The organism is Streptomyces sp. NBC_00647 (assembly GCF_045207245.1).
Classification (GTDB): Bacteria; Actinomycetota; Actinomycetes; order Streptomycetales; family Streptomycetaceae; genus Streptomyces.
This window is the reverse complement of the sequence record NZ_CP109040.1, coordinates 6,929,519-7,044,861: the sequence shown is the minus strand read 5'-3', so window position 1 is coordinate 7,044,861 and position 115,343 is coordinate 6,929,519. Positions and strand designations below refer to the sequence as shown.

Below are 115,343 nucleotides of genomic sequence, written 5' to 3'. Positions count from 1 at the left end.
ACGCCGGAATCCGGTTCGGGCTCAGGGTCGAGGTGGGAATCCGGTTCGGGCTCCGGCTGATGAGCAGGCCGGTGCTCCTGGCCCGGTACCCGTACGACCACCTTGCCCGAGGCGAGGTCTATCGGGCCGCGGCCAGGGTCTCCGTCGTTCACGTCCACGCGGGACAGTTCCAGCCGCTTGCGTTCGTCGTTCGTGTGCTTGCGGCCTGGCGCGAAGAGCTCCTCGAACATGTTGAACACGACGCCTCCCCTCTTCCCGGGATCCTCGCAGCGTAGACCTCAGCCCGCCGCCCGGGCAGCGGGTGTCTCGGGCGGGAAGAGCCGCAGCCTGTGGGCCAGGGCCGCCGCCTCCCCCCGTCCTGAGACGTCCAGCTTGGCCAGAATGTTCGAGACATGGACGCTGGCCGTCTTCGGGGAGATGAAGAGCTCCTCGGCGATCTGGCGGTTGCTGCGGCCGGCCGCGACGAGGCGCAGGACGTCGCGCTCACGGCTGGTGAGGCCGAGTGCGACCGCGGGGTCGGCGGATGCGGCACCGGACCGTTCGGGGGCGTGCTCCAGCGTGAGGCGTGCGCGCTGGGCGAGCAGGGCGACGGCGTCGGCGAGCGGGCGGGCGCCGAGGTGGTCGGCGGCGGCGCGGGCCAGCCGGAGGAGTTCCGTGGCGCGGACGCGCTCGTCGTCGTCCGCCCCGGTGAGGAGCAGGGCCTCGGCGAGGCGGAGGCGGACCCGGGCGAGGTCGTAGGGGCGCTCCAGTGGTTCGAGGTCGCTGACCACCTCGAACCACTGGTCCGGGGTGCTCACGCCCTCGGCCCGCTGGAGTTCGGCGCGGACCCAGTCGGCGTGGGCGACCCAGATGGGCGCTCCCGTGGCCAGGGTCTTCGCGGCCGTGCGGATGCGCTCCAGGGCCCGGGCGCGGCCGGGTCCGGCGACGGGGAGACCGCGGGCGTCGGCCTCCGCGGTGGCGGCGGCCAGGAGCAGCGGCCAGGCGTAGCGCTGGGTGCCGGGCGGGAAGCCCGCGTCCAGGGCCTGCTCCAGGGCGCTGCGGGCGTCGAGGAGGCGGCCCTCGCCGGCGGCGAGGCCGATGGTGGTGCCCAGCAGCGGCAGGGAATGCTGGGGCATCGGATCGTGGGTGCCGAAGTGGCCCCGTGCGGCGGCCAGTTGACGTCCCGTCTCGATGAGGTCGCCGCGGGCGAGGGCGACGGGCGCGAGGCGGGCCGCGCCCACGCCGGAGGACTTGCCGCTGAGTCCGATGCCCAGCGCGTTGCGCGCGGCTTCGACGGCGTCGTCCCACTGGCCGAGCGCGAACAGCGATTCGGAGAGGTTGCCCCAGACCCAGGCCTGGGTGTCCAGAAGGCCGTTCCTGCAGGCGAGTTCGACGCCGTCGCGCAGGATCGCGACGGCCTCGCGGGAGCGGCCGACCGACTCCAGATGGGAGGGCAGGTTGATGTGCAGACGGCCCACGACGTAGGCGGCGCCCTTCCGGTTCGCCTGTTCCCTGACCTGGTACATCTCCGCGAGCCCCGCCTCGACGTCCCCCGCGTCGACCATCAGGCCGCCGAGGGTGAGCCGGGCGTTCAGCTCCGTGTCCCGGGCGCCCACCATGTGCGCGTACTCCACGGCGCGCTCGGCCGCGGAGAGGGCGCCGTGGCCCGGTTCGTGGAGCATGCACCAGGCGGCGACCATGGACAGGACCTCGGCGTGCACCTCGGAGGGCGGCAGACCGCGCACCAGGTCCTGTGCGGTGGCGAGTTCCTTCCAGCCGTCGCCGCGGACCTGGGCCTGGACGAGCCGGGAGCGCTGGATCCAGAACCACGCGGCACGCAGCGGGTCGCCCTCGTCCTCCAGGAGATGCAGCGCCCGCTTGGTCGTCTTCAGGGCGCGCTCACGCTCCCCGCAGAGCCGGCCGGCGACGGCGGCCTCGGCCATCAGGTCGAGGTAGTGCAGGGGCGCGGTCTCGGGGTCGCAGCCGACCGGAGGATAGGCCTCCACGTAGTCGATGGGGCGCAGTTCGGCCCGTACGGCGTCGGGGGCCACCTCCCAGAGCTCCATCGCCCGCTCCAGAAGCCGCAGTTGCTCGGAGTGGGCGTGCCGGCGGCGGGCTTCGACGGAGGCGTCGAGGACCGCGGGCAGGGCCTTGGCGGCGTCGTGGGCGTGGTACCAGTAGCTGGCCAGGCGGGTCACGCGCTCGTCGGCCGCTACGAGTGCCGGGTCGGCTTCCAGGGCCTCGGCGTAGCGGCGGTTGAAGCGGGAGCGCTCACCGGGCAGCAGGTCGTCACTGACCGCCTCGCGGACCAGGGAGTGGCGGAAGCGGTAGCCGTCGCCGCCGGGCGAGGCGAGCAGGATGTTGGCGCCGACGCAGGCCCGCAGTGCCTCGATGAGGTCGTCCTCGGCGAGCCGTGCCACGGCGGCGAGCAGGGGGTACTCGACGGTGCAGCCGCCCTCGGCGACGATCCGGGCGACCCGCTGGGCGCTCTCCGGCAGCCCTTCGACGCGGACGAGGAGCAGGTCGCGCAGGGAGTCCGTGAGCCCCGTACGACTGCCTTCGTGGGCGGCGACGGCGAGTTCCTCGACGAAGAACGCGTTGCCGTCGGAGCGGGCGAAGATCTCGTCGACCTGGGCGGGGTCGGGCTCGCGGGCGAGGATTCCGGCGATCTGACGGCCGACCTCGGCCCGGCTGAAACGGCCCAGGTCGATGCGTCGGACCGTGCGGAGGCGGTCGAGTTCGGCGAGCAGCGGGCGCAGCGGGTGGCGGCGGTGGATGTCGTCGGCGCGATAGGTGGCGATCACCACGAGACGGCCGGTGCGGAGCGTACGGAAGAGGTAGGCGAGCAGATGACGGGTGGAGGCGTCGGCCCAGTGCAGGTCTTCGAGGACGACCACGACCGTGCGGTCCGCCGCGATCCGTTCGAGGAGGCGGGCGGTGAGCTCGAAGAGGCGGGCCATGCCCTCTTCCTCGTACTGCCGTCCCCGGGTCGTCTCCGCGAGCTCCGGCAGCAGGCGGGCGAGTTCCTCCTCCTGTCCGGCGGCCGCGGCGGCGAGCTCGTCGGGGAGGGTGCGGCGCAGGGCGCGCAGGGCGGTGGAGAACGGTGCGAAGGGGAGGCCGTCGGCGCCGATCTCGACGCAGCCGCCGCAGGCGACGACGGCGCCCTCGCGGGCGGCGGCGGTGGCGAACTCCTCCAGGAGACGGGTCTTCCCGACTCCGGCCTCGCCACCGAGCAGCAACGCCTGTGGTTCTCCCTCGGCGGCACGGGAGAGCGCGCCGCTCAGCACTCCGAGTTCGTCGGCGCGTCCGACGAACACCGGGCTGACGGACCTGGTCTCCACGGGCCCGAGCATGGCACAGGGGTCCGACAGTGCGGCACCGGTTATCGGGAGGGCGATCAGTGCCCCGTCGGCCGGCCGGCCGACGGGAAGGAGGCGGCCGCCCCCCGGACGGCCGCCTTCCCGCACAGCCTGTGGACGGCCGACTGCCGTGCGGCCGTCCACAGGTGCCCCGGCGCTCACGCGACGCGGGCGAACCGGTGCCGGCGGGGGCGGTGGCTATGGGCCTGCCCCTCCGTGTCGTCGTGCGCCGACCGGCGGGAGTCCGTGCGCCGGGCCGCTCGGCGGCCGCGCAGGGCCTCCTTGACGAGCCGGTAGTTCTGGGCCTCACGGATGAGTTCCGCGGACCGGATCTGCTGAAGCTCGTACTCGAACATCTCGTACCCCTCGTGAAGAGTCGGTTTCGGCCTCGCTCGGTGCGATGCCTCAACCTTCGTCTCCAAGGGGGGTGCGCCACATCGGGAGAGTTCCGCATCTTGCGCACGCGAAGGGCCTTAGGGCGGCGGCAAGGTACTTACGCCGGCCCTAAGGCCCCTCAGAGTCGTCGGGATTCAGCTGGTGGAGGGCAGTCCGAGGATGAGGTCGGAGTACTTGGCGACGGCGAGGACCAGACCCACGACGCCGAGCGAGACGCCCGCCCAGGCGACCGACTTGATCCAGGCGGCCTGCGGCTTGCCGGGGACACCGAACGCGGGCCGGACGAGGACGACGACGCCGACGATCAGCGCGGCCAGCGCGAAGAGGCCGCCGATCAGCGCGGTGGTCGCCCAGGCATCGCCGTAGACCTCCTTGACCTGCGTGGCGACGCTCGCGTTCGACGAGGTCTGGAGCTGGCCGACCAGGGTCTCGCGCGCGGCGGCGACGGTGGCGACCCAGCTGCCGGTCAGCGACACCACACCGAGTCCGGCGGACACCACGGCGGCGGCACCCTGGCCGACACCGGCGGCCTGACCGGCCTCGGCGGTGTCGTCGCCGTCCGCGGGGGCCTCGTCGTCCTCGTCCTGCTCGTCGTCCGGCTCCGTGGCGTAGGCCTCGGTCTCGGTGCCGTCGTCCGCGGACGTCCCGGTCTTGGTGATGTCCACCGTCTGCTCGTCGCGCTTCGCCTCGGAGCCGGTCTCGGCTCCGGCCTCGTCAACTGTCTTGGTTCCCATGACCCGCACCGTACGGACGCTCTCTGAGAGGTTCCTTAATGGTCCTTGTGAGCGGCACGCTCGCGTGCCGCACGCCACTCGGGCGCGAGTACGGACCACACTTCGAGGTCGTGCCGGACCCCGCGATAGGGGTGCTTCTCCCGGAGCACGCCGTCCTGGCTCATGCCGAGCCGCCGGGCCACGTTCAGGCTCGGGACGTTCCCCGCCGCGGCGACCCACTCCACGCGGTGGATTCCGCGGTGCTCGACGGCCCAGTCGATGAGCACCCGCATCGCGCGCGTGACCAGACCGCGCCCGGAGGCGGCGGGTTCCAGCCAGCAGCCGACCTCGCAGTTGGCGTCCTCCGCGTCGAAGTTCAGGAAGAGCACCCCGCCGACGAGCTTCCCGTCCAGCCACAGTCCGTGCAGGGACCCGGTGTCGGCGGCGCGCATGTCGGCGTACCTCTGGAGGTGTGCCCGCGCGGACGGCACGTCCGTGGACTGGGACCCGAAGGGGATGAACTGTCCGATGAACTCGCGCCCCCGGTCCAGGTGCGCGAGGAACTCCTCGGCGTGCCACGGCTCCAGCGGCCGCAGTTCCGCTCCGTCGTCACCCAGAGATATCGCGTACATCCCTCTACCGCTCCTTCGCCAGTACGTCCGCCACCTCGGCGTTCGCCGCGTCCGCGCCGTCCAGGACGTCCGCCGCCTCGGCGTCCGTCGCCTCGGCCAGCCTCTCATGCGCGGCACGGCACTCGGGCGGTTCGATGCTGATGCGCGGCAGCCGCCGGTCGAGCCAGCCGGGCAGCCACCAGTTGGCGCCGCCGAGCAGGTGCATGAGGGCGGGGACCAGCAGCGTCCGCAGGATGAAGGCGTCGAGGGCGACGGCGGCGGCGAGGGCGATGCCGAACATCGCGATGACCCGGTCGCCGCTGAGCACGAAGGCGAGGAAGACCGAGATCATGATGACCGCGGCAGAGTTGATCACCCGGCTGGTCTCGGCGAGACCGACCCGCACGGCTCGCCGGTTGTCACCGGTCTCCAGCCACTCCTCGTACATCCGGCTGACCAGGAACACCTGGTAGTCCATCGAGAGCCCGAAGAGCACGGACACCATGATCACGGGCAGGAAGGGCTCGATCGGGCCCGCGCGGCCGAGGCCGAGCAGTTCGCTCCCCCAGCCCCACTGGAAGATCGCGACGACGACTCCGAAGGCGGCGGCCACGGCGGCGATGTTCATCACCGCGGCCTTGAGGGGGATGCCGATCGAACGGAACGCGAGCAGCAGCAGGACGCAGCCGAGGCTGATCACGACGCCGACGAAGAGCGGGAGCTTGCCGACGATGACGTCCGCGAAGTCGTCGTAGCTCGCCGTCACCCCGCCGACCTGCACATCGATGGCCGTGCCCGACTCGGCGCGCGGCAGGACGTCGGTGCGCAGCCGGTCGACGAGGTCGCTGGTCTTCTGGGACTGCGGCGCGGAGGCCGGGACGACGGTGAGGAAGGCGGTGTCACCGGCGGAGTTGTACGTCACCGGGGCCGCCGAGGCGACGCCCTCGGTGGCCCGGAGCGTGGCGTCCAGGTTGTCCAGGGCGAGCCGGTCCTCGGCGCCGCCGACCTTGGTGACGAGGGTCAGGGGCCCGTTCACGCCGGGTCCGAAGCCCTCCCCGATGAGGTCGTAGGCCTGCCGTGTGGTCGCCGCCTTCGGGTCGTTGCCCTGGTCGGAGGTGCCGAGGTGGAGCGAGAACGTGGGCAGGGCGAGCAGCGCCATCACGACGACGGCCACGGCACCGAGCAGCTTGGGGTGGCGTTCCACGAAGGCGGACCAGCGGGCGGCGAACCCGGTGGCCACTTCCGGCGCGGGTCCGTGCTCCTCCAGTCGCCGCCGCTCCCGGCGGCTCAGAGCGCGGGGACCGATGAAGGAGAGCAGCGCGGGCAGCAGGGTCACGGAGGCCGCGACGGTGAGGACGACGGTCAGGGAGGCCGCGATCGCGACGCCGTTGAGGAAGCCGAGCCGCAGGATGAGCATGCCGAGCAGGGCGATGCAGACGGTGGCGCCGGCGAAGACCACCGCCCGTCCGGTGGTGGCGACGGCGTTCTGCGCCGCCTCGGCCACCGGCAGCCCGCGTTTGAGGCCGCGACGGTGCCGGGTCACGATGAACAGCGCGTAGTCGATGCCGACGCCGAGCCCGACCAGCATGCCGAGCATGGGGGCGAAGTCGGCGACGGTCATGGCGTGGCCGAGGAGCACGATTCCGGCGTACGCCGTGCCCACGCCGATCAGGGCGGTGGCGATGGGCAGCATGGAGGCGGCGAGGGAGCCGAACGCAAGGAAGAGGACCACGGCGGCGACGGCCACACCGACGATCTCGGCGACGTGGCCGCCGGACGATTTGGTGAGGGAGACGGCGGTGCCGCCCAGCTCCACGTCGAGCCCCTTGGCCTCGGCGGCCTTCGCCGTGTCGACGACGGCCTGGACCTCGCCCTTGTCGAGGTTCTCGGCCCGGTCGGCGAAGGTGACGGTCGCGTACGCCGTCCGGCCGTCCGCGCTGATCCCCTCCGTCCCGTGGCGCTGGTACGGGCTGTCGACGGAGGCCACTCCGGGGAGCTTCTCGATCTTGTCCAGGGCGCGGGTCATCGACTGCTCGACGTCCGCGGAGCGCACCGTGCCGGGGCTGGTGTGCCAGACAACGGTGTCGCTGTCGCCGCCGAGGCCGGGGAAACCGTCCGCCAGGAGCTGGGTGGCGCGGCCCGATTCGGTGCCCGGGGCCTCGTAGTCGTTCGAGTAGGCGGAGCCCGTCACGACGGCGGCGGCGCTCACACCGCCGAAGGCCGCGAGCCAGAGCAGAACGGCGACGAGGCGGTGCTGGACACACCAACGTGCGAGGGCTGCCACGGACGAGCTCCCTGGGGGATTTGTGGATCTTTATCGGGAACTGCCCGCAAAGAACGCATGACTAATGCGTCATCACTCTTACAGCAGGAAGTGATCATTTGTCGCATTCGTGGGCTTACTCACAGGACTGCGACTCACCTCACAGGACATTCCCTTGGACTCTGTCGCCCCGCCCGTCATCGCTCAGTCGAACTGGTCACCCACAGCCATGACCATCACGCCCGCGATCATCAGCCACAGGGCGCGCCGGGTGCGGCCCCGGGCCCCCAGGACCGACGCGACGGCGCACACGGCGGCCCCGAAGGCATAGGAGACGGGTATGAGGGCGGTCCCGGAACCGGTGGAGCGCAGCGCCGACGCCGCGAGCCCCGCGACGGTCAGCAGCGCTCCCGACCCGACCGCCGTCCAGCGGGCCCGCCGGACCTCTTGATCCAGTCCCTCGTCCTCGTCGTGGCCCTCGTCGCCGTCCTCGCTCTGGACCTGACCCTCGCCCGGGTCCTCGTCCTGGTCCCGGTCCACGCCCTGGTCATGGTCCTGGTGCCGGTCCTGGTGATCGCGCGTCTCGGAGTCAGTGGTTCCACTCATGGCGCGGGAGCGTAGCGCGTGCGCCTGAGAGCGCCGACACAGACCCCAGGGGGTGCATCGGTTGCGATGCACCCCCTGGGATGTGGGAAAACCCGGACCTCAGCCTTCGCCGACGCCCAGCTTCTCCAGGATGAGCTCCTTGACGCGAGCCGCGTCGGCCTGGCCGCGGGTGGCCTTCATGACCGCGCCGACGAGCGCGCCGACGGCCTGGACCTTGCCGCCGCGGATCTTGTCGGCGACGCCCGGGTTCCCGGCGATGGCCTCGTCGACGGCGGCGGTCAGCGCACCCTCGTCCGAGACGACCTTCAGGCCGCGCTTGTCGACGACCTCGTCCGGGGTGCCCTCGCCGGCGAGGACGCCTTCGATGACCTGACGGGCGAGCTTGTCGTTCAGATCGCCCGCGGTGACCAGCTCGGCCACCCGGGCGACCTGCGCCGGGGTGATCGGCAGGTCCTCCAGGGCCTTGCCCGACTCGTTGGCGCTGCGCGCCAGCTCGCCCATCCACCACTTGCGGGCGGAGGCGGAGTCGGCACCGGCCTCGATCGTGGCGACGATCGAGTCGATGGCACCGGCGTTGAGGATCGACTGCATGTCGTGGGCGTTCACGCCCCACTCCTCACGCAGCCGGTTGCGGCGGGCCAGCGGCTGCTCGGGCAGTCCGGCGCGCAGCTCCTCTACCCACTCACGGGACGGGGCGACGGGGACGAGGTCGGGCTCCGGGAAGTACCGGTAGTCCTCGGCCTCCTCCTTCACGCGGCCCGAGGTCGTGGACCCGGTGTCCTCGTGGAAGTGGCGGGTCTCCTGGATGATCGTGCCGCCGGAGTTCAGCACCGCGGCGTGGCGCTGGATCTCGAAGCGGGCGGCACGCTCGACGGAACGCAGGGAGTTGACGTTCTTCGTCTCGGAGCGCGTGCCGAACTTCTCACGGCCGTGCGGGCGCAGCGACAGGTTCACGTCGCAGCGCATCTGACCCTGCTCCATACGGGCTTCGGAGACACCGAGCGCCTTGATGAGCTCGCGCAGCTCGGCGACGTACGCCTTGGCGACCTCGGGAGCACGCTCGCCCGCGCCCTCGATCGGCTTGGTGACGATCTCGATGAGGGGGATGCCCGCCCGGTTGTAGTCGAGCAGCGAGTGCGAGGCGCCGTGGATACGGCCGGTGGCACCGCCGACGTGCAGCGACTTACCGGTGTCCTCCTCCATGTGGGCGCGCTCGATCTCCACGCGGAAGACCTCGCCGTCCTCCAGCTGGACGTCCAGATAGCCGTTGAAGGCGATCGGCTCGTCGTACTGGGAGGTCTGGAAGTTCTTCGGCATGTCCGGATAGAAGTAGTTCTTCCGGGCGAAGCGGCACCATTCGGCGATCTCGCAGTGCAGCGCGAGGCCGATCTTGATGGCGGACTCGACACCGGTCGCGTTGACGACCGGGAGGGCGCCGGGCATGCCGAGGCAGGTCGGGCAGGTCTGCGAGTTGGGCTCGGCGCCCAGCTCGGTCGAACAGCCGCAGAACATCTTCGTCTTGGTGCCGAGTTCGACATGGACCTCGAGGCCCATGACGGGGTCGTAGGAAGCGAGTGCGTCCTCGTACGACACCAGGTCGATCGTGGTGGTCACGGTGAAAACTTCCCTCTCAGCCCAGCAGGACGTCGTCGTCGCCCAGGCGCTTGAGCTCCCGGTAGAGGATGGCGAGGCCGGTGACGATGGCGGCGGCGGACACGGCCGCGTCGATGAGGCGCAGCGTGTCGTGTTCGTTGCGGGCCTTCTTGACCTGCTTCGCGACACCGAACGCACCGAATGCCGTGCCCGCGATGGACAGATACGTGCCGGACTTGGACTTCTTGAAACCCTTGGCCTTGGACATTGCCTTGCTCACAGCGACGGAGCCTCCTCAAGCAGCGGGTGCCCCCACTTTTCCACGAAGGCGGCCTCGACGGCGGCGCCGACCTTGTACAGACGGTCGTCCTTCAGGGCCGGGGCGATGATCTGCAGACCGACCGGGAGGTTGTCCTCCGGCGCGAGACCGCAGGGCAGCGACATGGCGGAGTTGCCGGCCAGGTTGGTCGGGATGGTGCACAGGTCCGCGAGGTACATCGCCATCGGGTCGTCGGCGCGCTCGCCGATCGGGAAGGCGGTGGTGGGCGTGGTCGGGGAGACGATCACGTCGACCTGCTCGAACGCCTTCTCGAAGTCACGCGTGATGAGCGTACGGACCTTCTGGGCGCTGCCGTAGTACGCGTCGTAGTAGCCGGAGCTGAGCGCGTACGTGCCGAGCATGATGCGGCGCTTGACCTCGGGGCCGAAGCCGGCCTCACGGGTGAGGGCGGTGACCTCCTCGGCGGAGTGCGTGCCGTCGTCACCCGTACGGAGGCCGTAGCGCAGGCCGTCGAAGCGGGCGAGGTTGCTCGAGCACTCGGACGGGGCGATCAGGTAGTACGCGGAGAGCGCCAGGTCGAAGGACGGGCAGTCCAGCTCGACGATCTCGGCGCCGAGCTCCTTGAGCACGGCGACGGCCTCGTCGAAGCGCTGCACGACACCGGCCTGGTAGCCCTCGCCGCGGAACTGCTTGACGACACCGACCCGCATGCCCGTGACGCTGCCGTTGCGGGCTGCCTCGACGACCGGCGGGACCGGCGCGTCGATGGAGGTCGAGTCGAGCGGGTCGTGCCCGGCGATGACCTCGTGCAGCAGGGCGGCGTCGAGGACCGTACGGGCGCAGGGGCCGCCCTGGTCGAGGGAGCTGGAGAACGCCACCATGCCGAAGCGGGAGACCGCGCCGTACGTCGGCTTGACGCCGACCGTGCCGGTGACGGCCGCCGGCTGGCGGATGGAGCCGCCGGTGTCGGTGCCGATCGCGAGGGGCGCCTGGTAGGAGGCGAGAGCCGCGGAGGAGCCGCCGCCCGAGCCGCCGGGGATGCGGGTGAGGTCCCACGGGTTGCCGGTCGGACCGTACGCGCTGTTCTCGGTGGAGGACCCCATGGCGAACTCGTCCATGTTGGTCTTGCCGAGGATGACGACGTCGGCGGCCTTCAGCCGCTTGGTGAGGGTCGCGTCGTACGGCGGGATCCAGCCTTCGAGGATCTTGGAACCGACCGTGGTCGGGATGCCCTCGGTGGTGAAGATGTCCTTGAGCGCGAGGGGCACACCGGCGAGCGGGCCGAGCTTCTCGCCGGCCTCCCGCTTGGCGTCCACGGCGCGCGCCTGGGCGAGGGCGCCCTCACGGTCGACGTGCAGGAAGGCGTGCACCTTCTCGTCGACGGCCTCGATCCGGGCGAGGTGGGCCTCGGTGACCTCGACGGCGGTCAGCTCGCCCGCCGCGATCTTCTCGGCGATCTCGGCCGCGGTGAGCTTGATGATGTTGACGTTGGTGTCCGTCATGGTGATTAGTCCTCCCCCAGGATCTGCGGCACCTTGAAACGCCGCTGCTCCTGGGCCGGGGCGCCGGAGAGCGCCTGCTCGGGGGTGAGCGACGGACGGACCTCGTCCACGCGCATGACGTTCGTCAGCGGCAGCGGATGAGAGGTCGGCGGTACGTCTTGGTCGGCGACCTCGCTGACGCGGGCGACCGCGCCGATGATGTCGTCGAGCTGGCCGGCGAAGTGATCGAGCTCTTCGCCCTTCAGCTCCAGACGCGCCAGCCGTGCGAGGTGGGCGACCTCCTCGCGCGTGATGCCAGGCATGCAGCGATCCTCTGGGGTGAGTGTGTGTGGTTTGGCCCAATCCTATGGGGCTCGGGCCGATGCCCGCGCCCGGGTTTGCCGGTGGACACCCACAGCCCCGGGCAAACCGGCTCCCCGGCCTCCGGCCGGACGCCTCCCACCCAGGCACCACCCGTTCACCGTCTCCCGGCAAGCCGAGCCCTCCCGTTCGGCCGTCCCACCGTCGGCGGCGATCGGCCGACCGACTCCCCGGCCTCCGGCCGCCTGTCTCCCCCGCGCACCACCCGTGACTGTCTCCGGACAGGTGAGCTCTCCCCCGGGGCCTCTCGCCGTCGGCGTCCGCCGCGCCGGAGGGGCGCGGGAGGCCGCGTCTGCGGCCTGCCCCCTCCGCACCGCACGACGCCTCCCCACCGCACGACGCCTGCGGCGGGAAGGCACCAGAGTGGGCCGGTCCTGTCGGAAGACCGTCACGGGTGGTGCGTGGGTGGGTGGGTGGGTGGGAGGGAGGCATCCGGCCGCGGGCCGGACCAGAGCTACTCGGCGGCGGGAAGGGCGGCTCGCGGGCGCTGCCAGCCGCGGGACCCGCGGGCCAGCAGCCACGCCGTGGCCTCCTCCGGAGGCATCGCCGCGGCGACCAGCCACCCCTGGACCGCGTCGCAGCCCAGGTCACGCAGCCGCTCCCACGTCTCGTCGTCCTCGACGCCCTCCGCCACGACGAGAAGACCCAGCGAATGCGCGAGGTCGACGGTGCAGCGCACGATCTCGGCGTCCTCGGTGTCCACGGCGAGCCGTGCGACGAACGAACGGTCGATCTTCAGCTCGCTGACCGGGAGCCTGCGCAGATGGACCAGGGAGGAGTAGCCGGTGCCGAAGTCGTCCAGCGACATCTTCACGCCGTGCCCGGTGAGAGCTGCCAGGGTGTCGGCGGCGCGCTGGGGGTCCTCCAGGAGCACGTGCTCCGTTATCTCCAGTTGGAGCGCTCCCGCGGGGACTCCGTGACGGGCCAGACGCGCGGCGACGGATCCGGCGAACCCCGGTGTGTGCACGTCGCGCGGCGACACGTTCACCGCGACCGGCACGAAGAGGCCCTGGGCCCGCCAGCGCGCGACCTGCGCGAGGGCCGTCTCCAGGACGTACTCGGTGAGGTGCGGCATCAGCCCGGACGACTCGGCGATGGCGATGAACTCGTCCGGCGGTACCTTGCCGCGCTCGGGGTGCACCCAGCGGACCAGTGCCTCGAGTCCGGCCACCTGTCCGTCGAAGCGGACCTTGGGCTGGTAGTGCAGTTCGACGTCGCCGGCGTCCAGGGCCCGGCGCAGGTCGCCCAGCAGGCCGAGCCGGTCGGGGGTGTTGGAGTCCCGCTTGGACTCGTACACCTCCACGCCCGTGCGGTCCCGCTTCGCCTGGTACATCGCGACGTCCGCCCGACGCAGCAGCCCCTCCGCGTCGAGCGCGTGGTCGGGGAAGACGGCAAGCCCGGCGCTGGCCTCCAGGACGAGGGTGAGTCCGTCGAGGTCGAGCGGCGAGCCGAGGGCGGCGACCAGATTGCGGGCGACCCGCGTGGCCGACGTGGTGGAGTCCGCGACCGGCAGTAAGACGGCGAACTCGTCCCCGCCGAGCCGCGCGGCCTCCGCCCCGCGCGGCAGTGCGAGCCGCAGCCTGTCGGCTATCTGGAGGAGCAGGCGGTCACCGGCGAGATGCCCCAGTGTGTCGTTCACCGAACGGAAGCGGTCCAGGTCGATCAGCATCAGGGCGGAGCGTGCGCCGATGCGCTCGGCGTCGTCCAGGGCCGTCCAGGTGCGCTCCAGCAGCCACTGACGGTTGGGCAGCCCGGTCAGTGGGTCGCGCAGTTGCTCCTCGGCCCGTGCGCGGGCTATCCACAGGGTGGAGTCGAGGGCGATCAGCGGGATCGAGAACAGGGGCAGCAGCATCGGCTGGGCCATCGCGACGACGCAGACCAGCGGCGCGATGCCGAGCAGCGCCACGGCGACGAGCCCTTGTCTGACCAGGGCCGTACGGGCGACGGTGGGCAGGCCGCCGCCGCGCGGCGCGTGCAGGTACCAGAGCAGGGCGCGGGTGACGGCGAGATAGGCGCCCGCGACCAGGACCACTTGAGGGGCGGCGTAGAAGGTCCAGGTCTCGGGGTCCCAGGGCGTCTCGACGCTCGGGAACCGCCCGAACGACGCGAGGACCAGGGCTCCGGCGCCGATGCCGAGGATGTCGACCGCGCCGTGCAGTACGCCCTGCCGCCAGCGGTTGCGGCGGGCCATGCCGACCAGGACGACGACAGTCAGGCTGACCATGCCGGCGGGGACCCAGCCGTAGAGCAGCAGGACCGCGAGGGTGAGTGCCGCGCCGGAGCCTGTGCCGCCCCACCAGCGGGCGCGGCCGAGGGCGACCAGGTGGCCGACGATGATGCCGGTCAGCAGCGCCAGCGACCAGCCGACGGCGCCGCACGGGAAGAGGGCGTGGTGGCCGCTGAACGCCCGGTAGAAACCGGCGCCCAGGACGAACGCGGCGGTGACCACGACCGCCGACGGCAGTGCGGGCCAGGACATGTGGCGTTCGGAGTCCTGGCTGCCGGGCAGTCCGGTGCCTCGCTCGGCCGTGAGCCGGCCGACGCCGGCGAGGGTGGGAGCGGAGAGCGGTGCGGCACCGAGCCCGCTCGGGGCGGGGCGCTCCGAAGGCCGCCCCGTCCGCAGGCCTGCCAGCCACGCGCCGGTCATCCGGCGCAGGCGCGGCCGTGGTTCGGGGGCGGCGCTCTCGGTCGGTTCCATTCCCGTCCCTCTCACTGCCGGCGGTGCCCACGCCACGCGGTCCGTTGCCGGCGACAACTGCAAACGGTGCCGCGTCGAAAAACCGTTCCCCTGGCTCGTGCGGAGCAGGGGATGCGCCGACCGCAGCCGGGCACGGCAGGCGCACACCTCAACAGTAGGCCGCGGAAGGCTTCCACGGGCAGCGGTCGGCGACGGTTGCCCGAATGCGACCTGGCCACCCGTATGAAACTGATATGCGCCGAACGGGTGACCTTCAACCGCTATTCCTCGATCGGAAGCGCGACTTCCGCCGCGGCGTCCGGTCCTTGTCCGAGCAGGACGGCGAAGCCCTCCTCGTTGAGGACCGGAACCTTCAACTGCATCGCCTTGTCGTACTTCGAGCCAGGATTGTCGCCCACGACGACGAAGGATGTCTTCTTCGAAACAGAACCAGTCACTTTTGCTCCACGGCTCTGCAGCTCCTCCTTCGCGCCGTCCCGCGTGTGGTGTTCGAGTGTTCCCGTGACGACGACGGTCAGCCCTTCGAGCGGGCGGGGCCCCTCGTCCTCGCCTGCACCCTCGTCCTCCATCCGGACTCCGGCGGCCCTCCACTTGCGGATGATCTCGCGGTGCCAGTCCTCGGCGAACCACTCCTTGAGCGAGGCGGCGATGATCGGCCCTACGCCGTCGGTGGTGGCGAGCTCCTCCTCGGTGGCCTCCTCGATCCGCTCCACGGAGCGGAACTCGCGGGCCAGCGCCTCGGCCGCGACCGGGCCGACATGCCGGATGGACATTCCGTTGAGGAACCGCGCCAACGGGCGCTGCTTGGCGGCCTCGATGTTCTCCAGCAGGGAGAGGGTGTTCTTCTTGGGCTCGCCCTTCTGGTTGGCGAAGACCGTGACGACCTTCTCCTCGCCGGTCTTCGGGTCACGCTTCGGCAGACCGCTGTCCTGGTCGAGGACGTACGCCTTGATGGGCAGCAGCTTCTCCACCGTCAGGCCGAACAGGTCGCCCTCGTCGGCCAGGGGCGGGTCGGCCGGCTCCAGCGGGCGGGTGAGCGCGGCCGCCGCCACCTCGCCGAAGTGCTCGATGTCCAGGCATTCCCGGCCCGCGAGGTAGGAGACGCGCTCTCTCAACTGGGCCGGGCACGCGCGCGCGTTCGGGCAGCGCAGGTCGACGTCGCCCTCCTTCATGGGCCGCAGCGCCGTCCCGCACTCGGGGCACTCGGCCGGCATCACGAACTCCCGCTCGCTGCCGTCGCGCAGGTCGGCGACCGGGCCGAGGATCTCCGGGATGACGTCACCGGCCTTGCGCAGCACCACCGTGTCCCCGATGAGGACGCCCTTGGCCTTCACCACGTCCTGGTTGTGCAGGGTGGCGAACTCGACCTCGGAGCCCGCGACCGTGACCGGCTCGACCTGCGCGTACGGCGTGACCCGGCCCGTACGGCCCACGCCGACGCGGATGTTGACGAGCTTGGTGTTGACCTCTTCGGGCGCGTACTTCCAGGCGATCGCCCAGCGCGGTGCGCGCGCGGTGGAGCCGAGCCGGCCCTGGAGGGGGATCTCGTCGAGCTTGACGACCACGCCGTCGATCTCGTGCTCCACGGCGTGGCGGTTCTCCCCGTAGTAGGCGATGAACTCCCGTACGCCGTCGAGGTCGTCGACCACCTTGGCGTACCGCGTGGTCGGCAGCCCCCACGTGTGCAGCAGGCCGTAGGCCTCGGAGAGACGGCCGAGGCCCTCGAAGCCCTCCAGGGCACCGATGCCGTGGACGACCATGTGGAGCGGCAGCGTCGCCGTGACCTCGGGATCCTTCTGGCGCAGCGAACCGGCGGCGGAGTTCCGGGGGTTGGCGTACGGCTTCTCCCCCGCCGCCACGCGACGTGCGTTGAGGCCCTCGAACGCCTCCATCGGGAAATAGACCTCGCCGCGGATCTCGACGAGCGCAGGGACGTGATCGCCCTTCAGGCGGTGCGGAATCTCCGCGATCGTCATGACATTGGGGGTGATGTCCTCGCCCGTCCGGCCCGTGCCCCGGGTGGCCGCGCGGGTGAGCCTGCCGTCCTCGTACGTCAGGTTCACGGCGAGGCCGTCGACCTTGAGCTCGCACAGGAAGTGGTAGCCGGACGAGCCCACGTCCTTGGCCACCCGGGCGGCCCAGGCGGCGAGCCCCGCGTCGTCGAAGACGTTGTCGAGGGAGAGCATGCGCTCGCGGTGCTCGACCTCGTCGAGGTCGGTCTCGTACTCGACGGCGACCTTCTGGGTCGGCGAGTCCGGTGTGCGCAGCTCGGGGTACTCGTCCTCCAGGGCCTCCAGGGAGCGCAGGAGCGTGTCGAACTCCGCGTCGCTGATGACGGGAGCGTCCTTCGCGTAGTACCGGACGCGGTGCTCCTCGATCTGCTCGGCGAGCTGCGCGTGCCTCTCCCGTGCCTCGGCGGGTACCGATGTGGGCTCTGCGTGCTTTTCGCCGGCCACCGTTGTGTCCTCCCGTTACTCAGGGTTGTCCGCGAGGGATCTCGCAGCCCGGACGCAGTGGGCCAGCGCCCTGCGCGCGAAGTCGGGAGAAGCCCCCGCGAGCCCGCACGACGGAGTGAGCGTGACCGCCTCCGCGAGAAGACCCGGCCGCAGCCCCAGCCTGCGCCACAGCGTCCTGACACCCATGACGCTACCGGCAGGGTCCGACAATGGGACGTCCACGCCGGGGATGACACCGGCGAACAGACGCGTACCCGCTTCGGCCGCTTCGCCGATGGCATCGTCGTCACGCTCGGTGAGGAGCGAGAAGTCGAAGGAGACCGCCGCCACGCCCGCCCGGCGCAGCAGGGCGAAGGGGACGTCCGGTGCGCAGGAGTGGACCACGACAGGACCGCCTCCGTGCACCCCGACGACGTCCCGGAGCGTCGCCTCGGCGACCTGGCGGTCCACGGCGCGGTGGGTGCGGTAGCCGCTGGCGGTCGGCACCTGGCCGCGGAGCACGGCGACGAGGGAGGGTTCGTCGAGCTGCAGGACGATCTCGGCCCCGGGAATCCGGCGGCGTACGTCTTCGAGGTGGAGGCGCAGTCCTTCGGCGAGTGATCCCGCGAGGTCGCGGCAGGCGCCCCGGTCGGAGAGGGCGGACTCGCCGTTCCTCAGTTCCAGCGCGGCGGCCAGGGTCCAGGGCCCGACGGCCTGCACCTTCAGCGGCCCCTCGTACCCCTGGGTGAACTCCTCCAGGGCGTCGAGGTCCTCGCCCAGCCACGACCTGGCCCGCTTGGTGTCCCGGCCCGGCCGGTCCCCGAACCGCCAGCCGCTGGGCTCCACGCGCGCGTACAGCTCGACGAGCATCCCCGCGGTCCGGCCGATCATGTCCGCCCCGGGCCCCCGCGCGGGCAGTTCGGCGAGGAACGGGAAGTCGTCGAGGGAACCGGTGACGGTCTTCGCGGCCTCCCGCGCGTCACCGCCCGGCATGGACCCGACCCCGGTGGCGGAACCGAACCTGAACTCGCTGTTTTCGCTCACCCCGGAAGCCTACGGAATCCCACGGGGAGGTCAGCCGCCCGGGCGCACCGTCAGATCGTTGACCTCGGCGTCCCCGGGCAGGTCGAGCGCCATCAGGATCGTCGTCGCCACCGACTCGGGGTCGATCCACTTCGCCGCGTCGTACTCCTTGCCCTCCTGCTGGTGGACCTTGGCCTGCATGGGGCTGGCGGTGCGGCCGGGGTAGACGGAGGTCACCCGGACCCCGTTCCCGTGCTCCTCGTGCCGCAGGGAGTCGGCGAGGGCCTTCAGGCCGTGCTTGGAGGCGGCGTAGGCGGACCAGTCGGCGTGGGCGTTCAGGCCGGCGCCGGAGTTCACGAAGACCACGTGTCCCTGGGCCATGCGCAGCTGGGGCAGGAAGTGGCGGGTCAGCTCGGCGGGAGCGATCAGGTTGACGTTGAGCTGATGGCGCCAGGACTTCGGGGTCAGCTCGCCGACCGGGCCGAGGTCGACCACGCCCGCGATGTGCAGCAGGGAGTCGACGCGGCCGGGGAGCGACTGGTGCGAGAACGCCCAGGAGAGCTTGTCGGGGTCCGCCAGATCGCCGACCAGGGTCTTCGCCCCGGGGAACGCGGCGGCCAGTTCCCTGGCGCGACCGGCGTCGCGCGCGTGGAGCACGAGTTCGTCCCCGCGCGCGTGCAGACGGCGGGCGACGGCCGCGCCGATGCCGGAACCGGCCCCGGTGATCACATGTGTAGGCATGGACGCCATGCTCGCATCACCGGATGCCGGCCCCGAACCGGGTGCCGCCGCCTCACCGGGTGCCGAAGCTCTCCTCCAGGTAGGCCAGCGCCCCCACCGGCTCCTCGGCGAAGAACACCAGGTCGGTGAGCGGTCGCGGCAGGAAGCCCTCGGCGTCCATACGGCGGAACTGCTCCTTGAGGCCGTCGTAGAAGCCCGCCGTGTTCAGCAGGACCACGGGCTTCTCGGTCTTCCCGTGCTTCTTCAGCTCCAGGATCTCGGTCGCCTCGTCGAGGGTCCCGGTGCCGCCGACCATGACGACCACCGCGTCGGCCTTCGCCAGGAGCAGCGCCTTGCGCTCGGCCAGGTCACGGGCGACGACCATCTCGTCGGCGTCCGGGCGGGCCTTGGCGGCCAGGAAGTCCACGGAGACACCCACCAGGCGCCCGCCGGCCTCCTGCACACCGTCGGCGACCACCTTCATCAGCCCGACGTCGGAACCTCCCCAGACCAGGGTGTGGCCGCCCTTGCCGAGGAGTTCGGCGAACTCCCGTGCGGGGCGCGTGTAGCGGTCGTCGAGGTCGGCGGCGGAGAGGAAGACACAGATGTTCATGCTTTCACCGTACGCGGGAACGATTCGGGGCCCGCGAGCGCTTTCCCGGTATGGCTGAAGGACACACGATCACCATCGAGCAGGGCACCCAGCATGTCCGCGTCGTGCACGGCGGCCAGGTCCTGGCGGAGAGCGACCGCCCCCTGGTGCTGCGCGAGACCGGCTGTCCGGTGCGTTACTACCTCCCGCCCGAGGACGTCCGGCTGGATCTGCTGGCACCCTCCGACACCCACACGTACTGCCCGTTCAAGGGCACCGCGTCCTACTGGTCGCGCCCCGACGCGGCAGATCTCGTCTGGGCCTACCCCGACCCCAAGCCCGACGTCGCCGGGATCAAGGACCACCTCTGCTTCTACGAAGTGGACCTGTCCTGAGTTCGGGGCGCACGCGGGCGTGGTGACGCGATGAGTTCCCGGTCGCCCGGCAGTCTCTACAGGCATGGACAAGAAGACGATCTCGCGCGACGGCACCCCCATCGCGTACGAACGCTACGGTGACGGCCCGACGGTCGTCCTGGTGGGCGGCGCCATGTGCACGGGTGCCACGCTGGCGCCCCTCGCCCAGGCCCTCTCGGACCGCTTCGGCGCCGTCACCTACGACCGGCGGGGCCGCGGCGACAGCGGCGACACCGCGCCCTTCGCGGTCGACCGCGAGGTCGAGGACATCGCCGCACTGATCGACGCCTTCGGGGGCGACGCGGCGCTCTACGGCATCTCGTCGGGCGGCGCGCTGGCCCTGGAGGCGACGGCGAGCGGGCTGCCCGTCCGCGAAGTCGCGGTCTACGAGACGCCGTTCGCCACCGACGAAGGGGCCGCCAAGGGACGTGCCGAGTACACCGAGCGGCTGACCGAGCTGCTCGGACAGGACCGGCGGGGCGACGCCGTCGAGCTGTTCATGACGCTCGTCGGCACGCCCCCGCAGATGATCTCCGGAGTGCGCATGTCCCACGCCTGGCCCGGCATGGAGGCCATCGCACCGACCCTGGCGTACGACAACGCCGCGATGGGCGACGGCCGGGTGCCCCACGAGCGGCTGGCCGCCGTCACCGTCCCGGTGCTCTCGATCGCGGGCGACGCGAGCCCCGAGTGGATGCGGGCGGCGGCGCGGACCGTCGCGGAGGCGGCACCGGTCGGCTCGTACCGCACGCTGGAGGGCCAGACCCACATGGTGGATCCCCAGGTGCTCGCGCCGGTGCTGGCGGAGTTCTTCGGGAAGAAGGGCTAGGGGATGCCGTTCGGATCACGCCGGTCCGCGGTGATCCGGACGACGCCCTTCGGCCGGCGGACCTGGTCCTCGACGTATCGGCCGCCGGACCTGGTCCTAGACGTCCGCCGTCGCGCGCGTGGTCGCCGCGATCGTCGCCGAACCGACCACGCGTGTGCCCTCGTACAGCACGATCGCCTGGCCCGGGGCCACGCCGCGCACCGGCTCGGTGAATTGGACCTCCAGGGAGCCGTCGACCAGCTCGGCGTGCACCTCGGTCTCGCCGCCGTGGGCGCGGAGCTGGGCGGTGTAGGTGCCGGGACCCGTCGGGGCCGCGCCGCACCAGCGGGGCTTGATCGCGGTCAGGGCGGACACGTCCAGGGAGGCGGCCGGGCCGACCGTCACCGTGTTGTTCACCGGCGAGATGTCGAGGACGTAGCGCGGCTTGCCGTCGGCGGCCGGGGTGCCGATGCGCAGCCCCTTGCGCTGGCCGATCGTGAAGCCGAACGCACCCTCGTGGGAGCCGATGACCGCTCCGGCCTCGTCGACGATGTCGCCCTCCGCCTTGCCCAGGCGGTTCGCCAGGAAGCCCTGGGTGTCGCCGTCGGCGATGAAGCAGATGTCGTGCGAGTCCGGCTTCTTGGCCACGGCCAGGCCGCGGCGCTCGGCCTCGGCGCGGATCTCGTCCTTCGTGGTGACCGTGTCTCCGAGCGGGAACAAGGCGTGGGCGAGCTGGCGGTCGTCCAGGACGCCGAGGACGTACGACTGGTCCTTGGCCATGTCGGAGGCGCGGTGCAGCTCGCGCGTGCCGTCCTCGCGGATCGTCACCTGCGCGTAGTGGCCGGTGCAGACCGCGTCGAAGCCGAGCGCGAGCGCCTTGTCGAGCAGGGCGGCGAACTTGATCTTCTCGTTGCAGCGCAGGCACGGGTTCGGGGTGCGGCCCGCCTCGTACTCGGCGACGAAGTCCTCGACCACGTCCTCGCGGAAGCGCTCGGCGAGGTCCCAGACGTAGAAGGGGATGCCGATGACGTCGGCCGCGCGGCGGGCGTCGCGCGAGTCCTCGATGGTGCAACAGCCACGCGCGCCGGTCCGGAACGATTGCGGGTTCGCCGAGAGGGCGAGGTGCACGCCCGTCACGTCGTGCCCGGCCTCGGCGGCACGGGCGGCGGCTACGGCGGAGTCCACTCCGCCCGACATGGCGGCGAGGACGCGGAGGGGGCGCTGCGAGGTGTCAGTCATAACCCCTCCAGAGTACGGGGCCGCGGGAACCGGAGCCCGCGAGTATCCGTTGAAGATCGCATGGGGGAGAAAAAGGGGAAGCCACAGGGCCGTAGGTCCGGGGCGGGAGCCAAGGACGCGGACCAGCCGGTCGGGCGCCGGGTGCTGCTCATCGGCGGCGCGGTGGCGGCCGTGAGCGTGGCCGGGATCGCCCGGGAGAAGCTGTCGCACCTGTGGTGGCGGCTGCCGGGCGTGGAGAAGTCGCGGGTCGCGGGCGCGGTGGACTTCCGGGGCGCGCAGTGGGTGGCGGCGTCGGCGGCGAACTGGCGGCGGGCCGACCGTCCCGACGACTACTCGATAGACCGGGTGGTCATCCATGTCACCCAGGGCAGCTTCGCGAGCGCGGTGAAGGTCTTCCAGGACCCGGGGCACGGGGCGGCCGCGCACTACATCGTCCGCAAGGACGGTCACGTCACGCAGATGATCCGCGAGCTCGACGTCGCGTTCCACGCGGGGAACCGCGAGTACAACGAGCGCAGTGTCGGCATCGAGCACGAGGGCTTCGTCGATCGGGCCTCGTCGTTCACGGACGCGATGTACGCGGCTTCGGCACGGCTGACGGCCGGGATATGCGGGCGGTACGACATCCCCGTGGACCGCGATCACATCATCGGGCACGTGGAAGTACCGGGCACGGACCACACGGATCCCGGACGGCTCTGGGACTGGGACCGGTATCTGCGGCTCGTACGACGGGCCCGGACGGCGTCCGCCTAGGTGAGGCCCGCCGTGCGCGCCCGTTCCACCGCCGGGCCGATCACGCGCGTCACCGCCGCGACGTCCTCCTCCGTGGAGGTGTGACCGAGCGAGAAGCGCAGGGTGCCCCGGGCGAGGTCCGGGGCGGTGCCGGTGGCGAGCAGGACATGGCTCGGCTGGGCCACGCCCGCCGTGCACGCCGAGCCGGTGGAGCACTCGATGCCCTGCGCGTCGAGCAGCAGGAGCAGCGAGTCGCCCTCACAGCCCGGGAACGTGAAGTGCGCGTTGGCGGGCAGCCGGCCGCCCGGTGCCGGGTCGCCGCCGAGGATCACGTCGGGCACGGCCTTGCGGACGGCGTCGACCAGGGTGTCCCGCAGGGCGCCGATCTCGCGGGCGAACCACTCACGCTGCTCCGCGGCCAGCCGTCCGGCGACCGCGAAGGAGGCGATCGCGGGCACGTCGAGTGTGCCGGAGCGGACATGGCGCTCCTGGCCGCCGCCGTGCAGGACGGGTACGGGGGTGTACTCGCGGCCGAGAAGCAGCGCGCCGATCCCGTAGGGACCGCCGATCTTGTGGCCGGACACGGTCATCGCGGCGAGGCCCGAGGCGGCGAAGTCGACGGGGATCTGACCGAAGGCCTGGACGGCGTCCGCGTGCAGCGGGACGCCGAACTCGGCAGCGACATCGGCCAGTTCGCGGACCGGCATGACGGTGCCGATCTCGTTGTTGGCCCACATGACGGTGGCGAGGGCGACGTCGTCGGGGTTGCGGGCGATGGCCTCGCGCAGGGCGTCGGGGTGGACGCGGCCGTACGCGTCGACGGGCAGGTACTCGACCGTGGCGCCCTCGTGCTCGCCGAGCCAGTGGACCGCGTCGAGGACGGCGTGGTGCTCGACGGGGCTCGCGAGGACGCGGGTACGGGCGGGGTCGGCGTCTCGGCGGGACCAGTACAGGCCCTTCACCGCGAGGTTGTCGGCCTCGGTGCCGCCGGAGGTGAAGACCACCTCGCTGGGACGGGCGCCCAGGGCGTCCGCCAGGGTCTCACGGGCTTCCTCGACCGTCCTCCGGGCAGAGCGGCCGGCGGCGTGGAGGGAGGAGGCGTTGCCCGTGACGCTCAGTCGGGCGGTCAGAGCCTCTGCCGCCTCGGGAAGCATCGGGGTGGTCGCGGCGTGGTCGAGGTAAGCCATGGTGGGCCCGATTCTACGGGCCCGCTCTCCCCCTGCCTCGGCCCCCACCGGCGTGACGCCCCGCCCCGGCTCGCGGGCGGGGTCGCGGCGCGCTTCCCGGCTCCGCGCGGGCCCTCGATCGGCGCACGGGACACCCCGCCTACGCGGCGCCTCCGGCTCCGTCCCGCGGGCGCCCGCGCCGGCGCCCCGGTAGTCGGCCCCGGCCTCAGAAGCTCCAGGACACCGTGCTGTCGAACTGCATGAAGGCGACCAGGACGACCAGGTCGGCGACGCCCAGGCCGAGGCCGAGGAAGGCGCGGCCGCGGCGGGCCGTGCCGCGCCACAGCGCGACGGAGGCGAGGGCGATGGCGATGGGGCCGAGGAAGACGTTCAGCACCAGGAGGCCGAGGAGGCCGAGGATGAAGGCGGCCACGGCCATGCCGTCCGCGTCCCGGACGGCGGTCCGGCGCGTGGCGCGGGCGGCCTCGGCGGGACGGGCGGTTCCCGTGGTGCGAGCGGTGCGAGTCGTGCCGGTGGTGCGCGTGGTGAGTTCCATGAGGTGAGTCAGCTCCCAACGGTCAGTCGGTGAAGGTGTGGGACCAACGGCCGGTCGGCAATGCTGCGGGACCAGAGGTCAGTTGACGGAGGGGTGGCGTCGGCGGGTGTTGCGCTCACGCAGCGCGAAGACGACCAGCCAGACGCCGATGACGGCTGCGGCGACGAGGGTCACGGGCAGCGGCGCGTGCGCCACGGAGCCCATGACGACGCCGAGCAGCAGGAGTGCGGCGACGAGGAACAGCATGAGGTGCCTCTCGAAGAAGTCTCGTAGTCCGGTCCCGGACCGTCCGGTGCCTCGACGGTGAGGCACGGATGTTTCCGGGACTTGACGACTCAGTGAACGGTTGTAGTAACAGTTGTTCACTGACTTCCGAGTCTAGCGCCTCCGACGGCTTTAAAATTCCAGAGAACAGTTGTTAACTGCATGGCATGAGTCACACTCTCGGCATCCGCCAGGCGCAGAAGCAGAAGACCCGACAGGCGCTGCTGGACGCCGCGTTGGGGCTTCTGGAGGACCAGAGCCTGAGCAGCCTGGGTCTGCGCGAGGTCACCCGTGCCGTCGGAGTCGCCCCGACGGCCTTCTACCGGCACTTCCGCTCGACGGCGGATCTCGGGGTGGCCCTGGTCGAGGAGGCGCTCGGCAGCCTGCACCCGATGATCGAGGACACGGTGTCCGCGGCCGGCGACAGCGACGAACGCATCGCCCGTGCCGTGGAGCTGATCGCCCATCACGTGGGGACGCACCCGGCGCACGTCCGCTTCATCGCGCGCGAGCGGCACGGCGGGGTCCAGCCGGTGCGGGACGCGATCCGCGAGCAACTGGCCCGGTTCGCCGAGGAAGTGAAGGACGCGCTCGCCGAGCACCCCGAGTCGCAGGGATGGAACGACGACGATCTGCTGATGCTCGCGGGTCTGTACGTCGACCACATGCTGATGGCGGCCTCGGCGTTCCTGGAGGCGCTGGACGGCTCCGAGGCGGAGCGCGAGCGGGTGGCCCGGATGGCGAGCCGTCAGATGCGGCTGATCAGCATCGGCCGCCGTCACTGGCTCGGCTGACCGCGACGACCGGCCGGGACAGGGAGGGGCGGGGAGGGGCGGGGCGGAGCCCGGCCACGCCACACACGGCCCCGCCCCGCCCTGCCTCACCCCGCCCTGGCGACCGCAGCCCTGGCGACCGCAACCCGCAGGCCGGTCTCCCGATGCGTCAGCCCTGCGCGGGTGACTGCGCCTGCCCCTGCCCCATCTGGCCGCCGCCCGGACCACCGCAGCCGCCCTGGCCGCCGCCCATGCCGCCGCCGGGAGCGCCGCTCGGAATGCCCGAGGGGTTGCCGGAGGGCGCCTTCCCGGTGGGCATGCCCGACGGGGCGCCCGAACGTGAGGGCATGCCCGAGGGCATGCCGCTGGGGCGTCCGGAGGCACCGCTCGGCATCCCGGAGGGACGCGTGCAGTTCTGGCCGTCGGAGGTCTTGCTGTTCGAGGACGACGAGTCACCGGAGCCGCAGGCCGCCAGCAGGGGCGAGAGCGCGAGGAGGGCGACGACGGGGACGAGTCGTGCACGACGGTTCATGGGGCAACTCCCGGTCAGGTCACGTGGACCGGCTGAGGAAAGCCGGACGAGCGGGGGCCAGAGCACCAGATCCACGTAGGGCCGCGCTGTGCGGCGGCTGTGCTTTGCTGTGCGGCGCCCTCGCCGCATCGGGCTCAACCCCCTTCGTACACCGCGCTGATGGCCGCCGCTGTCGCCGCCAGTTCCTGCCGCACCTCGGCGGGCGCGAGGACCTCCACGGCGTCTCCGAAGGCCAGCAGCGTGCGGGCCTCACGGACCGAGCCGAGGGAAAGGCGCGCGGTCACCCACTCGCTCGCGCCGTCGTCCTCGGGCAGCTCCGCGAGGGTGGCCGCGTTGAGGCGCGCGAACATGTCGAGGCGGGAACGCCGTACCCGAACCGTGACGTCGAGAGCCCCCGGCCGCTCCTCGACCTGGCGGCGCAATACCTCCCAGACGTCGGCGAGTTCGACGCCCGGCCGGCGCCGCACCGGCTCCGGCAGGAGGGTGGCCGCGCGGACCCGGTCGGCACGGAACAGCCGCGGGGTGCCGCGCCGGTCGGCGACCAGATACCAGACACCGGCCTTGGAGACGAGCCCGTACGGGTCGACGGTGTAGGTGCGCGGTTCGGTCTCCCCGCCGTGCCGGTAGCGCAGCCGCAGCCGGCGGTCGGTGAAGACCGCGTCCTGCAACACGTCGAGGTCGACGGCCCGTCGGGGCCCGCCCTTCCACCGGGTGGCATCGACGAGGACGCGCCTGCTGGTGACCTCGGCGGCCGGCCGGAAGGGTGCGGGCAGCGCGGCCATCACCTTGCGCAGCGCGGAGCCGAGCGCCTCGTCGAGGCCGAGAGCCGCGTGCGCGCCCTGCGCCGCGAGGATGAACAGCGCACGTGACTCGTCCGCGGTCAGTCCCGTGACGTCCGTACGGAATCCGGCGAGCAGCTCGATGCCGCCGTGCCGCCCGCGCTCGGCGTAGACCGGGACGCCGGAGGCGGACAGCGCCTCGATGTCCCGGTAGATGGTGCGCACCGACACCTCCAGCCGGTCGGCGAGCTCGTGCGCCGGGACGCGGCCGCGGGTCTGGAGCAGCAGGAGGATCGAGAGCAGGCGGTCGGACTTCACGCGCCCAGGATCGCGCCCGCCGAGGGCCGCCGCAAATGTTGACGGAAACTGTCAGGTTATGCGGCGAGGGTGAGGGCACACCGAGACACGGAAGAGGTCAGTCATGAACGCCATGGACCCCCGCCCCCTGTACACCCGCGCCGCCGAGCAGATCGCGTCACTGATCGGGACCGTCCGGCCGGAACAGCTGGCCGGCGCCACCCCGTGCGCCGAGTTCGACGTACGCGTGTTGCTGTCGCACATCGTGGGCGGCACCCGGCGGATCGCCGTGATCGGGGCGGGCGGGGACGGGCTCGCGGTGCGGCCGTTCGTCGACGGCGTGCCGGACGACGGCTGGAGCGCCGCGTACGACGAGGCCGCGGCGGAGGTCGCCCGGGCGTGGGCGGACGACGCCCGGCTGGAGGCGTCGGTGCGGGTGCCCTGGGGCGAGGCCCCCGGACGCATCGCCCTCGCGGGGTACGTGATGGAGGCGGTCACCCACACCTGGGACCTCTCCGAGGCCCTCGGCCGGCCGCTCGAACTCGATCCGGAACTGGCCGAGTTCGCGCTCGCGATCGCCGGCCGCGTACTGCCCGACGAGGGACGCGAGGACCCCGAGCTGCCCTTCGGCGCGGTGGTGCCGGCCCCCGGAGGGGCCGACGTCTACGAGCGGCTGGCGGCCTGGACGGGCCGTCGGCCACTGGTGACCGTCTGACGGGCCCCGGCTCCGCCGCCGGGCGCAACCGGTCACCGGCGGGGACGGACGCCGCCGGGGCCGGACGAAGAAGGCGGTCGGCGGACCGACGGAGCCGCGCCCACGTGAACCCGCGGACCTGGCCCAGCCAGTCGACGGAGCCGCACCCGCGTGAACCCGCGGGCGCGGGTGGCCCACCAGCCGAACCGCGCCCGCGCGAAACCACCGGACCTGGCCCAGCCGGTCGGCGGAGGCGTGCCCGCGTGAACTCACGAGCGCGGGTTCCCCATCAGCGGACCCGCGCCAGCGCGAACCACCGGGCCTGGCCCAGCAGTTCAGCGAAGCCGTGCCTGCACGAACACCGGCCCCCGGGCAGCCGGTCAGCGGAGTCACGCCCGCACGAACCACCGGACCCGGCCCAGCAGTTCAGCCAAGCCGTGCCTGCACGAACACCGGCCCCCGGGCAGCCGGTCAGCGGAGTCACGCCCGCACGAACCACCGGACCCGGCCCAGCAGTTCAGCCAAGCCGTGCCTGCACGAACACCGGACCCCGGGCAGCCGGTCAGCGGAGTCACGCCCGCACGAACCACCGGACCCGGCCCAGCAGTTCAGCCAAGCCGTGCCTGCACGAACACCGGACCCCGGGCAGCCGGTCAGCGGAGTCAAGCCCGCACGAACCACCGGACCCGGCCCAGCCGGTCGGCGGAGGCGTGCCCGCGTGTACCCGCGGGCGCTGGTGGCCGTCAGCGGAGGCGTGCTCGGGCGAGTTGGCGGGACTGCGCGACCAGCCGGTCGGCACTGTCCCACACCTCCGCGTCCTCCTCCAGGAAGCCCCCGGCGAGGTTGCGGGTGGTGATCGAGACCCGCAGCGGGCCGGGTGCGGGGCGGGAACGCACGTGCACGGTCAGCTCGACGGTCGGCACCCAGCCGGACAGCCCGATCTCGAAGGCCGTCGGCGGCAGCGCGTCGACCGCGAGGAGCAGCGACAGCGGGTCCGCGTCGCGGCCGTCGGCGAGTCCGAACCACGAGCGCATCTCGCCCTTCCCGGACGGCGCGCCGAGCGCCCAGCCCAGGGTCGCGGGGTCGAGCTTGAGGAACAGCCGGTCGGTGATCGCCGAGCTGCCGGGGATCGGGGCGGGCGCGTCCTGCGGACCGAAGCACTGGTCCATCGGCGGGATCGCGGGCGGCAGCGCGGTCGTCCGGACGTCGTCGGGCAGCGTGTCGAGATCGCCGTACGAGGCGAGCACGCGGATCCGCTCGATCTCGCGGCCCTCGTCGTCGTACTGGAAGAGGGACGCCTGTCCGGTCGACAGCGTCCGGCCGGTGCGTACGACGTCCGTGCGGATGACGGCGGGGCCCGGCTGGGACGCGGTCAGATAGTGCGCGGAGATCGTGAACGGATCGGAGTGCGGGAGGGCGTCGGCGAGCGCGCGGCCGAGGACGGCCAGCAGATAGCCGCCGTTGACGGCGCTGATGATCGTCCACCCGGCGGAGAGGTCGACGTCGTAGACGCCGGCCTCGCGCAGGGTGACGGCGGTGTCCCGGTCGAACTCGCTGTCGCCGATCGTGGCCCGTACGGCCTGTACCGAAGCTGCTTCTGGCATACGTGAACGGTACAACAGGAAATTACTAAGCGGTAGCTTTCACTTGTTTCCGATGCGTGACCACCCGCCGCCCCATCCAACCGGGTGAGTATTCGGCCATTTCTCGTCAAGTGTCCGCAATCACCCGTGACCAATCGGTCCGACTTCTCCTCTGACAGGACATGAGCCTCACCGGGACTCCGTTCCTCCTGACCGCGGTCGCGCTGTGTGCCGTCGCCCTCGTGCTGCCCCTGGCCCTGTGGTCCCGCGTCCCCGGGCCGGCGCCCGTGCGCGGCGCGGCCAGGCTCCTGATGCTGCTGTTGGTCCAGGGCACGGCCGTCAGCCTGGTCTTCGTCCTCGTGAACAACGCCAACAGCCTGTACGACGACTGGGCCGACCTTCTCGGGACCGGCGACCATGTCGAGCGGGCCGCCGACCTCGGGCCGGACGGCGCCGGAGGGATCGCGCCGGAGAGCCTGCCCAAGGTGCGGCAGACCTTCCGGCCGGCCGACGGACGGCGGATGCGGCAGGCCGGCGGAGTGCGCGTCACCGACCTGAGGGGGCGGGTGTCCGGGGTGAACGCGGAGGTCTACGTCTGGCTGCCGCCGCAGTACGACGAACCCGCCTACCGCCACCGGAAGTTCCCCGTGGTGGAACTGCTGCCGGGCTACCCGGGCTCCGCGAAGGCGTGGTTCGGATCGCTCAAGGTGCACGAGCAGTTGCTGCCGATGATGCGCGACGGGCGGGTCGCGCCATTCATCCTGGTCGCGCCGCGCACCAACCTGCTGGCCCGGGCGGACACCGGGTGCGCGAACATCCCGGGCACGGTGAACGCGGAGAGCTGGCTCAGCATCGACGTGCCGAGGATGGTCACGGACAACTTCCGCGCCGAGGCCGCCCCGGACGGCTGGGCGACGGCCGGGTACTCGGCAGGGGCGCACTGCGCCACCAAGCTGGCCGTCGCCCACCCCGACCGATACCGGGCTGCGGTGAGCATGTCCGGCTACAACGACCCGAAGGGCGAAAGCAGTTCACTCGCCGGGCGGAGCGCCGAGCTGCGCGTGCGGAACAATCCCCTGCTGCTGCTGCGCGCCGACCGCGTCCCGCCCCGGATCGCGCTCTACTTCTCCGGCGAGTCCGGCGACGGCTACGAGGCGGGCGCTCAGGTCCAGGCGATCGCCAAGCCGCCGACGAGCGTGGACGTGGTGCTGCTGCCGCGCACCGCGGGCGGCCACGACATGGGGCTGTGGCGTCCACAGCTGCCGGAGGTGTTCCGCTGGCTGACACAGCGGTTCACCGATGGCACCGGCACCGGCACGGACACCGGCACCACGGTCGACCCGGACGAGACGGAGGGCACGACCGACACCCCGGGAAGGTCCGGCCTGGTGGACACGGCAGACCCGTTCGGCACGGCCGACCGGGTCACGGGGTCCCTTCCTCGCTCACCGTCGAGCGGCGGTTCCACGCGCGCGGAGCTCGCCAGTGGTACCGCATCGCGAACAGCCGCAGCACGAAGGCCGTGACCACGGCGAGGCCGCTGGTGAACGGGGTGAGCACGTCGTAGCGGATGCAGAGCACCACCATCGTGGCTCCGACGATCGCGGGCACCGCGTAGAGGTCGCGGTCCCAGCGCAGCAGCGAGGGCACTTCGTTGGCGAGGACGTCCCGCAGCACACCGCCGCCCACGGCCGTCGCGAGGCCGAGGGCGGCGGAAGCGGTCAGACCGAGCCCGTAGTCGTACGCCTTCACCGTGCCGGTGACACAGAACAGTCCGAGCCCGGCCGCGTCGAAGACGTTCACGCCGACCTGGATGCGCTCCACCTGAGGGTGCAGGAAGAACACGAGCAGGGCGGCGACGATCGGCGTGGTGAAGTACCCCAGGTCCGTGAAGGCCGCCGGGGGTACCGCGCCGATGATGATGTCGCGCAGCAGCCCTCCGCCCAGCGCGGTGATCTCCGCGAGGACGGCGATGCCGAAGACGTCGAAGTTCTTGCGGACGGCCAGCAGAGCGCCGGAGATCGCGAAGACGAAGATGCCGATCAGATCGAGCGTGTGCTGGACGGAGGGGCTGAACAGATGCTGGAACACCCCCACATTCTCACCTGTCGCGGGGTGTGCGCCTTACGAAGGAAGGTCTAGACGGCTGGCTTGCCTGTGGTGAACAGCCAGGTCTGGAAGAGGTCGTCGAGCTGGCGGCCGGAGATCCGCTCGGCGAGGGCGATGAAGTCGGCGGTACTGGCGTCGCCGTACCGGTGCAGCTTCGTCCACGCGGGGAGCAGCTTGAAGAAGGCGGTGTCGCCGATGCGTTCGCGCAGCATCTGGAGGGTCATCGCGCCGCGCTGGTAGACCGCCGAGGCGAACATCGTGTCCCGCTGCGGATCGGCGACCGTGATCTGCCAGAAGGCGGAGTCCGCGGGCCGCGCGTCGTACCCGGCGACGAACGAGTCGTGCGCCGAGCGGATGCCCTTGTGCTCGGACCACAGCCACTGGGCGTAGGTCGCGAAGCCCTCGTTCAGCCAGATGTCCTTCCAGCGGTCCACCGAGACGGAGTCGCCGAACCACTGGTGGGCCAGCTCGTGCACGATGGTCGACTCCGAGCGCACCGCCGAGTACGCGGGCTTCGACTGCACCTCCAGCGAGAAGCCGGCCTGCGGCATGTCGTCGACGATCGCACCGGTCTCCTCGAACGGGTACGGGCCGAAGACCTGCGACCAGTAGTCGGTGGCCTCGGCGGTGACGCCGTACACGTCGACGCTGTTGCTGTTGGCGAGCACCGGGTCGACGGCGACGTAGATCGGTGTCCCGGCGGGGGTCCTGCCGGTCTTCACGTCGAACTTCCCGATGGTCGCCGTGGCGAGGTAGGTGGCCATGGGCCTGCTCTCACGCCAGTGCGCGACCGTGCTGCCGCCCCGGTTCCGGGTCGATATCAGGCGCCCGTTGGAGACCGCGGTCAGACCCTTGGGCGCCGTGATGCGGATGTCGTAGGTCGCCTTGTCGGACGGGTGGTCGCTGGAGGGGAACCAGGTGGAGGCGGCGTTGGGCTCGCAGGCGACGAAGACGCCGTCGGAGGTCTTCATCCACCCGTAGTCGGAGCCGAACACGATCGGGCCGCTCAGCGCTTCGGGTACTCCGCCGTAGGTGACGGTGACCGTGAAGGTCTTGCCCTTGGCCAGCACACCGCGCGGGGTGATGTGGATCTCGTCGCCCTCGCGCGTGAAGTGGGCTCGTCTGCCGTTCACTTCGACCTTCGTGACGTCCAGCTTCTGGAGGTCCAGGTCGAAGGCGGAGAGGTTCTGGCCGGCGCGGGCGGTGAGGGTCGTACGGCCGTCGAGGCGGTCGGTGTCCGGGTTGTACGCCACATCGAGGGCGTAGTGGCGGGCGTCGAAGCCGCCGTTGCCGAGCTGGGGGAAGTAGGCGTCACCGATGCCGTCGGCGCCCGGGGTGGGGGCGGAGGAGGCGGCGATGAGACAGAAGGAGGCCATCGCGGTCGCGAGGGCCCCTAAACGTGCCGAACGGGAGAGTGCCATCAGCGTCCCTTTCGTACGTGTGCCGATCGTTTCCGATCAGACGGACACGCAGGACTCTGCACTCTCCCGTTCGAGCATGCTCATGACTTTGCCAAGTCGTCACGGCCTACTTGCCGGTTGACTCCTGACGATCGGCTTCCGCAACCGCGGAGTCCGACGCGGAGCCGGCCTCGCCGGTCTCCTCACCGGTGGCGGCGACCTCGGCCGGAGCCTCGCCCGACACCTCGGCGGACTTCACGGCGGAGACCAGCTCCACCGCTTCCCGCGCCGCCGACAGCAGGACGACGTCCTGCGGCGCCTGGTCCGCGGCGTTCTCCGGGTGGTGGCAGGCGACCTGCTGACCGGGCTTCAGCTCGATGAGCGGCGGCTCGGTCGTCTTGCAGATCTGCGTGGCCTTCCAGCACCGGGTGTGGAAGCGGCAGCCGCTCGGCGGCGCGATCGGCGAGGGAACGTCACCCTTGAGCAGGATCCGCTCGCTCTTGGCACCCCGGCGCTTGGGGTCCGGCACCGGCACGGCCGACATCAGGGCCTTGGTGTACGGGTGCATCGGCGCCTCGTACAGCGAGCTGCGGTCGGCGAGCTCGACGATCTTGCCGAGGTACATCACCGCGATGCGGTCCGAGACATGGCGGACGACGGAGAGGTCGTGCGCGATGATCACGTACGTCAGACCGAGCTCGGACTGCAGGTCGTCCATCAGGTTCACGACCTGCGCCTGGATCGACACGTCGAGGGCCGAGACCGGCTCGTCCGCCACGACGAGCTTCGGCTTCAGGGCGAGCGCGCGGGCGATGCCGATGCGCTGGCGCTGACCGCCGGAGAACTCGTGCGGGTAGCGGTTGAAGTGCTCGGGGCTCAGACCCACCAGCTCCAGGAGCCGCTGGACCTCCTTCTTCACCCCGCCCTCGGGCTCCACGTTCTGGAGCCGGAACGGCGCCGAGACGATCGAGCCGATGGTGTGACGGGGGTTCAGCGACCCGTACGGGTCCTGGAAGATCATCTGGATGTCCCGGCGCAGCGGGCGCATCTTCGAGGCGCCCAGCCGGGTGATGTCCTGACCCTCGAACTCGATGGAGCCGCCGGTCGGGTCCTGGAGCCGGGTGATGACCCGGCCCATGGTCGACTTGCCGCAGCCGGACTCGCCGACGACGCCGAGCGTCTCGCCCTTGCGGACCTCGAAGTCGATGCCGTCGACGGCCTTGACCGCGCCGACCTGACGCTGGAGAACGCCCTTCCGGATGGGGAAGTGCTTCTGCAGCCCCTGGACCCGGAGCAGAACCTCACGGTTCTCCGAGGACTTCGCGCGGTGCTCGGGGGCCGCTGCCTGCTGCGGGATCACCGGACCCGCGCCGTCCGTCTTGTTCGTCTCACTCACAGCTTCGGCGCAATCTCTTCGGTCCAGATCCGCGTGCGGTCCTCCTGCGAGAGGTGGCAGGCGGTGTAGTGACCGCTGCCGATCAGCTGCAGTTCGGGGCGCACGGTGCGGGTGACATCGCCCTTGGGCAGGTCCGCGTACGGGCAGCGCGGGTGGAAGGCGCAGCCCGAGGGGACGTTGATGAGGCTCGGCGGCTGGCCCTTGACCGGGATGAGCCGGTCGGACGTCTCGCGGTCGATACGGGGCATCGAGCCGAGCAGACCCCAGGTGTAGGGGTGCTGCGGCTGCTCGAAGATCCGGTCGACGGAGCCGCGCTCCACGCACCGGCCGCCGTACATCACCAGCACCTCGTCGGCGATCTCGGCGACCACACCCAGGTCATGGGTGATCAGGACGACCGCGGAGCCGAACTCCTTCTGCAGATCGCGGATGAGGTCGAGGATCTGCGCCTGGACGGTGACGTCGAGGGCGGTCGTCGGCTCGTCCGCGATGAGCAGCTCGGGGTTGTTGACGAGCGCCATGGCGATCATCGCGCGCTGCCGCATACCGCCGGAGAATTCGTGCGGGTAGCTGTCGACGCGCTTGGCCGGCTCCGGAATACCCACCCGGTCGAGCATCTCGATCGCCCGCTTGCGGGCGATCTTCTTGCTGACCTTGTGGTGGACGCGGTACGCCTCCACGATCTGGTTGCCGATCGTGTAGTACGGGTGCATCGCGGACAGCGGGTCCTGGAAGATCATCGCCATCTCGCGGCCGCGGAGCCTGCGCACCGCGTCCGGGTCGGCGTTCACCAGTTCCTGGCCGTCCAGCCAGATCTCGCCGGACATCTGGACGTTCTTGCCGCGAGCGCCGAGCCGGTGCAGGCCCATGACCGCCAGCGAGGTGACGGACTTGCCGGAGCCCGACTCACCCACGATGCAGAGGGTCTTGCCCTTCTCCACCGAGAAGGTCAGCCCGTCGACGGACTTGACCAGACCGTCGTCGGTCGGGAAGTGCACCCTGAGGTCGCGTACGTCGAGGAACGGCCTGGCAGCGTTCGAGGTCGAGGAGACGGGCTCGCCGACCGCGGCGTCAGTCTTGGACAGTTCGGTCACGAGAGCCTCACCCGCGGGTCAGCGGCGGCATACAACAGGTCCACCAGGAGATTTGCTACGACGACGAAGAACGCGGCGAGGAGGGTCACGCCGAGAATGAGCGGCAGGTCGTTGTCGGTGATGCCCTGCACCGCGTACTGGCCGACACCGTGCAGGGAGAACACGGATTCGGTGATCACGGCACCGCCGAGCAGCAGACCGAGGTCCATGCCGAAGACGGTGATGATCGGGGTGAGGGCGGCGCGCAGTCCGTGCCGGACCACGACCCTGCCCTCGGGCAGGCCCTTGGCACGGGCCGTGCGGATGAAGTCCTCGTTCATCGTCTCCATCATGCCCGAGCGGGTGAGCCGCGCGTAGATGGCGGAGTACAGGAGCGCGAGAGAACACCATGCGGGGAAGAGGGTGTTGGCCCACTCCGCGGGGTTCTCGGTGAACGGGACGTAGGTACGGCCGAAGATCGGCCACTGGATGGTGAAGAGCAGCAGCGCGAGGCTACCCGTGAAGAACATGGGCAGCGAGACACCGGCGAGCGCGATGCCCATGAAGGCGCGGTCGAAGAGCGAGCGCGGCTTGAGCGCCGAGATCACACCGATCGTCACACCGGACACCAGCCACAGCACGGCAGCACCCGCGGCGAGCGAGAGAGTCACCGGAATACGGGAGGTGAGCTCCGGCCAGACCGCCTGGTGGGTCTTGAAGGAGTACCCGAAGCACGGCGCGTCACAGTGCGCCGTGGTGGGACCCAGATCATAGGTGGCGCCGACCACGATCCCCTTGATGAAGTGCCAGTACTGGACGTAGACGGGCTGGTCCAGACCGAGGTTGTGCTTGACCGCGAGAATGTCGGCCTTCGTGGGGCTCTTCCCGATGTACTGCTGCGCGAGCTGGTCGGCGGACTGGCCTACCAGTCTTGGCAGCAGGAAGAAGATGGCGAAGGTGACCGCGGAGACGACCAGGAGCAGGATCACTGCCGCTGCCGTCCGACGGAGGATGTACGAGATCACGGGGATCGGCGCTGGTGCCCGCGGGCCGTTAGGCCCGCGGGCACCAATGCCTTCACCTGCCTTCCGGGGCTGCTACTTCTTCGTGGTGCCGATGTTGAGGTAGTCGTACTGACCGCTGAAGGCCGCCGTGGAGACCAGGTTGGTCGCGTACTGCGGGCGGGCCAGCAGAACCTTGAAGTAGGTCAGCGGCACGAGGACGGCGTCGTCCATGGTCTTCTTGTCGATCTCGGTGTACAGGCCGTTGCGCGCGGCGTTGTCCTCCGTACCGATCGCCTTCTCGAGGAGGGCGTTGACGTCCTTGTTGTCGTACTGCGACAGGTTGGTGTTACCCGAGTCGCCGATCGCGGAGCCGTTCAGGATCTGCTGCAGGAAGCCGTAGCCGGAGGGCCAGTCGGCACCCCACTGCATCATGATCAGGCCGATGTTCTGCTTCTCGGTGAACTTCGGGACACCCGCGTAGTCGGTGAAGTACTTGCCCGACGGGTACTGCTTCAGGGTGGCGTTGATGCCGGCCTTCTTCAGCGACGCGATGATCGCCGTGGCAGCGTCGATCTCCTGCGGGCGGTCGCTGCGCGCGGAGATGTTCGTGCTGATGGTCGACTTGCCACAGGCCTTCAGCTGGTCCTTGGCCTTGGCCGCGTCACCCTTGCTGTCGGTGGAGGCGTAGACGTCCGACTTGGCGTAGCCCGGGATGTCCGGCGGGAGAACCGTGGAGGCGATGTCGCCACGGATCGGGCCGCCCTCGGCGGTCTGCACCGAGACCTTGTCGATCGCGAACTGCACGGCCTTGCGGCACGCGACGTTGTTGAACGGCTTCACCTTGGTGTTGATCGCCATGTAGACGAGACGGCCACCGTAGGTGTTGTCCGTGTTGGCCTTCTTGTCGGCCGAGCTGAGCAGCTGGGCCTGGGTCGCGGCCTGGACACCGCCACCACCGAGGTCGATCGCGTCGCCCGCGAGGACGTCCTTGTCGATCGTCTCGGCGGCGACCTTCAGCTTGACGACGATCTTGTCCGGGTACTGCTTGCGCAGCGGGTCGGACTTCGCGTCCCAGTTCTCGTTGCGCACGAGGACGGCCTGCTTGCCGTCGGCGTAGCTGTCGAACTTGTACGAGCCCGAGGACACGATGTTCTTGACGTAGTCGACGCCGTTGTCCTTGGCCTGCGGGACCGGCGCCGTCTGCGGCGAGGCGACCAGGTAGTCGAACTCCTGGAAGGCGGTCTTCAGGTGGAAGACGACCGTGGTGTCGTCCGGGGTCTCGATGGAGGAGAGGCCCTTGCCGCTCTTGTCCTTGTAGGGACCCTTGTACTTGTCGCCGCCCACGAGGAACTGCTGGAAGTAGTTCGGGCCGAGGGAGAGCACGTCACGCGCGAAGTTGGAGCGCTCGACCGCGTACTTGACGTCCTTGGACGTGATCGCGGTGCCGTCCTGGTACTTCAGACCCGTACGCAGCTTGTACGTCCAGGTCTTGCCGCCGTCGCTCGGGACACCCGCGCTGGCCGCGAGGTCCGGGACAAGGGTGTTGCCCTTCTCGCCGGCGCCGGGCTGGAACGTCATCAACGGGCGGGCGTACAGCCGGCTGAGGTTGTACATGTACGCGTAGTACGTGTTGCCCGGGTCGAAGGAGTCCGGCACGTCCGAGTACTCGTACGTGACCGTGCCCCCCTTCTTGGTGGAGGCGTTGACGACGTCCTTGGTCGCTGCGTTGGCCCCAGCTGACTTCGTGTTGTCGGTGTTCTTGTTGTCATCGGCCTTGCTGCAGCCTGCAACAAGCAGACTCGCGGAGCCGATGGCCGCAATAGCGGCCAGCGCTGACCTTCGCATGATGGGCGGGTTCCCCTCCATTGTCGGAAACTTGGTGTTCTCTCGGTACGCGTCAGGCATCAGCGACTGCGCGGGTCGAGAGCGTCGCGGAGACCGTCGCCCAGCAGGTTGAAGGCGAGGACGGTCACGAAGATGGCGAGGCCGGGCACGATCATGAACTGCGGGTCGACCTCGTAGTAGGTGACCGCTTCACGGAGCATGCCGCCCCACGACGCCTGCGGGGGCTGGATGCCGACCCCGAGGAAGCTCAGGGACGCCTCGAAGAGAATGTTGGTCGGGATGAGCAGCGTCGAGTAGACGATGATCGGGCCGACCAGGTTGGGCAGCAGCTCCCGGAACAGGATGTACGGGCCCTTGGCGCCCATGCCCCGGGAGGCGTCCACGAATTCCCGCTCACGCAGGGCGAGCGTCTGGCCTCGGACGATCCGGCCCAGGTAGGGCCAGTTGAAGAAGCCGATCACGAAGATCAGCACGCTCAGGTGGAGCGGGAGCCCTTCGAGACCGAACGCGCCGCCCTGCAGGGTGGCGGAGATGGCGATCGCGAAGAGCAGGAGGGGGAAGGCGAGGAAGGTGTCCATCAGGCGGCTGATGATCGCGTCGACCCGCCCGCCGTAGAAGCCCGCGACGACGCCGAGGATCGCGCCGATCACGTTCGACAGGATGGTCGCGCCGAAGGCGACGACCAGCGACACCCAGGAGCCCTCCAGGAGGCGGGTGGCGAGGTCACGGCCGAACTTCGGGTCCACACCGAGCGGGTGGTCCACGCTCATGCCGCCCATCCCGCCCTTGGGCAGCGAGGTGTTGGCGTCGATCAGGTCCTGGTTGAACGCGTTCGCGTCAAGCCCGAGCATCGACTGGATGGGCCGGGCGAGGATGGCCATCAGGACGAGCAGTATGACGATGACACCGCCGGCGACCGCCACCTTGTCGCGCTTGAAGCGCGTCCAGGCGATCTGTCCCAGGGAACGGCCCTCGATCTGCCCCTTGCCGACTCCGGCAAGCACAGCCTCTGGCTGCGCTTCCGACGCCGTCGCGGTGGTCTCGATCGGTGCGGTCACAGTGACCCGACCCCTCTCGCCGGTGGTGACCGGCCTACGCCTGCCGCTGTCTGCGGCTTGGTTCACTTGCTCGCCGGGAAGTTGACCGCAGATGGTGCGGTCCGATGACCCGGCAGATGATTCGACTTGCACTCGCTCACAGGATCGATGACCCCGTGTCTGATGGGCGAGTCTTCAGTGCCGCCACGATCACGTGCCAGGCCTCGTGGAGAAAGTATGCGCAACCGTGATGCTTGTTGGGGGATTCCGTTATCCGAACAGTGGGTAACGCGAGCCGGACGACGGGCAATTGGGCTACAAAGACTCATCAAGGCCCATTCAGTGCGAAGTAGCACCAAATCGGGACAATCAACCCATGCGCCTGCTCCCCCGCAGGTCAGCAGCATGGTGTGCACGACACAGAAGGGTCATGCACAAGGTCATGATGCCAGCCGCACTCGCACGGCCGTTCCACAGGTCCGGGATACGGGACGCTCTCAGTAGCCGCCGCGGGCCGGGGGATAGCCGTAGCCGCCCGCCATCGGCGCCTGCGCGGGAGCCGCGTGCGCCTCACGGTCGTAGAACGGCCGGGCGTTGGCACGCAGCCACATCGCGACCGGGTCGAACTCGTCCGACATCGCCACGGTGGAGACCGGCAGCCCGTCCGGAACAGCGCCGATGGACTGCTGCATCATCGCCCGCACCGAGTCGACGGCGGGCGGCGAAGTGTCGTACACGTCAAGGCCGATGGCGAGATACGGCGCCCCGAGCGTGGGCTGGACCCAGGCACGCCGCAACGAGCGTACGGCCGGGGTGAGATGGGCGTTCTGGGTGAGCAGGGCGTAGAACTGCGGGATCTCGATGCCGGGCTCGGAGAGCCGGAGCGGGCCGGCGGGCTGCCGCTCCAGGCCCGTGGCGATCCGGCGCAGATCCAGCCAGGGGATGCCGAGGCCGCCGCCTGGGGCGTGCGGGTTGAGCCAGAGACCGAAGTGGTCGGGGTACAGGGTGCGGGCGACGTCCAGCCCGTCCACCACCTCGTACGAGCGGTTCCAGCCGCTGGCCGAGAGTTCCTGGGCGGAGGTGACGCAGGGCGCGTACCCGAAGCCGTCCACCTGCATGTTCCCGTACTGGGCGTCCGGGGAGCCGGACTGGCCGTGCCACAGGAGCATCCATACCTGGCCGGACGACGGCGTCGCGAGCGCGCGAAGGAGCGCCTCGTAGGCGTCGTAACGCCCGGGCGTCACCTGGCGCAGCATGTGCTCGACCTGCCCGGCCGCGGCCGTGCCCGACGCGCTCACCCTCAACCGCCCCTTCGCGAACAATTCACGACGAACTCATCCATTACGCCCGAGGTACCGGTGACGCACGTGCGTCAACACCTCGACCGGGCCATGAAACCAGCTTATGCGGCGATCGCGCTCCGCCGGGGGAAGCAGCCGAGAGCCGAGACGCACCGCGCGGGGGAAGCCGCGGACCGTCGGCGGCCGTGCGCACGGTCCCCCGCGCGCCCTCGCGACGGTGCCGTTCAGTGACCGTGCTGGTAGAAGGGGCGCACCTGGGCCCGCATCCAGTCGCCGACCGGGTCCTGCGTCACGTCGAGGAGAACCAGGTTCACCGGAATGTTCATCGGGACGCGACCGAGGGCACGGCCGAGGGCGTCGAGGGGAAGCGTGCGGGCCTCGCCCTCCCAGAGCGAGAGTTCGACGCCGATGAACATGACCGGATCGTCACCCTCGATGCTGGCCAGACAGCGGCGGGCGCTCAGGACGACGCCGGTCCCGGCGAACTCGGCCGAGGCAGCGGCGAGGAAGTCCATCGGCTCCTCCTGCCAGTCGGGCTCGAAGAGCCGCACCCGGCCACCGCTGGCCGACCCGTCCAGCGGGGTCCGCCCGGCCCGGCACAGCTCGGCGACGGCCATCGGCGGCAGCGGTACGCCGACCACGCCGTCCGGGTTGACCGCGATGCCGACCTGTGGCGGAAGTCCGCGGGCGAACTCCACGGCGGGCGCGATCGTGTACGCCATGTGTCCGCCGGTGACCTGGCGGAACTGCTCCTCGGAGCTGAAGACGGGGACGTACACCTGGCCCCCGAGCTCCATCGTGGGCAGATCGAGCGGGCCGCTCTGCGGGCCGCCGCCGTTGGGCAGCGGCACCCAGACGAAGCTGCGCCCGAGCACCTCGACGATACGGGCGCCCGACGAGGGCCCCGCGGGAACGCCGAGGGAGGCGGACAGCACCTCCTCGAGCTCGTTGCCGGGCCAACCGCCGTGCGGGTGGGGGTGCGCCTGTGCCGGGAAGTCCATCTGTCTACCGCCTGCTTCGAACCACTGTTCCGGCTGGAAAGGTTAATGGGCCGCCGCGACCGGTCAGTGGCCGAAGTCGATCCGTCGCAGCACGTCCGCCGCGTCCCGGTCGATGAGCACCGCCGAACCGCAGCCCTCGGGCAGGCCGCCCTTCTCGACGGAACGCAGCAGCCGGGTGATCGCGCCGCGATGGCGCGCGAAGGCGTAGCGCGAGACGCCCCGGCCGCGCTCGCGCTGGCCGTCCAGGGCGGTGTCCGGCGTGACGTCGAGCAGCAGCAGGTGCAGTGCGCCGCCCCGGCGCCGGGCCTCGCGGGCGAGCCAGCGGCGCACCCAGGCCTGCGTGCCGCAGTCGTGGACCACGACTCCGCCGCCGCCGCGCAGCGCGCGGCGCAGGCCGGCGTAGTGCGAGAGGCGGACGAGGGGGCGGTAGACCGCGTAGGGCAGCAGGCGGGCCATCCCGCCGTCCCAGCGGTCGCGGGTGTCCTGCGAGTCGATGCGCGCGCCCTTCACGGCCCGCCGCATCAGCGTCGACTTGCCGCTGCCGGGCAGTCCTGTGACCACGACGAGGTCTTCCGCCCCGAAGCGGAGACCGTGCGGGCTGTGGCCCGCCCGGTCGCGGAGGTCGCGGACGACGACCGCCGGAAGCGGGCCGCACGCCTCCCTGGCCGTCGCGCCGGGCTGCTCCGGCAGCGCGAGACCCGAGGTCGTCGCGTACGCCCTGGTCCTGTTCACCGTGACCGTCCTCCCCATGGATGTGGAGTCCCATCCCCGTCGAGTGTAAAGAGAAGGCAATGCCCGGCGCTTCCTGTTTCGGTGCGTGGACTGCCACAGGCCGGTTACAGATGGCGGACTGCCGGGATCGGACAGCGCGTGCAATGATGGCCGCGCCAACTGCATACCGGCCGCTTGAATCCGCGCGGGAGAGTCCTGGGTACGTGTACCCGGGCGCCGAAGGAGCAAGTCCCTCCCTTGAATCTCTCAGGCCCCGTTACCGCGCGGGCGAGGCACATCTGAAAAGCGGGCCGCTGACCAGTGGCTCCACCCAAGGTGCAAGTCAGGACCACCATTTCGTGGGGTACTGATGAACCTCTCAGGTTCCGATGACAGATGGGGAGGAACGACCTCGCCGTCATGCCTTGGGAGCCAGACCGATGAGCAGCAACGCACCCCGTCACACCGCGCTCGATGCCCTGCATCGCTCGCTCGGCGCGACGATGACCGACTTCGCAGGCTGGGACATGCCCCTGCGCTACGGTTCCGAGCGCGACGAGCACCTCGCCGTCCGTACGAAGGCCGGCCTCTTCGATCTCTCCCACATGGGCGAGATCACCGTCACCGGCCCTGAGGCGGCGGCTCTCCTGAACCACGCGCTGGTCGGCAACATCGCCACCGTCGGCATCGGCCGCGCCCGCTACACCATGATCTGCCAGGAGGACGGCGGCATCCTGGACGACCTGATCGTCTACCGGCTCGCCGAGCACGAGGCCGGGTCTTCTCACTACATGGTCGTCGCCAACGCCTCCAACGCCCAGGTGGTGCTGGACGCCCTGACCGAGCGCGCCGCCGGTTTCGACGCGGTCGTGCGCGACGACCGTGACGCCTACGCGCTGATCGCGGTGCAGGGGCCCGAGTCCCCCGGCATCCTCAAGGCGGTCACCGACGCGGACCTCGACGGTCTGAAGTACTACGCGGGCCTGCCGGGCACGGTGGCCGGCGTTCCGGCCCTGATCGCCCGCACCGGCTACACCGGCGAGGACGGCTTCGAGCTGTTCGTGGCCCCCGCCGACGCCGAGAAGGTGTGGCAGGCGCTGACCGACGCGGGCACCCCGGCCGGGCTGGTCCCCTGCGGTCTGTCGTGCCGCGACACGCTGCGCCTGGAGGCGGGCATGCCGCTGTACGGGCACGAGCTGACCACCGCGCTGACCCCCTTCGACGCCGGCCTCGGGCGGGTCGTGAAGTTCGAGAAGGAAGGCGACTTCGTGGGGCGCGAGGCCCTGACCGAAGCCGCCGAACGTGCCGCTTCCGAGCCGCCGCGCGTGCTGGTCGGGCTGATCGCCGAGGGCCGTCGCGTGCCGCGCGCCGGGTATCCCGTGGTCGCCGACGGCAAGGTGATCGGCGAGATCACCTCCGGCGCCCCCTCCCCCACGCTGGGCAAGCCGATCGCGATGGCGTACGTCGACGCCGCGCACGCGGCGCCGGGCACCGCCGGTGTCGGCGTGGACATCCGGGGCACCCACGAACCGTACGAGGTCGTGGCGCTGCCGTTCTACAAGCGCCAGAAGTGACACTGGTCCGCACAGGCCGGACATGACACGGACGCCCGCCGGGCGCCGGCCGTGACCGCCGACCCCGTCGCGCGTCCGAAGTGACCCTGGGCACATCTGCCCGGGTCACCCACGCTTCCCTTCATCAGCACTCCCCCGCGTACAGGAGAATTCAGGCCATGAGCAACCCCCAGCAGCTGCGCTACAGCAAGGAGCACGAGTGGCTGTCCGTCGCCGAGGACGGCGTCGCGACGGTCGGCATCACCGAGTTCGCGGCCAACGCGCTCGGCGATGTCGTCTACGCCCAGCTCCCCGAGGTCGGTGACACGGTCACCGCGGGCGAGTCCTGCGGCGAGCTGGAGTCGACCAAGTCGGTCAGCGACCTGTACTCCCCGGTCGACGGCGAGGTCGTCGAGGCCAACCAGGACGTGGTGGACGACCCGTCGCTGGTGAACTCCGCGCCCTTCGAGGGCGGCTGGCTGTTCAAGGTCCGCGTCACGGACCAGCCCGAGGACCTGATGTCCGCCGACGAGTACACCGCCTTCACCGCCGGCTGAGGAGTCACCGCATGTCGCTTCTGAACACCCCGCTTCACGAGCTGGACCCGGACGTCGCCGCCGCCGTCGACGCCGAGCTGCACCGTCAGCAGTCCACCCTGGAGATGATCGCCTCGGAGAACTTCGCTCCGGTCGCGGTCATGGAGGCACAGGGCTCGGTCCTGACCAACAAGTACGCCGAGGGTTACCCGGGCCGCCGCTACTACGGCGGCTGCGAGCACGTCGACGTGGTCGAGCAGATCGCCATCGACCGCGTCAAGGCGCTGTTCGGCGCCGAGCACGCCAATGTGCAGCCGCACTCGGGCGCCCAGGCCAACGCTGCCGCGATGTTCGCGCTGCTCAAGCCGGGCGACACGATCATGGGTCTGAACCTCGCGCACGGCGGGCACCTCACCCACGGCATGAAGATCAACTTCTCCGGCAAGCTCTACAACGTGGTCGCCTACCACGTGAGCGACGAGACCGGTCAGGTCGACATGGCCGAGGTCGAGCGCCTCGCCAAGGAGTCCCGGCCGAAGCTGATCGTGGCCGGCTGGTCCGCCTACCCGCGACAGCTGGACTTCGCCGAGTTCCGCCGCATCGCCGACGAGGTCGGCGCGTACCTCATGGTCGACATGGCGCACTTCGCCGGCCTGGTGGCCGCGGGGCTGCACCCGAACCCGGTGCCGCACGCCCACGTCGTCACGACGACCACCCACAAGACCCTCGGCGGTCCCCGCGGTGGCGTGATCCTCTCGACGGCCGAGCTGGCCAAGAAGATCAACTCCGCGGTCTTCCCCGGTCAGCAGGGCGGTCCGCTGGAGCACGTGATCGCCGCCAAGGCCGTCTCCTTCAAGGTCGCCGCCTCCGACGACTTCAAGGAGCGCCAGCAGCGCACGCTGGACGGCGCGCGCATCCTGGCCGAGCGTCTGGTCCAGGACGACGTGAAGGCCGTGGGCGTGGACGTCCTGTCCGGGGGCACGGACGTGCACCTGGTCCTGGTCGACCTGCGCAACTCCGAGCTGGACGGGCAGCAGGCCGAGGACCGCCTCCACGAGGTCGGCATCACGGTCAACCGCAACGCCATCCCGAACGACCCCCGCCCGCCGATGGTCACCTCCGGCCTGCGCATCGGCACGCCCGCCCTCGCCACCCGCGGCTTCACGGCCGAGGACTTCACCGAGGTCGCGGACATCATCGCCGAGGCGCTGAAGCCGTCGTACGACGAGGAGGCCCTGAAGACGAGGGTGTCCGCTCTGGCCGACAAGCACCCGTTGTACCCCGGCCTGAAGTAGTTTCGTACGCTATTTGTCGTACGTTTTCGTCCGTACGGTACTTTTCGTACGGACGTCCGGGGCACCGCGCACACTGGAAGCAGAGCGCGGTGCCCCGTTCCATGCAGTCCCGCACCACCTCCGTCGGACAACGGCGTCCGGCGAAACCAGCAAGGAGTTCCCGTGGCCATCTCGGTCTTCGACCTGTTCTCGATCGGCATCGGCCCGTCCAGCTCCCACACGGTGGGCCCGATGCGCGCCGCGCGCATGTTCGCCCGGCGGCTGCGCAATGAAGACCTGCTGGCCCCGGTCACGGCGATACGCGCCGAGCTGTACGGCTCCCTGGGCGCGACCGGCCACGGCCACGGCACCCCCAAGGCTGTGCTGCTCGGCCTGGAGGGCGCCTCGCCCCGGACGGTGGACGTGGAGGGCGCCGACGAGCGCGTCGAGCGGATCAAGTCCTCGGGGCGGATCAACCTGCTCGGCGAGCACGAGATCGACTTCTCCTTCGACGACGACCTCGTCCTGCACCGCCGCAAGGCCCTGCCGTACCACGCGAACGGCATGACGATCTTCGCCTACGACGCCTCGGGCGGGCTCGTCCTGGAGAAGACGTACTACTCCGTCGGCGGCGGCTTCGTGGTCGACGAGGACGCGGTCGGCGAGGACCGCATCAAGCTCGACGACACGGTCCTGAAGTACCCGTTCCGCACGGGCGACGAGCTGCTGCGGCTGACGAAGGAGACCGGCCTGTCGATCTCCGCCCTGATGCTGGAGAACGAGCGGGCCTGGCGCACCGAGGAGGAGATCCGCGAAGGGCTCCTCGCCATCTGGCGTGTGATGCAGGCGTGCGTCTCGCGCGGCATGGCCCGCGAGGGCATCCTGCCGGGCGGCCTCAGGGTCCGCCGCCGCGCCGCCCACTCGGCCCGCCAGCTGCGCGCCGAGGGCGACCCGCTGGCCCACGCGATGGAGTGGATCACCCTCTACGCGATGGCGGTCAACGAGGAGAACGCGGCGGGCGGACGCGTGGTCACCGCCCCGACCAACGGCGCGGCGGGCATCATCCCGGCGGTCCTGCACTACTACATCAACTTCGTGCCGGGCGCCGACGAGGAGGGTGTCGTACGGTTCCTGCTCGCGGCCGGAGCCATCGGCATGCTCTTCAAGGAGAACGCCTCCATCTCGGGCGCCGAGGTCGGCTGTCAGGGCGAGGTCGGCTCCGCCTGCTCGATGGCGGCCGGCGCGCTCGCCGAGGTGCTCGGCGGAAGCCCCGAGCAGGTCGAGAACGCCGCCGAGATCGGCATGGAGCACAACCTCGGCCTGACCTGCGACCCGGTCGGCGGCCTGGTCCAGATCCCCTGCATCGAGCGCAACGGCATGGCCGCGGTGAAGGCCGTCACGGCGGCCAGGATGTCCATGCGCGGCGACGGCTCCCACTTGGTCTCCCTCGACAAGGTCATCAAGACCATGAAGGAGACCGGCGCCGACATGAGCGTGAAGTACAAGGAGACGGCCCGGGGCGGCCTCGCGGTCAACATCATCGAGTGCTGACGAGCAAGCCCTGACCCGGTCCACGGGGGTGCCGGCCGCCTGAGGGCGGCCCGGCCCCGGGAGGAGCGGGCCGTGCGCGCCGGACACCCGTGCGAGGGTGGAGCGGGCGAAGTGGGGGCAGTTGAAAGGTGGTTGTTCCCCACGGACACCGGCCATCACCCCACACGGCCGTCCCCCCACGCACGGAGGCTCCATCCATGCTGCGAGGCATCGACGTCAGCGCCTACCAGTCGTCCGCGTACAGCACCGCCGGCCTCTCCTTCGTCTTCGTCAAGGCGACGGAAGGCCGCTCGTACGTCAATCCGAAGCTCACCGCGCAGGTGAAGACGGCCCGCGACGCGGGCTGTGTCGTGGGCTTCTACCACTTCCTGTGGCCGGGCAACATCACCGCCCAGGCCGCGTACTTCCTGAGCAAGGCCCCCGAGAAGGCGGGCGACCTGCTCGCCGTCGACTGGGAGACCACGGGCGACGGAACCCACGCGAGCAACGCGGAGAAGGACCGCTTCATCCGCAAGGTGAAGGAACTCCGCCCGGACCACCGCGTGCTGCTCTACGCCAACCGGAACTTCTGGCTGAACGTCGACACCACCGCGTACGCCGGCGACGGCCTCTGGATCGCCGACTACGTCACCGCGGGAGAACCCCGCATCCAGGCGAAGTGGCGATTCCACCAGTACACCGACGAGCGGGTGGACAAGGACGTCGCGGACTTCGCGAGCAAGGCCGCGCTGCGCGCGTGGGCCGGCAGCGCCTAGAGGGCGTCGACGCCGGAGGCCACGCGAGCGCCCCGCGCCCCGGTCCCGGGGACCGGCGGACCCGTCGGGCTCGGACGTGACGCCGGGCGATCCGCGCCCGGGACCGGAGTACGGTTGGCCGTACCGAGCGCACCTCGCACGCCGTCATCCATTTCGGCGTCGCCCTCGGGGAACGGCAAGGCCGGAGCACATCGCGTCCGGCCAGAGATGAGCCGCCCCACATGAGTCTGATGAGTCTCGGAGTACTCGCCTCCTCCCGCAAGGAGAACGAGTTCCGTCTGCCCCTGCACCCTCGCCACCTCGACCGGATAGCCCCGGACATCCGCGAGAAGATCTTCCTCGAACACGGCTACGGCCAACGGTTCGGCGTCGCCGACGACGCGCTGCGACCGCTGGTGGCCGGCCTGCGCACCCGCGAGCAGCTCCTCGCCGAGTGCGACATCATGCTGCTGCCCAAGCCCATGCACGACGACATCGCCGAGCTGCGCGAGGGTCAGGTGCTCTGGGGATGGCCGCACTGCGTGCAGGACGAGAAGATGACGCAGATCGGCATCGACCGGCGGCTGACCCTGATCGCCTGGGAAGCCATGAACCACTGGACCTCCACGGGCGCCTTCAGCGTCCATGTGTTCCACAAGAACAATGAGCTCGCGGGCTACTGCTCGGTGCTGCACGCCCTGCAGCTCGGCGGGCTGACCGGCAGCTACGGACGCCGCCTGCGCGCGGCGGTCATCAGCTTCGGCGCCACGGCGCGTGGAGCGGTCACGGGTCTGGGCGCCATGGGCGTTTCCGACGTCACGGTGCTCACCCAGCGCGCCGCCGCGGCGGTGGCCTCGCCGATGCCCTCGGTCGTGATGGGGCACTTCCAGGAGCAGGAGGACGATCCGTCGCGCCTGCAGGCCGTCACCGCGGCCGGTTCCGTGCCGCTGGCGGAGTATCTGGCGGGGTTCGACATCATCGTCAACTGCGTCCTCCAGGACACCGACGCGCCGCTCATGTTCGTCACCGACGAGGAACTCGCCCTGTTCCGGCCGGGGACCTTCTTCATCGACGTCGCCTGCGACGAGGGCATGGGCTTCGCGTGGGCCCGCCCGACCACCTTCGGCGACCCCATGCCCATGGTGGGGTCGGGCTGCCACTACTACGCGGTGGATCACAGCCCGTCCCACCTGTGGAACTCCGCCACCTGGGAGATCAGCGAGGCGCTCCTTCCCTACCTGCGCAAGGTCATGAGCGGCCCCGCGGCATGGGACGCCGACATCACGGTCGCCAAGGCCATCGAGATCCGCGACGGGGTCGTCCAGAACCCGAAGATCCTCTCCTTCCAGCACCGGTCGGCCGCCTACCCCCACGCTCCCGAGATCCCGGCGGCCGAGCCGCTCTCCGTGGCCTAGGGGCCAACGGCAGCGCTCCCGTCCCCGCCCCTGAGACAGGCTCCGGGAACAGGCTCTACGATTCCGCTGGTCACCGGCGCGACCAGCCGCCGGGCGAACGGGGAGCGATCACATGGGTGGGACGGTCACGGCGGTCAGCAGCAGCGGGACGTACTCGTTCACCAAGCCGAACCGGGCGAGCGTCACCCTGCTCGCCGGACTCGGCGTGGAGGGGGACGTGCACGCCGGGACGACGGTCAAGCACCGCTTCCGGATGGAGAAGGACCCCTCGCAGGTGAACCTGCGGCAGGTGCACCTCATCCACGAGGAGCTGTTCGCCGAGGTGCGGGAGGCCGGTTTCGAGGTCGCGGCCGGTCAGCTCGGGGAGAACGTCACCACCCGGGGGATAGACCTGCTGGGGCTGCCCACGGGGACGCGGCTGCGCCTCGGGGCGGCGGCCGTCGTCGAGGTGACCGGGCTGCGGAACCCCTGTGCCCAGATCGACACCTTCGAGAAGGGGCTCCTGAAGCAGGTCGTCGGGCGGGGCGAGGACGGGAAGATCCGGTTCAGGTCCGGGATCATGAGCGTCGTCCTCGTCGGCGGAGTGGTGCGGCCCGGCGACGGCGTAGTGGTGGAACTTCCGGACGGGCCGCACCGGCCCCTCGAGATCGTCTGACCTCCCTGCTGCCGCCGGCCCGTGTACGGGGTCGGCAGCCGCAGGGCCGCGGCGGTTATCCGCGGAAGTCGGGCGTGCGCTCCGGGGACGCCTCCGCCAGCGCCTTCGTCACCGCGTCGACGCCTTCCTGGAGACCGTAGACGGGGGTCCCGGGCTGCTGGCGCCAGGAGTCGTCGAGGCCGCCGGCGTCGACGGTGTCGAAGCCGATCTCGTCGATCAGGTCGCGCACGCGCCGCTTCGCCGCCTCGTCGTCGCCGGCCACCGGGAGGGCCATGCGGTCGGGGGCACCGGCCGGACGGGCGCGGTCCAGGATGTCCTGGGCGTAGGTGCCGTTGAAGGCCTTGACGACCGTGTGGCCGATCTGCCGGGCGGTCCAGCGGCTCTCGGTGAGGCCGTCGTCCTCGATCCCGGCGATCCTGCCGTCGCGCTGCTGGGGGTAGTAGTTGCCGGTGTCGATGACGGCGGCGCCCTCGGCGGCCCCGTCCAGGATGCCGTCCGGCAGGTTCGGCACGGCCTTGAGCGGGATCGTGACGATCACGACGTCGGCGCCCCGTGCCGCCTCCTCGACCGTGACGGGGGTCGCCCCGGTCTCTTCGGCGAGCTCGGTGAGCGTGTGGGGGCCGCGGGAGTTGGCGACGGAGACCTCGTGACCGACGGCGGTGAACCGCCGGGTGAGGTTGCCGCCGATGTTGCCCGCGCCGATGATGCCGATCTTCATGAGAGACAGACCCTTCCGGGGTTGATGCTCCTGATGGGCATCACCAACCCCGGAGGCGGACGCCCTATTCCGGGACGTGCCGCGTCCGGGTGACCGTGCACGCCGAAGGGGCGCCCGCCGGATGACCGGTGGACGCCCCTTCGGCAGACGTCACTTGTTCAGGTGGGCCCAGAACTCGTCGAACGAGAGGAGCTTGTCGCCGTTGAGGTCGCGGCTGGCGATGACGGCCTCCGCCACCGACTCGGTGACGTTCCAGTCGCCGCCCTGGGCGAGAGCGGACTTGAACTCGGCTGCGGTGATGAACCCGTCACCGTCCGTATCGATCCGCTCGAACTGCTTGCGTGCTTCCTCGATGTCGGCCACCGATCCGCCCCTTCGTCGTGCATCACTGCGTGCGTTGCTGCCTTGTGTACGGAGGTCACATTAACGGTCCGCGCGAGCGCGCAGTGCGGCGACCACCCAGGCGAACTCCTCGCGGTGCGCCGAGAGCGGCTCCAGGCCGCGGACCAGCGCGCTCAGTTCCCGGAAGCGGGCCATCTCGGCGTGTGCCGCGGACTCCATGCGCGTCAGCACGGCGGCCCGGTCGGCGTCGCCGAGGAGCCCGCTCAGCACCGTGTCCGCCTCCGGCGACGCGGGGTCGACGCCCCGCTCCAGCGCCTCGCCCGCCAGCTGCACCAGCCGGCTCATGAACCACAGGGACGTGCCCGGTGCCACGTCCGGCCCCCGGTCCGCCGCGTTGAACTCGATCATCGCGCGCATCCGGGCGCGGAAGCCCCGGTCCTGGATCAGCTCGGCCAGCTCCACCCAGGCGTCCACCTGCTCGGGGGACGGATCGTCCGGCAGATCACCGATGTTGAACCGCATCCGGGTACGGATGTCGGGGTCCGCGGTGTCCAGGCCTCCGAAGGTCTCCTCCATGAAGTCGTCGATGATCCGCCCGCGTTCGGCGGCCGAGAGCCGCGCCAGCTTGTTCATGAGTGTCATCTCCTCCGCGGTCGAGCCGCGTCGCGCCACGGTCGACAGCACCGCCCGGGTCACCTTCAGCGACCTGATCTGCGCGTCCAGCGCGGCCACGTGCGCGGCCGCCACCTCCGCCACCGTCGTCTCGCCCGCCAGCACCCGGCGCACGGCGTCGAGCCCCAGCCCGAGCTCGCGCAGGGTGCGGATCAGCTCCAGGCGGGCCACGGACCCGGCGTCGTAGAGGCGGTAGCCGCCCGCGGACCGTGCCACCGGGGGCAACGCGCCCTCGTCCGACCAGTAGCGGATGGTGCGGACGGACAGGCCGGTGCTGCGGGCCAGGCGCCCGATGGTGAAAAGGCCGGTGCCGTCTTCGATCATGTCTGCGAGTCTGGGCCTTCCAGTCGGTGGAGACTCAAGCGGTGAGGGACGGTCATGCCCGGCACTCTGCGCGACATTCTGGACGCGGCGGCCCGTGGCGTCTTCCCGCCGCCCGACGGCGCCACCACCGTCGTACCCCAGCACTCCCCCCGCGACGCCGGGGTCCTCGCCTTCACCGCGCACTCCGTCGTCTTCACCGACGAGGACGAGGGGTGGGTGCGCGCGGCGCTGGAGGCCGTCCCCTGCGACGCGCTCGCCGCCACCATGAATCCCCGGTTCCTCGCCGCGTTCATGGAGCGGACGGGGCGGTCGAACGACACGATCGACCTGCTGTCCGTCGGCACGCCGCTCCCCGGCCCGCCGGGCCTCGCGCTCACGGAGCTCGACGACCCCGGTCATCCCCGGGTCGCCGGGTCCCGCAAGCGGCGCGACGGCGTGCGGGCGTGGGCGGCGGACGGCGGGGTCCTCGTCCTCGGGCGCGGGATCGGGGACCGCCTGGAGATCGCGGTCGAGGTGGACGAGGAGGTACGGCACCGGGGGCTGGGCCGGGCGCTCGCGTCGGCGGCGCTCCACCTCGCCGACGAGCCGGTCTGGGCGCAGGTGTCGCCGGGGAACGCCCGCAGTCTGCGGGCGTTCCAGTCGGCCGGTTACCGTCCCGTCGGAGCGGAGGCGCTGCTCAGCGCGTACTGACCTCAGCGCGTACTGACCTCTGGGCGTACTGATCTCAGGGCGTACTGATCTCAGGGCGTACTGACGCCTGCGTGCCCGTGGCGGACCGTCAGTGCCAGGGCTCGTAGTTCGGGTTGCTCACGCAGTCGCTCATGATCTCGGTCCTGGTCCTCGTGTCGACCGGACAGACGCCGATGACGTACTGGCGCGCGATCCCGCCGGGAAACGCGACCTCCACCTGGCCGGCCCGGCGGTGCGTGTCGCCGACGGTCTTGTTGACGTCCACACCGCCGGGAGCGTCGATGTAGTAGTGGAAGCCGGACTTGTCCGAGGTCTTGTAGAGGTCGTGGTCGTACGTCGTCGACACGTACGGCGAGGGCTGGTCGGCCAGGACGTGGCTCTCGATGTCGTACTGCCCGGCGACGACGTCCTTCGGGTAGAAACCCTGCTCGAAGACGGTCGCCGGGCCGCGGGTGTCGGCGCGGTACAGGGTGCCGCAGGTCTTGCGCCAGACCGGTTGCGGCGTGATGCGGTCGACGTCCACGCGACGGTCGGCGGCGGCCTTGAGCGGGTCGGCGAACTGAGGGCAGACGGGCGCGGCCGCCCCGGGCGCGGGAGCGGCGGGCGTCGCGGCGGTCGTCGCGAGAACGGCCGCGAGGGACAGGGCGACGGCAGCGGCCCGCCGCCGCGGGCGAGTTGTGATCATGGGGAGCACGATCGCGGTTCCGCGGCGACGGGCCATGGACCGTCACCCGTACGACGGCGTGTCAGCCGTGGCATTCAACAGGCTCCGTCCTAGCGGAAGATGCCGGTGTGGCCGAGCGAGTAGCGGCCGGGCTGGGGGTACACGGCGAGGCCGTGGGGACCGCTGCCGACGGGGATACGGGCGAGCTGGACGCCGGTGCGGGTGTCGATGGCGTACACCTCCGCGTTGTAGCGGCCGGAGAGCCACAGAACCTTGCCGTCCGCCGAGACGCCGCCCATGTCGGGGCTGCCCCCGGTTGGCAGGCGCCACTTCTTGGTGAGACGGTCCTGAGTGAAGTCGAAAATGGAGATGGTGCCCTCGCCGCGGTTGGAGATGTACATCTCGCGCGAGTCCCGGCTGACGTAGAGGCCGTGCGTGCCCTTGCCGGTGTGCAGGAGCGTGGGCTGGGTGAACTTGTCGCCGTCCAGGACCCACACCCCGTCGGCCATCATGTCGGCGATGTAGAACTTCTTGCCGTCCGGGGAGATCTTCACGTCCTGCGGCATCGCTCCGTGGAACGGCAGCTTCTGCTGGCCGATCACCTTCATCCGCTCGGTGTCGACCTTGAGGAGTTCGCCGCTGAACTCGCAGGACACGATGAAGTAGCGGCCGTCCGGGGAGAAGTCGGCGTGGTTGACGCCGTAGCAGCTCACCGGTTCCGTCTTGACGCGCTTCATGGTGTGCGCGTCGCGGAAGACGAGTTCGCGGTCGAGGGAGGCCATCACGACGGCGTACTTGCCGTTGGGCGTGAAGTAGAGGTTGTACGGGTCGTGCACGTCGACCGGCTTGCCCGCCCTGCCGGTCTTCGGGTCGATGGGCGTGAGGGTGTTGCCCTTGTCGTTGTTGACCCACAGGGTCTTCATGTCCCAGGAGGGGACGACGTGTTGGGGCTGAGCCCCGACCGGGATCGTCTCGATGACCCGGTACGTCTTCGGGTCGATCACCGAAACAGTGTTGGAGTTGGTGTTGGGCACATAGACGCGGGACGGGAAGTCCTTGACCACCGGGGAGAGCCGGTTCGGCCGGTCGGCGGCGTAGACGTCCGTCGGGTCCAGCAACGGGGGCATGCCGGGCAGGCCCTGGACCGTCTTCTTCTTCGCCGGGGCGGGCTGGACGGCGGCCTTGCTGCCGAGGGCTTCGTCGGCGTGGTCCCGGGAGGGGGCGCCGCAGCCCGCGAGGACGGCGAGCGTGGTGAGGGCGGCGCCGGCGGTCAGCACGCGGTGCAGGGGGGAGGATGGCGTCAGCATCAGCTCAGCAGCTCCGTGGTGGTGACCGCGCGCAGGCCGCGGCGGTCGAGTTCGTGCAGGAGGGCGGGGAGGGCGGCGACCGTGTCGGCGTAGCCGAAGTGCAGGCTCACGATGGAGCCGGGGCCGACTCCGGCCAGGACGTTGCGGGTGACGGCGGTGGCTCCCGGCGAGGTGTAGTCGAGGGAGTCGACGTCGTAGGAGAGCGTGTGCGGGTAGCCCGCTTCGCGGGCGAGGCGGGCTACCAGCGGGGAGGCCCGGGGGCTGCGGGACGGCCGGAACCAGGTGCCGATCGAGCCGGTGAGCCGCTTCAGGCGGTCCGCGCAGCCCTGGATCTCCGCCGCCGCGTCCGTCCGCGACATGGCGTTGATGTCGAGGTGACGGAGGGTGTGATTGCCGAGGTCGTGGCCGCCGTCGAGGATGCGGCGGGCGAGGCCCGGGTGCTCGTCCAGCCAGGTGCCGACGGCGAGGACGGTGACCCGGGCGCCGGCCTTCTCGGCCTCGCCGAGCAGCGAGTCGGCGACGGCGGGGTCGCCCTGACCGTGGAAGGTGAGGGCCACTCTGGACGGTCGGGTGCGGGAGCCGTGGGTGATTTCCGCGGGCTGGGCGGGGTAGCGGCGCGGGGCGGGGGCGAGTGCGGGGGCTCCGCCGGTCGCGGCGGCGGAGGGTGCGGCCGGGGGTGTGGTGAGAGGGCGGGGGTGGGTGGCTCGAGGAGTGGAGCAGCCTGCGGTGACTCCGGCGGTGAGCGTTCCTGCGGTGAGCGCGAGTCCCGTGAGCAGGGCCGCGCGCCGGGGCGGGGCGGGGGCTGCGTGGTCTTCGGCGGGCGTGGTCACCGGACCATTTAAGGGTGAATCGACCGAAAAACCGGCGATTGGTCCGGCCGGGTGGTGGTGCGGGTCGCTTCGCACCGCCGGGCGCGGGGGCGCGCGAGTCCGGGCGGGGCCCGTGAGCGGAGCAAGATCCCCCGCTTTTGGATCAGTCGGCCGGGTCTGCGATAGTCGACGTCGCGACCTCCACCCATTGACCCGGGCCCTGGTTGTCGCCGGTGGCGCGGTTCACACCCCAATTCGTTCCGCGACACCCCAGAAGCCCCGGCTGCCACGCGGCCGGGGTTTCCGCGTACGGAGAGAGGGTTCGGCGTACGGAGAGAGGGTTCCGCGTACGGCGAGAGGGTTCCGCGTACGGAGAGAGGGTTCGGCCGTCGGCGAGACGGTTCAGCGTTCGGCGACGCGCATTTCGAACCAGGTGGTCTTGCCGCGGGGCAGCAGGTCGACGCCCCAGCGGTCGGAGAGCTTGTCGACGAGGAAGAGGCCCCGGCCGCTCAGGTCCGTTTCCTGGACCGGCATGAGACAGGGAAGGCCGCGGGAGGGGTCACGGACCTCGATACGGATCCAGCCGCGGCGGCGGCGCATACGGAGTCCGAAGACGCGGGCGCCGGTATGACGTACGGCGTTGCCGACGAGTTCGGAGACGAGTAAGACCGCGTCCTCCGTCATCTTCGGGGACAGGCCCCAGTTCCGCAGGACCACGACCTGGGCGAGCCGCCGCGCGGTGGCCGCGGACTCCGGGCGGGACGGCAACGGAACCTCCGCCTCGGCCGGATTGCCGAACAACTCCAATGCCTTGAGCGCCCGTTCGTCCTCGACCGCAGGCGTCCAGCGCGCCGCGGTCGCACTTCCGTGCCGCCGCGGCTGTTCGATACCCTCCAGCCCCGCCATGCCCCCCATCATGGCCGCCAAGAGCTCCCTTCGGGGCCGTTCCGGAGGAATACGCCCCCCGGAACACGACATTCCGAACGTTCCGATCGGCATATGCCGGAGGCAGTTCGGGGGTGACGGCAGCCCTTCCGACCTGCCGGAACAGGCCGGTCGAGGGCAATCGCCAAAGCCCCCCGACAAGGTGGGCTTAAGGCTGCCTTAAGGCTGACATAAACCGTCGCATCGGGGGACGCCGGGTAAGACATCGCGTCAACTGCGAGTTGATCAGAGGAACTTCGCCTTGCCGGGTCCCTCCTCCACGAAGCTCCGCATGCCCCGCTCCCGGTCCTCCGTCGCGAACAGGCCCGCGAACCAGTTCCGCTCGATGGTCAGTCCGGTCTCGATGTCCGTCTCCAGGCCCGCGTCGATCGATTCCTTCGCGGCGCGCAGTGCGATCGCCGGGCCCTGCGCGAGCCGGGCGGCCCAGGCGTGCGCGGCGGTGTACACCTCGGCGGCGGGGACGACCCGGTCGACCAGGCCGAGCGTGAGGGCCTCGTCGGCCTTGACCATACGGCCGGTGAAGATGAGGTCCTTGGCCTTGGAGGGGCCGACCAGCCGGGACAGCCGCTGGGTGCCGCCCGCACCGGGGATCAGGCCGAGCAGGATCTCCGGCTGGCCCAGCTTGGCGTTGTCCGCGGCGATGCGGAAGTCGGCACAGAGGGCCAGTTCGCAGCCTCCGCCGAGGGCGTATCCGGTGACGGCGGCGACGACCGGCTTCGGGATGCGGGCGACGGCGGTGAAGGACTCCTGCAGCGCCCGGGACCGCACGACCATCGCCGCGTGGTCCATGGCCTGCATCTCCTTGATGTCCGCGCCCGCCGCGAACACCTTCTCCCCGCCGTACAGCACCACGGCGCGGACGTCCGCCCGGGCCGTGGCCTCCTCGGCGAGCTCCTTGAGACGGTCCTGCGTCGCGACGTCCAGGGCGTTCATGGGAGGGCGGTCCAGGCGGATGGTTCCCACGCCTTCGGCCACTTCGAGATGCACAGTCATGGGATCAGGTTAGTGGCCGTTAACGCCAACGGGCCGGGTGTGCTGAGTCACAGCACACCCGGCCCGCCGAGGACCGTTGCGAAGACCGGTTACTTGGTCCAGTCCGACCAGGACATGTTCCAGCCGTTGAGGCCGTTGTCCGGGGCGACCGTCTTGTCGTTGGAGTTCTTCACGACCACCACGTCGCCGATCATCGAGTTGTCGAAGAACCAGGCCGACGGCACCTTGCCGTCGTAGCCGCCGCGCACATCGCGCAGGCCGATGCAGCCGTGGCTGGCGTTGTAGTTGCCGAAGGCGCCGCCACCCCAGTAGTTGCCGTGGATGAACGTTCCCGAGTTGGTCAGGCGCTGGGCGTGCGGCACGTCCTTGATGTCGTACTCGCCGCCGTAGCCGACCGTCTCGCCGTTCATGCGGGTCACCTTGAGGCGCTCGCTGATGACCATCTGGCCGTTCCAGGTGTCGTAGCCCGGCTTGCCCGTGGTGATCGGGATGGTCTTGAGGACCTTGCCGTCACGCTTGACGACCATCTTGTGCTTCTTGGCGTCGACGGTGCTGACCTGGCTGCGGCCGATCGTGAACTTCACCGTCCTGGCCTGCTTGCCGTAGACGCCCGGACGGCCCTCGACGCCGTCGAGGTTGAAGGAGACGGTGACCTTCGTGCCGGCCGCCCAGTACTCCTCGGGGCGGAAGTCGAGGCGGTCGTTGCCGAACCAGTGACCCTGGACGTCGACGGCCGGCTCGGTCTTGAAGGTGATGGCCTTCTCGACGTCCTCGGGGTGCGTGATGCCACGGGTGAAGTGGATCGTGAACGGCATCCCGACACCGACCTTGGAGCCGTCCTCGGGCGTGTAGATGCCGACGAAGGTGTTCTTCGGGGTCAGCGTGGTGAACGCGGACTCCTCGGCCGCCTCACGGCCGCCGGAGTCCTTGGCCACCGCGTGGACCTTGTACTTGGTGGCCGCGGCGAGGTGGGTGGAGGGCGTCCAGGTGGCGCCCTCGTCCGTGATGCTGCCCTCGACCGCGTTGCCCTTGGTGTCCTTGACCTCGACCTCGGTCAGCTTGCCCTTGGCCGCGGTGACCTTGAGGGCACCGCTGGTCTTCACGTCGGCGGCGCCGTCCTTCGGGGCGATGGTCACCACGGCCTGCGAGGACTTGGTGTCCGCCGTGGCGCTGGAGCCCTTGCCCTTGCCGTCACCCGAGCCGGACTCCTGGTCCGAACTCCCTCCCCCGCCGCAGGCGGTCACGGCGAGCAGCAGAACTCCCAGCAGCAGTGCCAGAATTCCCTTGCTCGTGTGTGTCCGCGCGCCAACCGACGCCCCCGATATCGGTCGCCCGTTCAAAGCTGTTCTCCCCTCGCACGGCCTGATCAGGCCCGCACTCCAGCGCGTCCCACGCGCGTATCGCGCTAATTAATCACACGACCTGGAGCGATGGATCCCCGGGAAGGTCACCGTTCAGTCCCAACTTCGGCCGTACGGGGCGCGACTGGAGTCCATAGTGCGCATACCCGTATATCGGGTTAGTTCACCGCCCCACCCGCTTTCCATGCTTTCCAGCCCATGTTCCAGCCGCCGAGCCCGTTGTCGGCGGCGACCTTCTTGTCCTTGCTGTGGACGACCTCGATGACGTCCCCGATGAGGCTGCGGTCGAAGAACCAGCCGGCCGGGGTGGCCGAGCTGCCGCCCTTCACGTCCCGCAGGCCCACGCAGCCGTGGCTCACATTGGTGTTGCCGAAGGCGTCCGGCGCCCAGTAGTTGCCGTGCAGGAAGGTTCCGGAGTCGGTCAGGCGCATCGCGTGCGGCACGTCCGGGATGTTGTACTCGCCGCCGAAACCGACCGTGCGGCTGTTCATCCGGGTCACCTCGAGCATCTCCGTGACGACCATCTTCCCGTTGTACGTCGTCGTCTTGGGCGCCCCGGCCGTGATCGGCACCGTGGCGAGGAGGTTGCCGTCGCGGCGTACCTCCATGGTGTGCGCGCGGGCGTCGACGAGGGAGTGCTGGCTGCGGCCGACCGTGAACGAGAAGGTCTTGGACTGGAGTCCGTACACACCCGGTGCCGCTTCGACGTCGCGCAGCCGCAGAGCGACGGTGACCTTCGTGCCCGGCTTCCAGTACCCCTCGGGGCGGAAGTCGACGCGGCCGTTGCCGAACCAGTGCGCGCGGATCGTGACCGCCGGCCGGGCCCGGACGTGGATGGCGCGCTCGACTGCGGCCTGGTTCTCGATCTCGCGGTTGAACTCGAGGGAGACGATCATGCCGGTGCCGACGGTGGACCGGTTCTCCGGCGTGACGTATCCGATGAACCGCTCGTCGGGGACGGCCGTGGTGAACGTGGTGTGCCGTGCCGAGCGCCGCCCCTGCCCGTCCAGGGCCACCGCGTCGACCGTGTACTTGGCGGCCAGCGCGAGCCGCGCGTCGTCCGGCTTCCACGTCAGCCCGTCGGCGGTGATGTGCCCCGGCACCGGGGACTCCTGCGCGTCCTGGGACTTGACGACCTTCACGGACTCCAGGCGCCCGCTGGGCACCCGTACCTGCATCGTCTCCTGCGGGCGTACGCCCTTGGTCTTGTCGTCGGGCGAGACGTGGATGACGTCCTCGGGCGACCGTGGTTTGCCGAACGCCTCACCGATCCCTTTCGAGATCCCGTCGGAGGTACAGCCGGAGGCTCCGGCCAGCAGGCCGGCCCAGGTCAGTACGGCGGCCAGCGCGGCCCCTGCGCGCCGCGCGCGCGTCTGTACGTGCTTCACAAGGGACCCAACGACGCCGCCCCTCCGGGGAAACGTGAGTGCGAGCCACGCTCTGGGCAGAACAGTGGGGAGGACGACGCGACAAGGAGCTGCGGCCGGGACGCCGTGCACCCTTTTTCCTGTCGTTCCACGAGCCGTGGGAGGCTGACCGGTGTCGAGCGCACCCGAGCAGGAGGCGGTCCACGAGGGACGCGCCGCGGGCGGCGGGCTGCCCGCGCAGACCGCCGTGGACCCGGTGGGGCAGTCCGCCGCCGCACCGCCGTCCACGGAGCCGGCGGCGCAGCCGGCCGCTCCCGCGCTGAACGGCGCACGGCGCCCGGCGGCGCCCCCCGTCTCCGCGTGGCCGGGTGCCCCGACTCCGCTCGGAGCACGCTTCCGGGTCGGGCCCGACGGCACGACGGGCACCAACTTCGCCCTGTGGGCGGGCGGCGCGGAGGCCGTCGACCTGTGCCTCTTCGACGAGGGAGGCGCCGAGACGCGCGTCCCGCTCACCGAACTCACCCACGAGATCTGGCACGGCTTCGTCCCCGGAGTGCTCCCCGGCCGCCGTTACGGCTTCCGGGTGCACGGCCGCTGGGACCCGTGGACCGGCGCCCGCTGGAACCCCGCGAAGCTGCTCCTCGACCCGTACGCCCGTGCAGTGGACGGCGACTTCAGTCTGCCGCCGGAGGTGTACGGACACGTCCGGGACTGGCCCCAGCAGCAGGTCGCCGACACCGTGCGCGACGACCGCGACTCGGCACCCTTCGTCCCCAAGGGCGTCGTCGTCCAGGACGACGACGACTGGTCGGACGACCACCGCCCGAAGACCCCGTGGGCGGACTCGGTCATCTACGAACTGCACGTCCGCGGATTCACCCGTCTGCACCCGGGGATTCCCGAGGACCTGCGCGGCACGTACGCGGGCCTTGCGCACCCGGCCGCGGTCGAGCACCTGGTGAACCTCGGGGTGACGGCGGTGGAGCTGCTGCCGGTGCACCAGTTCGCCCACGAGGACCATCTGCTGCGCCGGGGCCTGAAGAACTACTGGGGCTACAACTCGATCGGCTATTTCGCCCCGCACGCCGGCTACGCCGCCTCCGGCACGACCGGCCAGCAGGTCGGCGAGTTCAAACGGATGGTGCGCGCGCTGCACGCGGCCGGGATCGAGGTCATCCTCGACGTGGTCTACAACCACACCGCGGAGGCAGGCGAACTCGGCCCGATGCTGTCGCTGCGCGGCATCGACAACCGCGGCTACTACCGGCTCCAGTCGGACGCCCGCCGCTACGCGGACTACACGGGGTGCGGCAACACCCTGCACGTCGTGCAGCCGCAGGTCCTGCGGCTGATCACGGACTCGCTGCGCTACTGGGTGACCGAGATGGGCGTCGACGGCTTCCGCTTCGACCTGGCCGCCGCCCTGGCCCGGTCCATGCACGACGTCGACATGCTGTCGCCGTTCCTCGCCGTCATCGCGCAGGATCCCGTACTGCGCCGGGTCAAGCTGATCGCCGAGCCGTGGGACGTCGGTTCCGGCGGCTACCAGGTGGGCGCGTTCCCGCCCCTGTGGACGGAGTGGAACGACCGCTACCGCAACGCCGTCCGGGACTTCTGGCGCGGTGCGCTGCCCGACGTACGGGATCTGGGCTACCGCCTGTCCGGGTCGAGCGACCTGTACGCCTGGGGCGGACGGCGCCCGTACGCCTCCGTCAACTTCGTGACCGCGCACGACGGCTTCACCCTGCGGGACCTCGTGTCCTACGAGCGCAAGCACAACGAGGCCAACGGCGAGGGCAACCGGGACGGCACCGACGACAACCGGGCGTGGAACGGCGGGACGGAGGGCGAGAGCGAGGACGAGCGCGTACAGGCTCTGCGGCGGCGCCAGTTGAGGAATCTGCTGACGACGCTGCTGCTGTCGACCGGGGTGCCGATGCTGGTCGCCGGGGACGAGTTCGGGCGGACCCAGCGGGGCAACAACAACGCCTACTGCCAGGACAACGAGATCAGCTGGGTCGACTGGTCCCAGCTGGACGACCCGGGCTGGCGGGCGCTGTTCGAGCTGACGTCGCGCCTGATCGCGCTGCGGCACGAGCATCCCGTGCTGCGCCGCCGGGCGTTCTTCTCCGGACGGGCCCATTCGGCCGACGGACTGCGGGACCTGGCCTGGTTCACCGCGCGGGGCACCGAGATGACGGAACGGGACTGGTACGCGCCCGCCGCGACCCTCGGCATGTATCTGTCCGGCCGGGACATCCCCGGCCGTGACGCCCGGGGCACACCGGTCGTCGACGACAGCTTCCTCGCCGTGCTGCACGCCGGGGACCGGCCGGCCTCCTTCGACCTGCCGGGCGCTCCCTGGGCCGCGCGCTACGAGGTGGTCGTGGACACCTCGCGGGAGGAACAGTCCGAGGCACCCGGGGTCGTGCACCGGGCGGGGACGGCGATCACGGTGCCGCCGCGGTCCGTACTGCTGCTGAAGGTCTGCTGAGAGCGGTCCGGTCGGATCCCCCGCCCGCCCGGCCCGGTGCCGGCCGCGGGACCGCCGCAGGCCGCTCACGGGCCGGTCGCCGGCCGCTCACGGGCCCTCGAACGATTCAGGTGCGCCGAAAACTCGGTGGGCACTGTCAGTGGTGAAACGTAGGCTCGCCCCTGATGCCCACACCACCAGATGCAGCCGCCCAGGACCACCCCGACCGTTCGACCGTACGCAGCCTGCTGCGCCTGTGGCCGTATGTACGGCCGGTGCGGGCGCGGCTGTTCGGCGCGGCGTTCGTCGCGGTGGTCGCGTCCTGCATGGCGCTGGTGTTCCCGCTGATCCTGAAGTGGATGGTGGACGGTCCGGTCGCCGGGCACGATCCGGCGGGCGTATGGCTCGGGGCCCTGTTTCTGCTGCTCCTCGGTATCGCCGAGGCCGGTCTGTTCGGGCTGCGCCGGTGGCTGGTGGCACGGCCGCTGGCCGGGGTCGAGGCGGCGATGCGGGCCGATCTGTACCGGCATCTGCAACGTCTGCCGGTCGCGTTCCACGACCGCTGGGCCTCGGGCCAGCTGTTGTCCCGGGGAACCACCGATCTGATGCTGGTCCGCATGTTCCTGGCGTTCCCGCTGACCTTCCTGCTGGTGAACGCCGTGACGATTTCCGCGGGCATCGCCATCATGCTGGCCCAGGAATGGACCCTCGGGCTGGTACTGCTCGCCCCCGCCGTCCCTGTGATGATCGTCTGCTGGCTCTTCGAGCGACGCTACTCGGAGGTGGCGCGACGGGCGCAGGACCAGGTCGGTGACCTGACGACGGTGGTCGAGGAGAGCGTGCTCGGCATCCGGATCATCAAGGGGTTCGGACGCCATCGCAGCCAGGCGCGCGCCTTCCGCGACCTGTCCCGGACGCTGCGCGGCACGGAGCTCGTCAAGGCCCGGCTGCTCGCCTCCATCTGGGCCGTCATCGTCACGCTGCCCGAATTCGCCATCGGCGCCGCCCTCGTCCTCGGCACGGTCCAGGTCGCCGACGGCCACCTCTCCGCCGGCACGCTGGTCGCGTTCCTGTCGACCGCGCTCGCCCTGCGCTGGCCCGTCGACTCCATCGGCTTCCTCCTCGCGATGAGCCAGGAGGCGGCGACGGCCACCGAGCGGTACTTCGAGGTCATGGACGCGACCCCGGAGTCGGCCGTCGTCCCGGGCCCCGCCCGGGAACCGGCACCGGCGCGGTCCGGCACGTCCGCACCCGCCCAGGAGCCGGGACCGGCCACCACCGCCACGACGGACCGCGAGCCGGTCCCCGTGACGTCCGCCGCCGCGCCCCTGGCCGGACCCGTGTCCGCGACCGGTGCACCGGAGGCCGACGGCGGACTGCGGTTCCACGGTGTCGAGTTCCGCTACCCCGACGCCCCCGCGGACACGCCGCCCGTCCTGGTCCACATCGATCTGCACATCCGCCCCGGCGAGAGCATGGCCCTCGTCGGCGCCACCGGCACCGGCAAGACCACGCTCACCGCGCTCGTCCCCCGCCTGCACGAGGTGACGTCCGGCCGGATCACCCTGGACGGCCGGGACATCACCGGGATGCCGCGCGAGGAGCTGCGCGAGCTCGTCGCCGTCGCCTTCGAGGAGCCCACCCTCTTTTCGGCCACCGTCGGCGAGAACGTCCTCATGGGCGCGGCGGAGACCGCCGGCCGGGCGGAGCTGGACCGTGCCCTCGCCGTCGCGCAGGCCGACTTCACGCACGCGCTGCCCCAGGGCACGGCGACGCAGGTCGGCGAGCAGGGTCTCAGCCTCTCCGGCGGGCAGCGGCAGCGGCTCGCGCTGGCCCGCGCGGTGGTCGGCCGGCCCCGCTTCCTGGTGCTCGACGACCCGCTGTCGGCGCTGGACGTGCACACCGAGGCGGCGGTCGAGGCCGCCCTGCGCCGGGTGCTGGCGGAGACGACCGCGCTGATCGTGGCGCACCGCCCGTCCACCGTCCTGCTGGCCGACCGCGTGGCCCTGCTCTCCGGCGGCCGTGTCGCGGCGGTCGGCACCCACCACGAACTGCTGCGCACGCACGCCGAGTACGCCCACCTGATGTCGGGTGCAGAGGAGGACGGCCGATGACGGCGGCGCCCACGGCCACCGCGCCGGGCAAGGACCCGAACGAGGAACCGTACGGGGGATCGACCGGGAGACCGGACGAGCGCCCGGAGGAGGAACCGGGCGGCGGGCGGGGGAAGGGCCGGGCGGCCGGAGAACCCGAGCCGTATCAGGACCCCTTCGACCGCGACGCCCTCCCCACTCCCCCGGGCGCGACCGCGACACTGCTGCGCTCGCTGCTCGCCCCGCTCAGGGCCCGGGTGGCCGTGACCACCGTCCTGCTGCTGCTCCAGCAGGCCGCGGTGCAGGCGGGCCCGCTGCTGGTGGCGTACGCCATCGACCGCGCCGTGCCCGCGTTCCGCCAGGACGACCACGGGCCGCTGATCGCCGTCGGCGTCGCCTATCTGCTGTGCTCGGCGGCCTCGGGCGGTCTTCAGTACGCGTTCATCACCGCCTCGGCCCGGGTCAACCAGGACGTGCTGCTCGACCTGCGCGGCCGGATCTTCCGGCACGCCCAGGCGCTCAGCATCGACTTCCACGAGCGCTACACGTCCGGCCGGCTGATCTCCCGCTCCACGACGGACGTCGAGTCGCTGCGCGAACTCCTCAGCGAGGGCCTCCAGGAACTCGTCACGGTCATCCTGTCCTTCGTCTACATCTCGGCGATGCTGCTCTGGCTCGACGCCGGCCTGGGCGCGGTCGCGGTGGTCTCCTTCGTGCCGCTGTATCTGCTGATCCGCCGCTACCAGCACCGCGCGGGCCGGATCTTCGCCGTCCGCTCGACGACGATCGCCGCGGTGATCGTGAAGTTCGCGGAGACGATGAACGGCATCCGGCCGGTGCGCGCGTTCCGCCGGGAAGCCGCCAACGAAGCGGACTTCCGGGTGCTCAACCGGCGGCACGAGAAGACGAACGGCGACGCCCTGCTGGAGATGGCCCGCTATGTCATCGGCTCCCGTCTCGTCGCCAACACGGCGGTCGCGGGCATGGTGCTGTGGGGCTCCTACCGGGTGGCCTCGGGTTCGCTGGCGCTCGGAGTGCTCGCGGCGGCGGTCCTCTATCTGCGCCGGCTCTACGACCCGATCGACCGTCTCGGCATGTTCCTGAACTCCTACCAGTCCGCGGCGGCCTCGCTGGAGAAGATCGCCGGTCTGCTGGCCCAGAAGCCGTCCGTGCCGGAGCCTTCCGTGCCGCGGCAGCTGCCGGCGCTCGCCTCCGAACACCCCGGACGCGAGGTCGTCTTCGACGAGGTCCGCTTCGCGTACCGCACCGGCGGGGAGGTCCTGCCGGCCTTCTCGCTCACACTGCCCGCCGGTCAGACGGTGGCCGTGGTCGGCTCGACCGGCGCCGGCAAGTCGACGCTGGCCAAGCTCCTCGCCCGGTTCTACGACCCCTCCGACGGACGGGTCCTGCTCGACGGCGTCGATCTGCGCGACCTGTCGGTGCCGGAGCTGCGGCGCGGGGTGGTGATGGTGACCCAGGAGGCCTTCCTGTTCTCGGGCACGGTCGCCGAGAACATCGCGATCGGCCGTCCCGAGGCGTCCCGTGAGGAGATCGAGCAGGCCGCGAAGGCGATCGGCGCGCACGACTTCATCGACGCCCTGCCCGACGGCTACGACACGGACGTCCGCAAGCGCGGCGGCCGGATCTCCGCCGGTCAGCGCCAACTGGTCGCCTTCGCACGGGCGTTGCTGGCCGACCCGGCCGTCCTGATCCTCGACGAGGCGACCAGTTCGCTGGACATCCCGGGTGAACGGGCCGTGCAGCGCGCGATGTCGACGGTGCTGCGGGGCCGTACGGCGGTGGTCATCGCGCACCGGCTGTCGACGGTGGAGATCGCCGACCGGGTGCTGGTGATGGAGCACGGGCGGATCGTCGAGGACGGCACGCCCGCCGAACTCGTCGCGGGCACCGGGCGGTTCGCGGACCTGCACCGGGCATGGCGCGACAGTCTCGTATGACCGTGGAGGGGCCGAACGGCGGTCCGGCAGGCGAAGGGGACGGATGATCGACGCGTACGCGGATCCGGGAACACCGGACCGCCGGGGCGGCTGGCGGTATCTGTGGTGGCTGGTCACCCGGCAGGCGGGCCGCTCGCTGACGGGCGCGGTGGTCGCCACCGTGTGGATGGGGCTCATGGCGCTGACTCCATATCTGCTGTCCCGGGCGATCGACGACGGTCTGGAGCCGAGCGACGGGACGGCGCTGGCCGGCTGGACGGCCGCCGTACTGGGGGCGGGCGTGTTCAACGCCTGGCTCGGCGTCGTACGGCACCGCACGATGACCAAGGTCCGGATGGACGCCAACTTCCGTACGGTCAAGGTCGTGGTCGAGCACGCGGCCCGGCTCGGCGCGGCGCTCTCGCGGCAGATCGGGGCCGGAGAGGTCGTCACGGTCGGCGTCGGCGACGTGCAGACGATCAGCACGTCGCTGACCGTCGTCGGGCCCGGTCTGGCCGCGGTCGTCACCTACGCCGTGGTCGCCGCCCTGCTGCTGCCGGTCTCGGTGACGCTGTCCGTGGTGATCCTGCTCGGGGTGCCGTTGATCGCCGTTCTCGTCGGGCCGCTGATGGGCCGGCTCCAGGGGACCGAGACGGGGTACCGCGAGCGGCAGGCCGTGCTGACGGCACGGATCGGCGATCTCGCGGGTGGTCTGCGCGTCCTGAACGGGCTCGGCGGCAAAGGGCTGTTCGCTGACGCGTTCCGCCGCGACTCGCAGGAGCTGCGCGAACAGGGGTACCGCGTCGGCGCGGTCACCAGCTGGATCCAGGCACTGGGCATGGGACTGCCGACCCTCTTCCTGGCCGTGGTGACCTGGATCGCGGCCCGGCTGGCCGCTCAAGGAGCCATCAGCATCGGCGAGTTGGTCTCCGTGTACGGGTATGTCGCGGTCCTCGTCCTGCCGGTGTACTTCTTCATCGACTGCGCCTACGAACTCTCCCGGGGCGTGGTCGCCGCCCGGCGCGTCGTACGGTTCCTTTCCCTGGAGCCCCTCGCCGGTCCGTCCGACGCGCTGGACGCCCCGGGGTTCCCGGCCGTGCTGCACGATCCGGAGTCCGGGGTCCGGGTGGTCCCGGGGAAGCTGACCGCGCTGGCCGGAGCCCGCCCCGCGGAGTCGGAGGCCGTGGTCGACCGGCTCGGCCGGTACGCCGCGTCGGACGTGACCTGGGGCGGCGTACGCCTGGACGAGGTCGCCCTGCCCCAGGTGCGCGAGCGGATCCTGGTCGCCGACAACGAGGCCGACCTGTTCGCGGGCACCCTGCGCGAACTGGTCCGAGGACGGCGGAACCCCGACGAGGGGACCGTCGCCCGGGCCGTGCGCACGGCCGCCGCCGACGACATCGTCCTCGGCCTGCCGGGCGGTCTCGACTCCCCCGTCGACGCGCAGGGCCGCAGCCTGTCCGGCGGGCAGCGGCAACGGGTGCGGCTCGTGCGCGCGCTTCTCGCCGACCCGGAGGTGCTGCTCGCCCTCGAACCGACCTCCGCGCTCGACGCCCACACCGAGGCGGCCGTCGCGACCCGGCTGCGCGCCGCCCGCTCGGGCCGTACGACCGTCGTGACCAGCACGTCGCCGCTCGTGCTGGACCGCGCGGACACCGTCTGCTTCCTGGTCGACGGCAAGACCGCGGCCACGGGCACCCACCGCGAACTCCTCAGAACGGAACCGGGCTACCGGGACCTGGTGGCCCGTGACATGGAGCCGGACACCGACGCGGGCCCGGAGACGCACCCGGGCCCGGAGACGCACGCAGGCATGGAGGCGCAGGCAGGTATGGACACGGACACCCACCCGGCGGCGGACGCCGGAGTGAGGGCCGAGGCAGACCCGGTGACGTACGCGGCCCCGGCGACGGAAGCGGACCCGGCGGCCGACGCGGACGAGGAGGTCATGTCGTGAGCGGCCGTCTGCCGGTCGCCGGACGGGCCGATGTGCGGCGGGCGGCGGGACGGCTGATCCGGGCGGACGGGCGGGTGTTCGCCGCCGTGCTCGGTCTCAACGCGCTGGCCGCCGCGGCCGGCCTGGTCGGCCCCTGGCTGCTCGGCCGGATGATCGACGACGTACGGAGCGGCGCCGGGGTGGAGGCGGTGGACGGGCCCGCACTCGTCATCCTCGTGTCCGCGGTGGCCCAGCTGCTGCTGGCACGCTGGGCCCGTTACGTGGGGCACCGGTTCGGGGAGCGGACCCTCGCGCGGGTGCGGGAGGAGTTCGTGGAGCGGACGCTGACGCTGCCCGCGTCGATCGTGGAGCGGGCGGGCACCGGCGATCTGACGGCGCGCGGCACCGCGGACGTCACGGTGGTGGGCAACACGCTCCGCGACACGGGCCCGCAGCTGATGACCTCCGGCGCTCAGGCCCTTTTCGTCCTCGTCGCCGTGTTCGCCATCGACCCGCTGCTCGGCTGCTGCGGGGTGCTGGGCCTGGCCGGTATCGGGTTCGCGCTGCGCTGGTATCTGCGCCGGGCGCGCACCGCCTATCTCGCCGAGGGCGCCGCCACGTCCGAGGTCGCCGAGATCCTGGCGGCCACCGCGTCCGGCGCCCGCACGGTGGAGGCGTTCGGGCTGGGCGAGCGCCGGATCGGGGCGAGCCGGGACGCGCTGGAGGTCTCGCGGGTCAGCCGGATGCGGACCCTGTTCCTGCGCAGTGTGTTCTTCCCGGCCGTGGAGATCTCCTACGTCGTCCCGGTGGTCGCCGTGCTCCTGGTGGGCGGCGCGCTGCACGCCCGGGGCACCCTGAGCCTCGGCACGGTGGTCGCCGCGACGCTCTATCTGCACCGGCTCGCCGAGCCGCTCGACCAGATCCTGAACCAGGTCGAGCAACTGCAGAGCAGCGGCGCCTCGTTCGCCCGCGTGGAGGGCCTGGCCCGCGCACCGCGCGCCGTCCCGGCCGGTTCGCCCGCGCCGGTGGACGACCGCATCGACGTCACCGGCGTGCGGTACGCGTACGACCGCGGCGGCGAGGTGCTGCGCGGGGTCGACCTGACGGTGCGACCCGGGGAGCGACTGGCCGTCGTGGGGCCATCCGGCGCCGGGAAGACCACCCTGAGCAGACTGCTGGCGGGAGTCGACGCGCCGGGCAGCGGAACGGTGACGGTCGGGCGGGTACCGGTCGTCGACCTCGACCCCGAACAGCTGCGCCGGCAGGTCGTCCTCGTCACCCAGGAGCACCATGTGTTCCTCGGCACGGTCCGCGACAACCTGCTCATCGCCGAACCCGCCGCCGGGGACGCCGAGTTGTGGGCCGCGCTGGCAGCGGTCGGCGCCGACGACTGGGCGGCGGAGCTCCCGGACGGGCTGGACACCGAGCTGGGTCCCGAGGCCCTCCGTGTCGACGGTTCACGCGCCCAGCAACTGGCGCTGGCCCGGGTGGTGCTGGCGGACCCGCACACCCTGATCCTCGACGAGGCCACGGCGCTCCTCGACCCGACGACCGCCCGGCACACGGAGCGCGCGCTGGCCGCCGTCCTCGAAGGCCGCACCGTGATCGCCATCGCCCACCGGCTGCACACGGCGCACGACGCCGACCGGGTGGCGGTGATGGAGGGCGGCCGTCTGACCGAACTGGGCACGCACGAGGACCTGGTGGCGGCCGACGGCGCCTACGCGGCGCTGTGGCGGTCGTGGCACGGGGAGCGCCGGCCCGCCGACGGCTGAACGGGGGACTCCGCCCCTCGCCGGGGTCCCCTAGGGCTTGTCCCCGATTCCCGTGAACCGGGTGCCCGGCTAGCCTCGCAAGCAGTGGCGCTCCTCCGGCCAGTCGATCAACTTCCGCACCTCAGAGGTGCTTTACGGAGTTCCCATGAAAGCGATCGCCCAGGACCGGTACGGCTCTTCCGACGCGTTGGAGCTGCGGGAGTTCGACAGGCCGGTACCGACCGGGAACCAGGTGCTGGTGCGGGTGGAGGCGGTCTCCCTCAACGCGTACGACTGGCATCACCTGCGTGGCGATCCGTACATGGCCCGGCTGGCCTTCGGTGTCCGCCGGCCCCGGCAGAAGATCCTGGGGCGGGACTTCGCGGGGCGGGTCGAGGCGGTCGGCGCCGACGTGAAGCGGCTGCGTCCCGGGGACGAGGTGTTCGGCGAGGCCGACGGGGCGTTCGCCGAGTACGTGTGCGCGCCGGAGGACGTGGTGGAGACGAAGCCGGCGGGTCTGACCTTCGAGCAGGCGGCCGCGCTGCCGCTGGCGGGGAACACCGCCCTCATCGGGCTGCGCGACGTGGCTCCGCTGCGGCCCGGGCTGCGGGTGCTCGTCAACGGCGCGTCGGGCGGCGTCGGCACCTTCGCCGTGCAGATCGCCAAGGCGTACGGCGCGGAGGTGACCGGCGTGTGCAGCGCGCGGAACGCGGACCTGGTGCGGTCGCTGGGCGCGGACCGCGTCATCGACTACGCCACGGTGGACTTCACCCGTGAGGGGCGGCGCTACGACGTCGTGTTCGACCTGGTGGGCAACCGCTCCCTGACCTCGTTCCTGCGCGCGCTGGCGCCCACGGGGACGCTCGTGCTGTCCGGCGGCGGGGTGTCCGAGGGCGGCAGCCTCTTCGGGCCGATGGGGCTCATCCTGAGGGGCCCGGCGCTGTCGCGCTTCGTCGGCCGGCGGATCCTCACCTTCTCGGCGACGCGGTCCGGGGAGAACCTCGCAACCCTGCGGGAACTGGTCGAATCCGGAAAGGTCGCCCCGGTCGTCGACCGGACGTACGCGTCCCTGGGCGAGGTGCCGGAAGCGATCCGCTACCTGGAAGTGGAGCACGCCCGGGCGAAGGTCGTCGTCACGGTGTGAGCCCTGTCGCCGGCCGGACGGCCGGCGCGGCACGCGCGCCACAGGTCCTCGACTCCCCGCAGGTCGGCGGGGATCCGGTCCCCTCGCGGACGCCCTGCGCGAGGGGACCGACCGTTGCGGCGCGGTTCCCGGCGCGTGTCCGAGGAGCGAATTCCTCCTCACACCCGACGGAAGATCGGCACACGGCCCGGAGGACAGTTCGTTTACCGAACATGGCGCCCCGGTCAACGGACCGTTTCCGGCCAATGTGCTGACGCGGTCCTGACAGAAAGCGTCATCCCCTGCCACTCTTCCCTCGGCTACTTCACAGCAACCTCACAGCTACGTCCGCTGTGTCGTGCCGAACGACCCCATGCACCTGGTTCCGCGTACGCCCAGTTCTGCCCGGACGGGTCACCCATCGTCCGGTCTCCCCTGGCCGCGCGACCCGCGGCCATGCAGAAGGAGTCAGTGTTGAGCAGCAGTTCTCCCCACAGACGCACCTCCCACATCACCAAGCGCCGCATCGCCGGTGTCGCCCTCGTCGGCGTCTCCGCCCTGCTGGCCGCGGCCGTCCAGTCGGGCGCCGCGAGCGCCGCCCCCGAACAGGCCCCCCGGTCGGGCAAGGTCAACCCGGGCGCCGTCGCCATGAAGCTCACCGCCTCGCAGCGCGCCGAGCTGATACGCGACGCCAACTCGGCCAAGGCGGCCACCGCCAAGGACCTGGGCCTCGCCGCCGGCGAGAGCCTCGTCGCCCGTGACGTCATCAAGGACCACGACGGCACCGTCCACACCCGCTACGAGCGGACGTACGAAGGACTGCCGGTCCTCGGCGGCGACCTGGTGGTCGACACCGCCAAGTCCGGGAAGACCGGGCACGTCTACAAGGCCACCAAGGCCGCCCTCAAGGTCGCCGGCCTGAAGCCGACGGTCGCCGCCGCCACGGCGGAGAAGCAGGCCCTGTCCGCCGCCAAGGCCGCCGGTTCGAAGAGCACCTCCGCCGACCGCGCGCCCCGCAAGGTGATCTGGGCGGCGAGCGGCAAGCCGGCCCTCGCCTACGAGACCGTCGTCGGCGGCCTCCAGGACGACGGCACCCCCAACGAGCTGCACGTCATCACGGACGCCGTCACCGGCAAGAAGCTCTACTCGTGGCAGGGCATCAAGAACGGCATCGGCAACACCCAGTACAGCGGCCAGGTGACCCTGACGACCACACAGTCGGGCTCCGCCTACACGCTGAACGACGGTGCGCGCGGCGCCCACAAGACGTACAACCTGAACCACGGGACCTCGGGCACCGGCACCCTGTTCTCGCAGACGAGCGACACCTGGGGCAACGGCACCACGTCGAACGCCGCGACGGCCGGCGCCGACGCGCACTACGGCGCCGCGGAGACCTGGGACTTCTACAAGAACACCTTCGGCCGCAGCGGCATCAAGAACAACGGCGTGGGAGCGTACTCGCGCGTCCACTACGGCAACTCGTACGTCAACGCGTTCTGGGACGACGGCTGCTTCTGCATGACGTACGGCGACGGGTCCGGGAACGCCGACCCGCTGACGGCGCTGGACGTGGCCGGCCACGAGATGAGCCACGGCGTCACCTCCAACACCGCGGGCCTGAACTACTCCGGTGAGTCCGGCGGTCTGAACGAGGCGACCTCCGACATCTTCGGCACCGGCGTCGAGTTCTACGCCAACAACTCCTCCGACGTGGGCGACTACCTCATCGGCGAGAAGATCGACATCAACGGCGACGGCACCCCGCTGCGCTACATGGACAAGCCGAGCAAGGACGGCGGCTCCAAGGACTCCTGGTACTCCGGTGTCGGCAACGTCGACGTGCACTACTCGTCCGGCGTCGCGAACCACTTCTTCTACCTGCTGAGCGAGGGCAGCGGCGCCAAGGTCATCAACGGCGTCAGCTACAACTCGCCCACCTCCGACGGGCTTCCGGTCACCGGCATCGGCCGCGACAAGGCGCTGCAGATCTGGTACCGCGCGCTCACCACCAAGTTCGTCTCGACCACCAACTACGCGGCGGCCCGCACCGGCACGCTCGCGGCGGCGGGTGAGCTGTACGGCACGACGAGCGCCGAGTACACGGCGGTGCAGAACGCCTGGGCGGCCGTGAACGTCGGTTCACGTCCGGGCGGTGGCGGCGGTGGCGGTACGTCGTTCGAGAACACGACCGACGTATCGATTCCGGACAACGGCGCGGCGGTCACCTCGTCGGTCACGGTCAGCGGCCGTACCGGCAACGCCCCGTCGAACCTCGCGGTCTCCGTGGACATCGTGCACACCTGGCGCGGTGACCTGGTGATCGATCTGGTGGCCCCCGACGGCTCGACGTACCGCCTGAAGAACTTCAGCGGGTCCGACTCGGCGGACAACGTGAACGCGACCTACACGGTCAACGCGTCCTCCGAAGTCGCCAACGGGACCTGGAAACTGAAGGTCCAGGACCAGGCGGCCCAGGACACCGGCTACATCAACAGCTGGAAGCTGACCTTCCCGTAGACCGCGGCGGAAGTCCGCAGGAAGACAGTGCGCCAGGGCGCCGCCCCGGAGGTTCGACTCCCCGGGGCGGCGCCCTCTTTTGCCCTCAAGGAGGTTTGCTTTGACCCTCCCTTGACGGCGGCCGACGAGGCGCCCGGTCACCCGACTGTTCACCTGAACGACGATTTTCGGCCAAGGTCTTTATGGGCTCCTGACATGTACGCGCCTGGGATGGCACGCTTCCACCGCACGGCTCACCCGCACCGCAACTTCACCATCGTCCCTCCGGCCACCCCACGCCGTACGGACGCCCCCACAAGAAGGAGCTTGCGTGACTCCCCTCTACGCGCGTCACAAGCGCACCACTCTGGCCATCGCCACCGCAGTCGCGGCCGGAGCCCTGCTCACCACCGGTCTGACCACCGGTGCCGCCGCCCAGACCGCGGCGCTCTCGTCCGGCAAGACCACCCCCCTCGCCGGTTCGCCCGTCCTGCTCTCCAACTCCGCGCGCACCGCGCTCATCCAGAAGGCCGACGCCGCCACGGCGGAGACGGCCCAGCAGATAGGCCTCGGTGCCAAGGAGAAGCTGGTCGTCAGAGACGTCGTCAAGGACGCCGACGGCACCGTCCACACCCGCTACGAGCGCACCTACAACGGACTTCCGGTCCTCGGCGGCGACCTCGTCGTCCACGAGACCAAGGCCGGCAAGACCGAGGGCGTGACGAAGGCGACGAAGACGGCCATCAAGGTCGCCTCGCTCAAGCCGCTGGTCACGACCGCGAAGGCCGAGAAGCAGGCCCTCACCGCGGCCAAGACCGCCGGCTCGGAGAAGACCACCGCCGACAAGGCGCCCCGCAAGGTGATCTGGGCCGCCACCGGCAAGCCGACCCTCGCCTACGAGACCGTCGTCGGCGGCCTCCAGGACGACGGCACCCCCAACGAGCTGCACGTCATCACCGACGCGGCCACCGGCAAGAAGCTCTACGAGTACCAGGGCATCGAGACCGGCACCGGCAAGAGCCTCTACTCGGGCACGGTCACCCTGAACACGACCCTGTCGGGCTCGACGTACCAGCTGACCGACGGCACCCGCGGCAGCCACAAGACGTACAACAAGTCGCACACCACCAGCTCCTCCGCGGGCACGCTGTTCACCGACGCTGACGACGTCTGGGGCACCGGCGCGGCCTCCAGCTCGACCACCGACCAGACCGCGGCCGTCGACGCCGCCTACGGCGCGCAGGCGACCTGGGACTTCTACAAGAACACCTTCGGCCGCAGCGGCATCAAGAACAACGGCGTCGCGGCCTACTCCCGGGTCCACTACGGCAACGCGTACGTCAACGCGTTCTGGGACGACAGCTGCTTCTGCATGACGTACGGCGACGGCTCGGGCAACACGCACCCGCTGACCTCGCTGGACGTGGCCGGCCACGAGATGAGCCACGGCGTCACCGCCAACACCGCGGGCCTGAACTACTCGGGCGAGTCCGGCGGTCTGAACGAGGCGACGTCCGACATCTTCGGCACGGGCGTCGAGTTCGCCGCGGCGAACTCCTCCGACGTGGGTGACTACCTCATCGGCGAGAAGATCAACATCAACGGCGACGGCACCCCGCTGCGCTACATGGACCAGCCCAGCAAGGACGGCGGCTCCGCCAACTACTGGTCCTCCAGCGTCGGCAGCCTGGACGTGCACTACTCGTCCGGCGTCGCGAACCACTTCTTCTACCTCCTCTCGGAGGGCAGCGGTTCGAAGACGATCAACGGGGTCAGCTACAACTCCCCGACGTCCAACGGCACCACGGTCACCGGCATCGGCCGGGCCAAGGCGCTGCAGATCTGGTACAAGGCGCTGACGACCTACATGACGTCGACGACCAAGTACGCGGGCGCCCGCACGGCCACGCTCTCCGCGGCGTCGGCCCTGTACGGCTCCACGAGCACGGAGTACAAGACGGTGGCCGCCGCCTGGTCCGCGGTCAACGTCAGCTAGCAGGCGCGTAGTCGAACAGAGGCGGCACCCGGGCAAGGACAGACCCGGGTGCCGCCTTACTCTTGCCCCCATGCCCTACACGTACGAGGACGTGGGCGCGACCCGCGAGGACCGCTGCCCGCCGGGCTTCCACCGACTGCATGTCCGCTTCCGGATCGGCGAGGGCGAGGCCGTCTTCCGGCGCGCCTCCGACGCCCTGATGACCTGGGAGCTGCACCGGGCCATGGGTATCGGCATGGTCTCCGACGCCGACAAGGCGGCCCCGGGCGTCGACGTCACCGTCGGCCTCGGCCCGATCAAGGCCCCCTGCCGCGTGGTCTGGACGGCGGAGGAACCCCGCCGCACCGCCTGGGCCTACGGAACCCTGTCCGGACATCCCGAGTGCGGCGAGGAAGCCTTCGTCGTCTCCCGTACCGGCGACGGCACCGTCTGGCTGACGATCACGGCCTTCAGCCGCGCGGTCAAGTGGTACGCCCGCGCGGGCGGCGCCGCGACGAGAGGCCTCCAGCACGCCTACGCCCAGCGGTGCGGGAAGGTGCTGCGGCGGTTGTGCGCGGGGCTGGAGGAGTAGGCGTCGCGGCCCGGCCGGCGCGGTACCCCTGGCGGCGGCAGCCGAGGGCTGTCCCGGCTCATACCGGCGGGAGGTCTTCGCGCAGCCACCCCAGAACGAGTCCCAGTCGGCGAACATCGTTGTCAAGGCTCCAGCCCCGCTGCTCACAGGCGTCGAGCAGCAGTTCCCCCTGCTTCAGCACGTCGGCCGCCAAGTCGGCGCGTCCCGTGCAGCACGGAGCAAGGCCGGGAGACCCTTCCGGCACGATCGCCACGATCCGGATCCTTGGCCCCACGGGCAGCATCTCGACCCCGAGCGGACCGTCGAAGAAGTCCACCTCGGCCTTCCCGCCGGACAGGGCCTCGCAGACCCCCTCCGCCAGGGCGGTCACGTACGGCACGATCATGTCGTTCCATCCCCCGTGCGGAAAATGCATGCCGTCCATCTCGTGCCAGACATTCCCCCAGATCGCGCCGGAGCTCGCCCGCTCCAAAGAATCCGTCTCGATGAACGTGCGGAACATCGCCCCTCCGACCGCCGTGTTTCCGACAAGTCAACGGCAAGAAGAAGTCGGCGCCGACCGTGTGCGCGGTCGGCGCCGACAGATCCCGTCGCGGGGCGTCCGTCACCGCATCAGCAGACCCGCTCCCTCCCCCATCTCCTCCGAAGGCACCGCCAGCAGGCCGAGTTCTGCGCTGGAGGCCAGAAGGCGGTGGGTCGGCAGGATGCGGACCGTGTAGCCGAAGGGGCCGGTGCGGTCGAGGGACAGCGGGCCCTCGTACACCCAGCGGCCCTCGAGGTCGGGGCCGCCGGCCGGTTTCAGCGGGACACAGACCGCGTCGCCGATGCGGTCGTCGGTGTCGACGCGGCCGGCGACCGCCTGGACCTCCACGTCGTCGGGGGCGAGGTCGCCGAGGCCGACGCGCACGCGCAGCGACAGGGTGGTGCCGAGTTCGGCGGTCGTGGTGGCCGAGGACGCCTCGACATGGTCGACGGTGACATCCGGCCAGGCGGCGCGGACCCGTGACTTCCAGGCGGCCAGTTCGCGGGCCGTCTCGGCGGTGAGGGACCGGTGGGCCTGGGCGGCGGGGGCGTACAGGCGCTCCACGTACTCGCGCACCATCCGGCCGGCCAGGACCTTCGGGCCGAGGTGGGTCAGCGTCTGACGGACCATCTCGATCCAGCGGTCGGGCAGACCGTGCTGACCCCGGTCGTAGAAGCGGGGGGCCACCCGCTGTTCGAGGAGGTCGTAGAGGGCTCCGGCCTCCAGCTCGTCACGGCGGTCGTCGTCGGTCGCGGTGCCGTCCGCGGTCGGGATCGCCCAGCCGAAGTCGGGCTGGAACCACTCGTCCCACCAGCCGTCCAGGACGGAGAGGTTGAGGCAGCCGTTGAGCGCCGCCTTCATACCGCTCGTGCCGCACGCCTCCAGCGGGCGCAGCGGGTTGTTGAGCCAGATGTCGCAGCCCGGGTACAGCTTCTGTGCCATTGCCATGCCGTAGTCGGGCAGGAAGACGATCCGGTGGCGCACCCGGGGGTCGTCGGCGAATTTGACCAGTTCCTGGATCAGCCGCTTCCCGCCGTCGTCGGCTGGGTGGGCCTTGCCCGCCACCACGATCTGGACCGGCCGCTCGGCGTGCAGCAGCAGGTCCATGAGCCGGTCGCGGTCGCGCAGCATGAGGGTCAGCCGTTTGTACGAGGGGACCCGGCGCGCGAAGCCGATGGTGAGCACGTCGGGGTCCAGTACTCCGTCGATCCAGCCGAGTTCGGCCGTACCGGCGCCCCGCTGGCGCCAGGAGGCCCGGAGCCGGTCCCGCACCTCCAGCACCAGTTGTTCCCGCAGCACCCGTCGCAGGTCCCAGATCTCCTCGTCGGCGATCTCGGCCACCGCGTCCCACCGGTCCGAGCCGCCGACGGTCAGCGCGTCCTCGGTGCGCTGCGCGCCGATCTGCCGGGCGCCGAGGCGGAAGACCTCGGGCGCCACCCAGGTCGGCGCGTGGACGCCGTTGGTGACCGAGGTGATCGGCACCTCCTCGGGGTCGAAGCCCGGCCAGAGCCCGGAGAACATCTCCCGGCTGACCTGGCCGTGCAGCAGCGAGACCCCGTTCGCCCGCTGGCCGAGCCGCAGGCCCATCACGGCCATGTTGAAGAGGTTCGGCTCGCCTCCGGCGTAGGTCTCCATGCCGAGGGCGAGGATGCGCCCCACGTCGATGCGCGGGAGTTCGGCGTCGGGGCCGAAGTGGCGGGCGACCAGCTCCCGGTCGAAGCGGTCGATGCCGGCGGGTACCGGGGTGTGGGTGGTGAAGACCGTGCCGGCCCTGACCGCCTCCAGCGAGGACGCGAAGTCCAGCCCCTCGTCGGCGAGTTCGGCGATCCGCTCCAGGCCGAGGAACCCCGCGTGCCCCTCGTTGGTGTGGAACACCTCGGGCTGGGGATGCCCGGTCAGACGGCAGTACGTCCGGACCGCGCGCACCCCTCCTATACCGAGCAGCATCTCCTGGAGCAGCCGGTGCTCGCTGCCGCCGCCGTACAGCCGGTCGGTGACTCCGCGTTCGCCGAGGTCGTTCTCCTCGACGTCGGAGTCGAGCATGAGCAGCGGGACACGGCCGACCTGGGCCAGCCAGACCCTGGCGTGCAGCGCGCGGCCGCCGGGCAGGGCGAGGGAGACCTGGGCGGGCGTGCCGTCGTCGTCGCGCAGGGGCACCACGGGCAGTTCGTTGGGGTCGAGGACCGGATAGTGCTCCTGCTGCCAGCCGTCGCGGGACAGGGACTGGCGGAAGTAGCCGTGCCGGTAGAGCAGGCCCACGCCGATCAGCGGGGCACCGAGGTCGCTGGCCGCCTTGAGATGGTCACCGGCGAGGATGCCGAGGCCACCGGAGTACTGCGGCAGCGCGGCCGTGATGCCGAACTCGGGCGAGAAGTAGGCGATGGCGGCGGGCAGGTCGGAGGTCTGTGTCTGGTACCAGCGGTCACCGGTCACGTACTCCCGCAGGTCGTCGGAGACCTCGCCGAGACGGCGCAGGAACCGGCTGTCCTGCGTGAGCTCCGTGAGCCGTCCGGCCGACACGCTGCCGAGCAGGCGTACGGGGTCGCCGCCGGACGCGGCCCAGCGCTCCGGGTCGACGGACTGGAAGAGGTCGCGGGTCTCGGCATGCCAGGACCAGCGCAGGTTGCGTGCCAGGTCACTGAGCGGGTGAAGGACGTCGGGGAGAACGGGTCGGACGGTGAATCTGCGGATCGCCTTCACGAGTTCCACCTTCACGGAGGACGTACGCGGCAGAGGGACGCACGGCGTTGTGCGGCCTTCGTCACCCACGACGGTAGCGGCGAGGGTGCCTTCGCGACACGGCGCATCGCGGCACGACCCCGGATCCGGATCGACCGGGTGACATCGGCGCGAAGCCGGGTTACATCGGCGCGAAGCCGCGTTACGTCGGCGAGAAATCGACGCAACCTTCACGGACACCCATGGCCGGCCATGGACAGACCCGTGGGCGGTATGGCCGATTCCGCCCTCCTGGGCGGCCTTGTGGTGCTTCGCGCCGCACGAGAGGCTCGCCAGGTGACGTACGGCCGGGCCCTGCCCAGAGCGGTCGGCTCCGGCCTGCGTACGTCGACTTGAGGAGGGGAACTCCAGTCATGGCACGGACGAGGAAATGGCGTCTGCGCTGGGCGGCGGGTCTCACCGCGGTCACGACGGCCGCGGTGCTTTCGGCCATCGCCCCGCCCGCGCAGGCGGCCCCGGAGGGGCGGATACGCGGAGCCGGTCTCCCGGGCTCCGTCAGCGGGAGCTACATCGTGACGCTCAAAGGGGGTACGCGGGCTCCGTCTCCGGCGGGCACGGGTATCGCCGAGCGGTACGGGGCGAGAATCAGCCACACGTACGGCACGGTCCTCAACGGGTTCGCCGTGCGGGCCGAGGAGAGACAGGCCGGACGGCTCGCCGCGGATCCCCGCGTGGCCTCGGTCGTCCAGGACACCCGGGTGGCGCTCGACGGTGTCCAGAGAAACCCGCCCTCGTGGGGCCTGGACCGGATCGACCAGCCGGGCCCGTCGCTCGACAAGCGCTACACGGCACCGGGACAGGCGGGCTCGGGGGTGACCGTGTACGTCATCGACACCGGCGTCCGCGTCACCCACCGGGACTTCGGGGGCCGGGCGGCCGACGGCTGGGACTTCGTCGACGACGACAGAACCGCGCGGGACGGCAACGGCCACGGCACCCATGTGGCCGGAACCGTCGCGGGCACCGCGTACGGCGTCGCCAAGAAGGCCAGGGTCGTCGCCGTCCGTGTCCTCGACGACCAGGGGGCCGGTTCCACCGCCCAGGTCATCGCCGGCATCGACTGGGTCACCCGGCACGCGCGGAAGCCGGCCGTGGCCAACCTCAGTCTGGGCGGGTACGCCAACACCCAGTTGGACGCGGCCGTCCGCAACTCCATCGCCTCCGGTGTGACCTACACGGTCGCGGCGGGCAACGAAGGTCTGCCGGCCTCGTTCTACTCCCCGGCCCGGGTCGCCCAGGCCGTCACGGTGGGCGCGAGCGACCGGACCGACGCGCGGGCGAGCTTCTCGAACACCGGGTCGGCGCTCGACCTCTTCGCGCCGGGGGTCGCGATCACGTCGACTTCGTACACCGGCGACACGGCGAAAGCGACGTATTCCGGCACGTCGATGGCGAGCCCGCACGCCGCCGGCGCGGCCGCGCTGTATCTGGCGGGTCATCCACGGGCCACACCGGCCCAGGTGGCGAAAGCGCTGGTGAAGCAGGCGTCCTCGGGAAAGCTGTCGGGCGTCGGCCCGGGTTCACCGAACAAACTCCTGCACGTCGGCTGACCCAGGTGGAACGCTGGTACAACCAGGGTGATTCGGCCACACCGCACCGGCCTCGCCTGCCCGGGACGAGGCCGGTCTTGTGTGTAGACATACGCGTGAGTAGTTAACAAAGTGCCGGAATGCTCACCCGCATAGGGTGGGAAGGCTCCCCCGGTACACCCGCAGGCCCCACCTCCCCACACCCTCATCCGCCCACCCACGTTGACGCGGACAGGAGCGGTCATGCCCGCCACGCACCACACGTCGCCACCCACGACGACCACCCCCGAGACCCCCCGAACACGCAAGGCCGAGGCCCGTCCCCGTACCCCGGAGAAACCCTCCGCCGCCCCGGGCGGCGGCAGCCCGGCCGCCACCGACGCGGCCGTCGCCACCGCCCCGGGCACCGACACCTCCGCTCCCGCCACGTCCGATGCCGGCACGCCCGATCCCGGCACGTCGGCCCCCCGCGCCGCCGCTACCAAACCCAAGACGAAGCCCAGGACGGGCGGCTCCGTTCCGAAGGCAGACAGGTCCGCCCCCAAGAAGGGCCGGGCCGCCGTCCCCGCCACGCGCACCGCCGATGCCCCGGCAGCCCCCGCCGTCACCGCGGCGACGGCAGTCGGGCGCATCCCCGTCCTCGACGTCCGCCCGGTCGTGCAGCACGGGCGCCGTCCCGCGAAGGCGGTGGTGGACGAGGAGTTCGAGGTCTCGGCCACGGTCTTCCGCGAGGGCCATGACGCGGTCGCCGCGAACGTGGTCCTGCGCGACCCGGACGGCCACCCCGGCCCGTGGGCGCCGATGCGCGAGCTCGCCCCCGGCACCGACCGCTGGGGCGCCACGGTGAGCGCCGCCAAGGAGGGCCGCTGGACGTACACGGTGGAGGCGTGGGGGGATCCGATCACCACCTGGCGGCATCACGCGGGGATCAAGATCCCGGCCGGCACGGACACGGAGCTGGTGCTGGAGGAGGGCGCCCTGCTGTACGAGCGGGCGGTCGCCGCCCTGCCGAAGGGCCCGAGGAGCAAGCGCCTCAGGGACACGGTCCTCGCCGCCGTCGACGCGTTGCGCGACACCGGCCGGCCCGTCGCCTCCCGTCTCGCCGCCGCCCTCACCCCCGAGGTGGACGAGGTGCTGGCGCGGCACCCGCTGCGCGACCTGGTGACGTCGTCCGAGCCGTTGCCGCTGCTGGTGGAGCGGGAGCGGGCGCTGTACGGCGCCTGGTACGAGTTCTTCCCGCGTTCGGAGAGCGGGCAGCTGGATCCGCCCGCGCACGGCACGTTCCGTACCGCCGCCGAACGCCTTCCCGCGATCGCGGAGATGGGCTTCGACGTCGTCTACCTCCCGCCGATCCACCCCATCGGCACCACCTACCGCAAGGGACCGGACAACACCCTGTCCGCCACGCCCGAGGACGTCGGCGTGCCCTGGGCCATCGGCTCCCCCGAGGGCGGCCACGACGCGATCCACCCCGACCTGGGCACCCTCGAGGACTTCGACGCCTTCGTCCGCCGGGCCGCCTCCCTGAAGCTGGAGATCGCCCTCGACTTCGCCCTCCAGTGCTCCCCCGACCACCCCTGGGTGGAGAAGCACCCCGAGTGGTTCCACCACCGCCCCGACGGCACGATCGCCTACGCCGAGAACCCGCCGAAGAAGTACCAGGACATCTACCCCATCGCCTTCGACAAGGACATGCCGGGCCTGGTCCGCGAGACCGTACGGGTGCTGCGCTTCTGGATGGACCACGGTGTCCGGATCTTCCGCGTCGACAACCCGCACACCAAACCGGTCGTCTTCTGGGAACAGGTCATCGCGGAGATCAACGGGACCGACCCCGACGTGATCTTCCTCGCCGAGGCGTTCACCCGCCCGGCGATGATGCGCACGCTGGGGGCGGTGGGCTTCCAGCAGTCGTACACGTACTTCACCTGGCGCAACACCAAGCAGGAACTGACGGAGTACCTCACCGAACTGTCCGGCGAGGCGGCCGCCTGCATGCGGCCCAACTTCTTCGTCAACACCCCTGACATCCTGCACGAGTTCCTCCAGCGGGGAGGCCGGCCCGCCTTCGAGCTGCGCGCGGTGCTCGCCGCCACCCTCTCCCCCACCTGGGGCATCTACAGCGGCTTCGAACTCTGCGAGAACGTCCCGCTGCGCGAGGGCAGCGAGGAGTATCTGCACTCCGAGAAGTACCAACTACGGCCACGGGACTGGGAGTCGGCGGAGCGGGACGGCCTGAGCATCGCGCCGTTGGTGAGCGCGCTCAACGCGGTCAGGCGGCGCAGTCCCGCTCTGCGCCGACTGCGTGATCTGCACTTCCACCACGCCGACCAGGAGGCGGTGATCGCCTACTCGAAGTCCGTCACGGACGCGCGCGGTTCGAACACGGTTGTGGTGGTGGTCAACCTCGACCCCCACCACACCCAGGAGGCCACGATCTCGTTGGACATGCCGCAACTCGGCCTGGACTGGCATGAGTCCGTGCCGGTGCGCGACGAGCTCACCGGCGAGACCTACACCTGGGGCAGGACCAACTATGTGCGACTGGAGCCGGGACACCGGCCCGCGCACATCCTCACCGTCCTGCGACCGTCCTCACCGCAGATCGGAGGGTCACCCACCACATGATCGTCAATGAGCCCGTCCCGGATACGTTCGAGGACACCCCGGCCAAGGACCGCGATCCCGAGTGGTTCAAACGCGCCGTCTTCTACGAGGTCCTGGTCCGCTCCTTCCAGGACAGCAACGGCGACGGCATCGGCGACCTCAAGGGCCTGACCGCCAAGCTCGACTACCTCCAATGGCTCGGCGTCGACTGCCTGTGGCTGCCCCCGTTCTTCAAGTCACCGCTCCGCGACGGCGGCTACGACGTCTCCGACTACACCGCCGTCCTCCCCGAGTTCGGCGACCTCGCCGACTTCGTCGAGTTCGTCGACGCCGCCCACCAGCGCGGCATGCGCGTCATCATCGACTTCGTCATGAACCACACCAGCGACCAGCACCCGTGGTTCCAGGAGTCCCGCACCCACCCCGACGGACCCTACGGCGACTACTACGTATGGGCCGACGACGACAAGCAGTACCAGGACGCCCGGATCATCTTCGTCGACACCGAGGCCTCCAACTGGACCTTCGACCCGGTCCGCAAGCAGTACTACTGGCACCGCTTCTTCTCCCACCAGCCCGACCTCAACTACGAGAACCCCGCCGTCCAGGAGGAGATCGTCTCCGCGCTGCGGTTCTGGCTGGACCTGGGGATCGACGGCTTCCGGCTGGACGCGGTGCCGTATCTGTACCAGGTCGAGGGAACCAACTGCGAAAACCTTCCGGCAACGCACGAGTTCCTGAAGCGGGTCCGCAAGGAGATCGACACGCACTATCCGGACACGGTGCTGCTGGCCGAAGCGAACCAGTGGCCCGAGGACGTCGTCGACTACTTCGGCGACTTCCCCTCCGGCGGCGACGAATGCCACATGGCGTTCCACTTCCCCGTCATGCCCCGCATCTTCATGGCCGTCCGCCGCGAGTCCCGCTACCCCGTCTCCGAAATCCTCGCCAAGACCCCCGCGATCCCGTCGAACTGCCAATGGGGCATCTTCCTGCGCAACCACGACGAGCTCACCCTCGAAATGGTCACCGACGAAGAACGCGACTACATGTACGCGGAATACGCCAAAGACCCGCGCATGCGCGCCAACATCGGCATCCGCCGCCGCCTCGCCCCACTGCTGGACAACGACCGCAACCAGATCGAACTCTTCACCGCCCTGCTGCTGTCCCTGCCCGGCTCACCGATCCTCTACTACGGCGACGAGATCGGCATGGGCGACAACATCTGGCTCGGCGACCGCGACGCCGTCCGCACCCCCATGCAGTGGACCCCCGACCGCAACGCCGGATTCTCCTCCAGCGACCCCGGCCGCCTCTTCCTGCCCACGATCATGGACCCCGTCTACGGCTACCAGGTCACCAACGTCGAGGCGTCCATGTCGTCGCCCTCCTCGCTGCTGCACTGGACCCGCCGCATGATCGAGATCCGCAAACAGAACAAGGCCTTCGGACTCGGCTCCTACACCGAACTCCCCTCCTCCAACCCCGCCGTCCTCGCCTTCCTGCGCGAAGCCCCGTCGAGCGAGGGCGAAGGGGACGACGATCTCGTCCTGTGTGTGCACAACTTCTCCCGTTTCGCGCAGCCCACCGAGCTGGATCTGCGCGAGTTCAACGGCAGACACCCGGTCGAGCTGATCGGCGGCGTGCGATTCCCGGCCATCGGGGAACTGCCGTACTTGCTGACCCTCGCCGGTCACGGCTTCTACTGGTTCCGGCTCCGCAAGGACGCCGTCTAGAACCCTGGCGGCGGGGCGGTTTCCCCCGCCCCGCCCTGGGCACGCATCACTAACACCCCGACTCGCCCGGTATCCGGGACCCCGGGTCACTGGGGAAAGGACGCGACGCCATGTCGGAAGCCGCAACCCACTCTGCCACGGCCCCGGTCGCACGCCCCGAGTTGCTCGCGTCACTCGATCCACTGCTGCGGGAATGGCTGCCCCGGCAGCGCTGGTTCGCGGGCAAAGGGCGTCCGGTCACCGGATTCTCACTGGTGGCCGCGGTGGAACTGCTGCCGCCCACAGCCCAGTTGGGCCTGATCCATCTGCTCGTACGCGCCCATCAGCCGCGCACTCCGGCACCGGGCGCCACCTCCCGTCCCGGCGACTGCTACCAGTTGCTGATCGGCGTGCGCGAGGCGCTGCCGCCACGGCTCGCGCCCGCGCTGATCGGGCATCCCAAGGAGGGGCCGCTGGCCGGCCGGACGGTGTACGAGGCGCTGCACGACCCGCGCCCCGCCGGTGTCCTCCTGGAAGCCCTGCGCAGCGGGGCCCGTGTCGGTGACCTGCGCTTCGAGCGCGATCCGCGCCAGGAGATACGGAAGGATCTGGTGCCGCGCCTGGTGACGGCGGAGCAGTCCAACTCGTCGATCGTCTACGGGGATACGTTCATCCTGAAGGTGCTGCGCCGGATCGTCCCCGGGGTCAACCCCGATCTGGAGCTTCCGCTGACGCTGGCCCGGGAGGGCTGCGCGCGGGTCCCGGCCCCCGCGGCCTGGATGCTCGCGGACCTCGACGCGGAGACCTGTGTGCTCGGCGTGCTCCAGCCGTTCGTGCAGGGCGCGGCCGACGGCTGGGAACTCGCGCTGCGCGAGCTGGCCAAGGGCGAGGACTTCTCCGCGGAGGCGCGGGCGCTGGGCCGGGCCACCGCCGAGGTGCACACGGCCCTCGCCCGTTCGCTGCCCACGGTCACACTGGGCCACACGCAGATGCGGCCTCTCGTCGACGGCATGACCGAGCGGCTGGACGCCGCCGCGCAGGCGGTACCCGCGTTACGGCCCCATGCCCGCGGCCTGCGGACCGCGTTCGAGGCGCTGGCCGATCTGGCCGCCGAGGGCCACACCTGGACGGCTCAGCGCATCCACGGCGATCTGCATCTCGGCCAGTGCCTGCGCTCCCCCGACGGGGAATGGTCGCTCATCGACTTCGAGGGCGAGCCGTCCAAGCCGCTCGCCGAGCGCCGTATGCCCCAGCCCCCGGCGCGCGACGTCGCGGGCATGCTCCGCTCCTTCGACTACGCGGCCCACTCCGTCCCCGGGGCTCTCGCCTCCACCGGGGCAGGGGGGACCCCCGTCCCGCTGGTGTCCGGCTGGGCCGACACGTGCCGGGCCGCGTACTGCACCGGATACGCGGAGGTCAGCGGCCTCGACCCGCGCACGGACCCCGTCCTGCTGCGCGCCTTCGAGACGGACAAGGCGGTGTACGAGGTCGTGTACGAGGCCCGGCACCGCCCGGACTGGCTGCCGGTTCCCCTGGCGGCGGTACGGCGGCTGGCCGCGTCGCTCTGATCTCCCCCCGCCGTTCCCCAGCTCACCCTCCCGAGGAGGCCCTGCCCGTGACGCCCCGCCCCCCGTCCGACGACAGTCCGAAGAAGAACGGCGCGAAGAATCCGGCTGCCGCCGAGAAGACGACGGCCGAGAAAGCAGCGGTCAAGAAAGCGGCCGAGGGGAAACCGGCGGCCGTGAAGGCCACGGCCGGCAAGAAGTCCGCCGCGAAAAAGGCCCCGAAGAAGGCCACGAGGAAGGCCACGGGGAAGGCGGTGACGGCCGTGGCGAAGATCCCGGAGCCCGCCGTCGGCGAGAACGCTCCCGCGGTCGGCGAGACCGGTCCCGCGGTGACCGGGACAGATCCCATACCGGGCGCGAACGGTATCGGACCGGACGAGAGCGGTGCCCCGCCGGCCGGGACAGGTCCCGTACCGGCCGAGAGCGGTCCCCTCGCCGGCGGCATGTCTCCCGTCCTCGCCGGTGTCGGCCCGGCGGACCGGCAGCGACTGCTCGCCGGTACGCACCACGATCCGCACGGAGTGCTGGGCGCCCATACGGTGCCGGGCGGCGTCGCCTTCCGGGCCTTCCGCCCGTACGCGCTCGGGGTCACCGTCGTCACGGACGACCTGCGCGCCGAACTGCGCGACGACGGGGACGGCTTCTTCTCGGGACTGCTGCCGCTGCGCGCGGTCCCGGAGTCGTACCGGCTGCTCGTGGCGTACGAGGGGACGGTGCTGGAGACCGAGGACGCCTACCGCTTCCTGCCGACGCTGGGCGACCTGGACCTGCATCTGCTCGGCGAGGGCCGGCACGAGGAGCTGTGGCGGGCGCTCGGCGCCGAACCGATGGAGCAACAGGGCGTCGCCGGAACGCGCTTCACCGTGTGGGCCCCGAACGCGCTGGGTGTCCGGCTGGCCGGCACCTTCAACTTCTGGGACAGCACGGGATATCCGATGCGGTCGCTCGGCTCCTCCGGGGTGTGGGAGCTGTTCGTGCCGGCGATCGGCGAGGGCGAGCTCTACAAGTTCGACATCACGCGCCCCGACGGTTCCCGCACCCAGCGAGCCGATCCGATGGCCCGCCGCACCGAGGCCCCGCCCAGCACGTCCTCGATCGTCCACGCGTCCCACCATGTGTGGCAGGACGCGGACTGGATGGCGAGGAGGGCGGCCCGGCCCGCCCACGAGGCGCCGTTCTCCGTGTACGAGGTGCATCTGCCGTCCTGGCGGCCGGGCCTGACCTATCGTCAGCTCGCTGACCAGCTCCCCGCCTACGTATCCGACCTCGGCTTCACCCACGTCGAACTGATGCCTGTCGCCGAGCACCCCTTCGGCGGTTCCTGGGGCTACCAGGTCACGGGCTTCTACGCCCCGACCGCACGTCTGGGCACGCCCGACGACTTCAAGCACCTCGTCGACGCGCTCCACCGAGCCGGCATCGGTGTCCTCATGGACTGGGTACCCGCCCACTTCCCCCGCGACGACTGGGCCCTCGCCGAATTCGACGGACGCCCGCTGTACGAACACGCCGACCCGCTCCGCGCCGACCACCCCGACTGGGGCACCCTCGAGTTCGACTACGGCCGCCGCGAGGTCCGCAACTTCCTCGTCGCCAACGCTACCTACTGGTGCGAGGAGTTCCACATCGACGGCCTGCGCGTCGACGCCGTCGCCTCCATGCTCTACCTCGACTACTCCCGCGAACCCGGGCAGTGGGTCCCCAACGAACACGGGGGGCGCGAGAACCTCGACGCGGTGGCGTTCCTCCAGGAGATGAACGCCACGGTGTACCGCCGCAATCCCGGCGTGGTCACCATCGCCGAGGAGTCCACCGCCTGGGACGGCGTCACCCGGGCCACGCATCACGTCGGTCCCGGCGGCTTCGGCGGTCTGGGTTTCGGGCTGAAGTGGAACATGGGCTGGATGCACGACTCGCTGGACTATGTGTCCCACGAGCCGGTCCACCGCAAGTACCACCACGACGAGATGACGTTCTCGATGGTGTACGCCTACAGCGAGAACTACGTCCTGCCCATCTCCCACGACGAGGTGGTGCACGGCAAACGCTCACTGGTCTCCAAGATGCCCGGCGACTGGTGGCAGCAACGCGCCAATCTGCGCGCCTACCTCGCCTTCATGTGGGCCCACCCCGGCAAGCAACTCCTCTTCATGGGCCAGGAGTTCGCCCAGGGTGCCGAATGGTCGGAGGCCCACGGCCCGGACTGGTGGCTCCTCGACCCCGCCTACGGCGCCGAACCCGACCACCGCGGCGTCCGCGACCTCGTCCGCGACCTCAACACCACCTACCAGCACGAAGCCGCGCTCTGGGAACGCGACACCGACCCCGCCGGCTTCGCCTGGATCACCGGGGACTCCGCCGACGACAACGTCTTCGCCTTCCTGCGCCACGCCGCTGACGGCACCCCCCTGCTCGCCGTCTCCCACTTCTCCCCCGCCGTCCGCCACAACTACCGCCTCGGCGTCCCCGAGGACATCCCCGCCTGGCACGAGATCCTCAACACCGACGCCCTCCGCTACGGCGGCAGCGACGTCACCAACCCCGACCCCGTCAAACCGGAACCCCAGGGCTGGCACGGCCGTCCGGCCAGCATCCAGCTGACTCTGCCACCGCTCGCGACGGTGTGGCTGCGCCCCGCCTAGCGCCTGTCGACGCGGAGTCCCGGCCTTCCCGGGGGCGCCCACGGGGGAAGGCCGGGGCGGCGGGCACCCGTCACTCCAGCCCGGCGCCCCGCAGCGACGCGGGCAGTTCCCCGGTGTGCACGAGGCCCAGGGTCTGGGTGGCCCGGGTCAGCGCCACATACAGGTCGCTCGTCCCGTACGACGCGGGCTCGACCACCAGCACGGAGTCGAATTCCAGCCCCTTGGCCTGCCGGGGGTCGAGGAGCACCACCGTGCGGGTGAGGTCCGGCTCCTGGCCCGCCGTCACCCCGTCCAGCCGGGCGGCGAGCCCGCCGTGCAGGGCACGCGGCGCGATCACCGCGAGCCGTCCCTCGGCCGGGGTCAGCTCGGCGACGGCCTTGGCGACCGTGCCGGGCAGGTCGTCCCCGGCGTCCCGCGCCCAGGGGCGCACCCCGGTGGAGCGGACGGATCGCGGCGGCTCGAAGCCGGGGCGCTCGGCCCGCACCACACCGGCGGCGACGTCCATGATCTCGGACGGGGTGCGGTAGTTGACGCCGAGCCGGGTGTGCTCCCAGCGGTCCTCGACGTACGGGGAGAGGATCTCCTCCCACGAGCCGACCCCCGCCGCCTCCGCCGTCTGCGCGGGGTCGCCGACGAGCGTCATGGAACGCGTGGGGCTGCGCCGCATCAGCAGCCGCCACGCCATCGGCGACAGCTCCTGCGCCTCGTCGACGATGATGTGGCCGAAGGCCCAGGTCCGGTCGGCGGCGGCGCGCTCGGCGGCGCTGCGGTGGTCGTCCTCCTCGTGCCGTTCGGCCATCCGCTCGGCGTCGATGATGTTGTGCGCGGACAGGATCTCGGAGTCCTCCTCGTCCTTGTCCTCGAACTCGTACGTCCGCGAGGCGTAGGACACGTCCAGCACGCCCTGCGCGTACGCGATCTGGGTACGGCGTTCCTGGTCGGCGAGCGCCCGGGCGACCCGGTCGTCCTCGCCCAGCAGTTCGGCGGCCTCGTCGAGAAGGGGCACGTCCGCGCCGGTCCAGTCCCCGGCTCGGGTCAGCGGGCGGCGGATGACGGCCGCGTCCTCGTCCGGGAGGTAGCCCCGCGGGTCCGCCAGGAAGTCGGCGACCAGTCGCTGTGGCGTCAGCCTCGGCCACAACTGGTCGACGGCGGACCGGACTTCGGGGTTCTCGGCGAGTTCGTCGCGGATCTGGGTGATGTCGCTCGGGTCGAGGAGGTTCGAGCCGTCGAAGGGGTCCGTGCCGATGCGTTCGGCGAGCATGTCGGTGAGCGTGTTGAGGATGTGGCCCTCGAAGTGCTCGCGGGCGACGTTGTGGGGCAGGTCGGCCGCGCGGGTGCGGTCCCGGGCGACCTGGACGAGGCCCGCGTCGAGCATCAGGATGTCCCGGTCGTGCTCGATCGCGATCACCGGGTCGGGGAGCGCCTGGCGGTCCCGGACGACCTCGGCGAGGACCTCGGCCATCCCGGCGCGCCCCTTCACGGCGGCGGCCTCCGGCGTGTCGAGGGCCGTGGCGTGGACGCCGGGGAAGAGTTCGCCGACGGTCGAGAGCAGCACACCGGTCTCGCCGAGCGAGGGCAGCACCTCGCCGATGTAGCCGAGGAAGGCCGGGTTCGGGCCGACGATCAGGACGGCCCGCTTGGCGAGCAGTTCCCGGTGTTCGTACAGCAGGTACGCGGCGCGGTGCAGGGCGACGGCGGTCTTGCCGGTGCCGGGGCCGCCTTCGACGACCATGATGCCCCGGTGCGGCGCGCGGATGATCCGGTCCTGTTCGGCCTGGATGGTCTGCACGATGTCGCCCATGCGGCCGGTGCGGGCCGAGTTGAGCGCGGCGAGGAGCACGGCGTCGCCGGTCGGGTCCTCGTGGCCGGTGCGTTCGCGGTCGGCGAGGTCGAGGATCTCGTCGTGCAGGCCGGTGACGTACCGGCCCTCGGTGGTGATGTGCCGCCGGCGGCGCAGGCCCATCGGGGTGTGTCCGGTGGCCAGGTAGAAGGGGCGGGCGACCGGGGCCCGCCAGTCGATGAGGATCGGGGTGTGCTCGGTGTCGTCGGCGCGGATGCCGATCCGGCCGATGTGGTGGGTGACGCCGGCGGACGACGCCCCCTGGTCCGGGGACAGGTCGATCCGGCCGAAGCAGAGCGAACCGTCCACGGCGTTCAGCGCGGCCAGCAGACCCGAGCGCTCGGCGACCAGGACGTCCCGTTCGAGCCGGGCCTGCATGGGGGTGTTGCCCTGGGCGAGCGCGTCCTCGACGGAGGCCTCGGTGACACCGCGCAGGGCGTCCACCCGCGCGTACAGCCCGTCGATGAATTCCTGCTCGCTTCGCAGTTCATCGTCGGGGAATTCCGTGTGCGATCCCTTGTTTGACAATTCCACTCCCGCCCAGATATACTCTGCCTACTGAACTTCTCCGCGACTCGGTCCCCTTGAAGTCGCGAATCATCGAATATACGCAAAGAAATCCCCCGGGCGCAATTGCCCAGGGGCTTTTTTGTATGCCGGGTGGGGTCAGAGCACGTCGGACAGCTCCTGGAGCAGCCGTCGCTTGGGCCGCGCGCCCACCATCGACTTCACGGGCTCACCGCCGCGGAAAACCATGAACGTCGGCATCGAGAGCACGCCGTACGCCAGCGTCGTCTCCGGATTGGTGTCCACGTCCAGCTGGACCACCTTGAACCGGTCGGCCTCCTCGAAGGCCAGCTCGCTGAGCACAGGTCCCATCTGCCGGCACGGCGGGCACCAGTCGGCCGTGAACTCCACCAGCACGGGCAGATCCGCCCCGATCACCTCCGCTCCGAAGTCCGCGTCCGTCACCTCGGCCACACCTGCCGCCTTGATCACCGCGTCCGCCCTCCCAGTTCGCATACGGGTTCCGGACCGCCCGGAACCTCCGCGTCGGCCGCCAGCTCGTCGCGCGCCCGTTCGGCCCGCGCCAGCTGCTCGCCGACCTGTGCGCGCACCGACCGCAGCTCGTCGATCAGCCCGTCGAGCTCGCCGAGCTTGCGGCGGTAGACGTCGAGGGACGCCGGGCACGAGTCGCCCTCGGGATGCCCGGCCCGCAGACACTCCACGAAGGGCCGCGTCTCCTCCAGGTCGAACCCGAAGTCCTGCAACGTCCTGATCTGCCGCAGCAGCCGCAGGTCGTGCTCGTCGTACGTCCGGTACCCGTTCTCGCCCCGCCGCGCGGGCAGCAGCCCCCGCGACTCGTAGTAGCGCAGAGTCCGCGTGGTCGTCCCGGCTCGTTCCGCCAGCTCGCCGATTCGCATGCCTCGACGGTAATCCTTGACGCCGACGTCAAGGCAAGCGTCCGCGGGCGGCCGGTTCAGCGGGCGGTGCGCGGCAGCAGCGGCTTCCGTTCCACCGGTGACGACAGCACGATCGAGGTCGTCGTCCGCCCCAGCGCGGAGGTCTGCTCCAGGACGTCCTCCAGATGGATCGTGTCCTCGACCGCGACCTTGAGGATCCAGCAGTCCTCGCCGACGACGTGGTGGACCTCGGTGATCTCGGGGCGGGCCAGCAGTTCCAGGGTCCGCGGGTGCTTGAGCGTGTAGCCGCCGTGCGGATTGACGCGGATGAAGGCCTGGATGCCGTAGCCGAGACGTGGTGCCGACACCCGGGCGCCGTATCCGGTGATCGCGCCCGTCGTCTCCAGCCGGCGCACCCGCTCCGCGACCGCCGCCGGGCTCAGCCGGACCCGGCGGCCGAGCTCGCTCAGCTTGATGCGGCCGTCGCTCTGGAGCAGCTCCAGGATCTGCCGGTCCAGCGCGTCGAAGGCCACCGACGTTTCGCCGGAGACGGCGCGCGGCTGCCGTGGTTCTTTCGGTGCGACGGCCGGATCTCCCATGTCTCCCCCTTCAGACCTGTCCCCTGCGACGGGAGAATTATGACCACAGGCCGAGGAACCGCGAACGCCCGGTGGCGGGTGCGCGGGAATAGGGGAGGGCGATGTGCGAGAGATCTGCGTGATCGGCGGAAACCGGTATTTCGGAAAGCGTCTCATCGACCGGCTGACGGCCGCGGGAGACCGGGTCACCGTCATCAATCGCGGCTCGTCGGCACCGCCCGCCGGGACCATTCATCTGGTCGCCGACCGCAATGACGAGAACTCCCTGGAAAAGGCGCTGGGTTCACGGACTTTCGACGTCGTCGTCGACCAGGTCTGCTACACACCGCGGCAGGCGGAGATCGCGCGCCGGGTCTTCGCGGGGCGCACGCGCCGGTATGTGATGACGTCCACCGTCGAGGTGTACGAGTACGAGGACACGGCGGCTCCGGTCGGCGAGGGGGCCGTGGATCCTCGTACGGTCGCCGTCGATCCCGGCCTCCCGTGGGACGACGCGGGGTTCCTCGACGCGCACTACGGGGAGGGCAAGCGGCAGGCCGAGGCGGTGTTCGCGGCCGACCCCGGCTTCCCGTACGTGGCCGTGCGCGTCGCCCATGTGCTGGGCGGGGACGACGACTTCACCGGGCGTCTGCAGCACTACGCCGACCGTATCCGCGCCGGCGAGCCGATCGCCGTGCCCCCGGTGAACCACCCGGCGACGTACATCCACGTCGAGGAGATCGCCGACTTCCTGTTCTGGACGGTGGGCGAGGACTTCACCGGCCCGGTCAACGCGGCCTCCCACGGAACCCTGACCACGGGGGAGCTGTGCGAGGCGATCGTCGCGCACCTCCCGGACGGCAGGACGCTCCTGCGGGCCGTCGAGGTGGGCGAGACCTCCCCCTTCTCCTTCAGCCGTTCCTACGGCATGGACAACTCCCGGGCCACCGAGCTCGGTTTCCCCTTCGGTGACGCGCGGGCATGGCTCCCGCGCGCCGTGGCCGAGACCCTCGGAAAGGACAACTGACATGCGCTGTCGCACACTTGGCGGCCTGCGAGTGAGCGCCATCGGGCTCGGCGTGATGCCGCTGTCCATCGAGGGCCGTCCGGACGAGGCGCGGGCCCTGGCCACGGTGCACGCCGCCCTCGACGCGGGCGTCACCCTCCTCGACACGGCGGACTCGTATCACCTGCCCGGCGACGAGCCCGGCCACAACGAACGGCTCGTGGCCCGCGCCCTGGCTACGTACGGCGGTGACACGGCGGACGTCCTGGTGACCACCAAGGGCGGGCGCGGCAGACCGGCCGACGGCACATGGACGGTGAACGGCTCCCCGCGTCATCTCAAGGCGGCGGCCGAGGCCTCCCTGAAGCGGCTGGGCCTGGAGGCGATCGGCCTCTACCAGTTGCACAAGCCCGATCCCGCCGTCCCCTTCGAGGACTCGGTCGGCGCGCTGCGTGACCTTCTCGACGCGGGCACGATCCGGCTGGCCGGCATCTCCAACACCACCACCGACCAGATCCGCCGGGCCCACGCGATCCTCGGCGACCGTCTGGCCTCCGTCCAGAACCGGTACTCCCCCGCGGTACGGGACGGCGACGCCGAACTGCTCCTCTGTGCCGAGCTGGGTCTCGCCTTCCTGCCGTGGAGCCCGCTGGGAGGCATCTCCCGCAGTTCCCTGGACGGCCCGTCAGGCAGCGGCTCCCCGGACGGTTCCCGTGAGGGGCTCGAGGCGTTCCACGCGGTGGCCCGGGAGCGGGGCGTGAGCCCTCAACAGGTCTGTCTCGCCTGGCTGTCGGCCCGCTCCCCCACTGTGATCCCGATCCCGGGCGCCAGCCGCCCGGAGACCGCCCGGGACTCGGCGGGGGCCGCGGACCTGCTGCTGAGCCCGGCGGACCTGGCCCGCCTGGACACGGCGACGGACCACCCGCGCCCGCCCCTCACCGGACCCTGAGCCGGGCGTCGGGCCGGGGGTCACACCAGGACCCCGGCCGACTCCTCCACTTCCAGGAGCGACGCGCTCTGCCGCTCCGCCTCGAACGCCCTGTGCCCGCCGCGCAGGCCGAACAGCCGCTTGGTGAGGGCGATGTAGAGGACGGCGAGAATGTTCAGGACCAGCGTGGCGATCTTCAACCAGCTGATGTGCTCGGTGAGTTCGTAGATCTCGAGCGGAAGGAACGCCGCGGTGGCGACGACCGTGAGGTACTCCGCCCAGCGCTTGGCGTACCAGAGCCCGACCGCCTCGACGATCTCGATGAGCGCGTACACCAGCAGCAGGACAGCGACCAGCAGCAGTGTGGAGTGCTTGTAGCCGAAGGTCTTCTGGATGGTGCCGACCACGGGCGAGTGGTCGAGGTCGTAGTGGAAGTGCCGGAAGACCGGCCTGAGGACGTCGAGGTATTCGTCGAAGAGACGGCGCACCGCGTCCTGGCTGTTGCTGAACTTCCACACGGCGGCCGCGACCAGCACGATGAACACCCCGCGCACGGCCCGCTCGATCGCCAGGAAGCGCAGGATGAACAGATCGCGGAGCACCTTGCCGCGGGGCACGAGCGGCGCCTCGCCCGCGGGGCCCGTGCCGTGCGGATCGCCCAGCGCGAAGTCGCCGCAGCACAGACAGCGCCAGGCCTCGCCGAGGCCCGTCTCGGCGCGCAGCCGCTCCCGCAGCACCCGCTCGTCGGGCGCGTACGTCACATGGCCGCGCCGTGCGCACGTACGCCGGTCCCAGTCGATCTTCATGCTCGGTGTCCTCCGCAGAACGTGTCGTGCCGTGCCGGTCGGTCCGGCACGGCACGGTAGTGCACATGTTCTACGAGACGGCGGCCCGCGGGTCACGGTTCCGGGCGGCCGGGCGGCGGGGTGGGTCAGGGGTCAGCGGGTCGTCTTTCCCGCGGACACGGTCTCCTCCGACGGCACCTCGGCATCCACCGGAACGTCCGCACCGACCACGGCGCGCGTCTCCGTAGCGGCCGCAGCTTCCGCCCCCGCCTCGGCGCCACCTTCGGCCCCGGCCCCGGCCCCGGTTTCGGTCCCGGTCTCATCCCCGGTCCCGCTGTCGGCCTGACCACCGGTCCGGTCCTCGGCCGCGCCCCCGGCCCGCTTCTCGGCGCCCTTGTCCGTCTCACGCTCGGGCGCGGCCTCGGCTCCCGTGCGCCCCTTGCGTGGCAGCAGGACGGCCACCAGCACCGTGCCCACGCCCAGGATCACCGCTCCGACGAGGCTGGTGTGCGCCACCGCGTCCGAGAAGGACGAGCCGACCGCGTCCGTCATCTGCCGTGCTCCGTCGGCGAGTTGACCGGCCTGCGCCTTCAACTGGGCCGCCTGCTCGGCGTTGGCCGTCTGTGCGGCCTGTTCGCCGAGCACGCGGGCCTTGTCGCCGATGCCCTGGGCGACGGCGTATCCGGCGCCCACCGAGTCCTGGGCCGTGGCCAGGGCGCCCGCGGGGAGCTCGCTGCCCGCGGTCGCGTCCGCCAGGTGCGAGGAGTACGAACCGGCCAGCACCGAGCCGAGGATGGCGATGCCGAGCGAGCCGCCGAGCTCCAGCGAGGTGTCGTTGACCGCGCCGCCGACGCCCAGTTCGGCCTCGGGGAACGCGCCCATGATGGCGTCCGTGCAGGGCGACAGCGCGAGCCCGATGGCGAGGCCGAGGATGACGAGGGGCAGGACGAGGTCGCCGTACGCCGAGGCGGCGTCCACCCGGGTGAGCAGCGCCAGCGCCGTCGTACCGCCGACCATGCCCGCGGCCACCGTGAACTTCATGCCGATGCGCGGGGTGAGGTACCCGGTGAGCGCCGAGCCCACGAAGACGGCGCCTGCGAGCGGCAGCATCCGTACGCCGGTGTCCAGCGCGTCGTAGCCGAGGACGAACTGGAGGTGCTGGGTGAGGTAGTAGAAGGCGCCGAAGACGGCCAGGAAGAACAGGGCGACGGCGAGGTTCGAACCGGCGAAGCGGCGGTGGGCGAAGCGGCGTACGTCGACGACCGGGCGCGGGTGGCGCAGCTCCCACAGGACGAAGAGGACCAGCCCGGCCCCGGCGACCACCGCGGCGGTCACGGCCTTCGCACCCCAGCCGAAGTGCGGGCCTTCGATGATCATGTAGACCAGCGAGCCGATCCAGACGACGGAGAGCAGTCCGCCGACGTAGTCGATGCGGTTGTGGTGGGCGGCCTTGGACGGCGGTACGAGGACGAGCGCGCCGACGATGGCGAGGGCGGCGATCGGCACGTTGATCAGGAACGTGGACGACCAGCCGTGGTGCTCCAGGAGGGCGCCCGCGACCAGCGGACCGGCGGCGATGGCCAGGCCGGCGGTGGCGGTCCACAGGACGATCGCCTTGGCCCGTTCGGCGCGCGGGAAGGTCGCGGCGAGCAGGGAGAGCGTGGCCGGCATGATCAGCGCGGCGCCGACGCCCATGACGGCGCGGGCCGCGATGACCCCGGCGGAACTGCCGACGAGCGAACCGGCGATCGCGCCGCCGCCGAAGACGACGAGCCCGAGGATGAGCGCGCCGCGGCGGCTGTACTTGTCGCCGATGGCGCCGAGCAGCAGCATCAGCGCGGCGTACGGGACGGTGTATCCGTCGATGACCCATTGCAGGTCGGCGCTGGACAGGCCGAGGTCCTTGGTCATGTCGGGAGCCGCGACCGTGAGGGCGGTGTTCGCCATCACGATGATCAGCAGGCTCAGGCAGAGCACCAGCAGCGCCCACCAGCGCCGGGCGTAGGGCCGGTCCATCCTCTCGACCGGCTCGTTCATGACGAGACGCATGGCTACGGTCGCCTTCCTCGATCGACGGGTACGGAGATCCGTCCGCACCAGAACTTGCACAACGGAGTGCAATTGCACAACCCTGTGCAATGTACGAGATTGCACAGCACTGTGCAAACGCAGAAGGTGGAGACCCATGACGAAGGAGGTGGAGACCCCATGACCGCGGGACGGGTGGCCGCCCGAGGGGCGGGCAGAATGGCAGCCATGACCACGGGTAGCCCGAGCCGCGCCGATGTGAACCGCCGCCGCATTCTCGACGTCGCGCTCGCCGAACTGCTGCGCGATCCCGACGCGTCCATGGACCAGATCGCTCGCGCGGCGGGTGTCGTACGGCGCACGGTGTACGGGCACTTCCCCAGCCGCGAGGCACTGGTCGGCACCCTGACCGACGAGGCCGTGGCGGCGGTCGCGGCGGCGCACGCCGCGGGCCGCGAAGGGGTCGCGGACCCGGCCGAGTCCCTGGCCCGCTCGACCCTCGCCGTCTGGGAGATCGCCGACCGTTACCGGCTGCTGGTCGCCCTCGCCCAGCGCAGTGTCACCCTGCAGGGCATCCGCGAGCGCCTCACGCCGGTCCGGGAGGCCTGCGCGGAGATCCTTCGGCGCGGCCTCGAACAGGGCGTCTTCGCGTCCCCGCTGCCCCCGCGGGCACTGGCGTACGTCCACGAGCAGACCCTGTTCGCCCTGATGGAGGCGGTGAACGACGGGCTCCTGGCAGCGGAGGAGGCGGGCCGCTCCGCCGCGGTCACCATGCTGACCGCGGCGGGCGTACCCGCCTCGCACGCCACCGCACTGGTGGCGAAGCTGAGCGACTGAGTCCTCGGAGGGTTCAGGTCCTCCGAGAACCCGGTCGCCTCAGCGGTGCACCGGACGGCCAGGCCTGTGGGGGAGACCCGACCGCCCGGCGTCTCAGGGGCGGCGCGTCACGCGCCCACCCACGGGAAGCGAGCACCGCCCGGCGAAGGGCGCGGGCTTCGTCCAGAGCAGGGCACGGGCCTCGTCCAGCACAGAAGCAAGCACCGTCCAGCGCAGGGCACGGGCCTCGTCCGGCACAGGAAGCGAGCACCGCCCGGCGAACGGCACGGGCCTCGTCCAGCGCAGGAAGCGAGCACCGCCCGGCCGCAGGGCACGGGCCTCGTCCGGCACAGGAAGCGAGCACCGCCCGGCGAACGGCACGGGCCTCGTCCAGCGCAGGAAGCGAGCACCGCCCGGCCGCAGGGCACGGGCCTCGTCCGGCACAGAAGCAAGCACCGTCCGACGCAGCGCGCGGGCGTCGTGCGCACCGCGCTCCGCGCCCGCCGACCCCTCGCGGGGCCGACGCTCCTACGCCTTCACCGGCTCCTTCTCGCCGCCCTGCTCCGGCACGTCCGCGTGCACGTCGGCGGTGCCGGCGTCATCCAGCAGGGTCTTCTCGTCGAAGGGCAGCTGTCCGGCGAGGACCTTGGCCACCCGTTCCCGGTCGATCTCCTTCGTCCAGGTACCGATCAGGACCGTGGCCACGGCGTTGCCCGCGAAGTTCGTCAGGGCGCGTGCCTCACTCATGAAGCGGTCGATGCCGACGATGAGGCCGACGCCGTCCACCAGGGCGGGCTTGTGCGACTGGAGGCCGCCGGCCAGGGTGGCGAGACCCGCCCCGCTGACGCCCGCCGCACCCTTGGACGCGACGAGGAGGAAGAGCAGGAGCGGGATCTGCTCCCCGATCGACATCGGCGTGCCCATCGCGTCGGCGATGTAGAGCGAGGCCATGGTCATGTAGATCATCGTGCCGTCGAGGTTGAAGGAGTAGCCGGTCGGGACGGTGATGCCGACCACCGGCTTGCCGACTCCCAGGTGCTCCATCTTCGCGATGAGCCGCGGCAGGGCGGACTCGGAGGAGGAGGTGGACAGGATCAGCAGGAACTCCCGGCCCAGGTACTTCAGGAACGTCAGGATGTTCAGGCCCGTCACCACGCGCAGCAGCGTGCCGAGCACGACGAAGACGAACAGGAAGCAGGTGACGTAGAAGCCGAGCATCAGCACGGCGAGGCTCTTGAGCGCGTCCAGGCCGGCGGAACCCGTGACGGCGGCGATGGCGCCGAAGGCGCCGAGCGGGGCCGCCCACATGACCATGGCGAGGACCCGGAAGACGAGCCGCTGGATGTGCTCCACACCGCGCAGGACCGGCTGCCCGGCCGACCCCATGGCCTGGAGCGCGAACCCGGTGAGCAGCGCGACGAGCAGGGTCTGCAGGACCTGGCCCTCGGTGAACGCCGAGACCATCGTGGTCGGGATGATCGAGAGCACGAAGTCGACCGGCGGCAGCGCCTCCGCCGACACCTGCCCCTGACCGGCCTCCTTGACCGCGTCGGTCATCGCCAGGCTGCTGCCCGGCTCCAGGATGTTGCCGACGACCAGGCCGATCGCCAGCGCGACCAGCGACATCACCAGGAAGTAGCCGAGCGCGATACCGCCGACGGCGCCGACCTTGGCGGCCTTGCGGACCGAGCCGATGCCCAGCACGATCGTGCAGAAGATGATCGGGGAGATCATCATCTTGATCAGGTTCACGAAGCCCGTACCGATGGGCTTCAGCTCGACCGCGAAGTCGGGGGCGATCAGACCCACGGCGATACCGAGGATCACGGCGCCGATCACGGCGATGTACAGATAGTGCGTGCGGTCCCGCTTGGCGGCGGGTGCGGCAGGTGCCGTTTGCGGCGTGCTGGCCACGGCTGCCCTCCTTGACGACGTCATCGGCATCATCCGGCGTGCGGCTCACGTCCGGCGGAACCCCGGAGTGCGGCTCGCGTCCCGGGGGATCCGGGAGGCGTGGGCTCCCGGGGATGAGGGGACTATCTCCCGGCGTGTGAGGGCGGTCACCCTTCCGTTCATTGAGTTCACGCTCCCCCGGAAGGGCTCCCGCCCGGGGGAGGCACACTGAACGGCATGCGCCTCCCCCGTGTCCCGCGTCCCCGCAGCCTCGCCGGCCAGCTCTTCGGCATGCAGGCGGTACTGATCGCGGTCCTCGTCGCCGGGTACGCGCTGTTCAGCTACGTCAGCGACCGGGGCCAGGTCGAGGAGGCGGCCGGCCGTCAGGCCATGGCGGTCACCCGCTCGGTCGCGGACGCCCCGTCCGTCCACGAGGCCATCGGCACCGCGAACCCCACCGAGGACCTCCAGCCGTACGCCCTCCGGGTGCAGCGGGACACCGGGGTCGACTTCGTGACGATCATGAATCCGCGGGGCATCCGCTGGACGCACCCCGAGGAGAAGCTGATAGGCAAGCACTTCCTCGGGAACATCGGCCCCGCTCTGGAGGGCAGGTCCTTCACCGAGACGTACACGGGCAGCCTCGGCCCCTCCGTGCGCGCCGTCACCCCGATCCGGGTCGACGGGCGGACCATCGGCCTGGTCAGCGCCGGCATCAAGGTCGAGGCGATCACCAAACGCGTCCAGGACCAGGTGACGGCCCTGATCGGGGTCGCGGCGTGCGCGCTGCTGCTGGGGGGTATCGGCACCTACGTCATCAACGCCCGGCTGCGCCGCTCCACCCACGGCATGAACGCGGCCGAGCTGAGCCGTATGCACGACTACCACCAGGCCGCGCTGCACGCCGTGCGTGAGGGGCTGCTGATGCTGGACGGGCAGTTCCGGGTGGCGCTGATGAACGACGGCGGGCGGGAACTGCTCGGCGTCACGGACGACGTGGTCGGCCGTTCGGTGGCCGAACTCGGGCTGCCCGCGCCGCTGACGGGCGCGCTCCTGTCGGCGGAGCCCCGTGTGGACGAGGTCCACCTGACGGACGCGCGCGTACTGGTCGTGAACACCACCCCGGTGTCCGGCGGCGAGCGCCGCGGCACGGTCGTCACCCTGCGCGATGTGACCGAACTCCAGGCACTGACCGGCGAGCTGGACTCGGAGCGCGGCTTCACCCAGGCGCTGCGCTCGCAGGCGCACGAGGCGGCGAACCGCCTGCACACGATGGTCTCCCTCATCGAACTGGGCCGCGCCGAGGAGGCCGTCGACTTCGCCACCGCGGAGCTGGAACTGGCGCAGACCCTCACCGACGAGGTGATCTCCGCGGTCAGCGAACCGGTCCTCGCCGCGCTGCTGCTGGGCAAGGCCGCGCAGGCGAACGAGCGCGGAGTGGAGCTCGTGGTCTCCGAGGACAGCGGCATCGACGACGGGCTGCTCCCGGCCTCGCTCTCCGCGCGCGACCTGGTCACCGTCCTCGGCAATCTGATCGACAACGCGATGGACGCGGCGCAGGGCACTACGGGCGCACGGGTCACGGTGACGGCGTTCACCGACGCATCCGTCCTGGTCCTGCGGGTCGCCGACACCGGCTCCGGGGTGGACCCCGCCCACGCGGAGCAGGTCTTCCAGCGCGGCTGGTCCACGAAACCGGCGGGCCCCGGCGGCCGCGGCCTCGGCCTGGCCCTCGCCCGTCAGACCGTGAACCGTCACGCGGGCACGCTGGAGGTCCGTGAAGGAACCGACGGCGGGGCGGAGTTCGAGGTGCGCCTGCCGCTGCCCCCGGCTGTCCCGCCGGGCCGGTCCGCCCCGCCGTCCGAGTCCGCTGTGCCTGGAGGCGCCGTATGACCGATCCGATCCGCGTGCTCGTCGTCGAGGACGACCCCGTCGCGGCCGACGCGCACGTCATGTACGTCGGCCGGGTACCCGGCTTCACGGCGGTCGGCAAGGCCCGCACGGGTGCGGAGGCGCGCCGCGCGCTGGACCGTACGCCGGTGGACCTGCTGCTGCTCGACCTGCATCTGCCGGACGTGCACGGACTCCAGCTCGCCCGCTCCCTGCGCGCCGCCGGCTATCACGCGGACGTCATAGCGGTGACGTCCGCGCGGGATCTGGCGGTCGTGCGGGAGGGGGTGTCGCTCGGGGTCGTCCAGTACGTGCTGAAGCCGTTCACCTTCGCCACCCTGCGCGACCGGCTGATCCGGTACGCCGAGTTCCGCGCGGCGGCCGGCGAGGCGAGCGGCCAGGACGAGGTGGACCGCGCGCTGGCAGCCCTGCGCGCTCCGGGACCGGCCGCGCTGCCCAAGGGCCTGAGCGCGCCGACCCTGGAGCGCGTGACCGTCACCCTCCGGGACTGCGCCGACGGCCTGACGGCGGCCAAGGTCGCCGAGGCCGTCGGCATCTCCCGGATCACCGCCCGGCGCTATCTGGAGCACCTGGTGGAGTCGGGCCGGGCGGCGCGCGCTCCGCAGTACGGGACGGTCGGGCGGCCGGAGTTGCAGTACCGCTGGGTGAAGGGCTGACCCGCGAGGGGCTCGGAGGACCTCGATCAGCTCGCCGCGGGAGCCCCGTCAGGGCGCCCAACTCAAAGCCGCTGCACGGTCATTGACCTGACATCCGCACATCTCTAACGTTCGGCGGGCAGACAACTCGGCTCGAACGACAACGATGTCGGTCCGTAGGAGGTCCTGCCCGTGCGCCCCACCGCCGCCCCACTTCTCCTCGCGACACTGCTCACGGCCACCACGCTCACCGCGTGCGGCTCCGGATCCGGGAGCGATCCGGACACCGTGAAGGTGTCGTTCAAGCAGTCGACGGACAACTCGGTCCGGGTGATGGACACCTACCTGGGCGAGATGAAGAAGCAGTTCGAGAAGGCGAACCCGGGGAAGAAGGTCGAACTCGTCCCGATCAAGGCCCCGGACTCCGAGTACTACACCAAGCTCCAGCAGATGCTGAGGTCGCCCAAGACGGCGCCCGACCTGGTCTACGAGGACACGTTCCTCATCAACTCGGACATCACGAGCGGGTACTTGAAGCCGCTCGACCCGTATCTGGACAAGTGGTCCGACTGGGGCCAGTTCATCGACACCGCGAAGGCGGCGGCCAAGGCGCAGGACGGGAAGACGTACGGCGTCCCGGACGGGACGGACACCCGCGGGCTCTGGTTCGACAAGGGCATTTTCGCCAAGGCGGGGCTGCCGGCCGACTGGCGGCCGAAGACCTGGGACGACGTCCTCACGGCCGCCCGCACCATCAAGAAGAAGGTTCCCGGCGTCACCCCGCTGAACGTGTACACGGGCAAACCCGCGGGCGAGGCCGCCACGATGCAGGGCTTCGAGATGCTGCTGTACGGGACCGGCGACGGCACGGCGGATCCGCTGTACGACTCCGCGTCCAAGAAGTGGATCGCCGGCGGTCAGGGCTTCAAGGACGCCCTGACCTTCGTGGAGACGGTCTACAAGGAGAAGCTCGGCCCCGACGTCGCCGACGCCCTCGACCCGAACTTCGCGACCAGCGTCCGCGGTGAGCTGCTGCCCGAGGGCAAGCTCGGCATCGACCTCGACGGCAGCTGGCTCCCGCAGGACTGGCTGAAGGGCTCGGGTCACGAGTGGCCCCAGTGGTCGCAGAAGCTCGGTCTGGCCCCCATGCCCACCCAGCACGGCCAGGCCCCCGGCAAGGTCAGCATGTCCGGCGGCTGGACCTGGTCGATCCCCTCCAAGGCGTCCAACCCCGACCTGGCCTTCACCTTCGTCAAGACCATGCAGACGAAGGCGAACGCCCAGAAGTGGTACATCGCCAACTCCGGTATCGCCGTCCGCAAGGACGTCGCGGCCGACCCGGCCTACGTGAAGGCGCAGCCCGGCATCGAGTTCTTCACGGACCTGGTCGCCAGCACGCACTACCGGCCCGCCTACCCGGCGTACCCGAAGGTCTCGACCGCCATCCAGGAGGCGATGGAGAGCGTGACGACGGGCGACAGCTCCGTCGACAAGGCGGCCGCCGACTACGACGAGGAACTGAGGACGGCCACCGACAACAAGGTGATCCGCAAGTGAGCGTCACCACCAAGACGGCGTCCTCGCCGGTCCGGGCGCCGAGGACCAGGGTCGCCTCCCCGCGCCGGGGAGGCCTCCTGCGCTCTCTCACCCGGACCCTCCCCCTCGCCCCCGCCGTCGTCCTGCTGCTCCTCTTCCTCGCGGGGCCGATCGCCTACTGCGCCTACATCGCCTTCACCGACCTCCAGTTGACGGGCCAGGCGCACGCGTCGTTCGTCGGCTTCGACAACTTCCGCAGGGCGTTCAGGGACGACGCCTTCATCAACGCCGTATGGCTGACGCTGGTGTTCACGGTGCTGTCGTCGCTGGTCGGCCAGAACACCCTGGGCCTCGCCCTGGCCGCGCTGATGCAGCGGGCGTCGAAGCCGGTGCGCACCCTGGTCGGCGCGGTCGTCATCACGGCGTGGGTGCTGCCGGAGGTGGTCGCCGGCTTCCTGCTGTACGCCTTCTTCCGCCGCGAAGGAACCCTGAACGCCATCCTGGAATGGCTGCATCTCCCTTCCCAGAACTGGATGTTCACGCTGCCGATCCTGGCGGTGTCGTTCGCCAACGTGTGGCGGGGCACGGCCTTCTCGATGCTGGTCTACTCGGCGGCGCTGGGCGAGATCCCGAAGGAGATCACCGAGGCGGCGGAGGTGGACGGGGCGGGCGGCTGGCGGCGGATGTGGCACATCACGCTGCCGATGATCCGCCGCTCGATCGGCACCAACCTGATGCTCAACACCCTTCAGACGCTGTCGGTGTTCGGGCTGATCTGGGTGATGACGCGGGGCGGTCCGGGAGGCCGCAGCCAGACCCTGCCGCTGTTCATGTACGAACAGGCCTTCCAGAAAAGCATGATCGGGTACGGCACGGCGGTGGCGCTGCTGCTCCTGGTGGTCGGCTCGCTGTTCTCGCTGGTCTACATGCGGCTACTGCGGACGGAGGTGTGAGATGGCCCTGCCGACGCGCGGCGCGACGCTCCGGTCCCGCCGCTCCGGCCGGCGCCTGGCCGCGGACGCGGGCCTGCTGGCGGTGGCGGCGGCGTTCGTGCTCCCGCTGGCCTGGGTGGTCCTGTCCTCCCTGGACGCGCACGCGGACCTGAGGGTGAAGGTGCCGGACGGCGTGACGCTGGCGAACTTCGACGCCGTACTGAAACCGGACATCACCTTCACGCCCCTGCTGAACAGCCTGGTCCTGTGCGGCGGCGGCACCGCCCTGACGGTGGTGTGCGCGGCCCTCGCGGCCTACCCCCTCTCCCGCTTCCGGTCCCGACTGAACCGCCCCTTCCTGCTGACGATCCTCTTCGCGACGAGCCTGCCGATCACGGCGATCATGGTGCCGGTGTACGCCCTGTTCGTGCGGGTGAATCTCATCGACACCGTGCAGGGCACGGTCTTCTTCTTCGGCGCCTCCCAACTGCCCTTCGCCATCTGGCTGATGAAGAACTTCATGGACGGCGTACCGAAGGAGCTGGAGGAGGCGGCCTGGACGGACGGGGCGTCGTCGCTGCAGTCCCTGGTACGGATCGTGCTGCCGCTGATGGGCCCGGGCGTGGCCGTGGTGACGGTCTTCTCGTTCGTGATGATGTGGGGGAACTTCTTCGTCCCGTTCATGCTGCTGCTCACTCCGGACCAGATGCCGGCGTCGGTGAGCATCAACGAGTTCTTCGGGAACCGGGGATCGGTGGTCTACGGGCAGCTGGCCGCGTTCTCGGTGATCTACTCGACGCCCGTGATCCTGCTGTACGTGCTGGTGGCCCGGCGGCTGGGCGGGGGGTTCGCCCTCGGCGGGGCCGTCAAGGGGTGAGCGCCGCTTCCGGCACGGCGAATTCAAGGCCGAGGCCGAAACCGTATGTTCCTACAATCCGTGATTGTGGCCGAACAGACCGTAGTCACCGCAGCCCCGGACCCATACTTTGTGCGCGTGCACCGACCGCAAGCCCAACAGCCCACCCCGCCGTTCAACGCCCCCGCCGCCCGGAGACTGCGGGCAGCGCTCGGAATGGGGCCCGAGCATGTCGCGTACGGACTCAGAGCCTCGTACGGGCTGCCGTACGTCACACCCGATCTCGTCACCGCCTGGGAGCGCGGCGTCACCGCGCCGAGCAGCCCGGAACTCACGGCCCTCGCAGGCGTGTTGTGGTGCTCACCGGGTGAACTCATAGGTGCCCCGCGCACCTTGCGCGAACACCGCGTCGCCCGCGATCTCGCCCAGGAGGACGTGGCACGCGCAGTCGGGCTCGAACTCCTCGCCTACCAGCGGATGGAGGAGGCCGGCGCCTGGCGCGGCAACGAGCGGCAGTCCACCGCGCTCGCCGACGTCCTCGAACTCTCACTGCCCGACTTCATCACCGTGACGGGCCGCGACGCCCGGCTCGGCGACCTGCTGCGCAGTGCCGTGACGACGCGCTGGCAGGCCTATGTGCGCCCGGTCGCGAAGATGGTGCCCCTGGACCGGAACCTCCTGGAGACCGCGCTGGAGGAGATGCACACCGACTACCAGGGGCAGATGGTCGCGACGCTGAACTGGGGCGGCGGTGCGGCCGCGACCGGTTCCGGCGAGTCCGGCCGGGAGTACCTCGACCGGGTCGTCGACCACTTCTGGTCGGCGGTCCACAGAAGTACGTACTGAGAGCGGGGCTCGTGGCCGTGGTCCGACGCCCGGCCGGGCGTCGGACCACGGCCACGGCGTCCGGCCGGGGGCCCTGGTCCCCGAGGGGACGGCGGACTAGAAGACCGACTCCGCCTCGTCCATCCGGTCCTTCGGCACCGTCTTCAGCTCGGTGGTCGCGTCCGCGAGCGGCACCATCTCGATGTCCGTGCCGCGCAGCGCGGTCATCTTGCCGAAGTCGCCGCGGTGCGCGGCCTCGACGGCGTGCCATCCGAAGCGGGTGGCGAGGACGCGGTCGTACGCGGTCGGCGTGCCGCCGCGCTGGATGTGGCCGAGGATGACCGGCTTGGCCTCCTTGCCGAGGCGGCGCTCCAGCTCGTACGCGAGGGCGGTGCCGATGCCCTGGAAGCGCTCGTGGCCGAACTTGTCGATCGCGCCGTGGCCGTAGTCCATGGTGCCCTCGGCGGGGTGCGCGCCCTCGGCGACGCAGATGACGGCGAACCGCTTGCCGCGCGCGAAGCGCTCCTCGACCATCGCGACGAGGTCGGACGGGTCGAAGGGACGCTCGGGCAGGCAGATGCCGTGGGCTCCGGCCGCCATGCCGGACTCGAGGGCGATCCAGCCCGCGTGCCGGCCCATGACCTCGACGACCATCACGCGCTGGTGCGACTCGGCGGTCGTCTTCAGACGGTCCATGGCCTCCGTGGCGACGCCGACGGCGGTGTCGAAGCCGAAGGTGCGGTCCGTCGCGGAGATGTCGTTGTCGATCGTCTTCGGCACGCCGACCACCGGCAGGCCCGCCTCCGACAGCATGCGCGCCGCCGTGAGGGTGCCCTCGCCGCCGATCGGGATGAGCACGTCGATGCCGAATTCGCGGGCCATGTCCTGGGCGTTCTCGCAGGCCTCGCGGAGCCGGTCGCGCTGCAGCCGGGAGGAGCCGAGGATGGTGCCGCCGCGGGCGAGGATGCCGCTGACCGCGTTGAGGTCGAGGGTGCGGTAGTGGCCGTCGAGGAGCCCGGCGTAGCCGTCCTCGAAGCCGATGACCTCGTCCCCGAAGTTGGTGACCGCTCGGTGCACGACCGACCGGATCACTGCGTTCAGGCCAGGGCAGTCGCCGCCTGCGGTGAGAACTCCGATGCGCATCGTGCTGTGTCTCCTGCTCCCTGCTGATTCGTGTGAGCCAGTCCGATTGTTTCATGGCCCGAGGTGCCCCGCCGATTCCCTCCGGCGGGCGCCCGCCGGAGGGCCGCCGGGCGGGCCGGAGCGCCGCTCCCTCCCGACCAGGACGTTGCCCTGGCGGGCGTCCTAGCCAGCGCCGGAGGTATTGTCAAGAGGGTTCTGCTCACGTTGGTGGGCCCTTTTCCGAGCCCAGAAAACCGCCTGGCGACGAGACGGATGGAGAGCACGCGTGACGCGCAGCGTGTACGTGACCGGGATCGACCGAGGTGACGGCCGCCAGGTCGTCGAGCTGGGGGTCATGGAGCTCCTGACCCGCCAGGTCGACCGGGTGGGGGTGTTCCGTCCGCTCGTGCACGACGGTCCGGACCGGCTCTTCGAGTTGCTGCGGGCCCGCTACCGGCTGGCGCAGGACCCGGCGACGGTGTACGGCATGGACTACCACGAGGCGTCCGCGCTCCAGGCCGAGCAGGGCACCGACGAGCTGGTGTCCACGCTCGTCGACCGGTTCCACCTGGTCGCCCGCGACTACGACGTCGTCCTCGTCCTCGGCACCGACTTCGCCGGCACCCAGGTCCCCGACGAGCTGGCGCTCAACGCCCGCCTGGCGAACGAGTTCGCCGCGTCCGTGATCCCGGTGGTCGGCGGCCGGGGCCAGAATGCCGAGTCGGTGCGCTCCGAGGCGCGCAACGCCTATCGCGCCTACGACGGGCTCGGGTGCGACGTCCTCGCCATGGTGGTGAACCGGGTGGCCCCGGAGGACCGGACGGAGATCCTGGAGCGGCTCGACTCCCGTCTCCCGGTGCCCTGTTACGTCCTTCCGGACGAGCCCGCGCTCTCCGCTCCCACCGTCGCGCAGATCACCCACGCGCTCGGCGGCAAGGTGCTTCTCGGCGACGACGCGGGGCTCGCCCGCGACGCGCTCGACTTCGTCTTCGGCGGCGCGATGCTGCCGAACTTCCTTCAGGCGCTGACCCCGGGATGTCTCGTGGTCACCCCGGGGGACCGCGCCGACCTGGTGATCGGCACGCTCGCCGCACACAGCGCGGGCACCCCGCCCATAGCCGGCATCCTGCTCACCCTGGACGAGCGGCCCAGCACCGAGATCCTGACGCTGGCGGCCCGCCTCGCGCCCGGCACCCCGGTCGTCTCGGTGGCCGGGAACTCCTTCCCCACCGCGACCGCGCTCTTCGCCATGGAGGGCAAGCTGAACGCGGCCACGCCCCGCAAGGCGGAGACCGCGCTCGGTCTGTTCGAGCGGTACGTGGACACCACCGACCTGCTCAAGCGGGTCTCCGCGCCCAGCAGCGACCGGCTCACCCCGATGATGTTCGAGCACAAGCTGCTGGAGCAGGCCCGCTCGGACCGGCGCCGTGTCGTGCTGCCCGAGGGCACCGAGGAGCGCGTCCTGCACGCCGCCGAGGTGCTGCTGCGCCGGGGTGTCTGCGATCTGACCCTGCTCGGACCGGTCGACCAGATCCGCAAGAAGGCCGCCGACCTCGGCATCGACATCAGCGCCACCCAGATCGTCGACCCGCAGACCTCGCCGCTGCGGGACTCCTTCGCCGAGAAGTACGCCGAGCTGCGTGCCCACAAGGGAGTGACGGTCGAGCTGGCCTACGACGTGGTCGCGGACGTGAACTACTTCGGGACGCTGATGGTGCAGGAGGGCCTCGCCGACGGCATGGTGTCGGGGGCCGTGCACTCGACGGCCGCGACCATCCGGCCCGCGTTCGAGATCATCAAGACCAGGCCGGAATCGAGGATCGTCTCGTCCGTCTTCTTCATGTGCCTGGCCGACAAGGTCCTGGTCTACGGCGACTGCGCGGTGAACCCCGACCCGGACGCCGAGCAGCTCTGCGACATCGCCATCTCGTCGGCCGCCACCGCGGAGCAGTTCGGTGTGGAGCCGCGGATCGCGATGCTGTCGTACTCGACGGGCACCTCGGGTTCGGGCGCCGACGTCGACAAGGTGCGCGAGGCGACCGAGCTGGTGCGGCAACGCCGCGGCGACCTGAGGATCGAGGGGCCCATCCAGTACGACGCCGCCGTCGAGCCGTCGGTCGCTGCGACCAAGCTGCCGGAGTCGGAGGTCGCCGGGCAGGCGTCCGTGCTGATCTTCCCCGATCTCAACACCGGCAACAACACGTACAAGGCCGTGCAGCGTTCGGCCGGCGCGATCGCCGTCGGCCCGGTGCTCCAGGGGCTCCGCAAGCCCGTCAACGACCTGTCCCGCGGCGCGCTCGTCCAGGACATCGTCAACACGGTCGCCATCACGGCGATCCAGTCCCAGGCCCCCGACCAGAAGGCATCCCAGCAGTGAGCGCCCACCCGTCCCCCTCCGTCGCCCTGCCGGACGAGCCCGGCTCCCCGCGGGCCACGCGTGTCCTCGTCCTCAACTCCGGTTCCTCGTCGGTGAAGTACCAGTTGCTCGACATGCGCGACAGCTCACGGCTCGCGGTCGGTCTGGTGGAGCGCATCGGTGAGGGAAGCTCTCTGCTGCGGCACACCGCCCTGACGACGGGTGAGACCCGCGAGAGAACCGCCGAGTTCGCCGGCCACGAGGCCGCGCTGAAGGCGGTGGCCGCGGAGCTGGCGGTGGACGCACTCGGCCTGGACTCCCCCGAACTGGCCGCGATCGGCCACCGGGTGGTGCACGGCGGGAGGTCCTTCACCGAACCGACCGTGATCGACGAGACGGTCCTCGCGGAGATCGAGCGGCTGATCCCGGTGGCGCCGCTGCACAACCCGGCGAACCTCACGGGCATCCGCACCGCGATGGCGCTGCGCCCCGACCTCCCCCAGGTGGCGGTCTTCGACACGGCGTTCCACACGACGATGCCGGAGGCGGCCGCGCGCTACGCGATCGACGTGGCGACCGCCGACGAACACCGCATCCGCCGGTACGGCTTCCACGGCACCTCGCACGCCTATGTCTCCCGCGCGACCGCCGAGCTCCTCGGCAAGGCGCCCGAGGAGGTCAACGTCATCGTCCTGCACCTGGGCAACGGGGCCTCGGCGTCGGCGGTCAGGGGCGGGCGGTGCGTGGACACCTCGATGGGGCTCACTCCGCTGGAGGGGCTGGTGATGGGAACACGCTCCGGCGACGTGGATCCGGCCGTCATCTTCCATCTGGAGCGCGTCGGCAAGATGTCCACGGACGAGATCGACACGCTGCTCAACAAGAAGAGCGGCCTGATCGGTCTGTGCGGCGACAACGACATGCGGGAGATCCGCCGCCGTGTCGACGAGGGGGACGAACGGGCCCGGCTCGCCTTCGACATCTACATCCACCGCCTGAAGAAGTACATCGGCGCCTACTACGCGGTCCTCGGCCGGGTGGACGCCGTCGCCTTCACCGCCGGAGTGGGCGAGAACGCCGCCCCGGTGCGCGAGGCCGCGATCGCGGGCCTGGAGGAACTGGGGCTCGTGGTCGACGGCGACCTGAACGCCGTGCGGGGCGGTGAGCCCCGGATCGTCTCACCGCCGTACGCGCGGGTCGCGGTCGCCGTGGTGCCGACGGACGAGGAACTGGAGATCGCCACACAGACGTATGCGCTGGTCGGAAAGGGCACTGCCTGAGCGGGCCGGAGAGCCACGCCTGAGCGGCCGCCCGCCCATTTGTATCTTCCACCAGACGGAATATTCCGTAGCGAAACAAACCGATAGGATCGCCCCATGCGCCGTTCGAAAATCGTCTGTACTCTCGGCCCCGCGGTCGACTCCCACGAGAAGCTGGTCGCCCTGATCCAGGCCGGCATGAATGTGGCCCGATTCAATTTCAGCCACGGTTCCCACGCCGAGCACCAGGGCCGCTACGACCGTGTCCGGGCCGCCTCGGCCGAGACCGGTGTCGCCATCGGTGTGCTCGCCGACCTGCAGGGCCCGAAGATCCGCCTGGAGACCTTCGCCGAAGGCCCCGTCGAGCTGGAGCGTGGCGACGAGTTCGTCATCACGGCCGAGGACGTGCCGGGTGACAAGCAGATCTGTGGCACGACCTACAAGGGTCTGCCCGGTGACGTCTCCAAGGGCGACCAGATCCTCATCAACGACGGCAACGTCGAGCTGCGGGTCGTCGAGATCGACGGCCCCCGGGTCAAGACGGTCGTCATCGAGGGCGGCGTGATCTCCGACCACAAGGGCATCAACCTGCCCGGCGCGGCCGTGAACGTGCCGGCGCTGTCGGAGAAGGACGTCGAGGACCTGCGCTTCGCCCTGCGGATGGGCTGCGACATGGTGGCGCTGTCCTTCGTGCGTGACGCCAACGACGTGAACGACGTCCACAAGGTGATGGACGAGGAGGGCCGCCGCGTCCCCGTCATCGCCAAGGTGGAGAAGCCGCAGGCGGTCGACAACATGGAGGGCGTCGTCGCGGCGTTCGACGCCGTCATGGTGGCCCGTGGCGACCTCGCCGTCGAGTACCCGCTGGAGCGGGTGCCGATGGTGCAGAAGCGCCTCGTGGAGCTGTGCCGCCGCAACGCCAAGCCGGTGATCGTCGCGACCCAGATGATGGAGTCGATGATCACCAACTCCCGTCCGACGCGCGCCGAGGCCTCCGACGTGGCCAACGCGATCCTGGACGGCGCGGACGCGGTCATGCTGTCGGCCGAGTCCAGCGTGGGCGCGTACCCGATCGAGACCGTGAAGACGATGTCGAAGATCGTCGTCGCGGCCGAGGAGGAGCTCCTCTCCAAGGGCCTGCAGCCGCTGGTCCCGGGCAAGAAGCCGCGCACGCAGGGCGGTTCGGTCGCCCGCGCCGCCTGCGAGATCGCCGACTTCCTCGGCGGCAAGGGTCTGGTGGCCTTCACCAAGTCCGGTGACACCGCCCGCCGGCTCTCCCGTTACCGCGCCTCGCAGCCGATCCTGGCGTTCACCACGGACGAGGGCACCCGCAACCAGCTCACGCTGAGCTGGGGCGTCGAGTCGCACGTCGTGCCGTTCGTGAACAGCACCGACGAGATGGTCGAACTGGTCGACCACGAGCTGCAGAAGCTCAAGCGGTTCAACGAGGGCGACGTCGTCGTGATGACCGCCGGTTCGCCCCCCGGCGTCCCCGGCACCACCAACATGGTCCGGGTGCACCACCTGGGCGAGGCCGGCCACGCCTGATCCAGGCCCGCCGTACGCCGCTGAGGGCGCCCCCTGCGAACAGGGGGCGCCCTCAGCGTCTGTGCGGCTCCCGGACGGGCTCTGGACGACTCAGCCGGTCGTGTACTGGTGCAGTCCGGGGACGGTCAGGGTGCCACCGAACTGACCGGCCTGAACGACCTTCACCTTGGTGAAGTAGATCAGCGGGATGTTCAGCGGCGGGGGGTTCTCCGGGTCGAACGTGATCGGGATGAGCCCGAGCAGGTTCCCGGAGATGCTCTCCGTATACATGATCGTCTTGCCGTCACGGATGGTGGACGTCGAGCCCTTGGCAGCCTGCACGTGGTAGGTCTTGCCGGCCTGCTTGTCGTCCACCGTCTGGTGCAGGTCCCCGATGTCGGTGCCGTCGGAGATGACGTACTTCAGAACCTTCTTGACGCTGCCGTTGGCCGTCCGCACCTTGACTATGCCCTGGTAGTCGGCGCCCTTGAGGAGCAGGGAGCTGGCGTTGAGGTACCAGGGGTCGTCGGGCAGGGTGACCGGGTTGTCGACGCCGCCCTCGTCGTCGGTCGCGACCGGGCAGTCCGAGGCGTCCGTGGTGGCGCTCGCGGAGGGGCTGGGCGTGGCGGTGACCGCGTCGTCCGCCGCGTCCTTGACCGTCTCGGTGGTGTCCGAGGCCGCCTTCGAGGCCGCGTCGGTGGTGTCCTTGACGGTCTTCTCGACGGTGTCGACGGCCTTGTCGGTCGTGTCCTTGACGGTGTCCGAGGCGCTCTCGCCGTCGGACGCGGCCGCGTCCTCGCTCGCGCTCGCCGAGGCGGACGGCGTGGGTGTCGAGCTCGCCGTCTCGTCGGGCGTGAGGATGTCCTTGATGGCGTCGCCGACGCCCAGCGGGTCGAGCGGGTTCTTGCTGCTCTCCGACGCCGAGGGAGTCGGCGTGGCCGCGCTGTCCGCCGCCTTGTCCGACGTGCTCGCGGAGGAGGACGACGCCGAGGGGGCGGGCTCGGTCTTGTCGTCGGAACCTGAATCCGACGAAGAGTCCTTGCCCGGCTCCGTGGAGCCCGACGACGCGGAGGGGGTCGGTGTGGCCTCGTCGGACGACTCGCTCGCGCTCGCCGAGGCGGAGGGCGACGCCGTGTCCGACGCGTCCTTGCCGTCCTCGGAACCGGTCACGGCCTCGACGCACGCCTGGTACTCGTCGGCCGTGAGACTCCGGGACGTGGAGTGGTCCTCGGCCTGGGCGAGCGTCGGGGTGAGGCCCATTCCCATGAGCACCGCCGTCGGCATCGCCGCTATGGCTATCGCCTTGCCGGCGGGCATCTGGAACCTGGTGAACAGCGGCTTCCTGGGGGCCGCGTGTCGCGGCCCGGTTCTCACACGGGACTCGTCCACATCAGTCCCGTGGGTCACCTCGTCAGCCGGCACTGTGCCTCCCGTTCGCCCCGTTGCTCGGGCTCGTTCCTGACAGATCGTTCGGGTCGCCCACAGCGTCCGCCGGCTTGCCGAAGTCGACGGGGGGAGCCGCCGGCTCGGCCGGCTCGTCTCCCTCGTCGAGAGACTCCGGCGCGACGAGCTCCTCGACGGGCTCGCCCGGAACCCAGGAGACCGCCATGGCTCCGCCGATCATGGCGAACAGGAAGCCGACC

At 70.9% G+C, this 115,343-nt stretch carries 95 protein-coding genes and 1 riboswitch (2 of these 96 running past the window's edge); of the genes, 40 read left to right on the top strand and 55 right to left on the bottom strand.

Annotated elements, in window-relative coordinates:
• The 16 genes from OG788_RS31140 to OG788_RS31065 form a co-directional block, all read right to left on the bottom strand.
• Nucleotides 1–230, bottom strand: the 5' portion of a protein-coding gene (locus tag OG788_RS31140; protein ID WP_406376893.1) for a DUF6191 domain-containing protein. Its footprint begins 76 nt before the window's first position; 230 of the gene's 306 nt are visible here — the first part of the coding sequence; its start codon is at nt 228–230; the stop codon falls past the left edge of the window.
• Nucleotides 231–278: 48 nt separating this feature from the next.
• On the bottom strand, nt 279–3,332 hold the full coding sequence (locus OG788_RS31135; RefSeq protein WP_406374606.1) for an AAA family ATPase: 3,054 nt from the start codon (nt 3,330–3,332) through the stop codon (nt 279–281).
• A 164-nt stretch (nt 3,333–3,496) separates the two neighbouring features.
• Nucleotides 3,497–3,694, bottom strand: coding sequence for a hypothetical protein (locus OG788_RS31130; RefSeq protein WP_351541762.1), 198 nt, complete (start codon nt 3,692–3,694; stop codon nt 3,497–3,499).
• Nucleotides 3,695–3,868: 174 nt separating this feature from the next.
• On the bottom strand, nt 3,869–4,468 hold the full coding sequence (locus OG788_RS31125) for a hypothetical protein (RefSeq protein WP_406374605.1): 600 nt from the start codon (nt 4,466–4,468) through the stop codon (nt 3,869–3,871).
• A 35-nt stretch (nt 4,469–4,503) separates the two neighbouring features.
• A complete protein-coding gene (locus OG788_RS31120; protein WP_351541764.1) occupies nt 4,504–5,079 on the bottom strand; it encodes a GNAT family protein in 576 nt (191 codons plus the stop codon).
• Between the two features lie 4 nt (nt 5,080–5,083).
• The gene (locus tag OG788_RS31115; RefSeq protein WP_406374604.1) at nt 5,084–7,342 is read right to left on the bottom strand and encodes an MMPL family transporter; all 2,259 of its coding nucleotides are present in this window, start codon (nt 7,340–7,342) and stop codon (nt 5,084–5,086) included.
• A 183-nt stretch (nt 7,343–7,525) separates the two neighbouring features.
• Nucleotides 7,526–7,927 carry a hypothetical protein gene (locus tag OG788_RS31110; protein ID WP_406374603.1) on the bottom strand — a complete coding sequence of 134 codons (402 nt, stop codon included), beginning with the start codon at nt 7,925–7,927 and terminating at the stop codon, nt 7,526–7,528.
• Nucleotides 7,928–8,026: 99 nt separating this feature from the next.
• Nucleotides 8,027–9,541, bottom strand: a complete 1,515-nt coding sequence (gatB, locus tag OG788_RS31105) for an Asp-tRNA(Asn)/Glu-tRNA(Gln) amidotransferase subunit GatB (RefSeq protein WP_406374602.1) — start codon at nt 9,539–9,541, stop codon at nt 8,027–8,029.
• A gap of 16 nt (nt 9,542–9,557) precedes the next feature.
• Nucleotides 9,558–9,788 (bottom strand): hypothetical protein, encoded by a 231-nt coding sequence (locus OG788_RS31100; protein ID WP_401337522.1) that lies wholly within the window; start codon nt 9,786–9,788, stop codon nt 9,558–9,560.
• Nucleotides 9,789–9,796: 8 nt separating this feature from the next.
• The gene (gene gatA / locus OG788_RS31095; protein WP_351541768.1) at nt 9,797–11,302 is read right to left on the bottom strand and encodes an Asp-tRNA(Asn)/Glu-tRNA(Gln) amidotransferase subunit GatA; all 1,506 of its coding nucleotides are present in this window, start codon (nt 11,300–11,302) and stop codon (nt 9,797–9,799) included.
• 5 nt (nt 11,303–11,307) lie between these two features.
• A complete protein-coding gene (gene gatC / locus OG788_RS31090) occupies nt 11,308–11,604 on the bottom strand; it encodes an Asp-tRNA(Asn)/Glu-tRNA(Gln) amidotransferase subunit GatC (protein ID WP_261705575.1) in 297 nt (98 codons plus the stop codon).
• A 512-nt stretch (nt 11,605–12,116) separates the two neighbouring features.
• Entirely contained in the window at nt 12,117–14,360 is a 2,244-nt protein-coding gene (locus OG788_RS31085) for a bifunctional diguanylate cyclase/phosphodiesterase (RefSeq protein WP_351541769.1), read from the bottom strand.
• Between the two features lie 260 nt (nt 14,361–14,620).
• Complete coding sequence (ligA, locus tag OG788_RS31080) at nt 14,621–16,816, bottom strand: NAD-dependent DNA ligase LigA (RefSeq protein WP_406374601.1); 2,196 nt, start codon at nt 16,814–16,816, stop codon at nt 14,621–14,623.
• 15 nt (nt 16,817–16,831) lie between these two features.
• Nucleotides 16,832–17,839 carry a methionine synthase gene (locus OG788_RS31075; RefSeq protein WP_406374600.1) on the bottom strand — a complete coding sequence of 336 codons (1,008 nt, stop codon included), beginning with the start codon at nt 17,837–17,839 and terminating at the stop codon, nt 16,832–16,834.
• Between the two features lie 30 nt (nt 17,840–17,869).
• Nucleotides 17,870–18,559 carry an SDR family oxidoreductase gene (locus tag OG788_RS31070; RefSeq protein ID WP_406374599.1) on the bottom strand — a complete coding sequence of 230 codons (690 nt, stop codon included), beginning with the start codon at nt 18,557–18,559 and terminating at the stop codon, nt 17,870–17,872.
• Between the two features lie 52 nt (nt 18,560–18,611).
• Nucleotides 18,612–19,151, bottom strand: coding sequence for a TIGR00730 family Rossman fold protein (locus tag OG788_RS31065; protein WP_351541773.1), 540 nt, complete (start codon nt 19,149–19,151; stop codon nt 18,612–18,614).
• Nucleotides 19,152–19,201: 50 nt separating this feature from the next.
• Between OG788_RS31065 and OG788_RS31060 the strand changes: the two genes are divergently transcribed.
• Nucleotides 19,202–19,525 (top strand): DUF427 domain-containing protein, encoded by a 324-nt coding sequence (locus OG788_RS31060; protein ID WP_406374598.1) that lies wholly within the window; start codon nt 19,202–19,204, stop codon nt 19,523–19,525.
• Between the two features lie 64 nt (nt 19,526–19,589).
• Complete coding sequence (locus OG788_RS31055) at nt 19,590–20,375, top strand: alpha/beta fold hydrolase (protein ID WP_406374597.1); 786 nt, start codon at nt 19,590–19,592, stop codon at nt 20,373–20,375.
• Between the two features lie 96 nt (nt 20,376–20,471).
• On the opposite strand, the gene mnmA is transcribed toward OG788_RS31055, so the two are convergent.
• Nucleotides 20,472–21,593 carry a tRNA 2-thiouridine(34) synthase MnmA gene (mnmA, locus tag OG788_RS31050; RefSeq protein ID WP_406374596.1) on the bottom strand — a complete coding sequence of 374 codons (1,122 nt, stop codon included), beginning with the start codon at nt 21,591–21,593 and terminating at the stop codon, nt 20,472–20,474.
• 60 nt (nt 21,594–21,653) lie between these two features.
• Here mnmA and OG788_RS31045 point away from each other — a divergent pair, with 60 nt between their 5' ends.
• Nucleotides 21,654–22,349, top strand: coding sequence for an N-acetylmuramoyl-L-alanine amidase (locus OG788_RS31045; RefSeq protein WP_406374595.1), 696 nt, complete (start codon nt 21,654–21,656; stop codon nt 22,347–22,349).
• Here the strand turns inward: OG788_RS31045 and OG788_RS31040 are convergent.
• The 3 genes from OG788_RS31040 to OG788_RS31030 form a co-directional block, all read right to left on the bottom strand.
• On the bottom strand, nt 22,346–23,515 hold the full coding sequence (locus OG788_RS31040) for a cysteine desulfurase family protein (protein ID WP_406374594.1): 1,170 nt from the start codon (nt 23,513–23,515) through the stop codon (nt 22,346–22,348). The genes OG788_RS31045 and OG788_RS31040 overlap by 4 nt on opposite strands.
• A 205-nt stretch (nt 23,516–23,720) precedes the next feature.
• The gene (locus OG788_RS31035) at nt 23,721–24,050 is read right to left on the bottom strand and encodes a DUF4190 domain-containing protein (RefSeq protein WP_356751704.1); all 330 of its coding nucleotides are present in this window, start codon (nt 24,048–24,050) and stop codon (nt 23,721–23,723) included.
• 78 nt (nt 24,051–24,128) lie between these two features.
• The gene (locus OG788_RS31030; RefSeq protein WP_356751706.1) at nt 24,129–24,296 is read right to left on the bottom strand and encodes a hypothetical protein; all 168 of its coding nucleotides are present in this window, start codon (nt 24,294–24,296) and stop codon (nt 24,129–24,131) included.
• Nucleotides 24,297–24,481: 185 nt separating this feature from the next.
• Here OG788_RS31030 and OG788_RS31025 point away from each other — a divergent pair, with 185 nt between their 5' ends.
• Nucleotides 24,482–25,108, top strand: a complete 627-nt coding sequence (locus OG788_RS31025; protein WP_406374593.1) for a TetR family transcriptional regulator — start codon at nt 24,482–24,484, stop codon at nt 25,106–25,108.
• A gap of 148 nt (nt 25,109–25,256) precedes the next feature.
• Here OG788_RS31025 and OG788_RS31020 read toward each other — a convergent pair whose 3' ends face one another.
• Both OG788_RS31020 and OG788_RS31015 read right to left on the bottom strand, forming a co-directional pair.
• Entirely contained in the window at nt 25,257–25,619 is a 363-nt protein-coding gene (locus OG788_RS31020) for a hypothetical protein (RefSeq protein WP_406374592.1), read from the bottom strand.
• 134 nt (nt 25,620–25,753) lie between these two features.
• Nucleotides 25,754–26,716 carry a helix-turn-helix transcriptional regulator gene (locus OG788_RS31015; protein WP_406374591.1) on the bottom strand — a complete coding sequence of 321 codons (963 nt, stop codon included), beginning with the start codon at nt 26,714–26,716 and terminating at the stop codon, nt 25,754–25,756.
• Nucleotides 26,717–26,819: 103 nt separating this feature from the next.
• On the opposite strand from OG788_RS31015, the gene OG788_RS31010 reads away from it, so the two are divergent.
• The gene (locus tag OG788_RS31010; RefSeq protein WP_406374590.1) at nt 26,820–27,410 is read left to right on the top strand and encodes a TIGR03086 family metal-binding protein; all 591 of its coding nucleotides are present in this window, start codon (nt 26,820–26,822) and stop codon (nt 27,408–27,410) included.
• Nucleotides 27,411–28,132: 722 nt separating this feature from the next.
• Here OG788_RS31010 and OG788_RS31005 read toward each other — a convergent pair.
• Complete coding sequence (locus tag OG788_RS31005; RefSeq protein ID WP_351541784.1) at nt 28,133–28,993, bottom strand: thioesterase family protein; 861 nt, start codon at nt 28,991–28,993, stop codon at nt 28,133–28,135.
• Nucleotides 28,994–29,154: 161 nt separating this feature from the next.
• On the opposite strand from OG788_RS31005, the gene OG788_RS31000 reads away from it, so the two are divergent.
• Complete coding sequence (locus OG788_RS31000) at nt 29,155–30,498, top strand: alpha/beta hydrolase (protein WP_406374589.1); 1,344 nt, start codon at nt 29,155–29,157, stop codon at nt 30,496–30,498.
• Here OG788_RS31000 and OG788_RS30995 read toward each other — a convergent pair.
• From OG788_RS30995 to OG788_RS30950, 10 genes are all read right to left on the bottom strand, one after another.
• The gene (locus OG788_RS30995; RefSeq protein WP_351541785.1) at nt 30,398–31,063 is read right to left on the bottom strand and encodes a trimeric intracellular cation channel family protein; all 666 of its coding nucleotides are present in this window, start codon (nt 31,061–31,063) and stop codon (nt 30,398–30,400) included. The genes OG788_RS31000 and OG788_RS30995 overlap by 101 nt on opposite strands.
• A gap of 47 nt (nt 31,064–31,110) precedes the next feature.
• On the bottom strand, nt 31,111–32,502 hold the full coding sequence (locus OG788_RS30990; RefSeq protein WP_406374588.1) for a M1 family metallopeptidase: 1,392 nt from the start codon (nt 32,500–32,502) through the stop codon (nt 31,111–31,113).
• 106 nt (nt 32,503–32,608) lie between these two features.
• A complete protein-coding gene (locus tag OG788_RS30985) occupies nt 32,609–33,877 on the bottom strand; it encodes an ABC transporter ATP-binding protein (protein WP_406374587.1) in 1,269 nt (422 codons plus the stop codon).
• Nucleotides 33,874–34,971 carry an ABC transporter ATP-binding protein gene (locus OG788_RS30980; protein ID WP_406374586.1) on the bottom strand — a complete coding sequence of 366 codons (1,098 nt, stop codon included), beginning with the start codon at nt 34,969–34,971 and terminating at the stop codon, nt 33,874–33,876. Before OG788_RS30980 ends, OG788_RS30985 begins: the two co-directional genes overlap by 4 nt.
• A complete protein-coding gene (locus tag OG788_RS30975; RefSeq protein ID WP_351541788.1) occupies nt 34,968–35,975 on the bottom strand; it encodes an ABC transporter permease in 1,008 nt (335 codons plus the stop codon). Before OG788_RS30975 ends, OG788_RS30980 begins: the two co-directional genes overlap by 4 nt.
• A gap of 72 nt (nt 35,976–36,047) precedes the next feature.
• Nucleotides 36,048–37,820 (bottom strand): ABC transporter substrate-binding protein, encoded by a 1,773-nt coding sequence (locus OG788_RS30970; protein WP_406374585.1) that lies wholly within the window; start codon nt 37,818–37,820, stop codon nt 36,048–36,050.
• Nucleotides 37,821–37,858: 38 nt separating this feature from the next.
• A complete protein-coding gene (locus OG788_RS30965; RefSeq protein ID WP_351541790.1) occupies nt 37,859–38,857 on the bottom strand; it encodes an ABC transporter permease in 999 nt (332 codons plus the stop codon).
• A gap of 476 nt (nt 38,858–39,333) precedes the next feature.
• The gene (locus OG788_RS30960) at nt 39,334–40,134 is read right to left on the bottom strand and encodes an enhanced serine sensitivity protein SseB C-terminal domain-containing protein (protein WP_406374584.1); all 801 of its coding nucleotides are present in this window, start codon (nt 40,132–40,134) and stop codon (nt 39,334–39,336) included.
• Between the two features lie 227 nt (nt 40,135–40,361).
• A complete protein-coding gene (locus tag OG788_RS30955) occupies nt 40,362–41,138 on the bottom strand; it encodes an enhanced serine sensitivity protein SseB (protein WP_351541792.1) in 777 nt (258 codons plus the stop codon).
• Between the two features lie 63 nt (nt 41,139–41,201).
• A complete protein-coding gene (locus OG788_RS30950; RefSeq protein ID WP_406374583.1) occupies nt 41,202–41,870 on the bottom strand; it encodes an AAA family ATPase in 669 nt (222 codons plus the stop codon).
• Nucleotides 41,871–42,045: 175 nt separating this feature from the next.
• Nucleotides 42,046–42,142, top strand: a riboswitch (glycine riboswitch).
• A 147-nt stretch (nt 42,143–42,289) separates the two neighbouring features.
• Here OG788_RS30950 and gcvT point away from each other — a divergent pair.
• The 7 genes from gcvT (at nt 42,290) to OG788_RS30915 (ending at nt 49,567) form a co-directional block, all read left to right on the top strand.
• Nucleotides 42,290–43,423, top strand: a complete 1,134-nt coding sequence (gene gcvT, locus OG788_RS30945) for a glycine cleavage system aminomethyltransferase GcvT (protein WP_406374582.1) — start codon at nt 42,290–42,292, stop codon at nt 43,421–43,423.
• 158 nt (nt 43,424–43,581) lie between these two features.
• Nucleotides 43,582–43,959, top strand: a complete 378-nt coding sequence (gcvH, locus tag OG788_RS30940; protein WP_406374581.1) for a glycine cleavage system protein GcvH — start codon at nt 43,582–43,584, stop codon at nt 43,957–43,959.
• 11 nt (nt 43,960–43,970) lie between these two features.
• A complete protein-coding gene (gene glyA, locus OG788_RS30935) occupies nt 43,971–45,233 on the top strand; it encodes a serine hydroxymethyltransferase (RefSeq protein ID WP_351541795.1) in 1,263 nt (420 codons plus the stop codon).
• Between the two features lie 162 nt (nt 45,234–45,395).
• Nucleotides 45,396–46,763, top strand: a complete 1,368-nt coding sequence (locus OG788_RS30930) for an L-serine ammonia-lyase (RefSeq protein ID WP_406374580.1) — start codon at nt 45,396–45,398, stop codon at nt 46,761–46,763.
• A 197-nt stretch (nt 46,764–46,960) separates the two neighbouring features.
• On the top strand, nt 46,961–47,518 hold the full coding sequence (locus OG788_RS30925) for a glycoside hydrolase family 25 protein (RefSeq protein WP_406374579.1): 558 nt from the start codon (nt 46,961–46,963) through the stop codon (nt 47,516–47,518).
• Between the two features lie 221 nt (nt 47,519–47,739).
• Entirely contained in the window at nt 47,740–48,912 is a 1,173-nt protein-coding gene (locus tag OG788_RS30920) for a N(5)-(carboxyethyl)ornithine synthase (RefSeq protein ID WP_351541798.1), read from the top strand.
• Nucleotides 48,913–49,024: 112 nt separating this feature from the next.
• Nucleotides 49,025–49,567, top strand: coding sequence for an MOSC domain-containing protein (locus tag OG788_RS30915; protein ID WP_406374578.1), 543 nt, complete (start codon nt 49,025–49,027; stop codon nt 49,565–49,567).
• 55 nt (nt 49,568–49,622) lie between these two features.
• Here OG788_RS30915 and OG788_RS30910 read toward each other — a convergent pair whose 3' ends face one another.
• The 3 genes from OG788_RS30910 to OG788_RS30900 are packed head-to-tail and all read right to left on the bottom strand — an operon-like array spanning nt 49,623 to nt 51,623.
• Nucleotides 49,623–50,408 carry an NADPH-dependent F420 reductase gene (locus OG788_RS30910; RefSeq protein ID WP_406376891.1) on the bottom strand — a complete coding sequence of 262 codons (786 nt, stop codon included), beginning with the start codon at nt 50,406–50,408 and terminating at the stop codon, nt 49,623–49,625.
• A gap of 27 nt (nt 50,409–50,435) precedes the next feature.
• On the bottom strand, nt 50,436–50,648 hold the full coding sequence (locus OG788_RS30905) for an EF-hand domain-containing protein (protein ID WP_351541800.1): 213 nt from the start codon (nt 50,646–50,648) through the stop codon (nt 50,436–50,438).
• Nucleotides 50,649–50,708: 60 nt separating this feature from the next.
• Nucleotides 50,709–51,623, bottom strand: a complete 915-nt coding sequence (locus OG788_RS30900; protein WP_406374577.1) for a MerR family transcriptional regulator — start codon at nt 51,621–51,623, stop codon at nt 50,709–50,711.
• A 54-nt stretch (nt 51,624–51,677) separates the two neighbouring features.
• Here OG788_RS30900 and OG788_RS30895 point away from each other — a divergent pair, with 54 nt between their 5' ends.
• Nucleotides 51,678–52,313 (top strand): GNAT family N-acetyltransferase, encoded by a 636-nt coding sequence (locus tag OG788_RS30895; RefSeq protein WP_406374576.1) that lies wholly within the window; start codon nt 51,678–51,680, stop codon nt 52,311–52,313.
• A gap of 88 nt (nt 52,314–52,401) precedes the next feature.
• Here OG788_RS30895 and OG788_RS30890 read toward each other — a convergent pair whose 3' ends face one another.
• The 7 genes from OG788_RS30890 to OG788_RS30860 form a co-directional block, all read right to left on the bottom strand.
• Nucleotides 52,402–52,998, bottom strand: a complete 597-nt coding sequence (locus OG788_RS30890; RefSeq protein ID WP_406374575.1) for an ADP-ribosyltransferase — start codon at nt 52,996–52,998, stop codon at nt 52,402–52,404.
• Between the two features lie 89 nt (nt 52,999–53,087).
• Entirely contained in the window at nt 53,088–54,284 is a 1,197-nt protein-coding gene (locus OG788_RS30885) for a YncE family protein (RefSeq protein WP_406374574.1), read from the bottom strand.
• Entirely contained in the window at nt 54,284–55,114 is an 831-nt protein-coding gene (locus tag OG788_RS30880) for a polysaccharide deacetylase family protein (protein ID WP_406374573.1), read from the bottom strand. The genes OG788_RS30885 and OG788_RS30880 overlap by 1 nt, the downstream gene beginning before the upstream one ends.
• Nucleotides 55,115–55,495: 381 nt before the next feature.
• The gene (locus tag OG788_RS30875; protein WP_406374572.1) at nt 55,496–55,999 is read right to left on the bottom strand and encodes an ATP-binding protein; all 504 of its coding nucleotides are present in this window, start codon (nt 55,997–55,999) and stop codon (nt 55,496–55,498) included.
• Nucleotides 56,000–56,263: 264 nt separating this feature from the next.
• Nucleotides 56,264–57,031 (bottom strand): enoyl-CoA hydratase-related protein, encoded by a 768-nt coding sequence (locus tag OG788_RS30870; protein ID WP_356758048.1) that lies wholly within the window; start codon nt 57,029–57,031, stop codon nt 56,264–56,266.
• Between the two features lie 89 nt (nt 57,032–57,120).
• Nucleotides 57,121–58,371 (bottom strand): Ig-like domain-containing protein, encoded by a 1,251-nt coding sequence (locus OG788_RS30865; RefSeq protein WP_406374571.1) that lies wholly within the window; start codon nt 58,369–58,371, stop codon nt 57,121–57,123.
• A gap of 179 nt (nt 58,372–58,550) precedes the next feature.
• Nucleotides 58,551–59,780, bottom strand: a complete 1,230-nt coding sequence (locus tag OG788_RS30860; protein ID WP_406374570.1) for an Ig-like domain-containing protein — start codon at nt 59,778–59,780, stop codon at nt 58,551–58,553.
• Nucleotides 59,781–59,931: 151 nt separating this feature from the next.
• Here OG788_RS30860 and glgX point away from each other — a divergent pair, with 151 nt between their 5' ends.
• The 9 genes from glgX to OG788_RS30815 all read left to right on the top strand — a co-directional run bounded on the left by glgX (nt 59,932) and on the right by OG788_RS30815 (nt 76,141).
• Nucleotides 59,932–62,253 (top strand): glycogen debranching protein GlgX, encoded by a 2,322-nt coding sequence (gene glgX, locus OG788_RS30855; RefSeq protein ID WP_406374569.1) that lies wholly within the window; start codon nt 59,932–59,934, stop codon nt 62,251–62,253.
• Between the two features lie 164 nt (nt 62,254–62,417).
• Entirely contained in the window at nt 62,418–64,346 is a 1,929-nt protein-coding gene (locus tag OG788_RS30850) for an ABC transporter transmembrane domain-containing protein (RefSeq protein WP_406374568.1), read from the top strand.
• Nucleotides 64,343–66,283, top strand: a complete 1,941-nt coding sequence (locus tag OG788_RS30845) for an ABC transporter ATP-binding protein (RefSeq protein WP_406374567.1) — start codon at nt 64,343–64,345, stop codon at nt 66,281–66,283. Before OG788_RS30850 ends, OG788_RS30845 begins: the two co-directional genes overlap by 4 nt.
• 43 nt (nt 66,284–66,326) lie before the next feature.
• The gene (locus tag OG788_RS30840) at nt 66,327–68,219 is read left to right on the top strand and encodes an ABC transporter transmembrane domain-containing protein (RefSeq protein ID WP_406374566.1); all 1,893 of its coding nucleotides are present in this window, start codon (nt 66,327–66,329) and stop codon (nt 68,217–68,219) included.
• A complete protein-coding gene (locus OG788_RS30835) occupies nt 68,216–69,973 on the top strand; it encodes an ABC transporter ATP-binding protein (RefSeq protein WP_406374565.1) in 1,758 nt (585 codons plus the stop codon). Before OG788_RS30840 ends, OG788_RS30835 begins: the two co-directional genes overlap by 4 nt.
• Nucleotides 69,974–70,118: 145 nt before the next feature.
• Nucleotides 70,119–71,096 (top strand): NAD(P)-dependent alcohol dehydrogenase, encoded by a 978-nt coding sequence (locus OG788_RS30830; protein ID WP_406374564.1) that lies wholly within the window; start codon nt 70,119–70,121, stop codon nt 71,094–71,096.
• A 453-nt stretch (nt 71,097–71,549) separates the two neighbouring features.
• Complete coding sequence (locus OG788_RS30825) at nt 71,550–73,595, top strand: M4 family metallopeptidase (protein WP_406374563.1); 2,046 nt, start codon at nt 71,550–71,552, stop codon at nt 73,593–73,595.
• 310 nt (nt 73,596–73,905) lie between these two features.
• Nucleotides 73,906–75,570 carry a M4 family metallopeptidase gene (locus OG788_RS30820; protein WP_406374562.1) on the top strand — a complete coding sequence of 555 codons (1,665 nt, stop codon included), beginning with the start codon at nt 73,906–73,908 and terminating at the stop codon, nt 75,568–75,570.
• Between the two features lie 70 nt (nt 75,571–75,640).
• Nucleotides 75,641–76,141, top strand: coding sequence for a DUF1990 domain-containing protein (locus tag OG788_RS30815; protein ID WP_351541816.1), 501 nt, complete (start codon nt 75,641–75,643; stop codon nt 76,139–76,141).
• Nucleotides 76,142–76,199: 58 nt separating this feature from the next.
• Here the strand turns inward: OG788_RS30815 and OG788_RS30810 are convergent, their stop codons facing one another.
• Complete coding sequence (locus tag OG788_RS30810; protein WP_406374561.1) at nt 76,200–76,643, bottom strand: hypothetical protein; 444 nt, start codon at nt 76,641–76,643, stop codon at nt 76,200–76,202.
• A gap of 102 nt (nt 76,644–76,745) precedes the next feature.
• The gene (locus tag OG788_RS30805) at nt 76,746–79,364 is read right to left on the bottom strand and encodes a glycosyltransferase family 1 protein (RefSeq protein WP_351541818.1); all 2,619 of its coding nucleotides are present in this window, start codon (nt 79,362–79,364) and stop codon (nt 76,746–76,748) included.
• A gap of 392 nt (nt 79,365–79,756) precedes the next feature.
• On the opposite strand from OG788_RS30805, the gene OG788_RS30800 reads away from it, so the two are divergent.
• From OG788_RS30800 to glgB, 5 genes are all read left to right on the top strand, one after another.
• Nucleotides 79,757–80,953, top strand: coding sequence for a S8 family peptidase (locus OG788_RS30800; RefSeq protein WP_406374560.1), 1,197 nt, complete (start codon nt 79,757–79,759; stop codon nt 80,951–80,953).
• A gap of 222 nt (nt 80,954–81,175) precedes the next feature.
• Nucleotides 81,176–83,560, top strand: coding sequence for a maltotransferase domain-containing protein (locus OG788_RS30795; protein WP_406374559.1), 2,385 nt, complete (start codon nt 81,176–81,178; stop codon nt 83,558–83,560).
• Nucleotides 83,557–85,278 (top strand): maltose alpha-D-glucosyltransferase, encoded by a 1,722-nt coding sequence (gene treS, locus OG788_RS30790; RefSeq protein ID WP_406374558.1) that lies wholly within the window; start codon nt 83,557–83,559, stop codon nt 85,276–85,278. Before OG788_RS30795 ends, treS begins: the two co-directional genes overlap by 4 nt.
• A 110-nt stretch (nt 85,279–85,388) precedes the next feature.
• A complete protein-coding gene (locus OG788_RS30785; RefSeq protein ID WP_406374557.1) occupies nt 85,389–86,825 on the top strand; it encodes a maltokinase N-terminal cap-like domain-containing protein in 1,437 nt (478 codons plus the stop codon).
• 47 nt (nt 86,826–86,872) lie between these two features.
• On the top strand, nt 86,873–89,464 hold the full coding sequence (gene glgB, locus OG788_RS30780) for a 1,4-alpha-glucan branching enzyme (protein WP_406374556.1): 2,592 nt from the start codon (nt 86,873–86,875) through the stop codon (nt 89,462–89,464).
• A gap of 70 nt (nt 89,465–89,534) precedes the next feature.
• Here the strand turns inward: glgB and OG788_RS30775 are convergent, their stop codons facing one another.
• From OG788_RS30775 to OG788_RS30760, 4 genes are all read right to left on the bottom strand, one after another.
• Nucleotides 89,535–91,850, bottom strand: coding sequence for a HelD family protein (locus OG788_RS30775; RefSeq protein ID WP_406376890.1), 2,316 nt, complete (start codon nt 91,848–91,850; stop codon nt 89,535–89,537).
• A 120-nt stretch (nt 91,851–91,970) separates the two neighbouring features.
• Nucleotides 91,971–92,327 carry a thioredoxin family protein gene (locus OG788_RS30770; protein WP_385706361.1) on the bottom strand — a complete coding sequence of 119 codons (357 nt, stop codon included), beginning with the start codon at nt 92,325–92,327 and terminating at the stop codon, nt 91,971–91,973.
• Nucleotides 92,300–92,728, bottom strand: a complete 429-nt coding sequence (locus tag OG788_RS30765; RefSeq protein ID WP_266762934.1) for a MerR family transcriptional regulator — start codon at nt 92,726–92,728, stop codon at nt 92,300–92,302. The genes OG788_RS30770 and OG788_RS30765 overlap by 28 nt, the downstream gene beginning before the upstream one ends.
• A gap of 56 nt (nt 92,729–92,784) precedes the next feature.
• Complete coding sequence (locus tag OG788_RS30760; RefSeq protein ID WP_406374555.1) at nt 92,785–93,306, bottom strand: Lrp/AsnC family transcriptional regulator; 522 nt, start codon at nt 93,304–93,306, stop codon at nt 92,785–92,787.
• Nucleotides 93,307–93,409: 103 nt separating this feature from the next.
• On the opposite strand from OG788_RS30760, the gene OG788_RS30755 reads away from it, so the two are divergent.
• Together OG788_RS30755 and OG788_RS30750 are read left to right on the top strand one after the other, a co-directional pair.
• Nucleotides 93,410–94,312 (top strand): NAD-dependent epimerase/dehydratase family protein, encoded by a 903-nt coding sequence (locus OG788_RS30755; RefSeq protein WP_406374554.1) that lies wholly within the window; start codon nt 93,410–93,412, stop codon nt 94,310–94,312.
• Between the two features lies 1 nt (nt 94,313).
• Nucleotides 94,314–95,240: an aldo/keto reductase gene (locus OG788_RS30750; RefSeq protein ID WP_406374553.1), complete on the top strand. Its 927-nt coding sequence runs from the start codon at nt 94,314–94,316 to the stop codon at nt 95,238–95,240.
• A gap of 20 nt (nt 95,241–95,260) precedes the next feature.
• Here the strand turns inward: OG788_RS30750 and OG788_RS30745 are convergent, their stop codons facing one another.
• Both OG788_RS30745 and OG788_RS30740 read right to left on the bottom strand, forming a co-directional pair.
• Nucleotides 95,261–96,025: a DUF2127 domain-containing protein gene (locus tag OG788_RS30745; RefSeq protein ID WP_406374552.1), complete on the bottom strand. Its 765-nt coding sequence runs from the start codon at nt 96,023–96,025 to the stop codon at nt 95,261–95,263.
• Nucleotides 96,026–96,157: 132 nt separating this feature from the next.
• Nucleotides 96,158–98,053, bottom strand: coding sequence for an MFS transporter (locus OG788_RS30740; protein WP_406374551.1), 1,896 nt, complete (start codon nt 98,051–98,053; stop codon nt 96,158–96,160).
• Between the two features lie 207 nt (nt 98,054–98,260).
• On the opposite strand from OG788_RS30740, the gene OG788_RS30735 reads away from it, so the two are divergent.
• On the top strand, nt 98,261–98,869 hold the full coding sequence (locus OG788_RS30735) for a TetR/AcrR family transcriptional regulator (RefSeq protein WP_351555527.1): 609 nt from the start codon (nt 98,261–98,263) through the stop codon (nt 98,867–98,869).
• A gap of 507 nt (nt 98,870–99,376) precedes the next feature.
• Here the strand turns inward: OG788_RS30735 and OG788_RS30730 are convergent.
• Nucleotides 99,377–100,786 carry a cation:dicarboxylate symporter family transporter gene (locus OG788_RS30730; RefSeq protein WP_406374550.1) on the bottom strand — a complete coding sequence of 470 codons (1,410 nt, stop codon included), beginning with the start codon at nt 100,784–100,786 and terminating at the stop codon, nt 99,377–99,379.
• A gap of 192 nt (nt 100,787–100,978) precedes the next feature.
• On the opposite strand from OG788_RS30730, the gene OG788_RS30725 reads away from it, so the two are divergent.
• The 6 genes from OG788_RS30725 to OG788_RS30700 all read left to right on the top strand — a co-directional run bounded on the left by OG788_RS30725 (nt 100,979) and on the right by OG788_RS30700 (nt 107,457).
• Entirely contained in the window at nt 100,979–102,634 is a 1,656-nt protein-coding gene (locus OG788_RS30725) for an ATP-binding protein (RefSeq protein WP_406374549.1), read from the top strand.
• Complete coding sequence (locus OG788_RS30720) at nt 102,631–103,308, top strand: response regulator (RefSeq protein ID WP_351555536.1); 678 nt, start codon at nt 102,631–102,633, stop codon at nt 103,306–103,308. The genes OG788_RS30725 and OG788_RS30720 overlap by 4 nt, the downstream gene beginning before the upstream one ends.
• A 165-nt stretch (nt 103,309–103,473) precedes the next feature.
• On the top strand, nt 103,474–104,844 hold the full coding sequence (locus OG788_RS30715) for an extracellular solute-binding protein (protein WP_406376889.1): 1,371 nt from the start codon (nt 103,474–103,476) through the stop codon (nt 104,842–104,844).
• Nucleotides 104,845–104,921: 77 nt separating this feature from the next.
• Nucleotides 104,922–105,776 (top strand): carbohydrate ABC transporter permease, encoded by an 855-nt coding sequence (locus OG788_RS30710; protein WP_406376888.1) that lies wholly within the window; start codon nt 104,922–104,924, stop codon nt 105,774–105,776.
• A gap of 1 nt (nt 105,777) precedes the next feature.
• Nucleotides 105,778–106,632, top strand: a complete 855-nt coding sequence (locus OG788_RS30705) for a carbohydrate ABC transporter permease (RefSeq protein WP_406374548.1) — start codon at nt 105,778–105,780, stop codon at nt 106,630–106,632.
• 111 nt (nt 106,633–106,743) lie between these two features.
• Entirely contained in the window at nt 106,744–107,457 is a 714-nt protein-coding gene (locus OG788_RS30700) for a helix-turn-helix domain-containing protein (RefSeq protein WP_406374547.1), read from the top strand.
• Between the two features lie 96 nt (nt 107,458–107,553).
• Here OG788_RS30700 and OG788_RS30695 read toward each other — a convergent pair whose 3' ends face one another.
• Complete coding sequence (locus OG788_RS30695) at nt 107,554–108,579, bottom strand: ATP-dependent 6-phosphofructokinase (RefSeq protein ID WP_406374546.1); 1,026 nt, start codon at nt 108,577–108,579, stop codon at nt 107,554–107,556.
• Nucleotides 108,580–108,844: 265 nt separating this feature from the next.
• On the opposite strand from OG788_RS30695, the gene pta reads away from it, so the two are divergent.
• The 3 genes from pta to pyk all read left to right on the top strand — a co-directional run bounded on the left by pta (nt 108,845) and on the right by pyk (nt 113,721).
• On the top strand, nt 108,845–110,935 hold the full coding sequence (pta, locus tag OG788_RS30690; protein WP_351543629.1) for a phosphate acetyltransferase: 2,091 nt from the start codon (nt 108,845–108,847) through the stop codon (nt 110,933–110,935).
• Nucleotides 110,932–112,194, top strand: coding sequence for an acetate kinase (locus OG788_RS30685; RefSeq protein ID WP_406374545.1), 1,263 nt, complete (start codon nt 110,932–110,934; stop codon nt 112,192–112,194). Before pta ends, OG788_RS30685 begins: the two co-directional genes overlap by 4 nt.
• Before the next feature lie 96 nt (nt 112,195–112,290).
• Nucleotides 112,291–113,721: a pyruvate kinase gene (gene pyk, locus OG788_RS30680; protein WP_351543626.1), complete on the top strand. Its 1,431-nt coding sequence runs from the start codon at nt 112,291–112,293 to the stop codon at nt 113,719–113,721.
• 90 nt (nt 113,722–113,811) lie between these two features.
• Here pyk and OG788_RS30675 read toward each other — a convergent pair whose 3' ends face one another.
• Nucleotides 113,812–115,122 carry a hypothetical protein gene (locus OG788_RS30675; RefSeq protein WP_406374544.1) on the bottom strand — a complete coding sequence of 437 codons (1,311 nt, stop codon included), beginning with the start codon at nt 115,120–115,122 and terminating at the stop codon, nt 113,812–113,814.
• Nucleotides 115,112–115,343, bottom strand: partial view of a DUF6114 domain-containing protein gene (locus OG788_RS30670; RefSeq protein WP_406374543.1) — the end only. Its footprint extends 347 nt past the window's final position; only the last 232 of its 579 coding nucleotides appear in the window; its start codon lies beyond the right edge, outside the window; the stop codon is at nt 115,112–115,114. Before OG788_RS30670 ends, OG788_RS30675 begins: the two co-directional genes overlap by 11 nt.

Coding starts and splice junctions, on each gene's coding strand:
- treS (WP_406374558.1), top strand. CDS start 83,557: ATGATCGTCAATGAGCCCGTCCCGGATACGTTCGAGGACACCCCGGCC.
- OG788_RS31000 (WP_406374589.1), top strand. CDS start 29,155: ATGAGCCTCACCGGGACTCCGTTCCTCCTGACCGCGGTCGCGCTGTGT.
- OG788_RS30740 (WP_406374551.1), bottom strand. CDS start 98,053: ATGCGTCTCGTCATGAACGAGCCGGTCGAGAGGATGGACCGGCCCTAC.
- OG788_RS30720 (WP_351555536.1), top strand. CDS start 102,631: ATGACCGATCCGATCCGCGTGCTCGTCGTCGAGGACGACCCCGTCGCG.
- OG788_RS31025 (WP_406374593.1), top strand. CDS start 24,482: ATGAGTCACACTCTCGGCATCCGCCAGGCGCAGAAGCAGAAGACCCGA.
- OG788_RS30925 (WP_406374579.1), top strand. CDS start 46,961: ATGCTGCGAGGCATCGACGTCAGCGCCTACCAGTCGTCCGCGTACAGC.
- OG788_RS30870 (WP_356758048.1), bottom strand. CDS start 57,031: ATGACTGTGCATCTCGAAGTGGCCGAAGGCGTGGGAACCATCCGCCTG.
- OG788_RS31030 (WP_356751706.1), bottom strand. CDS start 24,296: ATGCTGTTCCTCGTCGCCGCACTCCTGCTGCTCGGCGTCGTCATGGGC.
- OG788_RS30970 (WP_406374585.1), bottom strand. CDS start 37,820: ATGGAGGGGAACCCGCCCATCATGCGAAGGTCAGCGCTGGCCGCTATT.
- OG788_RS31120 (WP_351541764.1), bottom strand. CDS start 5,079: ATGTACGCGATATCTCTGGGTGACGACGGAGCGGAACTGCGGCCGCTG.
- OG788_RS31005 (WP_351541784.1), bottom strand. CDS start 28,993: ATGCCAGAAGCAGCTTCGGTACAGGCCGTACGGGCCACGATCGGCGAC.
- OG788_RS30895 (WP_406374576.1), top strand. CDS start 51,678: ATGCCCGGCACTCTGCGCGACATTCTGGACGCGGCGGCCCGTGGCGTC.
- OG788_RS30890 (WP_406374575.1), bottom strand. CDS start 52,998: ATGATCACAACTCGCCCGCGGCGGCGGGCCGCTGCCGTCGCCCTGTCC.
- OG788_RS31085 (WP_351541769.1), bottom strand. CDS start 14,360: ATGGAACCGACCGAGAGCGCCGCCCCCGAACCACGGCCGCGCCTGCGC.
- OG788_RS31060 (WP_406374598.1), top strand. CDS start 19,202: ATGGCTGAAGGACACACGATCACCATCGAGCAGGGCACCCAGCATGTC.
- OG788_RS30770 (WP_385706361.1), bottom strand. CDS start 92,327: ATGCGAACTGGGAGGGCGGACGCGGTGATCAAGGCGGCAGGTGTGGCC.
- OG788_RS30735 (WP_351555527.1), top strand. CDS start 98,261: ATGACCACGGGTAGCCCGAGCCGCGCCGATGTGAACCGCCGCCGCATT.
- OG788_RS30695 (WP_406374546.1), bottom strand. CDS start 108,579: ATGCGCATCGGAGTTCTCACCGCAGGCGGCGACTGCCCTGGCCTGAAC.
- OG788_RS30900 (WP_406374577.1), bottom strand. CDS start 51,623: ATGATCGAAGACGGCACCGGCCTTTTCACCATCGGGCGCCTGGCCCGC.
- OG788_RS30885 (WP_406374574.1), bottom strand. CDS start 54,284: ATGCTGACGCCATCCTCCCCCCTGCACCGCGTGCTGACCGCCGGCGCC.
- OG788_RS30795 (WP_406374559.1), top strand. CDS start 81,176: ATGCCCGCCACGCACCACACGTCGCCACCCACGACGACCACCCCCGAG.
- pyk (WP_351543626.1), top strand. CDS start 112,291: ATGCGCCGTTCGAAAATCGTCTGTACTCTCGGCCCCGCGGTCGACTCC.
- OG788_RS30850 (WP_406374568.1), top strand. CDS start 62,418: ATGCCCACACCACCAGATGCAGCCGCCCAGGACCACCCCGACCGTTCG.
- OG788_RS30760 (WP_406374555.1), bottom strand. CDS start 93,306: ATGGGAGATCCGGCCGTCGCACCGAAAGAACCACGGCAGCCGCGCGCC.
- OG788_RS31135 (WP_406374606.1), bottom strand. CDS start 3,332: ATGCTCGGGCCCGTGGAGACCAGGTCCGTCAGCCCGGTGTTCGTCGGA.
- OG788_RS30990 (WP_406374588.1), bottom strand. CDS start 32,502: ATGGCACTCTCCCGTTCGGCACGTTTAGGGGCCCTCGCGACCGCGATG.
- OG788_RS30840 (WP_406374566.1), top strand. CDS start 66,327: ATGATCGACGCGTACGCGGATCCGGGAACACCGGACCGCCGGGGCGGC.
- OG788_RS31055 (WP_406374597.1), top strand. CDS start 19,590: ATGGACAAGAAGACGATCTCGCGCGACGGCACCCCCATCGCGTACGAA.
- OG788_RS31065 (WP_351541773.1), bottom strand. CDS start 19,151: ATGAACATCTGTGTCTTCCTCTCCGCCGCCGACCTCGACGACCGCTAC.
- gcvH (WP_406374581.1), top strand. CDS start 43,582: ATGAGCAACCCCCAGCAGCTGCGCTACAGCAAGGAGCACGAGTGGCTG.
- OG788_RS31020 (WP_406374592.1), bottom strand. CDS start 25,619: ATGAACCGTCGTGCACGACTCGTCCCCGTCGTCGCCCTCCTCGCGCTC.
- OG788_RS30830 (WP_406374564.1), top strand. CDS start 70,119: ATGAAAGCGATCGCCCAGGACCGGTACGGCTCTTCCGACGCGTTGGAG.
- mnmA (WP_406374596.1), bottom strand. CDS start 21,593: ATGACTGACACCTCGCAGCGCCCCCTCCGCGTCCTCGCCGCCATGTCG.
- OG788_RS30920 (WP_351541798.1), top strand. CDS start 47,740: ATGAGTCTGATGAGTCTCGGAGTACTCGCCTCCTCCCGCAAGGAGAAC.
- gatA (WP_351541768.1), bottom strand. CDS start 11,302: ATGACGGACACCAACGTCAACATCATCAAGCTCACCGCGGCCGAGATC.
- OG788_RS31045 (WP_406374595.1), top strand. CDS start 21,654: ATGGGGGAGAAAAAGGGGAAGCCACAGGGCCGTAGGTCCGGGGCGGGA.
- OG788_RS31035 (WP_356751704.1), bottom strand. CDS start 24,050: ATGGAACTCACCACGCGCACCACCGGCACGACTCGCACCGCTCGCACC.
- OG788_RS30845 (WP_406374567.1), top strand. CDS start 64,343: ATGACGGCGGCGCCCACGGCCACCGCGCCGGGCAAGGACCCGAACGAG.
- gcvT (WP_406374582.1), top strand. CDS start 42,290: ATGAGCAGCAACGCACCCCGTCACACCGCGCTCGATGCCCTGCATCGC.
- OG788_RS30915 (WP_406374578.1), top strand. CDS start 49,025: ATGGGTGGGACGGTCACGGCGGTCAGCAGCAGCGGGACGTACTCGTTC.
- OG788_RS30815 (WP_351541816.1), top strand. CDS start 75,641: ATGCCCTACACGTACGAGGACGTGGGCGCGACCCGCGAGGACCGCTGC.
- OG788_RS30810 (WP_406374561.1), bottom strand. CDS start 76,643: ATGTTCCGCACGTTCATCGAGACGGATTCTTTGGAGCGGGCGAGCTCC.
- gatC (WP_261705575.1), bottom strand. CDS start 11,604: ATGCCTGGCATCACGCGCGAGGAGGTCGCCCACCTCGCACGGCTGGCG.
- OG788_RS30705 (WP_406374548.1), top strand. CDS start 105,778: ATGGCCCTGCCGACGCGCGGCGCGACGCTCCGGTCCCGCCGCTCCGGC.
- OG788_RS30955 (WP_351541792.1), bottom strand. CDS start 41,138: ATGGACTTCCCGGCACAGGCGCACCCCCACCCGCACGGCGGTTGGCCC.
- OG788_RS31125 (WP_406374605.1), bottom strand. CDS start 4,468: ATGGGAACCAAGACAGTTGACGAGGCCGGAGCCGAGACCGGCTCCGAG.
- OG788_RS31100 (WP_401337522.1), bottom strand. CDS start 9,788: ATGTCCAAGGCCAAGGGTTTCAAGAAGTCCAAGTCCGGCACGTATCTG.
- OG788_RS30765 (WP_266762934.1), bottom strand. CDS start 92,728: ATGCGAATCGGCGAGCTGGCGGAACGAGCCGGGACGACCACGCGGACT.
- OG788_RS31070 (WP_406374599.1), bottom strand. CDS start 18,559: ATGCCTACACATGTGATCACCGGGGCCGGTTCCGGCATCGGCGCGGCC.
- OG788_RS30875 (WP_406374572.1), bottom strand. CDS start 55,999: ATGGCGGGGCTGGAGGGTATCGAACAGCCGCGGCGGCACGGAAGTGCG.
- OG788_RS30730 (WP_406374550.1), bottom strand. CDS start 100,786: ATGACGTCGTCAAGGAGGGCAGCCGTGGCCAGCACGCCGCAAACGGCA.
- OG788_RS30800 (WP_406374560.1), top strand. CDS start 79,757: ATGGCACGGACGAGGAAATGGCGTCTGCGCTGGGCGGCGGGTCTCACC.
- OG788_RS31040 (WP_406374594.1), bottom strand. CDS start 23,515: ATGGCTTACCTCGACCACGCCGCGACCACCCCGATGCTTCCCGAGGCG.
- OG788_RS30725 (WP_406374549.1), top strand. CDS start 100,979: ATGCGCCTCCCCCGTGTCCCGCGTCCCCGCAGCCTCGCCGGCCAGCTC.
- OG788_RS30785 (WP_406374557.1), top strand. CDS start 85,389: ATGTCGGAAGCCGCAACCCACTCTGCCACGGCCCCGGTCGCACGCCCC.
- OG788_RS31110 (WP_406374603.1), bottom strand. CDS start 7,927: ATGAGTGGAACCACTGACTCCGAGACGCGCGATCACCAGGACCGGCAC.
- glyA (WP_351541795.1), top strand. CDS start 43,971: ATGTCGCTTCTGAACACCCCGCTTCACGAGCTGGACCCGGACGTCGCC.
- OG788_RS30750 (WP_406374553.1), top strand. CDS start 94,314: ATGCGCTGTCGCACACTTGGCGGCCTGCGAGTGAGCGCCATCGGGCTC.
- OG788_RS30745 (WP_406374552.1), bottom strand. CDS start 96,025: ATGAAGATCGACTGGGACCGGCGTACGTGCGCACGGCGCGGCCATGTG.
- OG788_RS31130 (WP_351541762.1), bottom strand. CDS start 3,694: ATGTTCGAGTACGAGCTTCAGCAGATCCGGTCCGCGGAACTCATCCGT.
- OG788_RS31010 (WP_406374590.1), top strand. CDS start 26,820: ATGAACGCCATGGACCCCCGCCCCCTGTACACCCGCGCCGCCGAGCAG.